Origin of the sequence: Frankia sp. AgB1.9 (assembly GCF_016786355.1) — a bacterium.
Lineage (GTDB): Bacteria > Actinomycetota > Actinomycetes > Frankiales > Frankiaceae > Pseudofrankia.
On the sequence record NZ_JADWYX010000004.1, the window covers coordinates 1 to 115,343 of the forward strand.

Consider the following 115,343-nt stretch of genomic DNA (forward strand, 5'->3'; position numbering starts at 1 on the left):
CGCAGGCGCTCGACCACGCGACCGGCTACCTGCTCGCCGCGTCGATCATCGACGCGCTGGTCGACCGCGCCGCCGACGGCCGGGGCCGCGACCTCGCCGCGGCCCTCGCCCGCACCGCGGCCTGGCTGCTCGACCGGCCGGACCGCGAACCGGGCCACGCTCCGGCCGCGGCGCCCACCGCGCGGTCGGCCGTCACGCACGGCACGCGCACGACCGCCCGTCCGGCGATCCCCGGCTTCGACGACTACCCGTTTCCCGCGCACCCCTGGGGCAGCGACCAGGCCACCTTCGGTGAGCCCCGGCTCTGAGGCCGGGGTATCAGGCGACCGGGTTGGGCGGCTTGACGGGGTCCTCGTCCGGCGTCAGGTCCAGCTGCAGCCAGGCGACGTCGTGCCAGACGCCGTGCTTCCAGCCGATCTTGTACATGACCCCGACGTCGGTGAAGCCGAAGGCGTAGTGCAGGCCGTTGCTGGCGTCGTTCGGCTGGGTGATCCCCGCGATGACCCGGCGGTAGCCGCGCTCGGCGAGCCGGGGCAGCAGCGCCTGGTAGAGCGCGCGCCCGGCGCCCGTGCGGCGCCGGCCCATCCGCAGGTAGACGCTCGCCTCGCAGGACCAGCCGTAGGCGGCGCGGGTGTGGTACTCCCGCCCGTAGGCGTACCCGACGATCGTCCCGTCGGCCTCCAGTACCAGCCAGGCGTGGCGCTCGTTGGACCGCTGGATCCGGCTGGCCATCTCCTCGATCGACGGGACCTCGGTCTCGAAGGTGATCGCCGTGTCGGTGACGTAGTCCGCGTAGATCGCCGTACAGGCCGGGGCATCCGCCGCGGTCGCCGGCCGGATCCGCCAGGGTTCGCTAGGCACGTTCCTATAGTAGACGCGAGACTTACCATAGTTTCACTAGGCTGGAGCCGTGAGTGACGAACTCGGCGCCGCGCTGGCGGCCACCGTCCGATCCGCCCGGGCCGCGCGCGGCCTGACCGTCGCGGGGCTGGCCGACGCGTCCGGGGTCTCCCGGGCGATGATCTCCAAGGTCGAACGCGCGGAGGCCCAGCCGACGGCGGCCCTGCTGGCCAAGCTCTCCGGCGCGCTGGGCCTCACGCTCTCGGAGCTGATCGCGCGGGCGGAGAGCGGGCCGTCGCGGCTCACCCGTCACGACGAGCAGCCCGCCTGGACCGACCCCGACAGCGGCTACTCGCGTCGCGCCGTGTCCCCGCCGGCGAGCACCGGTCTGGAGCTCGTCGAGGTCGAGCTGCCCGCCGGGGCGACCGTGGCGATGCCGGCCAGCACCTATCGCTTCATCGACCAGCAGATCTGGGTCCTCGCCGGTCGGCTCCGCTTCGTCGAGGGTGACGACGTCCACGAGCTGGACCAGGGCGACTGCCTCCAGCTCGGCGCCCCGGCCGACTGCGTGTACTTCAACCCGGCCGAGACCCCCTGCCGCTACCTGGTCGCCCTCTACAAGCTGTCCGCGCCGCGCGGCTTGACCCTGACGCGAGGTCAGGGGACAGAGTCGGCGGTGTGAGCAGCGATCAGGCGGAGACCGGCACCGGGCTCACGGTCGGGCAGGCCGCGCGCCGGGCCGGGATAACCGTCCGGACGCTGCACCACTACGACCGGATCGGCCTGGTCCGCCCGTCGGGCCGCACCACCGGCGGGTACCGGGTCTACCACGGGCCCGATCTTGAGCGGCTGCGGCAGGTACTCGTGTACCGCGAGCTGGGATTCACGCTCGACGCCGTCCGAGCCCTGGTGGACGACCCGGACGTGGACATGGTCGCGCACCTGCGCCGGCAGCGGGAGCTGCTGGTCGAGCGGGGCGCACGGCTCGCCGCGATGGTCACCGCCATCGACAACGAACTGGAGGCACGCGCGATGGGCATGCGACTGACGCCGGACGAGCAGCTCGAGGTCTTCGGCACCGACCAGGTCGGCGGGGCCTGGGCCGACGAGGCCGAGCTGCGGTGGGGCGAGACCGACGCCTACCGACAGTCCCAACGCCGTACGGCCGCCTACACGAAGGCCGACTGGGCCCGGATGAAGGTCGAGTCGGACGAGGGCCTTCGTGCCTTCCGCGACGCGCTGCGGGCCGGCCTGCCCGCGGACGGGCCGGCCGCGATGGCGCTCGCCGAGCAGCACCGCCGGTTCATCACCGACTGGTTCTACGACTGCGACCACACCATGCACCGCAGCCTCGGCGAGCTGTACCTGGCCGACGAGCGTTTCACCCGGCTGTACGAGGACATGGCCCAGGGTCTCGCCCAGTACGTCCGCGACGCGATCGCCGCCAACGCGGACGCCCAGTCCTGACGCCGGACGGCCAGGCGCCCGCGGCAGGGGTTGACCTCGGTCGAGCGGCGGAATTGGGTTGGGTCATGGTCGAGGTCAACGTTGCCCAGCGGATGTGGCGGCTGTTCGAGCCGGTGCACGCCGTCACCTACTTCGCGCCGGCCAGCCTGGCAGCGTGGGAGGACGCCGGCGTGCGGGGCTACTGGCGCGGGTACTTCGCGGGCCGGGCCGCGCCGCTGGGACCGGTCGAGGCCGGGCCGGTCGTCGGCGCCTTCTTCGGGTTCGCGCCCGCCATGGTGACCCGCGCGCTGCCGGAGGTCTGGACCCGGATCTCCCCGGAGAAGGCGCTGGCCACCCGGCTCGACGGCGCCCGCGCCGCCCTCGGCCCGCTGCTCGCCGGCACCGACCCGGACGAGGTCGCCGAGCTGGCCACGCTGCTGCGGTCCACGGCCGAGGCGGCGCCGGTCGCCGGCCGTGTCCTCGGCGCCGCGAACGCCGCGCTTCCCTGGCCCGACGACCCGGTCGCCGTCCTGTGGCACGCCAGCACCATCCTGCGGGAACACCGAGGCGACGGGCACGTCGCGGCCCTGGTCACCGCCGGTCTCGACGCCCCCGAGAGCCTCGTCTGGCGGGTCAGCAGGGGCGGCACCGACCGTGCGTTCTACCAGCGGATCCGCGGTTGGACCGACGACGAGTGGGACGCGGCGGCCGACCGGCTGCGCGCTCGCGGCTGGCTCGACGCCGCCGGCGCTGCGACCGCGCCGGCGCTGGCGGCCGCCGACGACCTGGAGGCGACGACGGACCGCCTCGCCAGCCCCGCCTGGGACGCGCTCGAACCAGCCATGACCGAACGCGCCGCGACGCTGCTCGCTCCGATCGCCCAGGCCGCCGCGCCGCTGCTGATGTGGCCCAATCCCGTCGGCGTGCCCGACCCACGAGCCCAGGCGCAGGCTGACCGGGACGAGCGGCTCGGCAGCTAGCCGCATCCATGATCGGGTGGATTCGGGGTAGCCCGGGCTACCCCGAATCCACCCGATCATGAGACCTGCTGGGACCGCTGGCCGACCAGCCCCGCCACATAGCCGACGTGGCTGCCGCGGTCCGGTTACAGGTGCGCGCGCAGCCAGTCGCCGACCACACGGTCGACGACCTTGGCCAACGGGAGCTGGGGCGCCGGTTCGAGGCCGGGACGCTCGGCCAGCGGATGGTCGAGGCCCTCGATCGTCGTCAGCCGAACCCGGTCGGGCTCCCGGTACTCGGCCTGGAGCGCGGTCACCAGGGCGTCCGCGTCGGCGCGGCTGTTCGGGTAGTCGAGCGCGCCGCTGACCAGAAGGACGGCCGGTGCCGGCCGGCGGGCGCTGACCAGGCCGGCCTGGGCCACGAAGTCCAGCCGGCCGGCCGCGGCGAGGGCCGGCTCGGACCAGTCGTAGGTCGTGCCGGCGGCCGCGGTGAAGATCTCGACCGCGGTGCGTGCCCGGATGGCCGGGTTGACCAGCGCCACCACGGAGACCTCGACCGGCAGCCGAGCCACGACGTCGAGCGCGACGTTGCCTCCGAGGGACGCGCCGACGACGCCGATCGGCCCGTCCCGGAAGGCGAACATCTCCCGCAACGCGTCGAGCGCCGCGGGGAACTCGTCGGTGGCCTGGCGGACGACGGGTTCGACGTAACCCAGCATCGGATCGGCCAGCGCCGCCTCATACCCGTCGTCCCGCGGGCGCCGCCCCACCCACGGCATCCCGAGATGCACCCGCCACGCGGGCACTGCGGCCAGCGGGAGCGCCGCGGCGAACGCGGCGTCCGAACGCGGCGCGTCCATCATGTGCCAGGTCACCACCAGCGGCGCGGGCTCGCCTGCGCCGCCGGCCGGTGGCAGCGCCGTGAACGGGACGCCGGCCGCCCAGCCCGTGATCGCTTCGCCGTCGAGGGCGGTCGTCGTCTCGGTCATGCTGGCAACCTAGAGCGGCGACAGGCCGGACCGGGCCGGCGCTCGGCTGGCAGCAGAATCTGTCTGCCGACGGCAGACGGACGGCCGCGCGACGCGCTCACGGCCACGAGCACACGACATCAGGAGGAGACCTCGTTGTTGTCCGGACACCACGGGCCGCTGGTCGTGACCGTTCCGACCGAGGACCTCCGGGCCGCGCTCGCCGCCATGCCCGGGACGGAGGTGACTGTCTGGGACCTGTCCGGCCCGCCGGCCCGGGTGGATCTCGACCTCGTCGTGGTGCCGTACATGGCTGCCCCAACCGTGCTGACGGCGCTCCAGGGCTTGCGCCCGTTGGTCGTGCAGAGCCAGTCCATCGGCTACGAGGGCGTCGGTGCCGTGCTTCCCGACGGCCACACCTTCTGCAACGCCGCGGGGGTGCACGAGGCGTCCACCGCCGAGCTGGCGATCGGGCTGATGATCGCCAGCCAGCGCCGGCTGCCGACGTTGCTGCGCGCGCAGGCCGATCACAGGTGGGCCCACGCCGAGTCCCCGGCGCTGGCGGACTCGAAGGTGATCGTGGTCGGCCAGGGCGGTGTCGGCCGGGCGGTCGTCAGTCGCCTGAAGCCCTTCGAGGTCGACGTCGTCCGGGTGGCGACGAACCGCCGGGTCGACGCCGACGGCGTCGTTCGCGCGGTCGGCGAGCTGTCGGATCTGCTGCCCGACGCGGACATCGTCGTGCTCGCCGTGCCGCTGAACCCGAGCACGGCGGCCCTGGTGGACCGGAAGTTCCTGGCCGCGATGAAGCCCGCCGCCCTGTTGGTGAACGTCGCGCGCGGCGGGGTGGTCATCACCGCGGACCTGGTCGACGCGGTCCGGGCCGGCCGGGTCAGGGCCGCGCTGGACGTCGTCGATCCCGAGCCGCTGCCGCCGGAGCACGCCCTGTGGGGTCTTGACGGCGTCATCCTCACTCCCCACGTCGGTGGGCACAGTGCCGCGATGCGACCGCGCGTCGTCGCCCTGCTCCGCCGCCAGCTCGACGCCCTGTCAAGCGGTGCGCCCCCGCACAACGTCGTCATTCCGGCCCGTCCCTAGCCGCGTGCCGCCGGGCCGGCGGGCTCGGCGTCAGATGGGCGGGCGCGGTTGTCCCAGCTCCCAGCCGGCGTCGCGGACCGCCGCGCCCACCAGGCGGTCACCGGTGCCGGCCGCCGCGGCGGCCATCGCGGGCTGGCCCGCGACAGCCGTCAAGGTGGGCTGACGGTCCGGTGGGCTCACCCGGTCCGTCCGCGAGGCGGACCGGCGGCGGCGCTGGATGGGTCGTTCGACCAGGTAGTAGGACGCGGCTGCCAGCGCCACCGAGATCGCCGCGACGGCGAGGATCGCCGGCCACCGGCCGAGCGAGCCGGTCAGGTCGTCACCCCAGTGCGCGACCACCGGGAAGTGCCAGAGGTAGAAGCCGTACGAGATCTTGCCAAGCCAGGCGAGCGGCCGGGCGGCCAGGGCGCGGAACAGCCAGCTCGTCGTCAGCCCCTGCTCCAGGGCGAGGACGACGACCCCGGCGAGCAGCGCGACGACGGTGAAACCGCCGCGCGAGAGCGAGGTCGGCCGCGGGCCCCATCCGCTCGGCGCGGTCATGGCCGCCACCGCCAGCAAGGCGAGCGCCACGGGACCGACGACCGGGAGGACGGCCCGCACCCGGGCCAGGCGGCGTTGCCAGGTCAGCGCTGCGCGGCCCCCGCCGTCCGCCCCGCTGCGCGCCGCCCGCAGCCAGGCGGCCAGCGCGCAGCCGACCAGCAGCGCGTCCGCGCGGGTGTCCAGGGCGAAGTAGGCCCGCGTGCCCGACGCCCCGAACGCGACCAGGACGTTGCGCCACACCAGGACCGCGGCCACCCCACCCAGCAGGACCAGGGGCAGCCTGCGCGCGAACCACGGCCGGCGGCACAGGGCGATCAGGAGCAGCGGCCAGAGCAGGTAGAACTGCTCCTCCAGCGACAGCGACCAGGTGTGCCCCAGCCAGCCGGCGCCCGTGCTCTGCCGGGCGACCTGGAAGTAGTTGTTCAGGTAGAGCATCGAGGCGGCCAGGCTGTCGAGGAACTCGGACCGGTCGCTGTCCGGGCCCATCCCCAGCAGCACGACCGAAGCGAAGCCGACCAGGGCCAACAGCCAGAACGCGGGCAGCAGACGGTAGGCGCGGCGCAGATAGAACCGGGGCAGGGACACGGCGCCGGTCCGGTCCCACTCGGCCAGCAGCTGCCCGGTGATCAGGAAACCGCTGAGCACGAAGAACACGTCGACGCCCAGGTAGCCGCCGCGCAGCGAGTCCATGTGGAACACGAGCACGGCGAGGACCGCGAGCGCCCGGACGCCGTCCAGTGCGGGGTTGTAGCCGCCAGGCCGGACCCCACCCCGTTCCATGGCCCCGGCCGCCGGGCGGGCCGCCGTCTGGTCGTGGCGGCCGGCCAGCTGGACGTTCTGCCGGGTCTGGCAAGGTTTGCGCGGCGGTGGCGGCCAGGTGGCCGGGGCGCCGGGCCGTTCGCTCGCGGCCGCTCGGCGAGTCTGCGCCATCACCGTCGCGCCGCGCGGCGCTCCGGCCGAGCCGTCTTCCTGTTCCGTCATCCGCACTCCCCTCAGAACTCCGGGCTGCCCACCTCCTGGCTCTTTGCACACATCTATCCCGTTAACCTGGGCGCCACCTGTCAGGTGGACCTTGCGGCCGCGGCCCACCGGCCGCCCATGACCTGCGGAAACAGCCCGTCACGGGCTACGGCCGCGCCGCCGTCGCCGGTCCGGGTCGAGCACTCCCGCCAGCCGCCGAGCCCGCCAGCCGCGTTGGCGAGGTGGCCGATCGGCCTAAGAGGCTAGCGGCGTCCGCCCCGCCGACGCCCCAGCGAGCATCACGGCGCGTCGCGCATCGATCTGGTTCCGTAACCGGATACGGCGACGCCCGAACATCAGGCCAGCACCTGTTTCGACCGGCGGTGGCGCGTCGGGAGTGGCGGGTAACGTGACGGGCATGGCGACGCCAGAGGCTCCCGACTGGTCGTGGCTACGTGCCGCGGCGCAGGCGCCCGAGATAACTCTCGATCTTTACGAAGAGCTTCCCGAGGATCTCGCCAGCCGGATCGAGGTCTCGGACGGCTCGGTCGTCATCTGTCATTCGCCCAGCGACAAGCACCTGACAGTCCAGCACGCTCTGCTCAACGCGCTCGCCGAGGCCGCTCGCAAGCACGACCAGCGCACGGGGACCTGTCACCGGGTCCGTGCCGACATCGACGTCCTGCTCACGGAGGTGCCGTTCCACTTCCGTCGCCCGGACCTGACCCTCTTCCGCTGCCTCGACGACCCGCGCCGGGGGCGGTGGCAGGGCAAGCCAACCGCGGCCGACACGTTGATCGTCATCGAGATCGTGTCACCTGGATCGGTCTCAGACGACCTGCTCGTCAAGCGAGTCCGCTACGCCAGGGCGGGCATCGGCTTCTACTGGATCGTCCGGCTCGCTCAGAACGACGGCCCCGCGGTGTCCGTCGAACGGCTGCGGCTGACGTCGGACGGCACCTACGCGATGGAGCAGGTCACCTTCCGGAAGAAGGACCTCCTCGCTGTCGACGCCATCGACCCCATCGAGGTCACCGCGACCTGGGACCAGCTGGACGAATGGCTCTGAAGCCGAGCCAAGACCGGTCAGGGCCCACCGCCCAGGCGATGGTGATCCGACCCCAGGTGACGCCAGCCAACTAGCCGGCTACCCGCTCCGCGCCGGCCCTTCCCTCCTGGCCACCTCGTGATCTTCGGCAGCCACCCGCGCCCGGGACCAGGGTCGCGGGCGCGGGTGACCGGTGGGTCGCGTCAGTTCTGGACGAGCTCGCAGCTCGCGGCGGTCTCGACGTTCTTGCAGATGTCGCTGCCGGCGCCGCCGTCGATGAAGTCGAAGCCCGTGCCGCCGTTGAGCACGTCGCCGCCGCTGCCGGAGGTGATCGCGTCGTTGCCCGGGCCGCCCATCACCGACAGGGCACGGTTCGGCGCCCCGCCGTTGCCGGTGACCGTGTCGTCACCGTCGCCCAGGCAGATCACCACGCCGGACAGGTTGGGACCGACCTTCACGGTGTCGTTGCCGCCGAGGGCGTCGACCACGGCGTTGCTACTCGTGACGGTCAGGACGTCGTTGCCGTTCGTCCCGCTCAGCGTCACCGGGAGCGCGGCTCCCGAGAACTGGTCGACGCAGGTGCCGGCCGCCAGCGCCGGCGTGGCGGCGCCACCGACGACCGCCGCCGAGGCGACGAGGACGGCCGCCGCGCCTCCGAGCACGAGGCGACGCGCACCTGAACGCAGGGTGATCACAATCTTCTCCTCCCGACGCCGGTCTTGGACGTAGAGGTGTGCCAGCGTCACGGAGAGTTCGCTGGGCGGGTCGAGGTGGATGACGAAGGTCGGCTTGACGACAGTCCCGCCGACGGCTTGGCCGAACCGGTGCGGCGTCACGCTCGAATACGTCGGTTTGACGCCCAGTTAGTTATGCGCATAACGTTATGCGCATAACTTGTCTCGTCAGGGAGCGACCGTGGAGTTCGAGCACGCTGACGCCATCAACCAGGCCATCCGGCTCCTGAGCCTGCGCCACCGGGCCAGGGCCGCGGCCCTGCTGGCCCCGCTCGGCCTGTATCCCGGGCAGGAGGCGCTCCTGCTCGAGCTCGCCAGGACCGGCCCGATGATCCAGGCTCAGCTCAGCGAGGCCCTCGGCTGCGAGCCACCCAGCGTCACGCTCATGACCCGCAAGCTCGAAGCCTCCGGCCACCTCCGCCGCGCCCCCGCCCCGTCCGACAAGCGCGCGAGCGTCGTCGAGCTCACCGACCGCGGCCAGGCGGTGGCCGAGCAGGTCAAGGAGCTGTGGTGCGCTCTCGCGCAGGAGACCGTGACCGGCCTGCCCGCCGAGACGGTGACGGAGCTACCCGGCCTCCTCAACACCTTGACCCGCAACGTGGACACCAGGCGCCCCGACCAGCCACGCGGGCACCGGCCCGGTCTGGTCGCGGAATCGCGACGGGCCGGGCGCATTGATCAGCGCGGGCCCAGGACGGGCGACTACGAACCGAGCGCATTGGGGTTCGTGCGCGACCATGTCGAGCAGATCGTGCGCACCGGCACGACGGACGGCGTCACGATGAAAGGCCAGCCCATGGTGCTGATGACCTACCTGGGCGCCAGGAGCGGCAAGGTTCGCAAGACACCGGTGATGCGGGTCGAGCACGAGGGCAGCTTTGCCGCTGTCGCGTCCAACGGCGCCCAACCGGCCAACCCGCAGTGGTACTCGAGCCTGCTCGCCGAGCCGGTCATCGAGCTCCAGGACCGCGCGGTGACGCGCCAGTACCGGGCCCGCGAAGTGTTCGGCGACGAGAAGGCCCTCTGGTGGCGCCGCGCGGTGGACGCGTTTCCGGACTACGCCGACTACCAGCGCGGGATCGACCGCCAGATCCCGGTCCTCGTCCTCGAACCGGTCACCGACGGCACGGGACCGGCTGGTTCCGTGACGGCCGAGGTCGGCCCGGCGGAGTGATCGCCGTTTTGGCCCTCGGGTGGTCGTGAACCGACCCTTCTCACAACCAATCGAGGGCCAAACTCGCGATCATTCCTCGTCGGCCGCGATCGCCGAAAACGGGTAGCCGTATTCGGGTTCCCTCCCCGTCATCCGACTCCTCCCGAGTCATCGCAGTCCGAAGCCGACGGAACCACCTAACGACATCGACGAAGCCGTGGCTGCTCGGGTCCGGCGACGAGAGATCTTGCACCGCCCCGACAGGCGGCTCCACTCCGCGCAGCACGGTAGACCGCCCACTGGCCCGAGGTCCGGAATACGCCGTGCCTGGCGCAGCGCTCTGTCGGTGTGGCCGCGACCGTGAACGAGCCGAGGTCCGACACCGTGCGCCTCTCGACACACGGGAACGTCTGGGAGATGTCGCGGCTCCAGCACGAGCGCGTTCCGGCCGGCTCGGCGCTCCCGGGCGCGCGGGGTCCGTTGTGGGTGCTCGTCCTGGACGGTTCCGCGGAGCTCGAGACCGCCGCCGAGCGCCATGCTCTCGACCCCGGAGACGCGGCGCTCGTCGCGGCGCGCACCGCCCACCGACTCGTCGCCGGCGAGAACCTCCTGGTCGCGGCGGCGGACCTGCGACCGGTGGTGGCCTCGTCCTATCGGCTGCCGAGCCCGTTCGTCGTACGAGGGTTCAGCGGTCGCCATCCCGCCGTGACGCGCCTCATCGGAACGTGCCCGCTCGAAGGCCGGTGTCTCACGCCGCTGTTCGCGTTCGGCTACGCGAGCCTGCTCGGCGCCGCGCTGGTCACCTCCTGGCTGGAGACTCGCGAACGCGACGAGCGGCCGGGGCAGGACGAGGCCGTCGCCGACGTGCTCGCCGCGCTCGCGTCGGATCCGGGCGAGGACTGGACGCCCGAGCGGATGGCACGGGTGGCGCACCTGTCGCGATCCGCGTTGACGGCGCGGTTCCGGCGCGCGACGGGGCGGTCGCCGATGGAGATCCTGCGTGAGCTGCGGATGCACCACGCACGCACCCTGCTGGCCGACGGCTCCCAACCGGTGGGACGGGTGGCGTCCGCGGTGGGCTACGGCTCGGTCGCGGCGTTCAGCAGGGCGTTCGCCGCTCACCACGGCGCGGCCCCGCAGGCGTGGCGCGCGGCAACGTCGTCGTCAGCCGCGGGGCACCCGCAGGAGCCCGAAGCCGAGGCCGGCGGCGAGCGCCGAGGCGGCCCCGACGACCAGCGGCACCCGCACGCCGTGCGCGTCTAGCAACGCGCCGCCGACCGAGGCGCCCAGCGTGATCGCGACCTGGAACGCCGTGACCTGCAGCGACACCGCGGCCTCCGCGCGGTCTGGCTCGACTCTGGTCACCCACAGCTGGGTCGCGACCGGCAGCATGTTGAACGCGAACCCCCACAGCACGATCCCGGCGGCGAGCGGCACGACGGAGTGCGCCGTGGCGGTGACCAGCAGTCCGGCGGCGAGCAGGATCGGCGCCCCGGCCGCCAGCTGCCGCAGCCTGGCGGCGAGCGCGCCAGCCAGGAAGTTGCCCGCCATGCCTCCGACGCCCCAGGCGACGAGCAGCCAGGTCGTGTCGGCGCTCACCCGCTCGATCGCGACCCTGATGTACGGGTAGCTGGCGAAGTTCCCGAACGCGGCCAGGGCGACGCACCCGATCCCCGCCATGAGCCGTCGCCGCGCGAGGGCCGCCCGCAGCATCGGCAGACCGGCGGACGGATGCGCCGGCACCCCTGGCAGGCTGACCGCGAGCCAGGCCGCCGCGGCGGCACAGACGGCCGCGGCACCGGCGAAGGCGGCCCGCCAGCCGACGTCATTGCCGACGAACGCGGCCAGCGGCACGCCCAGTACCGTCGCGAGGCTCACCCCGAACGCGAGCGCGGTCGACACGGTGCTCGGCCTGCCGGGCATCGCGGTCAGGCCCGCGCCAAAAGCGAAGGACCAGAAACCGGCGATCGCGATGCCGAGCAGCAGTCGCCCCAGCAGCAGCACGGCGAAGTTCGGGGCGACCGTCACGGCGAGATTGGCGACCACGCCGGCGACCAGCAGCGCGATGAGCACCGAGCGCCGGTCCGTCCGCGGCAGCAGGAGCGCGATCGTGGGCGCCGTGAAGGCGCCCGCGATCGCGGTGGCCGCGACCGCGAGGCCCGCGACGCCCTCGCTGACGCCGATGTCCGCGGCCATAGTCGGCAGGACGCCCGCGGGCAGGAACTCGCTCGTCACGAGCACGGTCGTCCCCGACGCCAGCGCGGCCAAGGGCGCCCAGGCCGTCGCCCGGACGGTAGCCTCGCTGGTCGGCGCGGGCAGGGAGGTCTGGTTGCTCATGGGTTCAACGTGCCGCACCGCTGGCGAGCGGACTTGACTCCGCGACGCTTCCCGTTGACTCCGCCGCCTGTTCCGAGCCGCGCCTACGATGTTCCGCCGTCGCCGGTCGAGGCACCTCGCCTACCCGAGGATGCGGCTATTGGAATCACCGGTCCCGTCGGTCGCGTTCCCGGTAGGCTCATCAGCTGATCCCTCAGGTCTTCGTCGGCACCTGTCCGAGTCATCGCGCCTGACGCTCTCGCGGAAACCCGAAGATTCCTCACGGACCTTTCACGCCTGCTGACAGGAACGAGGAGGGCGGATGGAGGCAGGGCGTTCGCATGCTTGACCCGCAGCGGCGACCGGTGCTGTTCGCGATCGTCACCTCGGTGCTCGGCGGGCTCGGTGTCATCGCCGCGACGAGCGCGCTCGGAAAGCTGAAAAACAGTCTGCTCGCTGGCGCCAGGATTCCCATCGGAATCTTCCTCGGCACGGTTTCCTTCCTTCTCCTCCTTCTCGTACTGAGTTCGAGAAAGTGGCGGCGGCCGGGACCGCAGCGCAACGTTTTCGTCGTGATGTCAGCCTGGGGCCAGAAGCACTGGCTCGCCGACCTGCTGCGGGCGGTCGACCAGTCCCTGGACCGCCGGGGCTTCGACCTCGTCCTCAAGATTCCCGATCGGGACTACCTCGGCGCCGCGCAGAACTACCGCCTCCGGCAGACCATCACCAAGAGCGCCCGGTACTCCGCGGGCCTTGTCATCCCGGCCGACCCGGAGAACACGTACGAGGACCTGGCGGAGTTCTGTCGTAACGCCTCGGTTCCGGTGGTGTTCGCGGACGTGGATCCCTTCCGCAACGAAAGCGACTATCCACCCAACGCCGCGTTCGTCGGATACCGCCCGGAACAAATCGGCGAACGGGCCGCCGACTACGTCGCCGACCAGCTGCGTCGCGGAGGTCGAACGAATCCGGTCGTGCTGGTCATCGCGGGCAGAGGCCAGACCGGTCGGCAGCGACGATTCGTCGAAGTGATGCGTGACCGGTGCCCTCAGGCCGAGATCGTCCTCGACGAGGAAGGCGGATTCGTTCGCAGGCGAGCCCGGGACATCGCGCGTCGCAAGCTGACGTCCTTCGGCCAGCAGGGAAGATCCGTCGACATGATCTTCTGCACCAGCGACGAGATGGCGCTCGGCGCCGTCGACGCCGTGCAGATGTTCGGCTCCGGCGGCGGAGCGGCTGCTCAGGTGATCGGCGTGGACGGGACGTCCGAGGTCGTGGCGCTCGTCGACTCGGGTGTGAGCCCACTCTGCGCGACGGTCGTGCAGGACCACGCCAGACTGGCCGAGCACGCTGTCGACCTCATGGAGCGGATGATGCGGGCAGAGCCCGTCCCCGTCCGCACCTTCCTGCCGGTCGACCTCTACTCACGGGACTGAGAGGCGCCGCTCCCGCGACGGCATGACCTCGCCGACGATCGACAGCGGCTCGCGCAGGCGCTTCTCGTGGTCGGGTGTGGCCGCGGCCGTTGACCGCAGTTGCGGAAATACGCGATCGGGCGTCGTCAACAACGTGTCGTGGTAGATCTTGCGGCGACGTATCTGTTCGGGTCACGCGGTCCGGCACCTGACAGCCGGTCCGTTGCGGCCGCCTGAGATCGTGGCGGGGATGAGATCTCCTCCCCATGGCCGGAAATCGGTCGCGGCCAGGCGGGTATCCCAGGCCGCGCTTGTCGGCCTGCTGCTCGTGGCGGCCTGCGGGCGGACACCGGCCCACTCCACGCCGACGCCACCCAGCCCCCGCGCCCAGACGCCGTCCACTCAGGCGGCTCCGCTCGCTGCACACCCTCTGGTCGAGAGCATCGCTCCGTCGGCTTCCGGGACGACCTCCCCCGGGGCTTTTCCGGCGCCGGAAGACGCCGGCGGGGCCGTGCCCCCGACGGTCGCAGCTCTCGCCCCCGGGCCCGCCTCAGCAATGGCACCAACGCCGGGCGCGGTCGTCGCCGGGATCGACGTGTCCAAGTGGCAGCCGTCCATCGACTGGCGCCAGGTGCGCAAGGCGGGATACCAGTTCGCGTACGTGGGCGCGGTCGGTAGCTACGGAGCGAACCCGAGCTTCCGCACCCAGTACGACGGCGCCGCGGCTGCCGGCCTGTACCGGGGCGCCTACTTCTTCGCCAACCCGGCCACCGCCACCGGAACGGCCGACGCCGACCGGTTCTTGGCCCTGACCGGCGACCTAAGCGACGGCACGACCCTCTGGCCGGTCCTCGACGTGGAACGTCACCCCAAGCTCGCCGCCTGCGACGGAATTGGCCCAGCTGCCTGGACCAGTTACATCCGGGCATTCCTGGCCCGCGTCGCGGCCCGCACCGGCGTGACACCGATGATCTACACTGCGGCCAACTTCTGGCGAACCTGCCTGCAGAACACCGCCGCCTTTACCCGGACGACCCGGTTGTGGGCCGCGCAGCCGCGCACCCTCTCACCGCAGCCATTCGCCGGCTGGCCCAGGCTGACATTCTGGCAGCACTCGACGGGCCAGGTCCCCGGCATCACGGCCACGACCGATCGCGACACGTTCTTCGGCACCCCGGCCGACCTTCGCGGTCTCGTTGTCACACGGTCCTGAGGTCGACCTCCCGATCTGCGGGCCTTGGGACCGGCGCTCAGCCGTCTGCCAAACTCGCGGAGACGACAGCGCCGAGTTCCCAGCACGCTTCGCGGTCGGCGGCGTCCAGTTGACCTGTCACGGAGAGTGGATCGCGCAGGCGCTTCCACCTCAAACCGGTGGCGATGGTCTCGACCCCTCGAATCGCGCCGGTCGTGTCGCTGCTCCCATGCACGTAGAGCGCGTACGGCCGACCGACAGTCGTCTCAAGCACGGGATAATAGATCTGGTCGAAGAAGTGCTTCAAAGCCCCCGACATGTAGCCGATGTTCGCCGGGGTCCCGAGCAGGTAGCCGTCGGCCGCCAGCACATCGACCGCGGTGGCCGCCAGGGCCGGGCGGACGACGACCTCCACGCCCTCGATCGCCTCGTCCCTGGCGCCGGCGAGCACTGCTTCCAACATCGCCTGCATGGACGGCGACGGCGTGTGGTGGACGATCAGGAGCGTCGGCATCGACGCCATGCTATTGGCCCTGCCAACCCTCGCATCGCCACACCCAGCCAACCACCTGGCTCCGGGTGCTCTTCCCGGCCACCACTCCCCCCGGTTCACCTCATTCCGAGGGTCTCTGACCGGCGACCCCGGCCCATATCGGGCAGGTGCGAAGAAACTGGAAGAATGCGCGTTGATTTGCTGCCGCCCGCGCGCGGACTTGCGTGGGCAGATCTCAGCCTCGGCTCGCCAGCTCGCGCCGAGAATTGATGAAGGCAAATCCTGATCACTTTACCGCGCGTTGCCCGCACTATCACGCGGTGCTACGGTCAATTTGCCGCACGCGACGATCATATCGGGGCTGAAAAGACGCACCGACGGTCGTGTTCTGGCGACTTTGACGAGCAAAGGAGACCCTCAGTGACCACCCTTTCTGTGCGTACCGCCGAGATGCAGGAATGCATTGACGCATGCATCGACGCCCGCTCGGCCTGTCGCAGCACCATGGATTACTGTATGCGCCAGGGTGGGAAGATGATGGACGCCGCCCTCATGCGGATGCTCCTGGACTGCAGCGACACCTGCGGCATGTGCGCCGACATGATCATGCGGGACTCGGCCAGCATGCGGGAGATGTGCCGCATGTGCGCGGACATGTGCACCCAGTGCGCCGACATGTGCGCCAAGATGCCCGCTGACAGCCAGATGGTGGCCTGTGCGGAGGCGTGCCGCCGGGCCGCTGCCGCGTGCCGGAAGCTCGCGACGGCGAAGTAACGGGCGCTCCCACGGAGCACGTTCGGGGCGGTGGCATCCTGGATGCCACCGCCTTCGTGCCGCCCGGACCGAAGCACGCGGTATTCACCAGCGCCGGCCGGCGACAGCCCCGAAGGACGTGTCGCTCGGAATCCATTCAAGCTCGCACGCGCAGACTCCGGTACTCAACAATGTCGAGGGTAATGGTGGGCTTTCCCGCGACGTCCGGGCCGTGGTCGGTCGGGGCGCTCAAAGCGCCCGCGGCGCGCCGCTGGCAGGCTTGCCGGGATGACTGAGCCCCAGAGCACTCAGACCGCCGCCGGCTACGACGTCGCCGAGGTCCGCGCCCGGTTCCCCGCGCTCGCCGCCGGCGCCGCCCACTTCGACGGGCCGGGTGGCTCGCAGACCCCCGAGGTCGTGGCGCGAGCGGTCTACGACACGCTCACCCATCCGCTGGCCAACCGTGGCACCGCGACCCTCGCCGAGCGGAACGCCGAGGATGCCGTCGTCGCCTGCCGGGCCGCTCTCGCCGACTTCCTCCACGTCGAGCCGAACGGCGTGATCTTCGGCCGCAGCATGACCCAGAACACGATGGACCTCGCTCGCACGCTCGCGAGGCGATGGGGGCCGGGCGACGAGGTGGTCGTCACCCGGCTCGACCACGACGGCAACGTCCGGCCCTGGGTGCTCGCCGCGCGGGCGGTCGGGGCGACAGTCCGTTTCGCCGACTTCGACCCGGAGACGGGCGAGCTCAGGCCGGATCACGTCGAGCGGGCCCTCTCCCCCGCCACCCGGCTGGTCGCCGTCACGGCGGCCTCCAACCTGATCGGCACCATGCCCGACATCGCCGCGATCAGCCAGGTCGTCCACGCGGCCGGAGCGTGGCTGCACGTCGACGGCGTGCACTACTCGGCGCATCGGGCGGTGGACGTCCCGACGCTCGGCGCGGACTTCTACGCCTGCTCGCCCTACAAGTTCCTCGGCCCTCACTGTGGCGTCACCTACGGCAGGCCGGAGATTCTCGAACAGCTCGACCCCGACAAGCTGCTGCCGGCGACCGACGCCGTGCCCGAGCGATTCGAGCTCGGAACCCTCCCCTACGAGCTGATGGCCGGTACGACGGCGGCTGTCGACTTCCTCGCCGACCTGGCGCCCGCCGCGGCCGGACCGGGGGCGGACCGCCGCACGAGACTTCGTGCCTCAATGGCGGCGCTGGAGGTCCACGAGGACGGCCTGCGCCGGCGGATCGAGGAAGGGTTGTCCGGGCTGCCCGGGACCACGCTCTGGTCCAGAGCGGCCCGCCGCACGCCCACTCTCCTGGTGACATTCGAGGGCCAGGATCCGCAGGTCATCCGGGCCTTCCTCGGCACACGTGGGGTCAACGCCCCAGCAGGCTCCTTCTACGCCTACGAGCCCTCCCGCCGGCTGGGACTCGGCTACGCCGGCGGCCTGCGGCTCGGCCTGGCGCCGTACAACGACGACGGCGACGTCGACCGGCTGCTCTCGGCGCTGCGGGACTACTTCGACCGCGCGCATATCTGGGCTGAACGTTGACCGACCCCGTCATCGACCCGTGCGTCGAGGTGGTGACGCTGGCCAGCGAGCTGATCGCCATCGACACCACCAACCTCGGCGATCCGGACCTGCCCGGGACCGAGCGGCCGGCGGCGGAGTACGTCGCCGAGAAGCTGGTCGAGGCCGGGTACGAGCCGATCCTCGTGGAGTCGGGCTCCCGTGGCCGTGGCAACGTGATCGCCCGGCTGCCGGGCGCGAACCCGTCTCGCGGCGCGCTGCTGGTGCACGGCCACCTGGACGTGGTCCCGGCAGACGCGAGCGAGTGGACGGTTCATCCGTTCTCCGGTGAGGTGACCGACGGGTACGTCTGGGGTCGCGGCGCCGTCGACATGAAGGGCATGGTCGCGATGACGCTGGCCGTGGCCCGCCGGTTCCGTCGCGAGGGTGTCGTCCCACCCCGAGACCTGGTCTTCGCGTTCCTCGCGGACGAGGAGGCCGGCGGCATCCTCGGGGCCCGTTGGCTCGTCGAGCATCGCCCGGACCTGTTCGAGGGCGTGACCGAGGCGATCGGCGAGGTCGGCGGGTTCTCCATCACCCTCCCCGGCAACCGAACCGGCGGCGGCACGGTCGACCCTGTTCGGGCCTACCTGGTCGAGACCGCGGAGAAGGGCTCGATGTGGCTGCGGCTGGCCGCCCGCGGCGCGCCCGGGCATGGCGCGATGCTGCATGACGACAACGCCATCGCGAAGCTGGCCGCGGCCGTCGCCCGGTTGGACGCGCACCGCTTCCCACTGATCCTGACCGATCCCGTCCGAGAGTTCCTCGAGGGCGTGGCGGACCTCACCGGCGTCCCCTTCGACGAGGGCGACCCACAGGCCGCGGTCGACCGGCTCGGGAACCTGTCCCGCCTGATCGGTGCCGCGCTGCGCGACACCGCCAACGTCACCCTGTTCCACGCGGGATACCGGTCGAACGTGGTGCCTTCGGTGGCGGAGGCGACCGTCGACGCCCGTTTCCTGCCCGGCCGGGAGGCGGCTCTGGCGCGCGAGCTGGTCGACGTCCTCGGCCCCGGCATCGAGGCCGTTTGGGACACGCTGCCCGCCGTGCACACGAGCTTCGACGGGGCGTTGGTCGACGCGATGGCCCGGGCGATCGCCTGGGAGGACCCGGGGGCGCGGCTGCTGCCCTACATGCTCTCCGCCGGCACCGACGCGAAGTCCTTTTCCCGGCTCGGCATCCGGCACTTCGGGTTCGCCCCGCTCCGGCTCCCACCGGAGCTCGACTTCACCGCCCTTTTCCACGGCGTGAACGAGCGCGTGCCCGTCGACGCCCTCGTGTTCGGCACGCGCGTTCTCGACCGGCTCCTGCGGGACTGCTGAGTCAAGCGGCTTCCCGCCGAGCCGCTGGTCCCGGGACAGCGACGCCGACAGGCAGGGACGGCGACGTCGAACGCCCACGCTTCAGGGGCGCCGCGAGACGCGGAAGCTCAGGCCCGTCAGCGCCGCTTTCAAGCCGGGGTGGATTTCCCACTTACGAGGACGCGAGTCGTTTTCGGATACCCTCCTGATCGAGACGGACCCCGACCGCCGAGTTGACGATCGCGTCAATCATATCGTCCCGACGCAGGCTCAGGCTTACCCGTACTCCGAGGTCTCGGCCGAGTTGCTGAAGGGCCTTCTTATTGCTAGCAACACCCGCAAGAAATTCGCGCGCCTCATCTCGGCTACCCATCTCGTCGAGACGGCGGCGCACCACCACGATGTCAACACGGCCAGCGGTGGCCGAGGGGCCGACCTCAGCATTCCGGCCGCTTTTCCACGGCACGCTCTGACGAGCCGGCGGGCCGCTGGGTCGCTCGTCACTGACATCGCCGCTGGCGACCGGCGGCCCGACTCTGCGCTCCACCGCGAGAACAAGCCGACCCTCGACGAGTTCAAGCGCAGCCTCGTCATCGAGGCTCCGTATGAGCGCCGAGACCTGCTCCAGCACCGCGAGGACGGCCGCCATGCTTTCAGCCACCGACCTCGCCACCGATCCTGCTCTCAAATTCCTCGACGAGTGAACGGATTTCCGCTGCTTTATCGGGGCCCAGCTCGAACGCCGCAGGCAGCAACCTGTCGACGCCCATCTGGAAATCCATGCTCTCGCGCATCATGGCGCCGAATGTCGGGAACATGCGGCGAACTTCGTCAATGATCTGCTGGCTCGTCGGGATCGGCCCAGGGGACCCGCCGCCGTGCTTCACTCGAGTGAACACCACACCCAGGACAACGGGCGCTAGGTCGTCGATACTCGCCTCACCTGAGGGTGACTGGCCGAAGAGCTCAAGATTCTTCTGTTTGAAGTCGGCGAGTTTTCCGATCAAATGACGAATTCCGAAGGTTGCCAACCGCTCCGGCTGCGCCGGTACCAGGATTCCGTCACTGGCTACGACCGCGGATCGGGTAAGAATCTCGAAATCCGGCCTACAGTCGATGAGAACGTAGTCGAATCCTTCACGGCGCAGGGACCGCAGTCCGTCGGCTAGCCGCGTCACAACGCGGCGGTGCCGATCCTGGTAGCGACGCGAGCTGGGATCACCGAGCTCCACTCCGAGCCGGGCGGCAACCTCCTCGAGCTTCGGATCGGACGCCACGATCGCGAGTTCCCCACCATTTCTTCTGGCGTGTGTTCGAACTGCCTGCGGCCACGATACGTACTGCATGAGATCCGGGCCCACCCCTCTACGGCCACGGGCCGCATACCAGTCCGCGACGGTTCGCCACTCGATCTCTCGCCCCACATCAGCCGGCCGGAAGAAGGAGTGGGTGAGGCTCGCCTGAAAATCGAGGTCGAGCAGGAGAACGCGCCGCCCTCGGCGGGCGAGTTCAGCGCCGAGGTTGGCCGTGAGAGTCGTCTTGCCGACCCCGCCCTTGGAGTTGACGACGGTCGCGACCTTCATCACCGGTCTCCGCGGCCTGCGGCGCCCAGCGGCGTTCGGTCGGTCGGAACCTCGCCACGCCCGAAACTGCCTGGTGCCGTGAGATCGCAACGGCGGACCAACCCCATGGCGACAGAGTGCCATCCGCGTGGCCCGGCATCAGGGAAACGCCATGACTCACGACCGCGGCGGCGCTCGGTGACTATTCCGGACTAACCAGCCGTGAGCACTTTTGGCCATCAGGGCCGGCCCCCACAGGCCGTTACTTTCGACCGGGCCGGGCCCGACCTAGTTCGTTCGGACCGCCCGCTGGTCGCGCTGTGATCTCGTCAGCGTGTCGATGCTGGTAGCCTCTGCGGCAACGCATCGCTATGGTCGGCAGTCAGCGCAGGCGGGCCACCGCAGGCATTGAACGACCGAACCGATCCGCCTGTTCTGAGATCCTTTCCGGCACGGTCCCGTCGCCGGTACGACGACACGAGGAGGTGACCGAGACGGCTGCACGAGCGGGCGATGACAGCGACTCCGAGGAGTTGCGTGACGAGGACAAGGCCGAGCTTCAGGAGGTGGACCCCGACCCCCCGCAGATCAGCTACAGTGGTACCGACTTCGACGTCGAAGGCCTAGTCCGCCGACACGATCGGGGCGATATTGTCGTTCCGTCCTTCGGCAACGATGATCCCGGAATCGAGACAGCCGGATTCCAGCGCGAGTTCGTCTGGAAGCGGTCGCAGATGGATCGTTTCATCGAGTCACTGCTGCTTGGGTACCCCATCCCGGGAATATTTTTGGTCCAACAGCAGGACCGCCGCTATCTCGTCCTGGACGGACAGCAACGAATTAAGACCCTGAGCCTATTTTATGGCGGCAGCATAAACGGTCGCGACTTCGCACTCCAGAATGTCGCGGAAAGATTCCAGGGACTGACCTACCGCACCTTTTCGCCGGAGCAGCGCCGGACGCTCGACAACACCTTCATCCAGGCGACGATCGTCAAGACCGACGGTACTCGTGAATCGCTCGACGGCGTCTACCAGATATTCGAGCGGTTGAACTCCGGCGGTACCCAGCTCACGGCACACGAGATTCGCGTGGCGCTCTATGCTGGTGAGTTCATCAAGTTCCTGACCAGCTTGAACGAAAACCCGGCGTGGCGAGCGCTCTATGGCCCGCCGTCGCCACGCCTGCGCGACCAGGAGATAGTGCTCAGATTCATCGCCCTGTACGTTTCGCCGGGCAGCTACAAGCGTCCACTGAAGAAGTATTTGAACGATTTCGTTGGTGCCCATCGTCAATTGGACGAGCTGGACGCCGATCTGATCGCAAGACGCTTCAGCAGAGCCGCGGAGTTGGTGTTGGAGGAAGCCGGGAGAAGCGCTCTTCGCGTCCGGGGCCGCCAACTGAACGCCGCCCTCACCGAAGCACTCTTGGTAGGCCTTGCCCGCCGGCTCGACGCCGGGAGCGAGCCGACCTCGGCGGAGGTCAGCCACGCCGTTGACGAACTTCTCAGCGAATCTGACCTGGACTATGTCACCACGCGCGCAACGGCCGACGAGGAGAGTGTGCGGATGCGTCTCGCGTTGGCCACGAGAGCGTTCTCGCGCATCTGACATGAGCAGGCGAGAACGTGCCGAAATTTGGCCCCCAGTCGAAACACGAATCATCCTCGACCGGCTGTCCGAGTTGTCGGTCCTTATGCAGGAGCAGGCACGGACCTCAGACAGCCAGGAAGTCGTCGCCTGGCTCGCGCGCCTGCTGGTCATCCGGAGCTGCGGATACCTGGAACAGACCGTGGCCGAGACTTTCCGGGCCTACACGAAGAGGCTGTCCTACGGTCACGTCAGGAACTTCTCACTTGGCTGGCTAGATCGGACGCAGAACCCGACTCCTGCAGCGTTGGAGACCCTGGCCGGCCGTTTCGACCAGGACCTGCGCGAGGAGCTGGGCACGCTGCTCGACGCGGACGACGGGCGGCTTCGTCGAGAACTGGCTGCGCTGGTTGACCGGCGGAACCGGATCGCCCACGGTCTCAACGAGGGCGTCGGCATGGTGAAGGCGTTGGATCTTCAGAAGGTCGCTTGTGAGGTCGCCGACTGGTTCATCCTCCGCTTCGGGCCTGTTTGATCCCCGGCGCGGGGAGGCACGGTCGCCCGGCGAACGGTCACCGCACCGTGACGGGTACGTGTCGCTGGGGAATGTCGCGGCTCCCGCCGTGGGTTGGCCCTCGCATGACGACGATCGGACTCATCGGAAGCGGAAGCATCGGCTCGACCGTGGCGCGCCTCGCGGTGACGGCCGGCTACGACGTGGTGCTGAGCAACTCGCGCGCGCCCGAGACCCTGGCCGAGCTGGCGGCGGAACTCGGCCCCAAGGCGCGGGCCTCGACGCCGACGGGGGCGGCCGAGGCCGGGGACCTGGTGGTCGTGACCATTCCGCTGCGGGCATACCGGAGCGTGCCGGTGCAGCCGCTCGCCGGCAAGATCGTGCTCGACACCAACAACTACTACCCCCAGCGCGACGGGCAGATCGCCGAGCTTGACGACGAGAGCACGACGAACAGCGAACTTCTGCAGGCACACCTGCCCGACTCGAAGGTCGTCAAGATCTTCAACAACATCTACTTCAAGCACCTGCTGTCGCTCGCCCGACCGGCCCAGGCAGCCGACCGCTCGTCGCTCGCGATCGCCGGCGACGACGCCGGCGCGAAGGCGACCGTCACCGCGTTCCTCGACGACCTCGGCTACGACACCGTCGACGCGGGCCCTCTCGCCGAAGGCTGGCGGTTCCAGCGCGACACCGCCGCCTACGGAGGCGTCTACTTCGGCCCAGGCGGCGCCGGTGGCGACGCGGGAGTTCCGGTCGACGCGGCCACCCTGCGCGCCGCCCTCGCCGCCGCACGCCGCTACGCCGACGCTTCCCCCAGCTGACCCGCCCCCCATCGGGCCCGACGGGAAAGTCCACGCCGAATACAGAATCCTGTATCCGAGAAGATTTACCCCTCCACGCCAGATACGTAGCGCGCAATTGCCCGAACGAATTCCTCGAGGTCGCCGAGGTCTTTCAGCCGGCCAATGACGATATCGTCGTCGACCTGGATGTAGTCGTGGACGAGGACATTTCTGAAGCCGACTGCCTTGCGGAGCGACCGCGCAAGCTGCGGCGCCAGAGCTCCGTGGTCACCGAGGAGCCGGATCGAGTCGCCGTTGTCCGCCGGTGGTCCCCAGCCCTGCGTCGCGCAGATGTGCTGCGCGACGTCGACGCAGGCCTCGATCGCGGTCACGAAGGTGTACTTGACACCTCGTAGCCAGATCGGGTCTGCTCGGCGGCCGTCATCGGCGTCCGACTCTCGGCCGAGAACAGACAGGTCATCGGTGATCGCGCGAAGCAGGCGTTGCACCCGGGCCTCGTCGACCATCGGCTAGGCGCTCCTGCCCAGCAGGGCAGCGACGAACTCGCGGTGCGCGCGCGTGATCCGCGGGAGTTCATCGAAGTAGATCTTTCTCGTCATCGCCTCCCAGTGGACCCGCGCGGCCCGGTCCTCCTCGAAGAGGAGCCGCCCAGCGGCCGCGACCCTGCCGGCCAGTTCGAGCGGTGCCTTGTCGAGGACGAGGAGGTCGACTCCGGTCGGGAGGAGTATGTCGAACGAGTTCGGCGGCACCGGTCCGCCGAAGTAGGCGGCGATGTCGATGTCAGAGTCCGACTGCTGGCGCCCAACGGCATAGCTGCCGTGCAGGTAGGCGAACCGGGCACCCGCCTGACGGAGCACGTCGACGGCCTCGCGTGTCGCCGTCGCGGCGCGCGTCTCGTCCATGGCCCAATCTTCGCAGATGGGAGAGCCAGGCGGCCTCCGCTTTCGCCGCGCCGCGGATCCGCGTCGGGTGGAAGAACGCGGCCTGACGTGCCGTCTCCCGACCCTGCGACCTCGCGTCGTGGTGCTGCCGGCGTCCGCGGCCAGCCCAGGAGCTGTCTCGGGCAGGCCGCGAAAGCGACCATTTGCTGCGATGACGACCAAGGTCGAACGCCTGCCGCCGCCATCTCGAATTCGAACACACGAACGAATGAGGAGTCGATATTCGCGGAAGGGGCCCTGGCTAACTTACCGACGGTCCCGTCGGCCTAGCACGTTGAATCTGGCCTGATGACCAGAAACCCGGATTCGCCCAACGGCACCGCCCTATGATTCTGATGGCTCGATGCGAGGGGGTGACGTGGCCGCGACCGGATCGCGTGTCAGTCGATCCGCCGAGTCGAGTGGCCACAGGTCAGTAATTCCTTCGGCGGAAAGCGGCGATTACCTACCGCAACCATCGGCCCTGGCCAAGGCGGCCGAGCTCGCCGAAGAGATCGACGGAATTCAGCGCCAGATTCTGCAGCTCAACGACCTCCTGAAGCAGCTCCGTCGTCATCACGGGAACTGGACGGCCGGCGGGCGGGGCGAGCAGAACGTGACGCGCGTGCTGGTCGGGATGGACGACGCGGGATGGCATGTCCTCCCGGACCGGCAGTGGCCCGGAAGCCGCCGCGCGAACATCGACGTGATCCTGGTCGGGCCCGGCGGAGTCTTCGTCATCGACGTGAAGAACTGGCGGGAGGCGAGCGTCCGCGACGGACGGCTGTGGCGGGGCGACGCCGACGCGGACGACGAACTGGGCAAGCTGGTCAGGCAGACGGTCGCCGTGGAGGAGGTGCTGGCCGAAGCGGGCCTGCCACCGACCGAGGTGGTTCCACTGCTCGTTCTCGCCGGTCGGCGCAACATCAGGGCGACCCTCGACCGGGTGCTCGTGATCGGCGAGGACGACCTGGTTCGCGAGGTCGTCCCCCGTGGTGCCCGCCTGGAGCCGGAGATCGTGGAGCGCCTGCTGAGCCGGCTGGAGCAGGGCTGCCCGCCGATGCCGCGTGCGCAGGCCATGGCGCCCCAGCCCGCTCGGCCTCGGACGGCGGCCACGCCACGGCCGGTGACGCCCACGGTCCACCCGAATCGGGTCGAGGCGAGGCGCACCACACCGAGACCAGAGCCAGAGCCCGCGACAGCGACAGTGACGGGCTGGACGCCGTCGATCGAGGTCGAGGTCGCGCCCGCGCCGCGCCGCGGGCAGCCGGCGCAGGAGCCGTTGATGACCCGAGAGGAGCTTTGGCAGGAACTGCTCGACGCCGCCGCCCGAGAGCCGATCGAGTCCTGGATGACCTGGCTGCACCCGACGCAGGCCCGGCTGCCGGGCCGCAGGTTCTCCGGACCAGCCCGGATTCGCGGCTCCGCCGGCACCGGCAAGACAGTGGTCGCCCTGCACCGCGCCAAGTACCTGGCCGCGCGCGGCGACCGTGTCCTGTTCACGTCGCTGGTGCGCACGCTCGGACCGGTCTACCGCCAGCTGATGACCAGAATGGCCCCCGACCAGGTGGACCGGGTCGAGTTCGCCACCGTTCACGCCGTCGCCACCCGCTGCCTGCGCGAACACGGCCTCGCGCAGCGCCACCAGCCGGAGGCCGCTGAGACCTGCTTCTGGCGCGCCTGGGCGCAGGTCGGGAAAGGCTCAGTCCTACCCGGGCTGGGCCTCGCGCCGCGATACTGGAAGGACGAGATCGGCACCGTCATCAAGGGCCGCGGGCTCACCACGTTCGATCAGTACGCCAAGCTGGCGCGCATCGGCCGCCGCACCCCGCTGCTCGCCGGGCACCGCCGAGCGGTCTGGGACCTGTATGAGACCTACGAGCTGCTGCGGGCGGAACGCGGGATCCTCGACCGGGACGACGCGCTGCTACTCGCCACCGAGCTGGTGCGGGCGAACACCGAGGCCCGATACGACGCGGTGATCGTCGACGAGGTTCAGGACCTCACCTGCGCCGGCCTGCGGCTGCTGCACGCGTTCGTCGGTGACCGGCCGGACGGCCTGCTCGTCGTCGGCGACGGGCAACAGTCCATCTACCCGGGCGGTTTCACGCTGGCTGAGGCCGGCGTCTCCGTCGTCGGTCGCTCCACGGTGCTCACGCGCAACTATCGCAACCGCGAACGAATCGTGCGGTACGCGCAGGCGGTCGTCGCCGAGGACAGTTTCGACGACCTCGACGGCGTCCAGGAGAGCGGCAGCCGCGCGGTCGACGTCGACCAGCCCGGCGGAGATGTGTACGAGGTCGCTGTCACCTCGCCGGCAGCCCAGGAGAAGGCGCTCGGCGACCACCTCGTTCAGCTGCACGCCGCCGGGCAGGTCCGGTACCGGGACATGGCGGTCCTGGTCCCGACGAACGCCGCCGCCGCCTCCTGGTCGCGGGCGCTGGCACGGCGCGGCATTCCCGTGGTCTCGCTGCTGGACTATGACGGCAGCGGCAGCGAGGCGGTCAAGATCGGCACTTACCACCGGGCCAAGAGCCTCGACTTCGGCCACGTGTGCGTCCCGGACCGCAATCGCTTTCCAGAACCACGCCGCCCCGCCGAGTCCATCGAGGCGTACAACGAGCGCACCCAGCTGGAGCGCCGGGCGCTGTACGTGGCCATCACGCGGGCCCGCGACAGCCTGTGGGCAGGCATTCGAGCGGAGCCCGAGGCGGACAGAACGCCCCATTCCGCCGCGGCCCGACATGACACCGCGCCGCCGGCCGACGGACCGGACCGGCCCCACCGGCGCGCTACTACCTGACCTCGCACCCGTCGGGCGACACCTCGGTGCCTGCGCGGCATTGGCCTATGTCAGGCGATACGACGCGGAGGGTACCGAGCGTTGCCAGACGCCGGCCTGTCGATGATGTCCAAGTTCCGAGCCCCGCGAGGTCGGCCCGCTGGCTTGATCGCCGTTCTGGTCCTCGCATGGTCACAAAAACGCCGCGATTACAGCCACGCGAGGGCGGAACAGCGATCTTGCTGGTCTCGGCACGAGGCCAGCCTTGTCGGGGGGCCGCGCTAGCCAGCGACGGCGCGGTGGGGCGGCACTCGGCACCGACGCTTGACAGCAATCCACAGAGATTGTCTGATTGGATAACAAGGGATTGGGAGGCGCCGCGTGGAGCTGGATCGTGACACGCGCGAAGTCATGGCCTGGCTGGACCGCGCCTTGGCGGACAGCGGTCTGACACAGGCGGAGTTCGCCGCCGCGCTCGCCACCTCCGCTTCGAGGTTCTCCACCTACCGCTCCGGCAGGACAAGGCCGACAGCCGCGTTCTGCTTCCGCGCTCGCCGCATAGCCGAGGGACTCGCCGCGGCGCGGCGGACGCGCGTGATGTCAGCGCCAGTCACGGCTAAGATCATTCGTGACGCGGAGGACGAGGACTGGGCCTGGCGGATGCTGCTCCAAGGCCGCGACCACCTACGTATGCTCCTCGAGGATGGCGACGCCGCAGTCTCCAGCTGGGAGGCGGTGCCTCCGAGCACCGGGAGCGCCGCATTCGACACCTTGCTCGCGGTTCTGACGCGCCGGGAGTTCGACGCGGCTGGCATCGAGGCGCCCGTCTGGTGTCGTCCCAAGCGCCTGCCGGAGGCGTGGATTCCCCGTCATCCGTTTCTCACCCATGTCGAAGTCATAGCCAAGACGCCAGAGTTCCTGAAGGAACTCAACGTGTTCGTTCCCGCCCGCGATCTGGTTACCGCGTGAGCGGCGGCTATGAGTTCACAGCAGCCGAGATAACCGACCTGCTCGCAAAGCTCGACGAACGCCTCCGCGCGCGAGGCGCCTCCGCGACGGTCTTCATCGTAGGCGGCGCAGCGATCGCGGTCAGATCACGCCAGTATCTACGACAGACCGAGGATATCGACGCGATCACTCGCGACGAAATCGTCCTGCACGAGGCCCGCGGGTTGGCAACCGAGATCGGACTCCCGCGGAACTGGCTCAATGGCCGCGCAAGCATGTGGATGCCACCAGTGCCCGAGGATGCGCTGGCGCCGGTGACCGAACCGGGCCTCCACATCACGTACGCCACCGACGAGTTCCTCCTCGCCACGAAGCTGATTGCCCAACGACGCAAAGACGCACGCGACATCCTGGAGCTCGCGGCCCGCGCAGGGCTGACGGATGCCACCGCTGACGAGCTTGAAGCGTTGATCTACCGCTACTACACCGATGCCGGAGCACTCGAGTTCATCGTCGACGGCACGGACACCCAGACCGAAGTTCGACTATTGGCCGATCATGCGGCTCAGCTCCTCGCGCGCGGCCGGTCGCTCGACGGGTGAGGTGGCCGTCCGTCGCCGCGGCCCATTGCGCGACCGCTGTCCGCCATTCACGGGACGGATAAGCCCGGGGCTCCTCAGGATGGCCCACTAGACTCGAACCCGATCGCGCCCAGTGGAGACGATGTGAGGCGACAGAGCTTGCGGGACGATTGGTGATCGTCGACCGGGGGCGGGTGACGCAGGCGCTACCTGGCTATGTGCTGGGTGAGAAGCTTGGGTCCGGGGCATTCGGCCTGGTGTTGGCGGGGACGCATCGTCAGCTGGGCCGGCCGGTGGCTATCAAGGTGATGGAGACCACAAGTACCGCGGCAAGTTTCGCCGCCGAGGCTCGGGTGCTGGCCAGGCTGGACCATCCGCATATCGTGCGGGTCTACGACTACGTCGAGGACCACGGCCTAAGCCTGGTCGTGATGGAACTGCTGGCCGGGGGCACCCTGACCGGCCAACGGGCGGTGCTGAGCCCCGAGCAGATCTGCGCGGTGGCGTTGGCGATCGCCGCGGCACTTGAGCACGCGCACCGGCACAAGGTGCTGCACCGCGATATCAAGGCCGAGAACGTCATGTTCGCCAGTGACGGCACGCTCAAGGTCACCGACTTCGGCGTGGCCAAGCTGATGGAGGGGGTGGGGACGACCTCGAGCGGCGTCGCCGGCACGCCGGCCTACATGGCGCCGGAACAGATCGAGGGCGGCCAGCTCGGGCCGTGGACCGATCTGTACGCGCTGGGGATCGTCCTTTACAGGCTGTTCACCGGTCGGCTGCCGTTCGACCCGAAGCTTCCGCTGCTCGCGCTGCTGAGCCACCAGCTGACCAGGCAGCCACCGCCGATGGACGGTGTCGCCGCTCCACTGGCCGAGGTGGTGTCGCGTCTGCTGGCCAAGTCACCCGGCGACCGCCCTCCGGACGCCGCCACGTTCGCGCTCGAACTCGCGACGGCGGCCACCACGGTGTTCGGCGTCGGATGGGCCGCGCTCGGGCCGATGCCGCTGCACCTCGATGACGTGGTTCGTGCCGCCACCGAGCGTCCTGCGGACCGCGCGGCCGTCGCCCTGGTCGGGCGGGCGGAACCCGCTACCCCGGAGGATCTCGCACCTCGCCCACTGAGCATGACGAGGACCGGGTCGGCGACGTTGGTCCCATCCCAACCGCCGGCCAGGCTCGGCGAACCGCCCTTCTCGGCGGGGCCCCGACTCCCGCCGTGGGAATCCGGGGAGGGCTCCCCAGTCCCGACCGCCTCTCCCGACCCGTCCGCCTCGGGCGGGTCTGCGCCCGAGACGTCCGGGCTTTTGACCGAGATCCCCCGGGGTGGCGAAGCGCCTTCGGCGGACGGTTCCGGTGAGAAGCCGCCCGCGGATCAGCCTTCCGGCGCGCGGGCCAGAAGGCGGCGGCGTCGTCGGCGGGAACGCGGTGCCTGGATCGTCGGGGGCGTCGTGCTCGTCCTGGTGGTCGCGGCGGCAGTCCTCGCGCCGTCCTTGTCCCCCGGGAGCTCTCCTCGACCTCCCGAGGCGCAGAAGGCCACCACGGTCCTGCCCGACACCGGGCCGGCGGCCGGGACGCCGCGGTCCCCGTCGGCGACGCCGATCCGCTCCGTCGACGCGACCATCCCACCCAGCAGTCCCGGCATGATCACCACCTTGAGCGCCGCGACGACGAACGCCGGCGTCGTCCCGACCGCCTATTCGATCGACGGAATCAACGGCGGCGACGACACGACCCAGGTTCCGGGCTCCGAGGCGGACACCTACTGGGTGGGCAACGACGCGACCTGTTCGGCGTGGCTGGACGACAACGGCTCCGGCGCGCTCGCGGGAGTGCTCAACACCTCGCTCACCCAGTCCTGCGTCGCCGAGCTGTTCCGCAGCGATGCCTCGGCCTACACCTTCTCCGCGTCGTGGGGCGCCAAGAAGACGAACTTCATCCCGGTCGGGGGATCCACCATGTGGATCTGCGTATGGCACGCGGACCTTCAGTCGACCACCGAGGTGTGCTCGCCTCACTTCGGCATGAACGGCAGGACTCCGGTCAGGCGATGACACGACCCCGTGTCGAGTGCCGACCGCGCGAGCGGAGACGACCCCGCGAAAGGTCAGGCGAGCTGCTCGCGCAGCCATGAAAGCGGCCGGCCCTCGAGTTCCGCCAGTCCCTCCTGGGCGGTCAGCTCGGTCGACGCGGCCACCGGGAATCGCCGCACCATTCGGGTCGCGGGGTAGTAGACGAAGCGCTCGCCGAACTCCAGACAGAGCCGGAACGAGGCGACCCAGGAGGCGACCCCTTCGTCCGCGCCGCGCGCGGCGAGGAACGCCTCGGCGCTGGAAAAGCGTTCGACCGAATCCTGCTGGTCCTTGCGGTCGATCTCGTAGTAGCCGTAGACGTTTTCGATCGGGTCGAAGAAATAGCCGACCTCGTGCCACTGATCGGCGTCGACGGTCAGGACCGGGTACGTCCTCGATGTCACGGCCACGAACTCGCGCACGGAGAGCGCAACGTCAGGCATGTTCCGCACCCTACGACCGAGGATGTCCTGGGGATCCGGTCCGCCCGCCAAGGCCGGGCGGACCGGATCCCCGAGGACCGGCCGGGCTACTCGGAACGCAGCGCTGTCACGGCCCGGGTCCGCGCCGCCCAGACGGCGGGGAGCATGGCGCCGGCCACCGCGATGACCAGCCCGCCCAGGGCCAGCGGCACCAGCATCGGCCCGTCGAAGACCGCGACGTCCGCGTGCGGAATCCCGGTGCCGACCGAGTGGCCCATCAACGGGACGATCAGGTGGTGCAGCGCGATTCCCGCGGGCACGCCGACCAGGCCCGCGACCAGGCCGAGGCCCGAGACCGACGCGATCACCATGCCCACGGTCTGGCGGGGCGTCATGCCCAACGCCTTGAAGACGCCGAGGTCGTGGACGCGTTCCCTGGTATCGAGGACGACCGTGTTGAGCACCCCCAGCGCCGCCACGACCGTGAGCGCCACGGTAAGCGTGCCGATCAGCGCCTCCATCGTCGCGATCACCGAAGAGGCATTGGTGAGGTTGGCCTCGGCGTCGCCACCGCTGGCCGCGACCGCGGGGCCCAGTTTGGCGAGATACCCGGCCAGGTTGCTGCCGGGCTTGAGGTCGACGTGGAACTCCGTGGGCGAAAGGTCGTCGCCGAGCCCGGCCAGGGAGTCGCTCTCGGTCAGCAGGGTCATTCCGTCGTGATGGAGGTCGAGGGCCTCGCCGACGATCCGGAGGCTGACGCTGTGGCCCTGGTCGAGAACCGTGACGCTGTCGCCGACCTTCACGCCCGCGGCATGGAGGAACCGGGTACCGACGACGACCTCCCCTGGCCGGCTGAACCAGCTCCCCGAGATCATCTGGTAGGTCGCCCAGGAGGAGTCGCCCTGGTAGGCGACGGCCGTGGTCGCCCCGGTGAGACCGGAGACGCTCACCTCGGTCTCGCTGACGCTGTAGAAGCGGCGAGTCCCTGGCTGAGCTCTGATCGCGGCGGCGACCGCGCCCGGGTCGGGCTGGACCGAGGTCTGCGCGTCCAATGGCTGCGGAACCTTCCCCGCCCCGGGACCCCGCGCGGGACCGGCCGCATAGACGACGACGGCGCCGAGTGAGTCGCGGTTGCGCGCCGCCTGGATGTCGTTCAGCGAGAGCCCCAGCCCGACCGCGAACGTCACGCCGATCGCGCCGAAGCCGATCGCGGCGACCAGCACCGACGAGCGGGCGGGACGAGAGAAGGGCTGGGCAAGGCCGAGGGCCACCGCGCGCGGCAGCCGCGACCGGCCGACCAGCCGCTGCGCCAGGCGCCCGCGGGTGGTGCGGACGGCCCGTCCAACGCTGATCGCCTCGACGGCCCGCAGCCGCCCGGCCCGCAGCGCGGGCGCCAGGGCGGCGGCGCCGACGACCCCGAGGGCCGCCGCCGCCACGGCGAGGTCGACCCAGAGCGGGATCGACGGGGCGATGCCGCCGTAGGCGTTCGCCTGCTCGCGCAGCACCGGCACCGCCAGCAGGTTCCCGCCGACCGCGCCGAGCACGACGCCCGCCGACGCGGGGATCAGCGCCTGCCCGAGATAGGCGCGCACGACCTGCGCCGGGGTGAAGCCCAGCGCCTTCAGGACGCCGATCCGCCCGATGGCCGCGCCGACGGCGCCGCTGACGACGATGCCGATGATCAGAGCCGACATCACGAGCCCGAGGATGCCGAAGGCGGCGACGAACGGCACGAAGGCCGCGGTGCTGGAGTTCGCGCGCTGCCTGACCGCGAGGTAGGACTGCGTGCCCGTCATCGACCCGGCGGGCACCGCGGCCGCGATCGAGGCCCGGCCGGCCGCCACCTCGGCGTCCGTACCGGCGGCGCGGAATCGGTAGAGCATCTCGAAGCCCGCCGTCGTGCCGGTGGCGGTCAGGGCCGGCAGCTGCGCCGGGACGACCCAGGCGTCGGCGGTATGGCTCACCGACCGGGCGATGCCGACCACCGTCACCGTCTGACTTCCGGATCGTCCAGGGAACAGCAGCGAGTCGCCGAGCTGCACGGGAGCACCTCCCGCGTCGGAGGCCAGCACGATCTGCCCGCTGCCGGTGGCCCATCGCCCCTGCAGCAGCGTCACGTCGTCAACCGGGCCACCCCGGTCCGCTCGACCGACGACGGTCAGCGGCTGCAGGTCGATTCCCGCGGGAACGCCGACGCTCCCGGCGGTGGTGCGCGGCCGGGCCGACGTGGTCGGGAAGGGCCCGGCCGCGGCTGTCACCCCCGGCGCCCGCGCGGTGGCGGCGAGCCGCGCGGCGGTGACCTTCGTCCCGTCGAACTGGGCGGTCAGCTGTGCCCCGTGCTGCCCGGCGAAGGCATGGTCGAACGGCGCGTTCGACGCGACGAGCAGACCGGTGGCGAGCACGGAGGCGGCCACGGCCAGGAGCACGGTCAGGGTCAGCACGATGGTCCGCACCCGGTGCCGGCCGACCCCGGCCCGCACCACCGCGCCCAGCGCCCCGCGCCGAGCCCTCATCGGGCCACCGCCGTGGCATCCCGGGTGATCGCGCCGTCCACCAGCTCGATGGTCCGGCTCGCGCACGCCTCCGCGAGCGCCACGTCGTGGGTGACCAGCAGGATCGTCTGGCCATCCTCGCGCAGCCGGATCAGCAGTTCCGTGACCTGCGCGCCCGAGGCGCTGTCCAGCGCGCCGGTCGGCTCGTCGGCCAGCAGCAGGGCCGGCCGGTTCACCAGCGCCCGAGCGACAGCGACCCGCTGCCGCTCGCCGCCGGAGAGCCGGCCGGGGTAGGCCTGGGCCAGCCGGTCGATGCCGAGATGGTCGAGCAGCTCGCCCGCCCGGGCGCGAGCCTTCGCCCGCGGCATCCCGGCGAGCTGGGCCGGCAGCAGGACGTTGTCGACGACGGTCAGGTCGTCGAGCAGGTTGAAGAACTGGAAGACCAGGCCGATCTTGGCTCGCCGGTACCGTGCCGAGGCGGCCTCGCCCAGGGAGTCGACCCGGACTCCGTCGACGACGACGCTGCCGGCGCTGGGGCGGTCGAGCCCCGCGATGATGTTCAGCAGCGTCGACTTGCCGCTGCCGGACGGGCCGAGCACGGCCAGCGTCTCCCCGGCCCGCACATTCAGCGACAGGTCGACCAGGGCCGGCGGCCCGGCGTCGTATCGCTTGCTCACCTCATGGATCTCGATCATCGTTTCGCCCACGCGTCCCCACGGTCCGGTCGGAAAGGTCGACGGCGACGCTAGGTGGGTGACCGGGTCCGCTACGTCGCCCGCGATGGCGAAGTCGGCTACCACGCCAGGATGATCCGAACCGCGTGTCATCCCCGCGAGGTAGGCGGGCGATGTACGGCGATGCACCGCCAGGTGGATGTCCCAGGTCCCTGGCGTTGCCACACTGGACCGGTGCACCGGGAAGCCATCGGAGACCGTCCACGGGACGGCGTAGCGAGTCGACGCCACACGACCGACGCACGGTCAGCGCTGCCGCGGCGGCCCTGGCTGGCCGAGGTGTTGGCCCCTGGTGGACCGATCACCCGGGAGGCGGTCACGGAGCGGGTACGCGCCTGGGCCACGAGCCTGCCGCGGGCGACCCGCGACCGGCCCGACCTCTCGTCCTGGGCCTTGCTCGCCGACATGACCCTCGCCGCGGTCCTGGCCGTGGGGACGGGCCTCTACGCGTGGCGAGACCGCGTCGGCGAGGACGGGGCCGTGATGGTCCTGCCCCACGCGCCGCCGGCGCCCGACGCGCCTTTCGCCCCCTTCGCGACGCCGGCGCCGCCTCCCGGGATCAAGCTTCCGGTGGACATCGTGACCCATACGGACGCCGGCACCCACTGGGCGCTGGCGGTCGGGGCCGCGCTGACCGCGGCGCCGCTGCTGGTCCGCCGCCGCTACCCGCTGGCGGCCTTCTGCGCCGTGGTCGTGGCGATCCTGGCGTTCCACGTGAGCGCCGACAGCCCGGTCGCCGCGGAGGCGCTGTCGTTGACCTGCCTGATCGCCGGTTACAGCGCCGCGCGCTACAGCCCCTACCGGACGGGCGCCCTGACGGCGGTGGTCGTGGGCGCGCTCCTGATCGCGCCGGTCACGTTCCGCGGCATTCTGACGATCAAGGGCGTCTACGTGCCCTTTCTCGTGCTGGTTCCGCTCGGCCTGGCCGCCAACGCGATCCACACCTGGAAACAGCGGGCGCTGGGGCTGGAGGCGGGGCAGGAGGCGACCACCCGGCTCGCGGTCGAGCGGGAGCGCTCCAGGATCGCGCGGGAGCTCCACGACGTGGTCACCCACAATGTCAGCGTGATGGTCGTTCAGGCCGGCGCGGCCCGCAAGGTGATCGACGTGGCGCCCGACGCCGCCAGGGAGGCGCTGCTGGCCGTCGAGGCCGGCGGACGGGCCGCGATGGCCGAGCTGCGCCACGTGATGGGCCTGCTCACCCTTGCCACCGACGGGATGGCCACCGACGGCCCGGACGCCGCGGGCGGTGGCGACCTTACCCCGCAGCCGGGCCTGGGCCAGGTCGAGGCGCTGGCGGGCCGCGTCCGCGACACCGGGGTTCCGGTCCGGCTGACCCTGGCCGGGCGGCCCCGGCCGCTGCCGCCCGGTGTCGATCTGGCCGCCTACCGGGTCGTGCAGGAGGCGCTGACCAACACGGTCAAGCACGCCGCCGGGGCCAGCGTCGCGATCACCATCGGCTACACGGACGACGCCGTGAGCATCGAGGTCACCGACACCGGCGGGCTGGCCACGGCGCGGGACGATGCGGGCAGCGGGCGCGGCCTGATCGGGCTGCGCGAGCGGCTCGCCGTCTACGGAGGGACGCTGCGGGCCGAGAAGGCCGACGCCGGCGGCTACCAGGTGCGCGCGATGATCCCGGTGGGACCGGCATGACCTCGCCACCGCGGGTGGTCATCGTGGACGACCAGGCGCTGGTCCGCTCCGGCTTCCGGATGATCCTGGCCGCCGACGGGATCGACGTCGTCGCGGAGGCCGCGGACGGCGGGCAGGCCGTCGACGCGGTCCGCCGGACCTGCCCGGACGTCGTGCTGATGGACATCCGGATGCCCGAGATGGACGGTCTGGAGGCCACCCGGCGGATCCTCGGCGGCCGACCGGTCGACGCGGCCGGCGCTCCCCGCGTCATCATCCTCACCACGTTCGACCTCGACCGCTACGTCTACGCGGCGCTGACCGCCGGCGCCAGCGGCTTCCTGCTCAAGGACGTCAGCCCCGAGCACCTGGTCGCCGCGGTCCGCCTGGTCCGGATGGGTGACGCGCTGCTGGCGCCCGCCATCACCCGGCGCCTGGTCGAGCGCTTCGCCTCGCGGGACAGCGGGGCGGCCGGGCTGCACCGGGACCTGTCCGCGCTGACCCCCCGCGAGCTGGAGGTCCTCGAGTTCCTGGCCCAGGGGCTGAGCAACGCCGAGCTCGCCGCGAGGTTCCAGCTGAGCGAGGCGACCGTGAAGACCCACGTCGCCCGCATCCTGTCCAAGCTCCAGGTCCGCGACCGCGCCCAGGCCGTCATCGTCGCCTACGAGACGGGTCTGATCACCCCGGGCGCCGGTCGGGCCGGCTCTTAGCAGTCGTGGGGCGTGTTGCCGGTTCGCGGCCTGAACAGGCAACACGCACCGGGTTCGACGCGTCCAGGCCGCCGAGGGTTGCCCTGTCGACGCCCGCGAAAAGGGCCGGCGAAACCGTCAGCGGCTGGTGCCGCCGAGCTGGAGGCCGATGACGCCCAGCACGATGAGCGCGAGGCCGGCGGCCTTCAGGGTGTTCATCTGCTCCTTGAAGGCGAACACGCCGATCGCCGCGACGACCGCCGTGCCGGCGCCGGACCAGATCGCGTAGGCGACGGCCAGCGAGATCGTCCGCAGCGCCCGGGACAGCAGGTAGAAGCACACCGGGTAGCAGACGACGACCAGGAGCGTCGGCCACAGGCGGGTGAACCCGTTGGACTGACGAAGCGCCGTCGTCGCCACGATCTCCAGCGCGATGGCCAGCGCGAGCTGGAGCGCGGCAAGCATGGCCTGACGGTAACCGGCCCGCACCCCGCCCGACGTGCTGTTTCGCGCACATCACGGGACGGCGGGCCGGTCGCCGCCTTCGGCCACTACTGGATGAAGCCGCGGCCCATCTGGCCGAACAGGCCGCCGAGTCCGGGCGGGCCCTGCAGATGACCGGGCTGCCCGCTCCCGTGCGGGTTGCCCTGGCCGCCGAGCCGGTTGCCGGCGAAGCCGCTCTGGCCCATGCCGAACAGCTGGGCGCCGGGGTTGCGGCCGGCGAGCGCGTTGTACGGCGGCATGAGCTCGCTCGGCTGGATCACGACGAAGCCGTCGCCGGTGAACTGCATCTGCCAGCCCTCGCCGGTGTTCCCGCGCGGCTTCCAGGCCGAGCTCGACGTCACCGCCGCCTCCATCGAGACCTGCAGGCCGGACGACCAGCCGACGACCGCGTCCGCGTCGGCGAAGTAGTAGTTCTGGGTCGTGACGCGCATGACCAGCGGCGCGCCCGTCACGCAGATCGCGAGCTTGCCGCTGCCGGTCAGCTCGATCTGGTAGCCGCCGACCCCCGCGATCCCGACATGGGACTGGATCTTGACGATCTCCCAGCTCAGGCTGGTGTCGAAGGCGAGGACGTTGCGCCCGTCGATCGTGAAGCCGTCCCGGCCGTCGAGGTCGACGAGGTAGACGTCCTGCGCCTGGTTGGCCAGGAAGACGGAGCCGGCGCCGTGGACCTTCATCAGGTGCAGGGTCTCGCCGTCGCCGAACAGGTGGCTCCACTGGCCGGCCCAGCCCTCCCACTGGCCGTCGAAGTGGACGCCGCCCTTGTAGGCGACCATCGCGCCGGCGCGTGCGTAGAACTCGCGCATGCCCTGGGCGCCGAGGTTGGCCTTGAGCATCTTGCCGTTCTGCAGGGTGAACCGCTCGGATGAGCTGACCTCGGGGTTGTCGAGCAGCGAGCTGCGGATGCCGGCGCTCTGGTTGCCACCGGCGCCTGGGCCCATGCCGGGAGGCGGGGGCGGCATTCCCGGCGGGAAGGCACCCGGGCCACCGGGCGGGAAGCCACCGGGGGCACCGGGCGGCGGCGGGAAGCCGCCGGGCCCGGGGGGCGGGTAGCCGCCCGGGGCCTGCGGGTAGCCACCGCCGGGCGGCGGCGGATAGCCGCCCGGCGACGGCGGGTATCCGCCGGGCGGCGGCGGGAATCCCTGACCGGGAGGCGGCGGGTAGCCGGGGCCTTGCGGAGGCGGCGGGTAGCTCATGACGACGTCCTTCCAGCGGCAGCCGGGCACGGCCGGCGCGGGAGCGCAACGACGGGATCGGCGGCGGGCCTCGACCCGCGGGAAGCCAGCGAAAACATGATCATCCGCGTGGCGAGAAGTGCGGGCGGGCGTCCTCGCTGGGCTGGACGACGACGAAGCCCTGGCCGGAGAAGCCCAGCTGGAAGGCCTCGCCCGAGCCGCGGCCGAGCATGCTGCCGATCCCTGCGGTGCGCCGCTTCTCGATGTGCAGCCCCTCGGTGTAGCCGACCAGCGCGTCGGTGTCGACGAACGTCGGCGCCTCGCGGGTGTCCAGCATGATCGGGGTGCCCTTCGAGGTCATCGCGACCCAGCCGGGGTTGGGCGTGTTGTTGCGGATCATCACGTTGAACATGCCCATGCCGGACAACATCGACACGCCCTTGACCCGTTCGATGCCCCACTGCAGGTGGGCGTCGAAGGCGAGGATGTTCTTGCCGTTGACCGACACGGCCTCGTTCGGGGTGAGCTGCAGGACGATGACGTCCTTGCCGTAGTCGGCGAGGTAGAGCAGCCCCTGGCCCTTGGCCGTCATCAGCGGCACGCCCTCGCCGGTCGCCCAGCTCTTGGCGATGTTGCGGATTTGCGGCGGCTGCGGGTCGAACTCGATGAGGCCCTCGTAGCCGATCATCGAGCCGGACCGGGCGAACAGGTCGAACCCGGGCCACATCACCACCTTGGCGATCTTCGACCCGTGCTTGCTCATCCGGTCCATGACCGGGGTCTGGCCGTAGTGATCGATCAGTTGTCCCTGCACGACCGGCTCCCGTCAGACCTCGTACGGCTGGACGACGATGAAATGGCCACCGCCCATGGCCTGGAACTGCATGTTGAACGTCTCGCCGCTCTCGGAGCTGTAGATCTGCCGCGAGATACCGACGTGCGAGGAGACGCTGACGCGTTGGCCGACGGTCCAGCAGACGAGCGCGTTGATGTCCGCGAAGGTCGGTCCCTGGACGGGCAGGGTGAGCGGCGTGCCCTTGGTCATCACGACGACCGTGCCGGGGCCGGACATCTCGAAATGGAAGACGCCGCCGCCTGGGATACCGGCGCTCTCGATCCGCCGGACCTCGCTGCGCACCGTGGCGTCCATGGCCAGCACGTTCTTGGTGTTGACGCACAGCTGCTGGTTGGGACCGAGCTCGACGATGTGCAGGTCGGCCGCGTCCTGGGCGAGGAACACCTCGCCCTGGCCCTTGCAGGTCATCAGCTTCACGCCCTGGCCGGTGAGCTTCTCCTCGAGCATGCCGCGCAGGCCGCGGCTCTTGTAGTCGAACTCGATGTTGCCCTGGTAGGCGACCATCGCGCCACGCAGCGCCAGCGCGTCCTCGCCGAGCCGGACCTTGACCAGCCTGGGGTTCTGCAGCACCCACCGGCCCGGCGCCTGGTTCTCGGCGTACGGGGTGAGGCTCGCCATCGCGCCCGGCGGGACCGGCTGCGCCAGCGACGGCGGCGGTTCCTTGTACAGGCTGATCACGGACGCGGCCGGGCCGGCGGCCGCGGGGGCCATCGGAGCCGCGGGGGGCGCCGCCTGCGGCAGCGGCGGGGCCGCCGGGCGGGGCGGCGGGGGTGGCGGGGCGTAGCCGCCGGGAGCCGGGGGTGGCGGCGCGAACCCGCCGGCCGGGGCCGGCGGGGCGACCGGCGGCGGGGCGGCGGGGGCCTCGGCCTCGACCTCGCCGCCGTAGGACTGGATCAGCTCGGCGAGGCCGCCGGCGAAGCCCTGCCCGTTGGCGGCGACCCGCCAGACACCCTTGCGGTAGACGTCGCCGATCATGACGGCTCGTTCGGTGGTGAAGTCCGCCCCGCTGAAGGGGTAGCGCATCACCTCCTGGCCGCCGACGACGATCCGGAAGTAGCCGGAGACGATCTGCCGGGCGCTGCCGGCGCCGTCGATCGCCGCGCAGAACGACAGCTTGTCGACCGACGACGGCACGGCGCCCAGGTTCACCCGGAACGCGGCAGTGTCGCCCTGCTGGGCGCCGAGCAGCTCGATCGAGCCCTCGGGCGACTTCGGCTGGTTGAAGAAGATGAAGTACCGGTCGTCGGAGAGCCGGTCGTTGCCGTCCAGGCCGAAACAGGAGATGTCCCAGCTGGTGCCCGGGGCGTTGAGCTGGATGCCGATGACAAGGTCGGTGCCCTGCGTGATCGCGGACAGCTGGCTCTTCTGCCCTCGACCGAACTGCGTGACCACGCTGATCCTCCCCGCCGCGTCCTCGTCTGCCTGGCCGCGACCGGGTCACGGGCCTGGGCCCGGGCGCCGTGTCGCAGCCGCCGGGTGGTTCGGACGTCCGCGCCGGGTCAGAAATCCGCTGGATTTCCCACCCGTCGGCATCCGATGTGAACCGGACTGAGTGGAACCTTACAGTCCGCGTCCAGTGAGCCTTCCGCACCTCGGACCGCGACGCTGTCGCTCGGCGGACACCGGGGCGACCGGCCGCGCAGGGCGACCACGCCGGCCGCGACCCAGCCCTCGATTCGCACCAGGGGCGCACATCCGACTACGGACCGCGAGCGGGGTCGCCGACACGGTCCGTAGCGGACGGCGGCTTACTCCGGCTCGCCTGGTCCCGGGGCCGCCGGCTGGCTGGGCGGCGTCGCGGCGTCGACCCGCGGCGGCGCGGCGGCGGCCCGCTCGTCACCGGACGGCTCGGAGGGGGGCAGCACGGCCGGCCGGAACGCCGACGCGGCGGCGAACGCCTCGTCCGGGGCTGGCTGCTCGTCGGGCCCGGGGGCCGGAGCGTTCGCGCGCCGGAGGATGGCGGTCGGCAGCCAGAGTGCGAACGCCAGGACCAGCAGAGCCGTCACCGGCAACACCAGGTACAGCCCGGTTGCGCGGACCTTGACGTCTACGAGGCCTGCGACGTACGCGGGGGCATGCGGCGGCAGCTGGCGCAGCACGCCGGGCGAGCGGACGAGATGGCCGATCCAGCCGGCGAGAAGCGACCCGGCGAACCCGCCGCCGGCGAGGGCCGCCGGCACCGGCCAGCCGGCGTCCGCGGCCCGCCAGCGGGCCAGCACGCCGGCGACGACGCCGGCGCCCAGGCAGATGAAACCGAACGTCGCGTCGATGTCGGCCTGCGCCGTGAACGCCGTCTCGCTCCCGCTGATCCCGGCGGCCACGTCCAGCCGAGGCGCCACGGCGGCCCACAGCAGCCCGAGCAGGGGCCCGGCAGCCGTCAGCCCCAGCAGGAAGAAAAGCCCCGCGCGCAGGTCGCCGCCAGGCAGCTCGCCTGGGAGGAACCGGGCCCGGAAACGGCCCGGCGCGGCATGCCGAGGGCCGCCATCCCCGCCCGACGGGCCAGGCCCGCCGTCTGGGCCCCCGCCGCTGCCCGTACCCCCGCCCGCGTCGGTGACCGGGGCGGGCTCGTGCCGGCGGCTCACGCCGTGCCGGCCCGGCGCAGGGCCCCCGCCGCGGCGACCAGGGTGACGACGGCGACCAGGGCGCACACGCCGAGGTCGAGCGCGACGACGCCCCAGCGCACCGACGGCAGGAACGTCTCGGTGAGGGCGTCGACGGCGTAACTGCTCGGCAGCAGGTCACGCACCAGCCAGCCGATGCCGGGGAGGTGCTTCGACGGGATGATGCCGAGGAACAGCACGATGCTCATGCCAAGCTGGCCGGCGATCGTCGCGAGCTCGGGGCGGGGCGCGAGCAGCCCGGCGGCGGCACCGATCCCGGCGAGGCTCGCGCCGGCGAGCAGCGCGACCGGGGCGAGCACCCAGAGGCCGCCGAGCGGCAGGTCGAACAGCAGCGCGCCGGTGACGGCGGTGACGACGACCCCGGGAACGGCGAACGTCGCGTAGGAGGCCGCGGTGCCTAGCACGACGGCCGTGCCAGGGACGGGCAGCGTCAGGTAGTAGTCGAGCGCGCCGGCCGCCCGCAGGGCACCGAACCGCTGGGCGAGCAGGTTGAGCGCGACGAAGGCGACGACCAGCACCGTGCATCCCGCGACGGCCTGCGCGGCGACGGCGACGTCGGCGATGTCGACTACACCGCGCAGCAACAGCAGGATGCCGACCGACTGCAACGCGGCGACGAACATCAGCGGCATCCGGGCGACCTTGCCCCGGGACAGCTGGCCGCGATAGACGGCGACGAACGCGACCGGGAACGAGGTACGTCCGGGCACCGCGGGGACGACGGTGTGGGCGACGCGCGCCGGGGCGACGGGCACGGCAGCGGCAGCGGCAGCGGCCAGGCTGGTCGGTGTCGGCGGCGTGCCGTCGGCGGCGACGGGAGCGATGGTCACCGGGCCTGCCGTCCGGGCCCGTCGGGACAGGTCTGGGTCACATCCGCTCCAGGTCACGGGAGGTTCCGCCGAGCGACAGGTAGACGTCCTCCAGGGACGGCGTCGCCAGGCTGAAGTCGTCAAGGGCCGCGAACGCGGGGCCGGTGGTGAGCAGGGCGAGTGCCTCGCGGGCCCGCTCCGGTGACATCCGGACGGTCCAGCGACGGCCGGAGCGGGTCGCGCCCTCGCCCAGCCAGCACACCGTCGGGTCGGCGGCGGGCGGCTCCTCGCGCCAGGCGAGCTCGAGGCGGACATCCGCGTCGACGAGCGCCTTCAGCCGGCCCGGTGTGTCACAGGCGATCACCCGACCGGCGTCGAGCACCGCCACCCGGTCGAGCACCGTCTCCGCCTCCAGCACGTTGTGGGTGATCAGCACCACCGTCACACCCGCGTCGTCACAGCGGCGCCGCAGCGCCGTCCAGACCGCGCGCCGGCTACGCGTGTCGAGACCGGTCGTCGGCTCGTCGAGCACCAGCACGGGCCGGGACCCGACGAGCGCCGTCGCGACGCACGCCAGCCGGCGCTGGCCGCCGGACAGCCGGCCAAGGGGGCGGCCGGCGACGCCGACCAGGTCCAGCTCGTCGAGCACCGCGTCCCGCTCGGCGCGGGCCGTGGCCTTCGACAGGCCACGCATCCGCCCGGTGGTCTCCACCGCGGTCGCGACCGGCAGCTCGGCAAGGGCGAGGTCGCTCTGGCCAAGATAGGCGACCAGCCGGGCCGGCAGGTCCGGCCGGGCGACGACGTCGTGCCCGAAGAGCTCGACGCTGCCCTCGTCGGGCCGCAGCAGGCCCATCAGCTGCCGCACCAGCGTCGTCTTACCGGCGCCGTTGGGGCCCAGGATGCCGAACACCTCACCGGCCGGGACATCGAGATCGATGTGGTCGTTGGCGAGCACGACCGTGTCCCCGGACCGGTGCCGGCGGGTCAGACCCCGAACGGCGAAACTACGCACCGGACCATTCTCCCTGACGCCGGGACCACTCCGTACGGGCGGCGGCGTCCGGATAGTCACGCGAGGCCGGCCGGGGCTGCGCCGCGCTCAGACCGCGCTGCTCATCCACACGACGATGTCGAGCATGCGCAGCGAGCTGACCCCCGGGCCGGGGGTCGGGACCAGGTTCGACAGCCGTTGGAACTCCTCGGCGTTCTCGCGCAGGTCGAACTGCATCGCACGGACCAGCAGCTCCATGTACTGCCGCCAGGACCGGCCGTCCTTCGGCGCCGCCGGCACGCAGTTCTCGTGCTGGTAGAAGATCCGGACCTTCGAGTCGAACAGGGGGACGAGCGCCGGACGCTTACGGTGCAGGACCTTGGCGATGAGCGATCCCTTGACGTCGCGGTCGGACACGTCGGGGTCGTCCAGCGGGTCGTAGAGGGCGGCGACCAGGTCGAGGGTGACGTCGTCGGCCTCGATCAGCTCGATACCGGGCGGCAGCTTGTCCAGCGCCCGCTGCAGCAGCGGCATCAGCGCGGTCAGGGTGTGCAGCCGGTCGACGTCCACCCCGACGCCGAGCAGGGCAGGGGCGAGCAGGTCGCCGGTGCAGAGCAGATCGGGGTCACCGTTCGTGACCAGGCCGTCGTAGTACGGGTAGGCGTAACGCAGCCCGCGCTTGCGCGGCCCCAGGTATTCCTCGAGCAGGCTCTCCGCGTCGAAGACCTCCCGGGTGCCCATCGCCAGCTTCACCGAAAGTTCCTCATTCCTCGCGTCTGGCGCCCGTCCCAGGGCACACCGCGGTCTCGGTCGTCCCGGCCGCGCCCGGGGGCACGGCGAGCCGGGCGCGCGGGCGCGCCGGTGTCCCCCAAACAGTACGGCCGATCGTGGCGCTCTGTGACCACCCGTCGCGATCGTCACTGATCGCCCAGGTACTCGCTGAAGATAATCTCCCGCCCGGACCTCGACCGGAAGCACCGGTTGCCCCACCGCAACCCTCACGCCCGTTAGGGGCGGATCCGCGCGCCTTGGCCCGCTCTCGTGCCCGCTCATCGTGGTCGGACGCCGGGGCGAGAGCGGGGCGAACGATTTGCACGCATGTGCGCAGGTCAGCTACTGTCGACTACGACAGTGACGTAGCCGTCACTCATGCCCGACTCTCGCCACAGCACGTCCGCCGGAAGGCGCGGGCGTACACCAAAGAAGGAGGTTGCCCATGTCCGCGGTAGCCACGGTCGGACCGGTCGTTCAGACGGAGACCACGGAGGATGCGCCGCAAAGGACCTACGCTCGGACCATGGCACTGAAGCGCGTCACGATCCGCGTTCCAGAAGAGCTCCTCGCCAAGGCGCATCGCGCGATGGAAGAGGGCCGGGCCGCGTCGGTCTCGGCCTACTTCGTGAAGCTCGCCGAACTGGAGCCTGACTGGAGGGATGCCCGGGAGGTGGTCGACGAGATGATCGCGGCTATCGGCGGCATCGACCCGGAGACCGAGGCGTGGGCCCGATCAGTGCTCGACGAGGACCAAGCTGGTGAGAACGCCGGCCCAGCATGAAGGCGGTCGTTCTCGACTCGGGCGCGCTGATCGCGCTTGAACGGCAGGACCATCGGATGATCAAGATTGTTGATAGGGTCATCTCCGGCCAGCTGCCGACGTACCTCCCGGCCGGAGTGCTGGCGCAGGTCTGGCGTGGCTCGCCTCGGCAGCATTCGCTGACCCGACTCGTGCGGGACCCGCTCGGTCCGCGTCGAGCCTCTGTCCGAAGATGCCGCGCGAAGCATCGGACGACTGCTCGCGGCGAGCGGTACCAGCGATGTCGTGGACGGACACGTGGCACTACTCGCCCGCCATCGGCACGCGACGGTCATCACGTCAGACCCGAAAGACCTGCAGCTCCTTGATGCGACGCTCCCGTTGATCATCGTCTAGGCGTTTGCCGACAACCGACCCACAGCTGGCCCGCAGGCTGCCCGCCCGCATTGACGCGCGCGGGCAGCCTGCAGCCGGCTCTACCTGGCCGCCGGTTCCGCTTTGCCCAGCGCGAAGTTGAGGCCCAGCTCGTCCGAGGTGTGGTGGGTGCCGGCCGGCAGATCGCCCTCGACGAAGCTGACGGCCAGGACCTCCTCGGCGACCGATGCCGCGTGCTCGCGCAGCGCCAGCGCGGTCGCGGACTTGGACGCCGACCACCAGACGTCGACCCGGTCGGTGATCTCCAGGCCGGAGCTCTTGCGGGCGTCCTGCAGGACACGGACGACGTCGCGGGCGAGGCCGGCCCGGGCCAGCTCCGGGGTGATCTCCAGGTCGAGGGCGACCGACAGGCCGGACTCGGAGGTGACCGCCCAGCCCTGGCGCGGCGTCTCGGTGACGATCAGTTCGTCGCCGGACAGCTCGATGGACTCGCCCTCGACCACGACCGTGAGCTTCCCGTCCACGGGCAGCCCCGCGGTGGCGACGGCGCCCGCCACGACCGGCGTCCGCTTGCCGAACCGACGGCCCAACGCCCGGAAGTTCGGTTTGACCGAGACGTCGACGACATCCGCGGTCGCGCCCTCGACGGTCGTGACGTTGAGCTCGTCGGCGATCTGGGCCCGCAGCTCGGCGGGAAGCGACTCGAAGGCGGCCCCGCCGACAACGGCCCGCGGCAGCGGCTGGCGGGTCCGCACCGCGCTGCCTGCCCTGGCGGCTCGGCCGAGCTCCACGATCCGGCGGACGAGCGTCATCTGCTCGGAGAGCGTCTCGTCAACCCAGGACGCGGGCGGCTCGGGCCAGGAGGCCAGGTGCACCGAGTCCGGCGAGCCGGGGGTGTGGGCGAACAGCCGGGCCCACAGCCAGTCGGTCAGGAACGGCGCGAACGGCGCCATCGCCCGGGTGACCCCGTCCAGGCAGCGGTAGAGGGTGTCCAGCGCGTCCGGGTCGCCGGCCCAGAACCGCCGCCGCGACCGGCGGACGTACCAGTTCGACAGGTCGTCGACGAACTGGGAGAGGCGTCGACCGGCGCGCAGCGTGTCGAACTTCTCCAGCGCCTCGTCGACCTCGCGGACGGTCGCGGCCAGCTCCGAGAGGGCCCAGCGGTCGAGGACCGGGCGGTCAGCGGGCGGCGCGCCGTGGGCCTCGGCCGGGTCCCAGCCAGCGGCCGAGGCGTAGAGGGAGAAGAAGGACGCGGTGTTCCAGTAGGTCAGCAGGACCTTGCGGACGATGTCCTCGATCGCCTCGTGGCCGACCCGGCGGTCCGACCACGGCGAGCCGCCGGCGAGCATCAGCCAGCGGACCGCGTCCGCGCCGTGCTGCTCGAACAGCGCGAACGGGTCCAGGACGTTGCCGATGTGCTTGGACATCTTGCGTCCGTCGGCGTCCAGCAGCAGGCCGAGGCAGAGCACGGTCTCGTAGCTCGACTGGTCGAAGACCAGCGTGCCGACGGCCATCATCGTGTAGAACCAGCCGCGGGTCTGGTCGATCGCCTCGCAGATGTACTGCGCCGGGTAGTGGCTGGCGAACTCGTCCTGGTTGCGGTGCGGGGCGCCCCACTGGGCGAACGGCATCGCGCCGCTGTCGTACCAGACGTCGATCACCTCGGGCACCCGGCTGGCCGTGCCGCCGCAGCCCTCGTGCCGGCAGGGCAGGGTGACGTCGTCGACGAAGGGCCGGTGCGGGTCGAGGGCGGACAGGTCGCGGCCGGTGAGCGTCGAGAGCTCGGCCAGCGACTCGACGCAGGTCAGGTGGGTCGGGTCGTCCTGGCAGCGCCAGATCGGTAGCGGGGTGCCCCAGTAGCGGTTGCGCGACAGCGCCCAGTCGACGTTGTTGCGCAGCCACTCGCCGTAGCGGCCGGTTCTGATCCGGTCCGGGTGCCAGTCGGTCTTCGCGTTCTCCTCGACCAGCCGGTCACGGATCGCCGTCGTGCGGATGTACCAGCTGGGCAGCGGGTAGTAGATCAACGGCGTGTGGCAGCGCCAGCAGTGCGGGTAGCTGTGCACGTAGCTGGTGCCGCGCCACAGCAGCCCGCGGGCGTCGAGGTCCGCGGTCAGCGGCGCGTCGGCGTCCTTGAAGAACTGCCCGCCGACGAGCGGGACGTCGGCCAGGAAGTGGCCGTCGGTGCCGATCGGGTTGACGACCGGCAGGCCCACGCCGCGGCAGACCCCGAGGTCCTCGGCGCCGAACGCCGGCGCCTGATGGACCAGACCCGTGCCGTCGGTGGTGGTGACGTAGTCGGCGAGCAGCACCGAGTGCGGGGCCGCCGCGGCACGGCCGGCGGCGAGCCGGCCGGTGACCCCGTCGGCGCCGGGCTCGAACCGGGCCGCGTCGAGCAGCTCGAACGGCCGCTGGTACCGGGTTCCGGCGAGCTGGGCGCCGGTCAGCCGGTCGACGACCGTGGCCCCCTCGGCAGCGTCACCGAGGGCCGTGGCGACGAGCGGCTCGGCGACCACGAGGTGCTCCCCCGCGGCGGTGCGCACGAGGACGTAGGTGACGTCCGGATGGGCCGCGACGGCCGTGTTGGAGACCAGCGTCCACGGGGTCGTCGTCCAGACGAGCAGCCTCGCGTCGCGCTCGGCGGTGAAGAACCCCGCCGGCCCGGTGCCGGCCACGACCGGGAACCGGACGTAGACCGACGGGTCGGCGACGTCCTTGTAGCCCTGGGAGACCTCGTGGTCGGACAGCGGGGTCTCGTCGCGCGGGCAGTACGGGGTGACCCGGAAGTCCTCGACCAGCAGGCCCTTGTCGAAGATCTGCCGCAGGGACCACCAGACGGACTCGATGTAGGACGTGTCCATCGTCCGGTAGGCGCCGTCGAGGTCGACCCAGTAGCCCATCCGCTCCGTCATCGCGGAGAAGTCGGCGACGTGGCGAAGCACCGACTCGCGGCAGCGGGCGTTGAACTCGGCGATGCCGTACTTCTCGATGTCCGACTTGCTGGTGAAGCCCAGCTCCTTCTCGACCGCGAGCTCGACGGGAAGGCCGTGGCAGTCCCAGCCCGCGCGGCGGGGGACGTGGTAGCCCTTCATCGTCCGGTAGCGCGGGAAGATGTCCTTGAACACCCGTGCCTCGACGTGGTGGGCGCCCGGCTTGCCGTTGGCGGTCGGCGGGCCCTCGAAGAACACCCACAGCGGCGCGTCGGCGGTCGCGGCCAGCGAGCGCTCGAAGACCTGGGTGTCACGCCAGCGGTCGAGCGTCTCCTGCTCGAAGGCGGGCAGGTCGACCTTCGTCGGCAGCGGGGCGAACGCCGGCGGATGGTCGGCGCTGGCAGCGGTGGTGGGCGTATCCGTGGGGCTGGTCATCGTGGTGGGGTCCCGGTCTCCGTCGACATGGCTGTGCCGCCGGAGGGACGACGCCACTGCGCTCCCCCGGGCCCAGACCCGGCGGCGCGGCGACACCGCGGTACCACCCTCCTTGCGCGCCGGCCCGGCCTGCCGGCCGCGGGCGCACCCCTCGTTCCACCGCGGCTGCCGGATCTACTGACGCCCAGGACGAGCGTGTTCTCCCGACGACTCAGGGCTGATCTTCACGACGCGCTAGCCACCGGGCTTCCACCATCCCCGGCTCGCTGGAGTTCTCGTGCTGGCCGCGCCCGCCGCTACTCGTCCCGTCGACGTCTTGCCGCTGGCTGTTTCCCAGCGTAGCGGAGCGACGCAACCCGGTTTACCCGGCCGCTCCCAGCCGGACCCGGAACAGCCATGATCACGGATTTTCCGCCCGGAGCCACGCCCAGGCCCGGTCAGATGCCAAGCCGATCGGGAGACACCGCCGCTCACGGGAGACACGCCGCTCAATGGCCGGCCCCGGTTCGCACAGTCGTTCCCTCGACGTTTCCACATAGTGGGCCCGAAGTGGCCATAATCGCCAGGAGCAATAGACACAAATGGCCCGGGCAAGTGATCCCCTACTTGGTCCGTATGCGGATCAGTGGGACCCCCATGGGCACCGGGGTCCCCGGGAGCGCGACCCGGCGGAGACCTCGGGTTGGGTGAGGATGAGCACGGCTACCTGGGACCGCTTCGAGCGTCGGCTTCGGCAGGCCTGTGCGAAGAGGTCGATACGGACCACGTTCACCGTCCAGATGTCGGATGGCTTCACGTTCCAGGTCGGTGACGACGAGCCGCGGTTCTCGATAACCAGCCAGGCGGCGGCCGGTGACAAGGCGCTGACATCCATGGATCTCTTCCAGGTCGGCGACGCCTTCATCGGCGGCGCCGTGGCGGTCGACGGCGACGTCGTCGCGGCACTGGCCTCCCGGAAGGTCTTCTCGGACTTCCACCCGCTTGTCTGGCTCCGGCGGTTCGCGCCGCTGGCCCTCGGCGGCCGCGCCCAGCGCAGGGCCGACGACGCGGCGATCGCCGCGCACTACGACGAGGACGCGGACTTCTTCACCACGTTCCTGGACACGGCATACCGGTGCTACACGCACGGCGTCTTCACGTCGGACACCGAGCCGCTCGAGGCCGCGATGGCGAACAAGATGCGCTACGCGTACGAGGCCCTGGAGCTGTCCCCCGGCGCCCGCGTGGTCGAGGTCGGCGGCGGCTGGGGCGCGTTCCTGCAGTACGGCTCCGAGCAGGGTGCCCGGGTGACGTCACTCACGCTCTCCCGCGCCTCCGAGACGTTCATGAACGACCTCGCGAAGGAACGCGGGTTCCGCGACGCGACGGTCGTGCGCCAGCACCTGTTCGCGTACGAGAGCAGCAAGCCCTACGACGCGCTCGTGAACATGGGCGTCACGGAGCATCTGCCCGACTACAGGTCCACGCTGCGCAAGTACGCGGAGCTGGTCCGTCCGGGCGGCCTGGTCTACCTCGATGCCGTGGCGATGCGCCGCAAACACCACCTGTCAAGCTTCATGAGCCGGCACATCTATCCGGGCCGCTCGACGCCGATGGTGCTGCACGAGTACCTGGCCTGTGTCGCCCGGTCGCCGCACTTCCGGGTCCGGACCGTGATCGAGGACACCCGCAACTACATGCTGACCTGCCGAGCGTGGGCGCTGGGCCTCGACGGGGCCCGAGAGCAGATCACCGAGCGCTGGGGCGCCGAGATCTACCTCAGGTTCCGCGCGTTCCTGTGGGGCTCGACGGCCGGGTTCGTCACCGGCCAGCTGCAGGCCTACCGGGTCGTGCTGGAGCGCCTCGGCACCGGCGACGTCGCCGAGCTGCCGGCCTGACCTCCCGCGGCCGACAGCCGGGCGGCGCGCAGACGAAAGCCCAGCCCACGGGCCATCCGGCGGGCGGCGACGAGTCCGGTCGCCGACGCCCGTAGAGTTGACGGCGTGGGAGAGGCACCGACCAGCGAGGGTGACGTACGCGAGCCGGGCGACGAGTCCGTCGCGCGCGCGTATCTGGACTGGGGCAAGGAGCCGGAACCGACGGCTGGGAAGGCCACCGGCGCGCACGCCGGTCCGCCCGCGGCGACGCGGGCCGACGGTGCGTCCGGCGGGGTCACCCTGCCCGGCGACGAAGACGCAGAGCTCCGGGGCGGAGGGTCCGCCCCTCGGGCATCCCGATCAGTCGCGCGCACCCCGGTGCGCGTTCTGCTCGGCACGGCGGTCGGAATCGTCCTGCTCGACGCCATCACGAAGATCATCGTCGTGGCGACGCTCTCCAACCACGCGCCGGTGACGCTGATCCCGGGTGTGCTCCAGCTGGAGCTCACCCGTAACTCCGGTGCCGCGTTCAGCATCGGGGGCGGCGCCACGGTGCTGTTCAGCCTGATCGCCGTGGCCGTGGTCGTCATCGTCGCGCGCACCGCCCGCCGGCTGGCCTCGGTCGCCTGGGCCGTCGTGCTCGGCGCGATCGTCGGCGGCGCCGTCGGGAACCTCGTCGACCGGCTGGTCCGCGCGCCCGGTCCACTGCGCGGCCACGTGGTCGACTGGATCTATCTGCACCACTGGCCGATCTTCAACGTGGCCGACTCGTCGATCGTCATCGCCGCCGTGCTCGCGGTGATCCTCTCGGCGCTGGGTATCGGCCTGGACGGCGGCCGGTACAGCCGAACGGACCAGGCAGCAGCGCCGGGGCCGCCGGTCGAGCAGCCCCCGGCCGGCCGGGGATGACGCCGGTGCCGGCCGAGGCCGGCTCCCCCGTCTCCCGCCGCCCGGGAGAGCACCGCTCGCTGCCGGTACCCGACGGTCTCGACGGGCTGCGCCTCGACGCAGCGATCGCGCGGATGTTCGGACTGTCCCGTACCGTCGCCGCCGCGCTGGTCGACGACGGTCAGGTCAGCGTGGACGGAACCGCGCCCGGCCGGTCCGACCGCGTGCGCGGCGGCGCGTGGCTGGACGTCGAGCTGCCGCCCTCGCCGCGCCCGGTCACCGAGGTGATCGCGACTCCCGTCGACGGCCTGACGATCGTGCACGACGACGACGACCTCGTCGTCATCGACAAACCCGTCGGAGTGGCGGCGCACCCGGCGCCCGGCTACACCGGGCCGACCGTGATCGGCGCGCTCGCCGCCGCTGGTTACCGGATCGCCACCTCCGGGGCGGCCGAGCGGCAGGGCGTCGTGCATCGGCTCGACGTCGGCACCACCGGGGTGATGGTGGTCGCGAAGAGCGAGTCGGGCTACGCGGCGCTCAAGCGGGCGTTCCGCGAACGTGAGGTCGACAAGCGCTACCGGGCGGTCGTCCAGGGCCACCCCGACCCGCTGCGTGGCACCGTGGACGCCCCGATCGACCGGCACCCGCGCAAGCCGGGCCTGTTCGCCGTCGTCGCCGACGGGAAGCCCAGCGTCACCCACTACGACCTCGATGAGGCGTTCCGCGCCGCGTCGCTGCTCGAGGTCCGGCTGGAGACCGGCCGCACCCACCAGATCCGGGTGCACATGTCCGCGTTGCGCCATCCCTGCGTCGGTGACCTGGCCTACGGCGCCGATCCGACCCTGGCCGAGAAGCTCGGCCTGCGCCGCCAGTGGCTGCACGCCTTCCAGCTGTCCTTCGAACATCCGGCGGACGGCCGGCTGGTCACCTTCACCAGCCCCGACCCGCCTGATCTCGCCGAGGCGCTGGAGCGGCTCCGGGCGATGTCGTGAGCCCGCTGCCGCCCCGCTTCCCTGGGCGCTCGGCCGCGCGTGAGGTTGTGGGCGCGGCCCGCCAGGCCGGCATCCGGGCGGCGGTCGAGGTCGCCACCGCCGGCGGCGCTCGGCTCGCACGGGCGGCCGACCACGCGGGGCCGTTGCTCGACCAGCTTGACGACACCCTGCTCCCGGCGACAGGCGACGCCCTGGAGGTGGTCGCCGGCGGCGCCGCCGCGACCAGCCGGGCCGTGGCGACCCGGCTCCTGCGCTTAGCCGTCCGGGTTCGGCTGCTCTCGTCCCCCAGCCCGGCGGACGGCGTCCCCTACGCCACGCTGGGCACCGGCGGCGGGGTCGCCGCGGCCTCAGGCCCGGCCGGGGTCATGCCGGTCGGACGGGCGATGTTGGAGCGGGGCGCGCGGATCGCGGTGCTCGGCCTGGTCGCGATGATCGTGCTGAGCACGGCGGCCGCGCTGCTGCTGCCCGGGGTCAGCGGCCAGCCGGTCGTGGAGCCGGTCACCTCCGGCCCGCCGCCGGGCGGTGGGCGGGCGGCCGCGCCACCGCCGGCCTTCACCCCGAGCGTCACCATCGGCCCGTTCGCGGGCGACTCGACGGCCGCCTACATCGGGATCGCGGACCGCGAGCTGACCCAGCAGGCCCAGGCCGCCCCCGACGCCGAGCTGCTCGCTGTGGTGGACCTGAGCGGGTTTCGGTCCCCGCAGGCCCTGCATGCCCTGCTCAGCGACTACCGCGTGACCCAGGTCTTCTTCACCGTCCCGGGCAGCGGCGGGGTCTATCAGGCGGCGGTCCGCGACCCGCTGGCGGACGTGCTGGCCGCGTTCGACGCCCAGGCCGCCGGCGCGGCCGGACGGGCCGCGACCACCGCCGACGCGGCCACCCGCAGGCGTGACCAGTCCGAGGCGACCGCGCTGCGCGCCCACTGCGACTGCGCCTTCGCCGCCGTCATCCGGACCCCGGCGGTTCGGCTCATCGAACTGCGGGCGAACCCGGCTGTCCGGGTCATCGACGCCGCCCCGCCCGGAGCCGTGGAAAGCACGGTCCGCTTCATCCCCCTCGCCCCCGACCAGCAGTAGACCAGCGCCAGGCCAGCCGCCTCAGGGTCGAAACGGCGCCACGAGCCCGAAGACCGCGGGCGTGACCCCAGGGATTCAGCCGACGGACCCGCCAGGACCGCGGCGGGCCCGGCGGGCGGCGCCGAGAGGCAGCATCCCCGCGGCGAAGAGAGTCAACGCCAGGGACGCATAGACGCAGGCGGTCGGTCCGAAGGCACCGGCCACCCACAGCACGGCCGCGACCGCCAGCAACCCGCCACTAAGGATGATCATCGCTCATCCTCTCCTCGGTCCCCCGCCACCTGGGCGCGGACCGGGTTCCGGAACGGCGGGACGGCACGATCGGTCGACCGCGAGCCGGCACGGGTACCGTGCCGGCCACGCATTCTCACCAGGCATGCTCACCGTCGGGCGAGAACTCCGCGCCGACGGTGAGCCTCGCGTCAGAAGTCCTGCATGCCGTTGTTGGCGCGCGGGTCGTGATCGGGGCGGCCGACGCCGTTCTGGACGCCCATCTGCCCGGGACCGGGCTGGTAGGCCCCGGCCGGCACACCGACGCCCGCGGGCTGCGGCTGCTGCTGGGCCCCCTGCGAGCCAGGGTTGAGACCTGGCCGCTGCGGGCCACCCGAGCCGACTGCCGGCTGGGTCGGCATGCCGTCGAGGTCGCGCAGCTGCATCTCCAGGTAGGCACGCAGCCGGGTGCGGTACTCACGCTCGAACGCGCGCAGCTGCTCGACCTGGCCCTCGAGGCGACGCTTGTCGTCCTCCAGGCCACCGAGCTGCTCGGCGACGTGCGCCCGCGCCTCGGCGAGGATGCGGTCCGCGTCCTGACGAGCCTCGCGGCGGGCACGCTCGGACTCGGCACGCGCCTCCCGCACAGCCTCGTCGGCGGTCCGCTGAGCGAGCACCAGGGTACGGGCGACCCGCTGCTCGATCTCCGTGTCGATCGCCGCGTTGCCCGACGGGGCCTGCTGCTGCTGCGCCGCGGCCGCACGGGCACCGACCGCCGGGATCACCTGGGTCGCGCCGCCGGGAATCGGGACCGGGGACGTCGACGGGCCACGAGCCGCGGCGGCCGCCGCCTGAGCCTGGGCCTGCTGGGCGGCTGCCTGCGCCTGGGCGGCGGCACGGCGTGCCTCCTCCACCTGGCGGCGCAGCTGCTGGTTCTCCTCGATGAGCTGAGGCGGCACGCCCGGGCCACCGCCGCCGGCGCGCCGGGCCTCGTCGAGCTGGCGGCGGACGTCGGCGTTCTCGTCCAGCAGCCGGGTCAGCTCAGCCTCGACCTCGTCGAGGAAGGTGTCAACCTCATCCTCGTTGTAGCCGGTCCGGAACCTCGTCGGGCTGAAGACCTTGTTCTGGACATCCTGTGGTGTCAGCGCCACGTCGCCTCCTCATGCGGCATCGCCGCTCCCCGAAGAGAGGGCGGTCTACGGGCAGTCTCCCGCGCCCGTGTCGGCGGTGTGCACACGACCCCGTCACAACCTCGTCGCATAGCTCCGCAACACCACGATCACGATGAACAACAGCAGGAAACCGAGGTCGAAGGCAACCGATCCGACGCGCAGCGGCGGGATGAAGCGCCGCAGCAGTCGCAACGGGGGGTCAGTCGCCGTGTACACGACCTCGCAGATCACGACCCACGGGCCGGTGGGTCGAAAGTTCCGACTCACCGACTGCAGCAGGTCGATGACCGCCCGCGCAATCAGAAGCAGAAGGTACACCAGCAGCACCCATGAGATGACAGCGCCCAGAGTGCTGATGACTACCTCTCCTTGTTGGCGGGACGTCCTTGGCGGGTTAGACGCCAAGCCGTCAGGACTGGTTGTAGAAGCCACCCTCGGCGATACGCTGCCGGTCACTTTCGGTGACCTCGACGTTCGATGGAGTAAGCAGGAAGACCTTGTTGGTCACCCTCTCGATCCGCCCGTGCAACCCGAAGATCAGCCCGGCGGCGAAATCGATCATCCGCTTGGCCTCTACATCGTCCATCTCGGTGAGGTTCATGATGACGGGGGTGCCGTCCCTGAACTCCTCACCGATCTGACGGGCGTCATTGTAGCTCCGCGGCTGGAGCGTGGTGATCCGGTAAGGGGAGGGGTCCTCCACAGCAGCTACCCGTCGCATAGGAACCGCTCCAGCGGGACGCAGCGGCTCGACGGATGAGGAACGTCTGGCCATTGGCGGCGGCTCCTCTCGCGCGTCGATACGCCGCACCGTTCGGTCGAACGGGACGGGCTCGCGCACGTCCCGTCGGTCATCCTGACCGTCGTCCTCGTCGTCGAGGTAGTCGTACTCTTCGTCGTCCTCCTCGGCCAGACCGAGGTAGACCATCGCCCTGCGCCCGAGCCCCATGGCGCGACTCTAAGGGACAGGAAGCCGCTCACCGAACAAAGCGGTCCCGATCCGTAGGTGTGTCGCGCCTTCGGCCACCGCCGCTTCCAGATCCCCTGACATTCCGGCACTGATGACGCGCGCGTCGGGATGGGTTTGGCGCAGCTTCTCGGCGACTTCCCGTAGCCGGGCGAAGGCTGGGCGTGGCGGTTGTCCTCGCGGAGCCACCGCCATCACTCCGGCTAGCCGCAGCCAGCCCGCCGCTGCGACAAGATCGGCCAAACCGGGGACATCCGCGGGCGCGGCGCCGCCCCGCCCGGCGTTCGGGGCACCGTTGGGCCCCGATTCGGGTCCGCCGGGGGACGTGTCGAGCGACACCTGCAGGCACACGGTCAGCTCGCGGCCCGCCGTCGCCGCCGCCCGGGCAAGGCTCGCGACGATTTCGGGCCGGTCCACGCACTGGACCCAGTCTGCCCATCGGGCCACCGCGTTCGCCTTGTTCCGCTGCAGCTGCCCGACGTAATGCCAGATCGTCCGCTCTGCCGCACTTGTCCCCGCGTGACAGGAATCTCCCCCGCGAACGGAGTCCTCGGCCAGCCCGGACCCGGCGGCGACGCCGTTCACCCCGGCCGGGAGCAGGCCCAGCCGCGCGTGGACCTCGGCGACCTTGCGGGCGGCCTCCTGCTCACGGTTCTCGGCGAAGTGCGTCACCCCGAGCCCGCGCAGAACCACGACATCGGCGGCGGGCCAGGTCTTGCTCACGGCGACGAGGGTCAGCTCGGCCGGGTCGCGGCCGGCCGCGCGGGCCGCGGTGGCGATCCGGTCCTGCACGTCGTCGAGGTTGGCCCGCAGCCTTGGCAGGTCGGCCCGCGGTCCGTCGTCGGATGTGTCCGCTGTGTCCGCGCCAGTCAGTTCGCCACCGTGCATGTCCCTACTGACCGCCCTGGAGCCTTTCCCGTCAAGTCGACCGGTCCAGGCCGTGGGGCCGCGGCGCTTGACCGGCCGCGGCCGGCGGCCGGCGAGCCGCGCGCTCACAGCGTCTCGGGTTCGCTTCGTCGCCTCACTCACTCCGCGGCCGTCCTCGTACCTCGGACGACCACTCCACTCGCTCACTCCTGCGCTCACAGCCACGCGACACCGGCGAAACGGCCGGTGCGGCCGGCGTCGCGGCGATGCGAGAACAGCGCGGGGTCCTCCATGGTGCAGCGGTCGGAGACCGTGATGTCGGTGACACCCAGGTCCCGCAGCTGCCCGGCGACGCCGGCGCGCAGGTCCAAAGCCGGGGTGCCGGCCCTGGTGGCGGTCGCCGTGCCCGGGACGAGGGCCTCGACCTCGTCGCGCATCGCCGCCGGCACCTCGTAGCAGCGGCCGCACACCGACGGCCCGACCTCGACGTGGAGGTGCTCCGGCGCGGCGCCGAGGTCGGCCAGGGCGGCGACGGTCGCGGGCACCACGCCGGCGGCGAGCCCGGCCCGACCCGCGTGCGCGACGCCGACCGCGCCGGGAGCGGTGAACACCACCGGCACGCAGTCCGCGACCAGCACCGTCAGCGCGAGGCCGGGAACGTCGGTGACCAGACCGTCCTCCCCGCGCGAGTCGGCGTCCCGCGCGGCCGCCCGTTCGGGCGCGGAGCCGAGGGCGCCGTCGCGAAACCAGTCCGCCCGGGTCCGCTCACTGAGCGTAACCACCACGGCGCCGTGGACCTGGCGCATGAAGCACGCCGGCGCCCCGGTGATCTCGGCGAGCACGCGCCGGTTGGCCGCTACCGCCTCGGGATCGTCTCCGACGTGGGCGCCGAGGTTCAGCCCGGCATACGGGCCAGCGGACACGCCGCCGGAGCGGTCGGTGAACAGGAAGGGCACGGGTTACTTGAGGAAGTCCGGGACGTCCAGCTCGTCCTCGTCGTCGGCGATCGGCCGGACCGGCCGGCGCTGCGGCGGGTAGCTCGGCCGCGCCCCGGACCGCTGGTCGGGGCCGGACCCGTAGCCGCCGTCAGACCCGTACCCACCGGTTCCGGAGCCGTGGCCCTCGCCGTGCTGGGCGACGTACCGGTGCGGGGGCTCGTCCATCTCCGGCCGCGGGTCGAGCGGCTCCGGCACGTACTGGGCCGGCGTCGGCGCAGGAGCGGCCGGCGGCGGGCCCAACGGGGGCGGCGCATAGCTGGGCGTCGGCTGCGATCCGGGCGGCGGCGTGACGACCGGCGGGATCGCCGGCAGCACGCCGGCCGGGACCGGCGTGGCGGCGGCGACAGCTGGCGGCGGGCTCGGGCGGGAGCGCTGCTGCGCCGCGCCCTTGGCCCGCCGGTCCGGCACGGTGTCGAAGCCGGCGGCGATCACCGTCACCCGGACCTCGTCACCCAGGGCATCGTCAATCACGGCACCGAAGATGATGTTCGCCTCGGGGTGGGCGGCGTCGGCGACCAGCTCGGCGGCGGCGTTGATCTCGAACAGGCCGAGGTCGGAGCCGCCGGAGATGTTGAGCAGCACGCCCTGGGCGCCGTCCATGCTGGCCTCGAGCAGCGGCGAGGCGATCGCCTGCTCGGCCGCGACGGTGGCCCGGTCGTCGCCGCGGGCCCGGCCGATGCCCATCAGGGCGGAGCCGGCGTGCGACATGACGGTCTTGACGTCCGCGAAGTCGAGGTTGATCAGGCCGGGGGTCGTGATCAGGTCGGTGATGCCCTGGACACCGGAGAGCAGGACCTGGTCGGCACTGCGGAACGCGTCGAGGACGCTGATGTCGCGGTCGGTCATCGCCAGCAGCCGGTCGTTCGGGATGACGATGAGGGTGTCGACCTCGTTGCGCAGCGTGTCGATGCCCGTGTCGGCCTGGTTCGCCCGGCGGCGACCCTCGAACGTGAACGGGCGGGTGACCACACCGATCGTCAGAGCGCCCAGCGAGCGGGCCACGTTGGCCACCACCGGCGCGCCGCCGGTGCCGGTGCCGCCGCCCTCGCCGGCCGTGACGAACACCATGTCGGCGCCCTTGAGGACTTCCTCGATCTCCTCGCGGTGGTCCTCGGCGGCCTGCCGGCCGACCTCGGGGTCGGCGCCGGCGCCGAGGCCCCGGGTGAGCTCGCGGCCGACGTCGAGCTTCACGTCGGCGTCGCTCATCAGCAGCGCCTGGGCGTCGGTGTTGATCGCGATGAACTCGACGCCCTTGAGACCGACCTCGATCATTCGGTTCACAGCGTTGACGCCACCGCCACCAATGCCGACAACCTTGATGACCGCTAGGTAGTTCTGCGGGGCTGCCATTGCGGGGTCGGTCCTCCAGCGGCGTCGGTGGGGCGGAACAACACCCGCCCGCGCCAGTACGTCCGTCTTAACGGCGCCGCCGGAGCGAGTCGGGAGAAGTAGCCGCCGAGCCTCAACCTTCACCGTGCACTAGACGGTTAGAGTTATGTCAACTTGCGACTGTGTTTGGACAGTAGGCATGGCGTCCGCATGGGTCAAGGAACCGCCCGGCGCGTCAACCCATGGAATTCTCCGTCCTCTTCGTCACAGTGCCGAGCGTTCCTTCCCGGCACGTCACTGTCGCCCCCGTACCGGCCCCCGCCAGCGACGACACGCGGGCGGGCCGGCCCCCCGCGTCGCGGCCCACTGACGATCGACACGAAGCCGAGCCCGTCCACCCCGCCCGGCCGTGCCAGCGCATAGGCGCGAGCCCCGGTGGTGTTCACTCACTCCCGTGAGCGCAGGAACAGGCGAGCAGACACCCCGACGTGTGCACTTCCTCGGCATCGGCGGCTCCGGCCTCGCCCCACTGGCCCGGATCGCCCTGGCGCGTGGCGCGAGCGTCTCGGGCAGCGACCAGGAGCCGTCCGACCGGGTCGAGGCCCTGCGCGCGCTGGGCGCCCGGGTCCGCACCGGCGCGCCGCCCGATCCGGCCGTCCTGGCCGCCGAACTGGTCGGCGTGGACGTCGTCGTCGCCTCCAGCGCCCTGCCCGACGACCATCCGGAGATCGTCGCCGCCCAGGCGGCCGGCCTGCCCGTGCGCCGGCGGTCGGACTGGCTCCCGGAGCTGACCGATGGCTACCGGCTGGTCGCCGTCGCCGGCTCGCACGGCAAGACCACCACCTCGGCGATGCTCGCGGTCGCGCTGCGCGCCGCCGGCGCCGACCCGACCGCCGTGATCGGCGGCGAGGTGCCGCAGCTCGGCGGCGGCGCGGTGGTCGGCCGGGGCGAGATCTTCGTGCTGGAGGCCGACGAGTACGGCGGCGCGTTCCGCGGGCTCGACCCGGCGCTCACGATCCTGACGAACGTCGAGTGGGAGCATCCGGACCTCTTCCCCGACGAGGCGGCTGTGCGCGCGGTCTTCGCCGCGTTCGCCGCTCGGGTGCGTCCCGGCGGCACGCTGGTCGCCTGCGGCGACGACCCGGGTGTCGCGGCCGTCCTCGGCACGCTGGCAGAGGGCTCCGGGGGCGGGCCACGGGTCGTCCGCTACGGCTTCGGGGACGGGCTCGGCTGGCGCGCGGTGGACGTCACGACCGGCCAGCCCGGCGCCCCCCGTGCGGCCTCGGCCCCGGCCCTGTCGTCCTCGGCCTCTGCCTTGCCCTTGTCGTCCTCGGCCTCGTCCTTGCCCGTCGGCGGAGGCGCCGCGGGCGGCCTCGACCGGGCCGCCGCCGGGCCGCCGGTGGTGACCGAGGCCACCGTGCTGCGGGACGGGGAGCCGGTTGGAACCCTGCGCCTCGCGCTACCCGGCCGGCACACCGTCCTGAACGCGCTGGCGGTGCTCGCCACCGCCAGCGAGTTGGGCGTGCCGGTCGAGACGACACTCACCGCGCTGGCCGGCTACACCGGCGCCGCCCGGCGGTTCCAGCGGATCGGCGCCCGGGCGCTGCCCGGCCCGGGAGCGGTCGAGATCGTCGACGACTACGCCCACCACCCGACGGAGATCCGCGCCACGCTCGCCGCGGCGCGCCAGCAGGCGGCGGGCCGGCAGGTCTGGGCGGTACTCCAGCCGCACACCTACAGCCGGCTGGCCGCGTTGCTGGCCGACTTCGCCGTGGCGTTCGGCGACGCCGACCGGCTCTACGTCACGGACATCTACGCCGCGCGGGAACGCGATGACCTCGGGGTGCACGCCTCCGACCTTGCCAAGCGGGTCCGGGTACCGACGGAGACGAGCTACGTCGGCTGGGCCGAGCTGCCGGACCGCCTGGCCGCCGACCTGCCGGGCCACGACGTCCTGCTGCTGACGCTGGGCGCAGGCACCATCACCGAGCTCGGACCCCGCCTGCTCGCGATGCGCCTGGACCGCTAGGCCGCCCCCGCCGAGGGTCGTCCGCGTCGTCCCCCAGGCCGTGATCGCGAGTTCGGCCCTGGAACGGTTGCGATGCGGCGCGATTCACGACCACTGGAGGGCGAAGACGGCGATCACTACGCCGGCCGACCGGGGGCCCGGCTGGCTCAGTGGGCCGCGTGGCGGCCGCCTGAGCGGCGGCGGGATGCCTCGGCCTCGTGGATCATCGCGACGATCGTCTGGGCCGCCCGCGGATGGCCTGCGCCAGCCATGGCCGCCTGCATCTTCGCCAGGCGCTCCGGCGAGACGAGCACCGGCACGACATTGTTCATGATCCACTCGGCGGACAGGTCCGCGTCGTCGACGATCAGGCCGCCGCCGGCCTCCACGGTCGGCAGCGCGTTGCGCCGCTGCTCGCCGTTGCCGTGCGGCAGCGGGACGTAGGCCGCCGGCAGGCCCACCGCCGAGAGCTCCGCGCAGGTCATCGCGCCGGACCGGCACAGCACCATGTCCGCCGCGGCGTAGGCCGACGGGATGTGGTCGAGGTAGGGCAGCAGCACGTACGGCGCCGGCAGGCCGGTGGGCAGCGCCGCCGTCACCTCGTCGATGTTGCGGGGGCCGGCGGCGTGCAGCACCTGGACCCCGGAGCGGGCCAGCGCGTGGGCGGCCTGCGTCATCGCGGTGTTGACCGAGCGGGCGCCCTGCGAGCCGCCGACGACCAACAGGGTGGGGCGCTGGTAGTCCAGGCCGTAGCGGCCCCTGGCGGTGCGCTGCGCGCCCGGGGAGCGGTCCAGGGTGAGGATCTCGGGGCGCAGCGGAATACCGGTCAGGCGAGCGCCCCGCAGCGGGGTGCCGGGGTAGGACGTGGCGACGTACGGCGTGAACCGGGCGCCGAGGCGGTTCGCCACCCCGGGCAGCGGGTTCGCCTCGTGGACCACGATCGGGATGCCACGGCGGCGGGCGGCCAAGTAGGCGGGAACCGAGACGTAGCCACCGAAGCCGACGACGACGTCGGCGCGGGTCTCGGCCAGCACGTGGGCGGCCGTGCTCACCGCGCCGGCGAGCCGGCCGGGAACGGTGAGCAGCTGGGCGCTGGGGCGCCGCGGCAGCGGCACCTTCTCCACGGTGGCGAGCTCGTACCCGCGCGCCGGCACGAGGCGGGCCTCCAGGCCGGTCCTCGTGCCGAGCAGGGTCAGGCGCAGGCGGGGGTCGGTCGCGCGCAGCGCGTCCGCGACCGCGAGGGCGGGTTCGACATGGCCGGCCGTACCGCCGCCGGCGAGCAGCACACTCTTCAGCATCGTCCCTGACGATGGCACACGAGCCGGCCGCTGTGAGCGACTGGCCCGTCAGGGCCAGTCATCGCGGCGACCGGGAATCAGCCAGCGTTGGGAGGGCCGTCAGGACCCGGCTCGCCGTCCCTGCGGTCGCCGCGTCGGTATGGTCCCGGTTCGGGCCGCCGCCGGTCCGCCGTCGCGCCCCTGGCACTCTCCCGGCCATCATCAGACTTGCCGGCCCGGCCCGTGGCGCCGGTCCCACCAGCGGTGCCGGTCGTGCCGGCCCGGCCGGTCGCGCTGCCCTTGCCAGTCCCGCTGGCCCTGTCAGCCTCGCTGCGGGCCGTGGCGGCCCTGCGAGTCCCGCCGCCCTTCCCAGTCCCGCTCACCCTGCCAGCCTCGTCGGCCCCACGAGCTGTAGCGGCCCTGCCAGCCCCGCCGGACCTGCCGGCCTTGCCAGTCTGGCCGGATCCGCCAGTCCGGCCCGACCCCCCAGTCCCACCGGACCCGCCAGTCCCACCGGACCCGCCAGTCGTGGCCACTGAGCCAGCCGTGCCGGCCCGGCCCGGCTTCGCGCGGCCCCTTTTCGGCGTTCCGTTCAGGTCTTGGTCACGCCGTCCCGACCTGGTTCTGGCCGGGACGCCGGTCTGAGCACGCTCGGCGCCGTCGGACCGGGCCGCGCGGGTCGGGGCAGGCCCGGCGCCACCGGCAGCCGCGCCGTCACGGGCTCGGCCGCGGGGGCCGCGCCGGCGCTGCTTGCGCGCCTCGCGTCGCCGCTGGGACCGTTCGGCCAGCAGCCGGGCCGCCGCCGGCTCGGAGCGGGCGAACGCGAGCAGCATCCCGATCGAGAACATGGTCAGGACCAGCGACGACCCGCCGAACGACACCAGCGGCAGGGGGATGCCGGTGATGGGCAGCAGGCCGACGACGGCGCCCATGTTCACCACGGCCTGGGTGAGGATCCAGCCGGTCGAGCCGGCCGCCGCCAGCCGGACGAACTGGTTGTCGCTGCGGTGCGCGACGCGCAGGCCGGCATAGCCGAAGACACCGAAAAGGATCACCACGACCAGGCAGCCGAGCAGCCCCAGCTCCTCGCCGATGATCGCGAGGATGAAGTCGGTGTACGACGCGGGCAGCAGGTCGGGCCACTTCTCCTTGGAGGCGCCCAGCCCCTCGCCGAACCAGCCGCCGCCGGCGAGGGCGTAGATCCCCTGGACGGCCTGCCAGCCGCTGCCCTGGACGTGCTGGAACGGGTCGCGGTAGGACAGCAGCCGTTCCAGGCGGTACGGCTCTATCACCGCGAGTATGGCGCCGACGGCCCCGAGCACGCCGACGAGGCCGGCGTAGACCCGGCCGGGCGTGCCCACCACCCACAGCACGACGAACAGCACGGCGAACACGACGATCGTCGTCCCCATGTCGGGCTGCATCATGATCAGCCCGCCGATCAGCGCCGACACCGGGACGACCGGAACGATCAGGTGCTTCCAGTCCCCGAGCAGCCGGCGTTTGCGGGTCAGCAGGTCGGCCGACCAGAGCACCAGCGCGAGCTTGGCCAGCTCGCTGGGCTGCAGGCTGAGCGAGCCGACCCCGAGCCAGCGCTGGGCGCCGTTCGAGGAGACCCCCAGCGGCGAGAGCACGGCCAGCAACAGCAGCAGGGTCAGGCCCATCAGTGGATAGGCGACCCGGCGGAACCACTGGCTCGGCGCTCGGCTGGCCGCGAGCAGCACCGGCAGGCCGATCCCCATCCAGGTGGCCTGGCGGACGAAGACCGTGTACGACGAGCCGAACGCGGCGTAGGACCGCACGTTGGACGCCGAGAGGACCATGACGAGACCGAGGAGCAGGAGCAGCCCGGCCGACGAGCCGAGCAGGTAGTACGAGGCGAGCGGCCGTTCGAGCAGGGGGAGCCGGGCGAGGGCCGCGCCTGGGGTGTCCGGGCTCGGGACCGGGCGCAGCACGGAACGCCGCTGACCGCCCCGACCCGGCGACGGGAGCACTCCCCCGGCCCGCCGGGCCGCCTCCTGACTCGCCTGCCGGGCTGCCTTCCCGGCCCTGACCTGCTGGTCGGAGGCCGATCCGGCCGGGACCCTCGGGCGGCGCACCGCCGGGGCCATCGCGTCGCGCAGTGTCGCGGGCCGGCGGCTCTCGCGCGGGCCCGCCGGTCGGGCCGTGTCCCGGGTCGTCGCCGGCCGCGCGCCGTCCCGCCCGGAGGCCTTCCCGTCGTCGCGGGGCGTCGCCAGCGTGCCGGCGTCGCGCGGAGTGGCCGCCGGACGCTCCCGCCTGGTCGGGCGGTCGTCACCGGCCGGCGGGCGCCCGTCGTCCGCTCCAGCACGCGCGGCGCGTCCGGGACGGGCGACCGCCGCCCTGGGACGGGTCCGCTGCCCGGACGCCGAACTCGAACCGCCGGATCCGGCGTTACCGGATCCGACGCCCGATCGGGAGCTCGGCGCCTCGCGCACGCTGCCCCTAGCCTCCTCGACTCTGCCCGCCCGGCGGGACGACCCCCTGGGCCGCCCCGACCTGCCCGCGACGACCGGCCGCGGCGGCGAACAGGTCGCCGCGCTCGGCGTAGTCACGGAACATGTCCATCGAGGCGGCGGCGGGCGCGAGCAGGACGGTGTCGCCCGCCCGGGCCAGCCGCGCCGCGGCCTCCACCGCATCGTCCATGCCCGCGGCCCGTTCCATGGGGACATCGGGGGCGTGTCGGGCGAGCGCGGCGGCTATCTCGTCCGCGCAGCGCCCGATCAGGACCACGGCGCGCAACCGGCCGGCGGCGAGCTCGACCAGTTCGTCGAAGGCCAGGCCCTTGTTCAGCCCGCCGGCGATCCACACGACCGACGGGTAGGCGGTCAGCGACGCGGCCGCCGCGTGCGGGTTGGTCGCCTTGCTGTCGTCGACGTAGCGGACGCCGTCGACGGTGGTGACCAGGGCGTTGCGGTGCGCGCCTGGCCGGTAGGCCGCGAGCGCTGAGGCGATCGCGGCCGGCTCGACGCCGTCCGCGCGGGCCAGCGCGGCGGCGGCCAGCGCGTTCGCGACCAGATGACGCCCGGGGCCGGGCCCGCCAGGGGCCGAGCCGTCGGGGCGCGGCCCGGCGAGCAGGTCGGCGACGGCGCCCAGCGGGCCGCCGCCGAACGCCCGGTCGACGAGGCACCCGTCGACGACGGTGACCTCGGCCGTCGCCGGGTCCAGGCCGAAGGTGACCCGCCGGCCAGGCGCCGAGGCGAGCAGGGCGGCGCTGGCGGGGTCGTCGGCGTTGCCGACGGCGATCGTCGCCGGGTGCATCCAGATCCGCGCCTTGTCGGCCGCGTAGCCGTCCGGGCCGCCATGCCAGTCGAGGTGGTCGGGGGCGACGTTGAGAATCGCGGCCGCGACCGGCGCCGCCGTCTCGGTGTAGTGCAGCTGGAAGCTGGACAGCTCGACGGCGAGGGTGTCGTAGGGCGGCTCGGCCAGCGCGGCGGTGACGACGGGGGTGCCGATGTTGCCGGCGGTGGCGGCCCGCCGGCCGGCGGCGGTGAGGATCGCGCCGAGCATCTCCGTCGTCGTGGTCTTGCCGTTCGTGCCGGTGATCGCGAGCCAGCGGGCGGCCGGCCGCAGCCGCCAGCCCAGCTCGATCTCCCCCCAGACCGGGACGCCGGCGGCGCGGGCGGCGCCGAACAGCGGGGTGCCGGGCGGGACGCCGGGTGAGGTGACCACCAGGCGGGCCGGGCCGACGGCCGTCGGCAGCCCGCCGAGCTCCACCACGGCCCCGGCGGCGCGCAGCTCGGCCGCGGCGGCCTGGGCGGGCGCGCCGTCGCCGGCGTCGACGACGGTCACCCGGGCGCCGAGGCGCAGCAGCGCGCGGGCCGCCGCGGCGCCGGACACGCCGATGCCGACGACGGTCACCGGCGCGTCCTTCAGCTCGTCGACGGCCACGTCACCACGGGCCTGGCCGGCCACGTCGCCGGCACCCGGGCCGGTCACAGGTTGCTCCCTCCATGGGAGAGGAACTCGGCGTAGAACAGGCCGAGGCCGAACGCGACCGCGAGGCCGGACACGATCCAGAACCGGATGATGACCGTGGTCTCCGGCCAGTCGGCGAGCTCGAAATGGTGATGGATCGGCGCCATGTTGAAGACCCGGCGTTTGGTCAGCTTGAAGAAGCCGACCTGCACGATCACCGACACCGTCTCGATGACGAACAGGCCGCCGAGCACGAACAGCAGCAGCTCGGTGCGGGTGCAGATCGCGATGCTGGCGAACGCCCCGCCGAGCGCGAGCGAGCCGGTGTCCCCCATGAAGATCTTCGCCGGGCTGGCGTTCCACCACAGGAAGCCGAAACAGGACCCCATCGCGGCCGCGGCGACGAGCGCGACGTCCAGCGGGTCGCGGACGAAGTAGCAGCCGGCCCCCGCGTGGTGCGGCTCGCAGAGGTTGCCGAACTGCCAGAACGAGATCACGCAGTAGGCGCCGAACACCATCGCCGAGGTGCCCGCCGCGAGGCCGTCGAGACCGTCGGTCAGGTTCACCGCGTTCGACGTCGCCGCGATGATCATCCAGGCGAGCAGCGGGAAGCCGATGATCCCGACCGAGAAGTTGGTGTCACGGACGATCGAGATGAACGTCGACCCGGGCAGCAGCCCGGACGCGTTCTTGAACCGCACGGCGAGCAGGCCGAACGCGAGCGCGACGATCGCCTGGCCGGCGAACTTCGTCCGCGCGGTCAGGCCGAGGCTGCGCTGCTTGCGGATCTTGATGTAGTCGTCCAGGAAGCCGACGACGCCGAGCCCCGTCATCACCATCAGGATCAGCAGGCCGGACGCGGTGAACCCCGCGCCGGTCGCCAGATGGGAGACGAAGTAGCCGATCAGGGTGGCCGCGACGATCGCGGTGCCACCCATGGTCGGCGTCCCGCGCTTCTTCAGGTGGCTGGACGGGCCGTCCTCGCGGATCTCCTGGCCGTAGCCCTGCCGGCGGAACAGCCGGATGACCCACGGCGTGCCGAGCAGCGACACCAACAACGCGACCGAGGCCGCGACGAGAACACCTCTCACCCGTGGCCGCCCCGGTCGGCTGGCACGCTGGCCGCCGGCGCCTGCTGTGGCCCGCGGGCCCTGCTAAACACCCTTTCCCACGTCCCCTCGATCACGGCGTCTGTTCCGCCGCCTCTGTACTTCCTGGCGCCTCTGTACTTCCCGGCGCCTCTGGACTTTCGGCCGCCTCGGTACTTCCGTTTCCTCTCGCGGCTCCGGGACCGGCCGCGCCGGTCGCCGTGAGCGCCGCCGCGACCCGCTCCAGGCCGGCCGCGCGGCTGGCCTTCACGAGCACGACGTCGCCGCCGCCGAGCGCCGCCGTGGCAAGCAGCTCGGTGGCCGCGTCGACGTCGACGACCCAGTCCACCCGCGCGCCAGCCCCCGCGGCCGCCCGCGCGAGCGGCCGGGCCGCGTCGCCGATGACCACGGTCCGGTCGACGCCCAGCCGGGCGGCGAACCGGCCGAGCTCGGCGTGCTCGGCGTCGGCGGCGGTGCCGAGCTCACCCATCGGGCCCAGCACCGCCCAGGTCCGCCGCCGGCCCGGATCGCCGTCGGCACCGAGCCCGACCAGGGCGCGCAACGCGGCCCGCATCGACTCGGGGTTGGCGTTGTAGGCGTCGTTGACGACGACCAGCCCGGACGGCGCGGTCGTGACCTCCATCCGCCACCGGCTGCGCGGCCGGGCCGCGGCCAGCGCGGCGACGGCGGCCGCGGGCGTCATCCCGACCGCGAGGGCGGCCGCGGCGGCGGCGAGCGCGTTGCCCACCTGGTGCTCGCCGACCAGCGCGAGCGCCACCCGGTGGCGCTCGGCGTCGGTGACCAGGTCGAACGACGCCCGACCGGCGCCGTCGAGCGCGATCCGCTCGGCCCGCACGTCAGCGCCCGCCGCGACGCCGAAGGTCACCACCCGCCGGCCGGTCGCGCGCGGGCGCATCGCCGCGACCAGCGGGTCGTCGGCGTTCAGCACGACGACGTCGGTGGCCGCCTCGGCCAGCTCACCCTTGGCCCTGGCGATGCCGGCCCGCCCGTCGGCGTACTCGCCGACGTGCGCGCTTCCGACGTTGATGACGACTCCCACCTGGGGCCGGGCGACCTGGCAGAGCGCGGCGATGTGGCCGATACCCCGGGCGCCCATCTCCAGCGCCACGTACTCGGTGTCCGGCTCCAGCCGCAGCAGCGTCAGGGGCAGGCCGATCTCGTTGTTGAAGCTCCCCGGCGGGGCGAGCGTCGGCCCGAGCGACCCGAGCAGGTCGGCGAGCAGGTCCTTGGTCGTCGTCTTGCCCGAGGAGCCGGTGATGGCGAGCACGGTCGCCTTCGTCAGCGTCCGGACGTGCGCGGCCAGCGCCATCAGCGCGGCGGCGGGGTCGGCGACCAGCACGGCGGGGACCTCGACCGGACGGGCGGCGAGCACGGCGCGCGCGCCGGCCGCGACGGCGCCGGCGGCGAAGTCGTGACCGTCGACCCGGGCACCCGGCAGCGCGACGAACAGCGCACCCGGCTCGACCAGCCGCGAGTCGACGACCGCGGCCGTGACGAGGGTCGCCGGGTCGGCGCCGCCGTCGAGCCTGCCGCCGGTGGCCGCGGCCACTTCGGCGAGCGTCAGCGGGATCATCGGCCCGAACCCGTCGGCCGCCCGGCGGCGGCGATCGCCTGGGCGAGGACGGCACGGTCGTCGAACGGGGTGACGACGCCGTTCTGCTCCTGGCCGCGTTCGTGGCCCTTGCCGGCGACCACGACGACGTCGCCGGGACCGGCCTCGGCGACGGCCGCGGCGATCGCCTCGGCCCGGTCCTGGATGACGGTCACCTTGGCCGCCGAGGTGGCCACCCGGTCGACGCCGGCGGTCATCTGGGCGAGGATCTCCGCCGGGTCCTCGGAGCGCGGGTTGTCGTTGGTCAGGAAGGCCAGGTCGGCCAGCCGCGCGGCCGCGGCACCCATCAGCGGCCGTTTGGCCCGGTCCCGGTCCCCGCCGCAGCCGAGAACGACGATCACCCGACCGTCGACGAGCCCGCGCACGGACGTCAGCACGGTCTCGACGGCGTCCGGAGTGTGCGCGTAGTCGACCAGGGCCAGGTAGGGCTGGCCGGCCTCGACCCGCTCCATCCGCCCGGGGACGCCGGCCAGCGTGCCGATACCGGCCGCGGCGGCCTCCGGCGGGACGCCGGCCGCCACCAGCAGGGCGAGCGCGCCGAGGGCGTTGACGACGTTGAACCGGCCCGGCAGCCGGACCTTCATCGGCACCGCGAGCCCGCGCGGGCCGCGAGCCGTGAACGAGCTGCCCTGCTCGCCGACGGTCAGGTCGTCAGCCCACCAGTCGGCGGGCGGCTCGGGGGCGTAGGTGACGGATCCCGGAATGCGGGCCGCCAGCTGTGGGCCCCACCCGCCGGCGCCCGGCTCGATCCCGATCACCGACGCGGCGGTCCGCTCGGGCTCGAACAGGCGGGCCTTGGCCTCGAAGTAGTCCCGCATGGTCGGGTGGTAGTCCAGGTGGTCCTGGCTGAGGTTGGTGAACAGCGCGCCGGCGAACCGGAGGCCGTCGACGCGGTGCTGGGCCAGCGCGTGGCTGGAGACCTCCATCGTGGCCGCGGTGACGCCGCGCTCCACCATCACGGCGAACAGCGCCTGCAGGTCGCTCGACTCCGGGGTGGTCCGCACCGAGTCGACGCGTTCGTCGGCGATCCGGGTCTCGACGGTGCCCAGCAGGCCGGTGCGGTGGCCGGCGGCCCGCAGGCCGGCGTCGACCAGGAACGCCGACGTCGTCTTGCCGTTGGTCCCGGTGACGCCGAGCAACGTGAGGCGGCGCGATGGCTGGCCGTAAAGCCAGTCCGCGACCTGGGCGACGTCGCTGCGCGGGTCGGCGGTCGTGACCACCGGCAGGTCGACCGAGCCGGCCAGCGCCGCGGCGCCAGCGGGGTCGGTCAGCACAGCGGCGGCGCCGCTCGCGGCCGCGGCGGCGGCGAAGTCCGCGCCGTGGGCGTGCGAGCCGGGCAGCGCCGCGTAAAGGTCGCCGGGCTGCACGGCGCGGGAGTCGTGCGTGACGCCGTGCAACACGACCTCGGGCGCCGCCACGTCGGCCGCGGCCGCGCTCTGGACGCTTCCGAGGTCAGCGAGCAGAGCGCGCAGCTCGGTGAGCGTGCGGGCCGGCCGGTGGGCCGGGCGCAGTGCCGGTGGGGTCACGCCGTCGACCTTAGTAGGGCACCCGTCGCGGCCTCACGCCTGCTCACGGTGTCGTCCCGTGGCAATGCGGTCTCCTCGGAATTCGCACAACTGTCAGCCCTGCCCCCACAACAGCGGGTATTAACCGGGCGATCCGCGGCCATTTCACCCGGCGCGTTCGGGGCGAACGGGCGGCCGCCACCGGCGGGTGGGCAGGCTGGCATCGCGCGATCACCCGGAGTGGGTGGATCGGCGCGGACACCCGCGGTCACCCGGCCGCCGGTGGCGCCCGGGTGGCGCCCGGCTGGGCGGCCGGTGGGCTCGAGGCCCCGGCGCTCGGGCCGGTCTGGGCGCCCTGCCCCGGTGTCGGCGTGGCCGGCGTGGGCGGGCTGACCGGCACGTCGCCCGGGCCGAGGATGTCCGGCTGGTCGGCGATGCCGGGCTGGGTCAGCGGCAGGCTCGGCGCGGCGGCGCTGGACGGCGGCACGCCCAGCGTGGCGAGGGCGAAGGTCATCACCTTCTGGAAGACCGGTGCCGCCGACGTGCCGCCGAAGTACGAGGTCTTCGGGTTGTCCAGCACGACGGCGATGACGACCCGCGGGTGGTCGGCCGGGGCGAAACCGATGAACGACGAGACGTAGCCCCGGTAGCAGCCGCACGTCGGGTCGATCCGGTACGCGGTGCCGGTCTTGCCTGCGACCCGGTAGCCCGGGACGGCGGCAGCCGGGCCGGTGCCGTTGGACGTGGTGACCTGCTCGAGCATGTCGGACAGGGTGCTCGCGGTCCGGGCGCTGACCACCCGGACGCCGGGCGCCCGCGGTGTCGGGACCATCGCGCCGGAGCTCGACCCGACCGCGTCGACCAGCCGCGGCGTCATCCGTACCCCGCCGTTGGCGATGGTCGCGTAGACGGTGGCCATCTGCAGCGCCGTCGCGCTCATGCCCTGGCCGTAGGACACCGTCGCCGCCTGGGAGGCCGACCAGGTCGACGAGCTCGCGAGCTGGCCGCCGCTCTCGCCCGGGAAGTCGAGCCCGGTCGGGCGGCCGAGGCCGAAGGCGCGCATCGTCGCCTCCAGGCCGGCCGAGCCGACCTTCTCCGAGATCAGCACCGCGCCGATGTTGCTGGAGTGGGCGAGCACTCCGGCGGCGGTGAGCTGCAGGGTCCCGTGCGGCTCCGCGTCTCGGATGGTGACCCCGCCACGGCGGATGTCCGCGGGCACGGTGACCGGGGTGGTGTCGGTGATCTCGCCACGGTCCAGGGCCGCCGCCATTGTGATGATCTTGTTGACGCTGCCGGGCTCGTACGCGTAGCCGGTGGCCAGGTTGCCGAGGGCGGCCGGGTTGGCCTGGCCGACGTTGTTCGGGTCGAAGTCCGGCGCGTCGGCCATCGCGAGGATGTCACCGGTGCTCGGATTCATGATCACGATCGTGCCGGCGTCCGCCTGGGTCTGCGCCACACCGGCCGCGATGGCCTGCTGCGCGTCCCACTGGATGTCCTCGTCGAGGGTCAGGCGCAGGTCCTTGCCCTCGACCGGGGCCTTCTCGCTGCTGGGCGCGGAGGGGATCTCCCGGCCGGCCGGGTCGGTCTGCAGCCGGCGGGTGCCGTCCTGGCCGCGCAGCACGCTGTCGTAGGCGAACTCGATGCCGCCGTTGCCCTGCAGCAGGTCCTTGTCGCCGAACTTGGTGTACCCGACGACGTTCGAGGCGACGGTCCCGTTCGGGTAGACCCGGCGGCGCTCCGGGAGCACGCCGACGCCCTTGAGCTCCAGCGCCTCCACCCGGTTGCCGACATCCGGGGTCAGGCCGCGCGCGATGTAGGCGAACCGCAGCTTCCGGTCGGCCAGCTTCTGCTCGATCGTCGCCGCGGGCAGGCCGACCAGCGGGCTGAGCTTCGCCGCGGTCACCGCCTGGTCGTCCACCAGGCTCGGGTCCGCGTAGACCGACCTGGCGTCGACGTCCTCGGCGAGCGTCGCGCCGTCCCGGTCGGTGATCTCCCCGCGGACCGCCGGCAGGTTGACCACCTGCGTGCGCTGCCGCTCGGCCTGGCGGGCGTAGTTCGCCGCGGAGAACCCCTGCAGCTGGGTCAGCCGCGCCGCGAGCGCGAACAGCAGCAGCGTCATGACGACGACGCCGATCCGCAGCCGGCGCCGGGAGCTCGCGAGCGCCCGGCCAGCGCGCCGACGCGGCGGCCGTCCGCCGGGCCGGCGGGGCGACGAGGGGCGCCCGACCGTCCGGGCCGGCTCTCGCCGGGCCCGGTCGCCGCGGGTCGGCCGGCCGGCCCTTGCCGAGCCGGTTCGCGAGCCCTCCGTCACCACCCGCAGCCGCGAGGACGCGCGGCGGTCCGGTGGGAGGAGCGTGGAGCTCACCGGCCAGACGTCCCGGTACCCGTCACGGCCGGCGCGGACGGCGCCGCGCTGACCTGGCCCGCCGCGGGCTGGCCCTGGTTGGCCGGGGCCGTCGGGGCGACGCTTGCCGGCTGGGCCGGGGCGGGCGCGGGCACCACGTAGAAGATGACGCCCCCGGCCGCGTCCCCGCCGCCACCGGTGACCACCCGGGCGCCGGGCGGCAGCGTCGCGCCGGGCGGCAGGTACTGCGGCAGGCCGCCCGCCACCATGCCGAGCGCGGCCGCCCGGCTGGCGAGCGCGCCCGGCGCGGACAGCTGGTCGGCGTGGACGGCCAGCGCCTGTTCCTCGTCGGCCAGCTGCGCGGACCGGGCCTGCAGGCTGTGCGCGTGGAAGGCGTTCTCGGACAGCGCGGTGTTCAGCAGCAGCAGGCAGAGCAGCCCGCTGGCCATGAGCACCAGCAGCAGGATGACGAACGGGGCCCGTGGCGCCCGCTGCGCGCGGGCAGCCTTGGCCCGCGCCCGGGCGAGGGCGGTCGGCCCCGCCAGTGGCGCCGGGCTGGCCGGCCTCGGCGCCCTCGCCGGCGGCCGGCCCGGCCTGGGCTCGGTTCGCGACGGCGCGGTGACGGGCTCGGCCGCGGGTGCGGCGGCGCGGGCGGGCGACGAGCGAGCGGTGGGACGAGCGGGCAGCCCGGCGGGCGCGGCGGCCCGACGCGGCCTGGGCCGGCGAGCCGGGGCCGGGGCCGGGCGGACAGCCGGGTCGGACTGCGGCGCCAGTGCGGTGGCACCGTCTGACAGCGGCCGGTGCTCGTCGCTCGCGGGAGCTGTCATGATCGCCCTCCTCTGGCACGTCCTGGGTGGCTCGAAGCCCTGTCCTGGCCTGTGTGTCTCAGCCGTTCGGCGGCCCGCAGCCGCGCGGACGCGGCCCGCGGGTTCGCCGTCGTCTCGGCCTCGGTCGGCGGCTCGGACCCGCGGGTCAGCAGCCGGAAGGTCGGCTCCGCCTCGGCCGGCACGACCGGCATGTCGGGCGGGACGCGCGTCGTCGTCACGTCCGCGAGCGCCCGTTTCACCAGCCGGTCCTCGAGCGAGTGGTAGGCCAGCACGGCGATCCGCCCACCGACCGCGATCCGGTCGAGCGCGGCGGGAAGGGCCCGCTCCAGCACCTCCAGCTCCGCGTTGACCTCGATGCGCAGCGCCTGGAAGGTGCGCTTCGCCGGGTTGCCGCCGGTCCGCCGGGCCGCCGCCGGGATCGCGGCACGCACCAGGTCGGCGAGCCGGGATGACGTCGTGAACGCCTCCTTGGCCCGCTCGGCGACGACGGCGGCCGCGATCCGCCGGGCGAACGGCTCCTCGCCGTAGCGGCGCAGCACCCGGGCGAGCGTGACCTCGTCATAGGTGTTGAGCACGTCGGCCGCGGTGCGCCCGGTCGTCGGGTCCATCCGCATGTCCAGCGGCGCGTCGCGGGAGTAGGCGAAGCCGCGATCGTCGAGGTCCAGCTGCAGCGAGGAGACGCCGAGGTCGAACAGCACCGCGTGGACGGCCGGGATGCCGAGCCGGTCGAGGACGGCGGGAATCTCGTCGTAGACGGCGTGCGCGAACTCGACCCGGCCGACCGCGAACGCGAGCCGCTCGCGGCTCGCGGCGAGCGCCTGTGGGTCCCGGTCGAGACCGACGAGCCGTAGCTCGGGCAGTGCGCGCAGCATCGCCTCGGCGTGGCCGCCGAGGCCGAGGGTGGCGTCGACCGCGATGGCGCCCGGCTGGGTCAGCGCCGGGATGAGCAGCGTGCGCACCCGGTCGAGCAGGACCGGGATGTGGCTGGCCTGCACCAGTCGCCGCCCTTCTCGACAGTCGCGTGCGCGCGGCCGGACAGGTCCGCCGGACGCCGCTGGCGCCCCACCCGGTGGCAGGCGCCCGGTGGCCGCGACCGGCCCGTCCGTGCGGCGCCGGGCCAGCTGCGGCCCGCGTCCGGGTCTCATCCCGCCGGGCCGCCGGACGCCGGGGAAGTGGCGTCCGGTGGCGGGGTGGGAGGAGGACTCGGCACGCGACGGCCCGTTGCGGGGCCGGAAGGCCACGGGGTACGGGGGCGGCTGCCCGACCGTGGCCCGTTGGCCGGCTAGGCCCACCGCGGGTCTCGGCGGCGGGCGACGGGGAGCGCTGAGAGGTGCCTGACGCGCTCCGGGTGGCATCACGATCCAGGCCCATTGGTGTCGTGCCCGGACCGCATCCCGCCGGGCCCTAGATGACGCCGGGCAGCACCTCCTCGGACAGCTCCGCGAAGCTCTCCTCCTGCTCGGTCAGGTAGGCCGCCCAGCGCTCGGTATCCCAGATCTCGATCCGGGTGTTCGCGCCGTTGACGATGCAGTCCCGGGTCAGCCCCGCGTAGTCGCGTAGTGCCGGCGGGATCGTGATGCGGCCCTGCTTGTCGGGGACGTCATCGTTGGCCGACGAGAAGAAGACCCTGCTGTAGTCGCGCAGCGACTTCGCCGTTACCGGCGCAGTGCGCAGCGACTCGCTGATTCTGGAGAACTCGGCCATCGGAAACACGTAAAGGCAGCGTTCTTGTCCTTTGGTAATCACGAGTCCTCCTTCCATCTCCTCGCGGAACTTCGCGGGCAGCGTGAGCCGGCCCTTGTCATCCAGGCGTGGCGAGTGGCTACCGAGAAACACCGGCGCCCCTCCTCGCTCACCAGGGCGGAGTCACGGCCCGGCCGATCCGAGACCTCAAAGATCCGGACCCCGCCGAGATCCCGAGTGCGCACGGATGCCGCAAACAGGCCACCAGCCGATCGCCGTTCCCCCACTGCGCGCCACTGTACCCCACTGCCCCCCACCTAGCACCCCCACGACACCCCGACGAACCACCCCCCTCCCCACCGGGATTCCGGGCCACCGACCCTTTCCCCGATAGCCGCGCCCGCCGATGGTTTGGCACCCCGGTGCCGGCCTGGTTCAGGGCCGCCAGGGAACGTCGACTGCCTGGTGGCGACCCCACCGCCGCTCCAGTTCGGGCGGCCCGCCGGATGAGTCACCCTGGGCCGCGGGCAGGCAGTCGCCGAGGAACTCGACGCGCGCGGCGGCCCTACCAGGAGGTCCATTCGATGAAGGCCGGGGACCACCACGAGCCACGCCCCGCACTACGGCGCACCACACGACCCCGATACGGCGCGGAAATCCCCCGTCCCGGCGGTCTTCCTCGCCCTGGGACAACGAGATCGACCGGTGAGATGTCACACTCGGGCGAGGACAGCTCCCACCGGGGGCCGCATCCGCTGATCCCGGAGGGGGGCCCACGTGGCGACGGAGCCCGGAATACTGCACTGGCGTGACCCCGCCGGCGATGTCGGCCAGCTGACCGACGTCGCCGATCGGGTCCTGCGGTCAGTGGGCGCCGTCATCGACGGCAAGCCGGAGGCGATCAGGACCGCGCTGGCCGTGCTGCTGACCGAGGGCCACCTGCTGATCGAGGACGTGCCCGGCGTCGGCAAGACGATGCTGGCGAAGGCGTTGGCACGCTCGATCGACGCCCGGGTTCGCCGCATCCAGTTCACCCCCGACCTGCTGCCCGGCGACGTCACCGGCGTGAGCGTCTACAACCAGGGCACCCGCGACTTCGAGTTCCGGCCGGGCCCGGTCTTCGCGAACATCGTCGTCGGCGACGAGATCAACCGTGCCGAGCCGAAGGCGCAGTCCGCGCTGCTGGAGTGCATGGAGGAGCACCAGGTCACCGTCGACGGCATCACCTACCGGCTGGAGTCGCCGTTCATGGTGATCGCGACCCAGAACCCGGTGGAGATGGAGGGCACCCGGCCGCTGCCCGAGGCGCAGCGCGACCGGTTCACCGCTCGCATCTCGATGGGATATCCGTCGCCGGCCGCCGAGTTCGCGATGCTGGAGAGCCACGGCACCGCCGACCCGCTGGACGACGTCGTCCCGGTGACGTCCGCCAGCGAGATCGTCCAGATGATCTCGCTGGTCCGCACGGTGCACGTCTCCGACGAGGTCCGTCAGTACATCGTCGAGCTGGTCGGCGCCACCCGCCGCCATCCCGAGGTCTCGCTGGGGGCGTCGCCGCGGGCGGCGCTGCACCTGATCCGTACCGCCAGGGCGGCGGCGGCTCTCGACCGGCGCAACTTCGTGCTGCCGGACGACGTGCAGGCGCTGCTGGTACCCGTCATCGCCCACCGGCTGCTGCTGCAGCCCGAGGTGGCCCTGTCCGGGGAGCCGGTCATCGACATCACCGCCCGGCTGCTGACCGACATCATCGCCCGCACCCCGATCCCCCGGCCCGGCTCGGCCCCCCGGCCACAGCAGCGCCGCGGCCGCTGACGGCCCAGCGGTGCGCGACTTCGCCGCCGCCCTGCGCGGCCTGACCATCCGGGGACGGTCCTTCCTGGCCGCCGGCGGCGCCTGCGCCGTCTCGGCGATCGTGCTCGGCGAGAAGGACCTGCTCCGGGTGGCGCTGTTGTTGATGCTGCTGCCCCTGTCGGCCGCGCTGTTCGTCTCCAGGACCCGCTACCGGCTGGCCTGCACCCGCCGGATCGAGCCGCCCCGCGTCACGGCCGGGCAGGCCGCGCAGGTACGGGTCCGGCTGGACAACATGTCCCGGCTGCCGTCGTCGGTGCTGCTCGTCGAGGACAACCTCCCGGACGGCCTGGCGGCGCCGGCCCGGTTCGTGGTGGACCGGATCGAGCCGGGCGGGACCCGCGACCTGTCCTACGAGATCCGCGCCGGGCTGCGCGGGCGCTACCAGCTCGGCCCGATGTCGATCCGGCTCGCCGACCCGTTCGGCTTCTGCGAGCTGACCCGGGCGTTCCGCAGCCGCGACGACCTGGTGGTGACGCCGGCGATCGAGCAGCTGCCGGGCGCCCGCTCACTGCCGCAGGCGGCCGCGTCCGTGTTGCGCCGGTCGGCGCTGAAGGGCGAGGACGAGGCGACCACGCGGCCCTACCGGTCCGGGGACGACCTGCGCCGGGTGCACTGGCGCACCACCGCGAAGACCGGCGAGCTGATGGTGCGCCGCGAGGACACCCCGCGGCTCGGCGGCGCGACCCTGCTGCTCGACGACCACCTCGGCTCCTGGGGCCAGCACGTCGGACCGGCGTCGCCGTTCGAGTGGGCGGTCAGCGCCGTCGGCTCGATCGGAGCGCATCTGGCCCGCAGCGGCTACGGGGTGCGCCTCGTCACCCACCGCGGGCTCGCGGCGGCGGTGCCGGCCCGCAACCCGGGCCCGTTGCTCGACGAGCTCGCCGTCATCACCCAGGTGACGGAGGCCGATCCGCGCCCGGCCTACGCCGCCGTGGCCGGCGGCGACGGCGGCATGCTCGTGATGGTGCTCGGCCGCACCTCGCCGGAGGTCGCGCGCCGGCTCGGCGCCATGCGCCCGCGCAACGCGCCCGCCATCGCGGTGCTCGTCGATCTCGGCCGGTGGGGCGCGGACCCCGCGGCCAGCGCCGACCTGGCCGGTTGCGAGCTGGCACTCTCCCGCGCCGGCTGGCGGGTCCTGATCACCGGGATCGGCAGCCGGATCGCCGACGACTGGCCACGGCTGGCCGGCCCCGCCGCCCGGTTCGTCCGGGCGCCCACGCCTGGCGGTGACCCCACGGCCGGAGCAGCCGCGAGACGTCCCGCTCCCGCCAGCCCCGACGCCGCCCAGCCGCGACTGAGCGGCACCGAGGCCCCCGGGCTGGGGCTGCCCCGATGACCCGGCCGGCGACCGTCCGCGACCCGGCGACCGTCCGGGATCCGGGCGTCGGCCGATCCGCGGGACGCCGGGTCGCCCCGACGGCGCGGCTTGGCGCGGCCCGTGGCCAGGCCGTGCCGACGTTGGTCGGAGCGCTCGCGTCGCTGCTGTGCGCGAGCTCGCTGCGCCCGCTGTTCGACGGGTTCTTCTGGTGGTTCGGACCGGTGCTGCTCGCGGTCCTCGCGGTCGTCGGGCTCGCCGCGCTCGGCCGGGCGCTGGGTCTCGGCCCGTCGGCCACCGTGGTGCTCAGCCTGGCCGGCCTGCTGCTGACGTTGACCGTGTTGTGCGCCCGGTCCGAGGCCTGGCTGGGCTTCGTCCCGACCCGCGCCAGCCTCACCTACCTGCTGGACCTGATGTCCAGCGGCCGCCAGGACATGTCCCGGCTGGCCGCGCCGGTGCCGAGCCGGCCCGGCCTGGTCGTGCTGACGGTGCTCGGCGCCGCGTTCGTCGCGCTGGTCGTCGACCTGCTGGTGGTGGGTGCCGGTCGCCCGACCCTCGCGGGCCTGCCGCTGCTCGGTCTGTTCGCGGTGCCGGCGGCGGTGCTGCCGCACGGCGTCGGCGCCGGGCCGTTCACCCTGGGTGTGCTCGGGTTCCTCGCCCTGCTGCTGTTGGACGGCCGGACGGTCGTGCACCGCTGGGGCCGGCTGGTGACGACCCGCGGCGAGGGCAGGACCCAGCTGTGGCTCGGCGGCCTCGCCGGCCGGGTCGCCCTCGGCGCGCTGCTGCTCGCGGTGCTGGCTCCGTTGGTGCTTCCGTCCCTGGACGGCCATGGGCTGTTGCACCGCGCCAACGGGCCCACCGGCAACAGCGGCCCGGCGGGCACCAGGACCACGGTGCAGTGGCCGATGGTGACGCTGCAGGACCGGCTGCATGTCAACCAGCAGCAGCCGCTGCTGACCGTGCGGACCACCGGTGCGGTCCAGCTGCGGACGGTGGCCCTCGAGGACTACGACGCCGTCCGCCAGTCGTTCAATCTCCGGGAGCTCAGCGGCAACCCCAAGGCTCCGGTCTCCAGCCGCGGGCTGCCCGGCCCGCCGGACAACGTGGACACCCGCCCGGTGACCGCGACGATCTCGATCGAGCCGGGCTACAGCGAGGACTTCCTGCCGACGCCGTGGGTCCCGACCTCGGTCCAGGGTCTCGGCTCGGACTGGCTGCTCGACAAGGCCAGCCAGACGATCTTCAACCCGAAGGGCTCGGCCGCCGGCTCCACCTACACGGTCACGGCGGCCGACCCGTCGCCGAGCCGGCAGGAGCAGACCGCCAAGGGCCCGATCCCGGCCGACATCGCCTACGACACGAAGCTGCCCGACAACCTCGACCCGCAGGTCCGGGAGCTCGCGCAGTCGCTCGCCAGCGGCAGGACCAGCGACTTCGACAGGGTCCGCGCGATCCAGGACTACTTCCACAACGGCACGTTCCACTACGACCTCAACGGGGCACCCACCGGGCAGGACGCGCTCCACCAGTTCCTCTTCGTCAGCAAGACCGGGTACTGCGAGCAGTTCGCCTCCGCGATGACGCTGCTCGTGCGCGCGCTCGGGATTCCGGCGCGGGTCGCCGTCGGCTTCATCGGCGGCGAGCGGCGCGCCGACGGCAGTGTGCTGATCCGCGGCGGGGACGCGCACGCGTGGCCGGAGGTCTGGCTGCCCGGCACCGGCTGGATCGCGTTCGAGCCGACACCTCGCACCGACGGGGTCACGCTCCCGTCCTACGCCGGCGGCACCGACCAGCCGACCACGCCGCCGGACGACACGGCGGCCCAGACCCAGCAGCCGACGCCCGGCGCGACCGGCAGCCAGCCCTCCAGCACCGACCCGGGTGACGCCCAGTCGGGCCAGGACGGCTCGACGGCGCAGAGCTCCGGGCACTCGCTGAGTGACCTCGCCCAGACTCTGCAGGACGGCGACCTCTCCCAGCCACGGCTGAGCGTGCGCACGTCCAACCCCGACGCGTTCCGCGACGTCTTCCTGCGCGAGACGGCACTGGACGACTTCAACGGCACGAGCGGCTTCACCGAACAGGCGCTGCCCGCGTCCGGGGACCCCCCGCTGGACCACGACCTGCCCGGCCCACCAGCGGGAGTCGCGACCACGAAGCTGACCGCGACGGTCTCGGTACACCCCGGCTTCCACGAGTCCGAGCTGCCGGTGCCCACGGTGGCCACGTCCGTGGACGGCCTGGAGGGCTCCTGGCAGTTCCACCAGGCGACCGGCACCATCTACGCGGACGCGGGGACGACGGCGGCCGGCGCGGTCTACACGGTCCAGGCGCAGGTCCCGAATCCCAGCCCCGACCAGCTCGCCAGGTCCGGGCCGGTCCCGTCCTCGCTGAAGCTCGACCTGGCGCTGCCGGCCGGCCTCGACCCGCGGATCCGCCAGCAGGCCCAGACGGTCACCGCGACGGCGACGACCGCCTACGCGAAGGCCGACGCGCTGCTGAACTACCTGACCTCCGCGCCGTTCACCTATGACGTGCACGCGCCGGCGGGCAGTGTCAGCGATCTCCTGTTCGACAGCCATACGGGCTTCTGCAACCACTACGCGACGGCGATGGCGGTCATGGCCCGAACGCTGGGAATCCCGGCCAGGGTCGCGGAGGGCTACGCCTACACCTCCGATGTCCGGCAGCCAGACGGGTCGTTGCTGTACAAGGCAGGCAACTGGCACGCGTGGACCGAGGTCTGGCTGCCCGGCGCGGGCTGGGTGCCGTTCAACCCGACCCCGGTGGGCAACCTCGACCTCGGCACGAACACCTGGAAGCCGCAGCCCGGCCAGAAGCAGCTGGAGACCGGCGGTCGGACCGGGACGGCGGCGGGTTCGACCGGGACCGTCCACGGCGTGATCCGCGTCGCGATGTGGGTCCTGATCGCGCTGGCCGGGCTGGCCCTGCTCGCCACGCCGGCGATCGCCCGGGTCGTCCTGCGCCGCCGCCGGCTACGCGGGGACCCGGCGCGGCGTGGGTCCGGGCCTGAGCCCTCACCGGCGGCCGCCGCCGCGGAGGCCAGCGCGCGGGTGCGGGCCGGCTGGACGGAGCTGCTCGACGTGGCGACGGACCTCGGTATCCCGCTGCGGCTCAGCGACTCGCCCCGCATGGTGATCTCCAGGCTGGACCGCTACCTCTCGGCCGGGCCGGAGGCGACCGACGACCGGGTCGTGGCCGCGCGGGCGGCGCTGGCCCGGCTGGCGTGGGCCGAGGAGCGGGTCCGTTACGCCCCGGCCGGCACCTCCGTCGGGGCTGCCGCGGACACCGTGGCCGCGGACGTGACGATCGCTGTCGGCGCGCTGCTGTCGGTCGCGCCGCGCAGCCGCAGGCTGGTCGCGCAGATGGCGCCGCCGTCCGTGCTGCGGCGAGCGACCCGTTCGGGGGCCTATGGCGCCGCCGAACGGGCGTGGCGCCGCCGGCCCGCCCGATCCACTCCCCCGGCAGCGGCCGAGCCCGAAACCGAGCCGAGCGAGCCGGCGTCCCAGGCCTAGGCCTAGGCCTGGTGAACGGCCCCCGACCGCTCCCTCGCCCCGGCCGCGGCGGCGCGCGAATGGAGGACGACCGCCCGCGCCAGTCCGAATGGCACCGATGTGCCCGAGTCGTGGGCGGGCGCGGGGCCGGCGCCCGCCCCGCCCTTCCGTGGCCAGTGCGCGACAATGGACCCGTGGCTGGGTGGCTCAGGTAAAGGGCTGGTACCGAGGATGGCTGTTGTCCCCCACGCCCGCGTGTCGATGCCTATTCTTGGTTAGGTTCGTCCTGCCGGGTTACGGCCCTGCCGGGTCGAGGTGGCCCGTCCTGCCGGCGCCACCGAGGAGCTGGGGTCGAGGGAGGAGTGCGTAGATGCCGCTCTCGGAGAACGAGCAGCGCATGCTCGAGCAGATCGAGCGCGCTCTTGTCGAGGACGACCCCAAATTCGCGAGCGCGGTCCGGTCCACGAACCCGCGGACCTACCTGGTTCGGCGGATCCGTCGCAACGCGGTGCTTTTCGTCCTCGGCCTCGCTGTCCTCGTCGTGGGTGTCGTTCTCAGCCAGCTGCCCACGCTGACCGTCATCCTGGGCATTCTCGGCTTCTCGATCATGTTGACCGCCGCGCTGCGCGGAGCGGCCGACCTGCGCCGGATGAGCGGGCGCGGCGCCGACCCCCGTCGCGGGGGGGCCCCCCCCCGCCCCCCCCCCCCCGCCCCCCCCCCGGGGGGGGGCGCGGGGGGGGGGGCCCGGCCGGCGGGCGGGGCGCGCCGCCCGGGGGCGGGAGGGGGGGGGGCGCCCCCCCCCCCCGCGGGGGGGCCCCCCCCCCGCGCCGACGCACCCGCGCCACCTTCATGGAGCGGGTCGAGGAGCGCTGGCGCCGTCGCTGGGAAGGCTGATCCCGCCGGCTGGCTGAAACGCGGCTCGGCTCAGGTGCTCTCCGGCCGCCTCGGCTGGCGGGGCAGCAGACTGGCCGGGCCGACGGAGTCGGTCCCGAAACGGCGGCCGGCCGCGTCGGTGGCGCGGTCGAGCTGGGACCAGCCGACCGGCCGCTCGTCGAAGGCGAGCTGGTGGCCGGCACCACCCGCGTCCGTCAGGTTCGCCGCCCGCACTCCGACCAGCCGGACGGCCTTGCCGGCGAGGCCGGCCTCGTGGAACAGCTCGAGCGCGGCCCGGTAGATCTCCTGGCTCACGTCGGTCGGCTCGCGCAGCGTGCGCGCCCGGGTGAGGGTGCTGAAGTCGGCTAACCGGATCTTGACGCCGATGGTCCTCGTGACCCGGCCGCGGTCACGCAGCCGCCGGGCCACCTGACCCGACAGACGCAGCAGCTCCCGGGCCAGGGCGTCCTGGTCGGCGCTGTCGACCGACAGGGTGTGCTCGGCGCTGATGCTGACCTCGGTCGAGCCCGGGTCCACGCCGCGCTCGTCGCGGCCGTGCGCGAGGGCGTTCAGGTGCGCGCCGGCGGCCTGACCGAGCGCGCGCCGCAGCGTCGGCAGCGGGCAGTCGGCGATGTCGCCGATGGTGCGCAGCCCCAGCCGGTCCAGCGCCGCCTCGGTGGCCTGTCCGACGCCCCACAGGGCCGACGTCGGCAGCGGGTGCAGGAAGCCGAGCACCCCGCCCGCCGGCACCACCAGCAGGCCGTCCGGCTTGGACCGGGTCGAGGCGATCTTGGCGACGAACATCGTCGGAGCTACTCCGACCGAGCAGGTCAGGCCCTCCTCGGCGAGTACCCGGGCGCGGATCAGCCGAGCGATCTCGGCCGGGGTACCGAACAGCCGCCTGGACCCGGAGACGTCGAGGAAGGCCTCGTCCACCGAGAGCGGGGCGACCAGCGGGGTGACGTCCCGCAGGATCGCCATCACCCGGGTGGAGACCTCCTGGTAGCGGTGCCGCTCGGGCGGGAGCACCAGCGCCGTCGGGCACAGCCGGCGCGCCCGGCCGAGCGGCATCGCGCTGCGCACGCCGAAGGCGCGTGCCTCATAGGTCGCGGACAGCACGACACCGCGCGTCCCGCCGCCGATGATCACGGGTCGGCCGCGCAGCTCCGGGCGTTCCAGCAGGGTCACCGAGGCGAAGAACGCGTCCATGTCGACGTGCAGGATCGGGCTGCCCACCGACCGGTCGGTGCCCGTCCCGGCCGGGCCGGCCGTCGCGCCGGTCACGGTCCGGCCGCCGTCCGGCGGGCGAGGACGTGCAGCTGGGCGGCGAGGTCCCGGTAGGGCGGGCGGGCGGCGACGGCGGCCTCCAGCTCGGCCAGCCGCTCGGCCCAGCCGGCCGCTGGCTCCCGCTCGTCCCCGCCGCCGGCCGGCGGCGTCGCGAGATCGGTGAGCACGCGGACCCCGTGCACGGCGACGACCTCGGCACCGGCGGCGCGCACGAGGCCGACGATCTCGTCGGTGTCGAACCGGTGGGTCTCGCCGGCCAGGCGCTGGCCATGCGCCGGCAGGTACGGGCCAGCCAGGGCCTGGGCCGCCTCGTCGAACCTGCCGGCGAGCGCGCGCGCCAGCACGGTGCCGGCCCGGCCCGGGACGAGCAGGCTCAGCCAGCCGCCGGGCCGCAGCACCCGCAGCGCCGCGGTGAGGGCCTGCCGCGGGTCGTCGACCCGGTCGAGGACCGCGTGGCACAGCAACAGATCGGCGCCGCCGGCCGGGGCGAGGTCAGGACCGACCACGGCGCTCAGCTCGCTCAGGTCACCCTGCCGGCCGGTCACCCGCGTGGCCACCCCCGCGTCGGCGGCACGGCGGGCCAGGGCGGCCAAGGCGTCCTGGCTCGGATCGACGACCATCACCCGGTGGCCACGCTCGGCGAGTGGCACGGCGAACCCGCCGCTCCCGCCGCCGGCGTCGACCACGGTCAGCCCGGCCCCGGTTGGACCGGCCGCGAGCACATCGGTGAGCGCCCGCCACACGGCGGCGTGCCGCGGGTCGGCCCGCTCCGCCGCCCGGTACGCGTCCGCGGGCTGGGCCGGCGCGCCCGCCTGGCCGTCCAGCGGTGGGCCCGTCGACGGCGCCGCAGCCGGGATCGTCATCGGGCGGGCAGCGAGAACCCGATGACCACACCGACGACGAGGCCTCCCACCGACACTCCGGCGACCGTCACCATCCATCGAGACATCGGCTATCCCTACGTTCGGTAACCAAGGCGACCGTGAAGATAACCGATGGTAATCGAACGGGGGTGATCCGGCGACGGACGCCCCGACGCCCGGCCTCACCGGAAGTCCCGGGAACTGCGGGCCACGGCGAGCGGGAGGCGCTCGAGCCGCTCGGCGATCACGTTCACCACGCCGTCGGCCTTCTCCAGCCGGCCACGGACGATCAGCGCGGGCGCGGAGGTGGCCACCGCGCGGTGACGGACCCAGACTCCCCGGGAGCAGATCACGTTCACCAGGCCAGTCTCGTCCTCCAGGTTGAGGAAGGTGGTCCCACCCGCGGTCGCCGGGCGCTGCCGATGGGTGACGACGCCGGCGACGACCACCCGCCGGTCGCCCGGGAGCTGCGCCAGCCGGGTGGCGACCACCACGCCGAGCGCGTCCAGCCGGTCCCGGACGAACTCGGTCGGGTAGCGGCCCGGCGTGATCCCGGTCGCCCACAGGTCGGCGACGATCTCCTCCGCGCCGGACATCCCAGGCAGGTGCGCCGCGACCGCCGCCGGATCCCCGACCAGCGTCGTCCCCTCCAGTCGGTCGGGCCTCGCCTGGGCGGCGGCGCCGGCCGCCCACAGCGCCTCCCTGCGGGCCAGGCCGAAGCAGCCGAACGCCCCGGCGGTGGCCAGCGCCTCCAGCTGGGCAGCGGCCAGGCCGGTCCGGCGCGCCAGATCCGCCATGTCCCGGTACGGCCCGCCCACGTCGCGCGCGGCCACGATCCGCTCCGCGTTCGCCGTCCCGATCAGGCGGACCCCGGCCAGGCCCAGCCGGACGGCCGGATGCCGCGGGCCCACCAGACCGCCGGCTGCCCCGCTAGCCGACCTCCCAGATCCGCTCCGCCGATCCGGCAGGAACCCTGCCTCCGCTCCGGCCGCGGCCCCGACGCCGATCCGGGCGGGAACCGGCTCACCGGCCGGCTGCCCGTCCCACACCGGCTCGGCCAGCCCGGCGGGTCGTCCTTCGCCCTGGAGGATCGCGCCGGCGCCGGAGGCGTTCAGGTCGGGGCCGTGCACGGTGACGCCATGCCGGCGGGCATCGGCGACCAGGCTCTGCGGGGGGTAGAAGCCCATCGGCTGGGCGTTGAGCAGCGCCGCGCAGAACGCCGCCGGGTAGTACAGCTTGATCCAGGCGCTGGCGTAGACGAGGAAGGCGAAGCTGACCGAGTGGCTCTCCGGGAAGCCGAAGTTCGCGAACGCGGCGAGCTTCGTGTACAGCTCGTCGGCCGCGGCGCCGGTGATCCCGTTGGTGGCCATGCCCTGGTAGAACCGCTCGCGCAGCCGGTCGATCCGTTCGGTCGCCCGCTTGGCACCCATCGCCCGGCGCAGCTGGTCCGCCTCGGCCGCGGTGAACCCGGCGACGTCGATCGCCATCTGCATGAGCTGCTCCTGGAAGAGCGGTATGCCGAGGGTCTTCTTCAGCGAGCGCTCCAGCAGCGGGTGCGGGTAGGTGACCTCCTCGAGGTCGTTGCGGCGCCGGATGTACGGATGCACCGAGCCGCCCTGGATCGGCCCGGGGCGGATCAGCGCCACCTCGACGACCAGGTCGTAGAACCGGCGTGGCCGCAGCCGGGGCAGGGTCGCCATCTGGGCCCGGCTCTCCACCTGGAAGACGCCGATCGAGTCCGCGGCGCAGAGCATGTCGTAGACGGCCGGGTCCTCCGGCGGGATCTCCCCCAGGTCCAGGTGCCGGCCGTGGTGGTCGCGGATCAGGGCGAACGCGAGGTGCAGGGCGCCCAGCATCCCGAGGCCGAGCAGGTCGAACTTGACCAGCCCGGCGACGGCGCAGTCGTCCTTGTCCCACTGGATGACGGTCCGCCCCGGCATCCGGGCCCACTCCACCGGCACCACCTCGGCCACCGGCCGGTCGCAGATCACCATCCCGCCCGAGTGGATGCCCAGATGACGCGGGAACCCGAGCAGCTGCCCGGCAAGCCCGACCACCTCGACGGGGATCGCTGTGTTGCCTTGGTCCGCTCCGTCCGGGCGCGGCCCTGCGGCACCGACCTCGCCTGGCGGCTCGGTCGGTACCTCCGGGCCGCGTCCTCCGGAGCGAACGGTGCGCTCCGGCGACAGCCCCTGCGGCCCCGGGACTTCACGACCTCCGAAATCGGCTTCGCCGATTCCGCAGGAACCCCGGCGCTCGTCCAGGGGCCTCCGGGGCTGCGCGCCTCCGCGCCGCGGGGGCACGTTCCGGCCACCCGCGAGCGCCGGCGCGAGGGCGGCCGCGGCCGGGATGGTCGGGGCAGGGACGGTCGCCGCCGGGGCCGCTGGCGCGGCGGTGGGTAGCGGGGACCAGCGGTCGAGGCCGGAGGACCAGGCGTCCTGTTGGCCGGGGGAGAAACCGAGCGCGCGGGCGACGTCGCGGACCGCCGAGCGGGACCGGTAGCTGATGACGTTGGCCACCTGGGCGGCGCGGTCCCGGCCGTAGCGGCCGTAGACGTACTGGATGACCTCCTCACGGCGGCCGGACTCGATGTCTAGGTCGATGTCCGGCGGCCCGTCCCGCTCCGGGGCGAGGAACCGCTCGAACAGCAGGCCGAAGGAGACCGCGTCGACGCCGGTGATGCCCAGCGCGTAGCAGACCGCCGAGTTCGCCGCCGAGCCACGGCCCTGGCAGAGAATGTCCTCCCGGCGGCAGAACTCGACGATGTCGTGGACGATCAGGAAGTAGCCGGGGAAGCCGAGCGACTCGATCAGGGTGAGCTCGTGGGCGAGCTGGTCGTAGGCGCCGCCGACCCGCTCCCGTACCGGCGGCCCGTACCGGCGGGCCGCGCCCTGCATGGTCAGCAGCCGCAGCCAGCTGGCCTCGGTGTGCCCGGGTGGCACCGGGAAGTCCGGCAGCCTCGGGGCGACGAGCCGCAGGTTGAAGGCGCTCTCGGTCCCGACCCGTGCCGCCGCCTCCACCGCGCCCGGATACCGGGCGAACCGGTCGGCCATCTCGGCGCCGGACCGCAGGTGCGCGGCGCCGGCCGGCGGCAGGTGGCCGTCCATCTCGTCGAGCGACCGGCGGGCCCGGATCGAGGCCATCACCGCGGCGAGCCGACCGGCCGACGGCGTGGCGTAGTGGACGTTGTTCGTGGCGACGCAGGTCAGCCCGGCCTCCTGAGCGAGGCCGTACAGGGCGTCGTTGCGGTCCGAGTCGAGCGGGTGCGCGTGGTCCCACAGCTCGACGGCGACGTTGTCCCGGCCGAACCGGCCGACCAGCCCGTCGAGGGCGAGACGGGCGGCGTCGAGGCCGCCGGCGGCCAACGCGGCGGGTACCAGCCCCTTGCGGCAGCCGGTCAGGATCTGCCAGTGCCCGTCGCCGGCCGCGGCGGCGAGCACGTCCAGGCTGGTCAGCGGGCGGCCCTTCTCCCCGCCGGCCAGGTGCGCGTCGGACACCGCCCGCGACAGCCGGCGGTACCCCTCCGGAGTCCGGGCCAGCACGAGCAGGTGATCGCCGGCCGGGTCGGGTACCCCCGGGCGCGGGGCCGGCGCCGCGCCGGGCGGCCCCGGCAGACGCGGGCCCGTACGGGGCTCGCCCGTGTCTGGCCCCGCCGCGGGCTGGCCCGGGTTCGGCGCCGAGGCCAGGGAGACCTCCACCCCGTAGAGCGTCCGCAGGCCTACCTGTTCGGCGGCCTCCGCGAACCGGACCACCCCGTACATGCCGTCGTGGTCGGTGAGCGCGAGCGCCGACAGCCCGAGCCGGGCGGCCTCCTCGACCAGGTCCTCCGGCTGGCTGGCCCCGTCGAGGAAGCTGAACGCCGAGTGGCAGTGCAGCTCGGCGTACGGTGCCGCCGCCGGGGCCGGCCTGGCCGCTCCGTCAGCGCCGGGCGCCCCCTCGGCGCGGGCCGCGGCCACGGCGGCGACCAGCTCGGGCGCCGGCCGGTAGGGCTCCCGGTGCCTCGACCACGCGGGCGCGTCCCCGCCATCCCCCTCCGGTCCGCCCTGCTCGCCCTGCCCGCCCGGCTGGGGTGGGCGCCCCGACATCCGCCGCTCCAGCTCCGCCCACGAAACGGCCGGGTTCCACCAGCTCACGCCCTATCCCCCAGACGCCGGGCCGCCCCGGCAGGCACCGCCGCGCGCTGCCACGGCGTACTTGGTCACCACATCTAGTGCCGCTGCATCTAGTGCCGCTGCCCCCAACGTCGGCCCGACCCGGCCCGACCCGACCCGACCCGAGTGATCGTCGTTTCGGCCCTCCCGTGGTTGCATTCCGAGCTCGATCGCAACCACCGCAGGACGCAAACGGCGATCATGCGCGAAGGCGAGACGGAGCGAACCAGGCCGGGTCCGGCACCAGGCCGGTCGACACACTGACCGGCCTTGAACCACGCTCGGCTTCAGCCGTAGGACGCCTCCCACCACCATCGACCGCCCTCGACGAACAGCAGGCGGGCGTCGCCGTCCTCGGTGGTCAGCTGGAAACGGGCGCGGCGTCGGCCGGACGGCTCCCACCAGCGCTCGTCGGCCGGCCAGGGACCAGCCCAGCCGGTCACCCGGACCGGCGGGCGGCCGTCGACGGCCAGCCAGGCCGGCGCCTTGGTGGCTACCGTCCGGCCACTGACGACGACCGGTTCGCCGGCGGCGTCGAGCAGCAGGGCGGGACGCGGTTCGGTGAGCACGGTGGCCGGCGCGGGCGCGGGCAGCCGCCCGGGCCACGGGGCGCCGGCCCGGTCCGCCTCGGTGGCGTCGCGCGGCCCGCGGGGCTCGCCCCACGGCACCAGCCGGACCGCCGTGGCCGGGTCACGCCCGCCGCGCACCTCGGCGGTCAGGACCGCCTCTGGTCCGAGCAGGCCCTGGACCCGGTCGAGGGCCCGGCGCACCCGGCCGTCGGCCGCGCCCGGCTCACCCCACAGCCCCAGCTGGCGGCCGTCGGCGGCCAGCAGGTCCTCCGGAACCACCCTGATCCACGTCACGCCCGCCGTCGGCCCGTGCCCGGTCCCAGCCGACCCGGGCCCGTAGCCGGTCCCGGGCGGGGCGGCCCGGCTGGCCTCCGACGCCAGGGCCGCGGCGGACAGCCAGCCGTCGAGCTGCCAGCGGATCCGGTCGGTGATCGCGGCGGCGGTCAGCGGGCCGTCGTGCCGCCAGACCCGGCGCAGCCGTTCCCCGTTCTCTGTCTCGGCCTCGATCGCGACCCGGGCGCAGGCCAGGCCAGCGGCCAGCAGCTTCGCGTGGCAGTCCTCGGCGAGGCGGCGGGCGGTGAAGACGACCTGCTCGACGGTGTCGGCCGGCGGGTCGAGGAGGGTGTCGACGGTGAGGTCCGAGGGGACGACGCGGGGCTCCGGCAGCCGCTCGTCGTCACCCCGGGCCAGCCGGTGGACGAGCGCCCCGTCCGGGCCGAACCGGTCGAGCACCTGGGCCGCCGGCAGCGCGGCGAACGCGCCCAGCGTGGGCAGCCCCAGCCTGCGCAGCAGCCCGGCGAGCTCGGGCCGGTCGACCAGTTCCACCGGCAGCCCGGCGAGGAAGCCGGCGCTGGCCCCGGCGGGCACCGTCTCGCCAAGCCGGCCGGCCAGCCCGGCGGCGAACGGCCCGTCGGCGATCCCGATCCGGCAGTTGCCCGCGACGGCGGCCACCGCGCCACGGATCTGGGCGATCACGAGGGCCTCCGCGCCGAAGTAGCGGGCCGCGCCGCGGACCGGCACCAGGCAGTCGCCCGGCCGGGTCACCTCGGCGCCGGGCACGACGGTCTCGACCGCGGCCACCACCGGCTCGAACACCCGGGCGTCCCGATCGGAATCGGCCGCCAGCAGCCGCAGTTGCGGGCAGCGCCCCTGGGCGTCGCGCCGGCGCAGCCCCGGCAGCACCCCGGCGGCGCGGGCGGCCGCGGTCGCGGTCACCACCCGGTTCGCCTCGACCACGGCGGCGGGCACCTCGGGCCCGATCCCGGCGGCCAGCGTCGGCCAGTCCGGGCAGTGCACAGCCAGCATCCGCACGGGCATGACTACGCGGCCCCCTCTACGACGTGCAGCTCCCGCGCCACGCCGGCCGCCGGCTCGGCGCCCGGGCGCGGCCCGGCGGTGCCGTCCAGCCCGGCGACCACGCCATCCGCCTCCAGGCCAGCCGCCTGGCTCTGACCGACAGCGCCGTCCAGCCCGAAGGCGGGGCTTCCGGTGACGGGGTTCGGGCCGGAGGCGCCGTCGAGCTCGACGACCGGGCCGGGGCCGGCGACGGTGAGCCAGCCGTGGCGGGGCCGGCTGGCCGCGCCCCGGCCGGACACCCGGACCAGCAGCCGGGCACCGCGCAGGTGCCCGTGCCCCTGGCCGAGGCCGTGGAAGGACCGTTCCGCCGCGGTCAGACGCAGTTCCGCGCCCTCCCAGCCGGCACCGACCGGGAGCAGCAGGCAGCCCCGCTCACGGGCGCGGGCCGCGAGCCGTCGGGCCGAGCCGGCCGACTTCGCCTCCGCCGGCGGGCGGACCGCCACCACGTCGAGGGCATCGATCAGGGCCGCGGTGACCACGGGCCAGCGTGGGCCCGGCTCGGGCACCAGGACCAACCGGTCCAGCGCGATCCCGGCCTCGGCCGCGGCGAGCAGGCCGAGCGCCGGGCAGCCGACCACCGCGCACCACGCCCCGGCCCGGGACGGCTCCGCGAGCACGGCGAGCAGCAGCGCGGCCGACCCCTCGACGGCCACCGTCGTCCCCCGCGCCAGCGCCCGTCGGGGCAGCAGCCCGGCCAGTGCCGCCGGCACCGGCAGCAGCCGGTCAGGGTCACCGAGATCAGGCGGGTCGGCCGGCCCGCCGTGGGTGATCTCCCGCAGGTCCCGTAGCTCCCGCAGGTCTCGCAGCGCGGCCAGCACCGGCTCCGGGCGACCGGGCGGCCGTCCCACCGGGTGGACGTCACGAGGCTGGGTGTCACGAGGCCGGACGTCACGGGACTGGGCGTCACGGGACTGGACATCACGAGGCCGGACGTCACGGGACTGGATGTCACGGGGCTTTGGGAAGCCGCGCGCGCGGACCGGGTGCACGGCTAGTCCGTCCCGGAACGCGCCACCGGCGCCGCCGCCCCGATGAGCGTCGGCTGAGACGGCAGGCCCAGGACCTCCTCGACCACCCCGAGGAAGATCTCCACCTGCCGGACGAGGTCGTCGGCCTCGCGGATGGACACGACGGACAGCCCGGCCTCGGCCGCTGCGCGCCGGGGCGCGCCCGCGGCGAAGAAGTCGGCCCACTCGCCGAGCTCAGGGGTGACCTGGGCCAGCAGCCGCCAGGCGCTCACCGGCCGGCCGCGCCGGCCCGGCCGAGGCGTGGCCCGGGCCGCCAGCACCGCCGCGGCCACCCGCAGCGCTGCCAGGTGCGCGAGCGCGTACCGCTCCCCCGCCGGGTGGGCGAAGGCTGCCTCGGCCAGTCCGTGCCGGGCAGCCGCGAGCAGATCATCCCGGGAGCGCCGCGGCATCCCGGCCGCCGGGACCGTGGCCCGCTGGTCGGCCGACGCAACCTGTCGTACCGCGTTGGCAGACTGCGGGGGCCGAGGCCGGACGGGATGCAGGGCGGGCTGCGGGCACACGGGCGGACGCCCGGCCTGCTGCGGCACGGACGACTGCTGGCGCCGTGTTGGCTGGCTGGTCATCTCCACCCTCCCGAGGTGCACCGCGCCGGCTGGCCGCCGGTCGTAGTCGCCGGCCCGCCCGGCATGTTGCTCGAACGACGTTGGTTCGAACGGTGTTGCTTGAACGGCACTACTACTTGAACGGCACCGCGTTTTGAACGCACCGTGTTCGAACACAAGTTCGAACAAGGATGACGGTAGCCCGGCCGGGAGGAGGCGTCAATGTCGTGGGAGAAGGCGTCGCCGGGAGGGGCGCTCGGCTGGCCGCCGGGCGCCACCGGGCGGCCGTTGGTGACCGTCGACCTGTGGCGGGTACCCACCCGGCGGATCGGCGGAGCGCTCGGCCGGATGGCCCTGGACCGGGCTCGACTGCGCCGCGTGGACGGGCTCACGTTCGCCAGGCTGGTCGGCACGGGCACCCCTGGGGCCTTTGCTCCGCGGGACGCCGAACCGCGCCGCTGGGGGCTGGTCTCGGTCTGGGACAGCCCGGCCGCCGCCGAGGCGTTCGGGGACTCTCCGGTCGCCCGTTCCTGGGCGCGGATCGCCGACGAGCACTTCCACGTAGAGCTGTGCCCGCTCGCCTGGCGTGGCCGCTGGTCGGGCCGCGAGCCCTTCGGCCCCCCACCAGCGGGGAACCCGCCAGCGGGGAACCCCGCGGACGGGAACCCGGCGGCCGCGGGCCAGCCTGCCATCCATGATCGCGACTTTGGCCCTCCAGTGGTCGCATCCGCGGCCGTTCCGCAACCACTGGAGGGCGCAAACGGCGATCACGCAGACGGGCTGACCTTGGCGGTCCCGGGCCTGGCCGGCGGCGAATCCGCGGCCGGCGAGACGGCCGGTACAGCGTTGCCACCCCGGGGACCGGTGGCGCCCGGGCTGGTCACGGTGCTGACCAGGGCCCGGCTCGCGCCCCGGCACGCGGTCAGTTTCTGGCGGGCCGCGCCCGCGGTCGCCGCCGATCTCGCGGCCCTGGCCGGCACCCCCACGACCGAGGGCACCTCCGCCGGCCCAGCCACCCCCGCCGGCACGGTGGCACCGACGCTCGCGATCGGAATCGGGGAGGCGCCGATCGGGCTGCAGGGCACGTTCAGCGTCTGGCCGAGCCTCGCCGCCGTCCGCGCGTTCGCCTACCGGCGCCCGGCGCACGCCGCCGCCGTCCGCCGGACCGGTGAGGTCGGTTGGTACGCCGAGGAGCTGTTCGCCCGGTTCGCGGTCCTCGCCGGCCATGGCACCGTCGACGGCCGGGATCCGCTGCGTCCTGACGGTTCCACGACGGCGCGATGACACACCGTGTCCCGTTTGAGACAGTTACTCGGTCACCGGGCACGGGGCGAGAGTGCCGGGTTATCGTCAACCTCCCGACCGCCCGTCCACTCACTGCGAGGCAGGCCTTGGCGAGTGCCGACATCAGGCTGGTGCGCTGGACGCCCGCCCGGATGCGTGCCCGCCTCGGTGAGGTGATCGGCGTCTACAAGACGGCCTTCCTGGATGTGCACGAGGCGGATCCGGTCCGCGCCGCCCGCGACCGGATGACGCACGCCCGCCGGCACACGGAGCGGCGCGACCTGCGCGCGGTCGCCGCGCTGACCTCCGACGACGCCCTGGTCGGCGTCACCTACGCGATGCCCGGCCGGCAGGGGCAGTGGTGGCATGACGTGGTGGCCACCGCGCTGTCCCCCGCCGCGTCGGTGCACTGGCTGGAGGACTGCCTCGAGATCGTCGAGCTGCACGTCCTGCCGGAGTACCAGGGCCAGGGCATCGGCCGGGAGCTGCTGCGGGAGCTGCTGCGCGACGCGCCCTACCGCACCGCGGCGCTGTCCGCGCTGGAGCTGCCGGACAGCCGGGCCCGCCGGCTCTACGCCAGCGAGGGTTTCGTCCCGTTGCTGTCGAACTTCCGTTTCCCGGGCAGCTACACCCCCTACGCGGTGCTCGGCAAGGAGCTGCCGCCACCCGGCCCACGGCATCGCCGCGGCGCGATGGCCGCCCGTTTCGGCCGGCCCGCCCGAGCGTTGTAGACCTCCGAGACGTGCGTCTCGGCCCGGACTCGTTCGGCGGTCCCCCAGCTGGCTCGCCCAGCGGTGGCCGCGCGGACCACGTCCATGAGAAGAGAAGGCCAAGCGAGGCCGCGGACGACCGGCGCCCGGGTGCCGGTCACGCGGACGTGCCGGCCGAACGGGCTACCGCGACGAGCATCCGGCGCGGGCGGGCCACCCCGACGAGTTCCCGGCGCGGGCGGACGACGCCCGGAGGCCGCCCGGGTGGGCGGGCAGCGGGCGCGCTGCCCTGGCTCGCGGCCGCGGCGGTGGTCGCCGTGCAGATCCCGTACCCGCTGCTCGCCGCCGGCGGGACCGGTCGGGCCTGGTTGACGGCCGCCCAGGTGCTGGCCTTCTTCACCGCCTCGGTGAGCCACGCCGCGCACCGGCGCGGCTGGGGGTTCACCGCGCGCTATCTGACACTCACGGTCACGCTGGGGCTGGTGGCCGAGGTGGTCGGGCTGCGCACCGGCTGGCCGTTCGGACGCTATGCCTACACCAACGGTCTCGGGCCCGAGATCGGTGGCGTCCCCGTGATCATCCCGCTGGCCTGGTCGATGATGGCCTACCCCGCTCTGCTGTTCGGTCGCCGTACCGCGACGATCCGGGGCCCGGGTACGGCGGGCCGGGCGGTGACCGCGCTCGTGGGCGGGATGCTGCTGGCCGGCTGGGACCTGTTCCTCGACCCGAGGATGGTCGCCGAGGGCTTCTGGGCCTGGGCGCCCAGCGACGGCCCCGGCCTCAACGGCATCCCGCTGACCAACACGGCCGGCTGGCTGGTCGTCGGTACCGTCCTCGTCGCCGTGCTGGACCGCCTTCCAGACCCCACCCGCGGCCATGCCGGGAACAGAGCGGACGGGTGGCCCACAGGGGACAGGGTGCCGCGGTGTCTCGTGTGGTGGACGTACGGGTCATGGCTGCTGGCCTGCGTCGCGTTCTTCGGGCAGCCCCTGGTGGCTCTGGTCGGCGGGGTCGGCATGGGGCTCCCGCTCCTGCTCGCCACCGGCGGCGGATCGCCCAGGTGGCGGCCCCTTCCCGCGCGGCGACCCGGGACCCGGTCCCGCCGCGGCCCGCCGAACACGACCGACTCGAACCCGGCCGACCCCGACCCGGTCGACCCGGACCCGCCGCGATGACCACCACGACAAGGACGGCCAGGCTGGTGGGGATGGCCGCCCGCGGGGCGGTCTGGTCCGGCTCGGCCGGGGCCGTGCTGGTCGCGGCGCATGCCACCGTCAACACCCGGATCTGGCGACGGCCACCGCCGGCCCGACCGGTCGCCGAGCGGGTGAGCGTGCTGCTGCCGGCCCGCGACGAGGCCGAGCGGATCGGTGCGTGCCTCGCGGCCGTGCTCGCCTCGACCGACGTCCCGAACCTGGAGGTCATCGTCCACGACGACGCCTCCCGCGACGCGACCGGCGTGATCACGACGGCGCTCGCCGCCGCCGACCCCCGGGTCGTGCTCCAGCGCGGGGCGGGCCCACCCGACGGCTGGCTCGGCAAGCCGCACGCCTGCGACCGGGCCGCCGCGGCGGCGACTGGCACGGTGCTGGTGTTCGTCGACGCGGACGTGACGGTCGAACCGGACGCGCTGGCCCGCACGGTCGCGCTGCTGCGCGAGGCCGGGCTCGACCTGGTCTGCCCGTACCCGCGGCAGGAGGCGGTCGACGTCCTGGAACGGCTGGTCCAGCCGTTGCTGCAGTGGTCGTTCCTGGCGCTGCTGCCGTTGCGGGCGGCCGAGCGCTCGCGGCGCGGCTCGCTGTCGGCCGCGAACGGACAGCTGCTCTGCGTCGACGCCGCCGCCTACCGGCGGGCCGGCGGGCACGCCTCGGTGCGGGCCGAGGTGCTGGAGGACATCGCGTTGCTGCGGGCGGTGAAGCGGGCCGGCGGGCGGGGTGCCGTCGCCGACGGGACCGACCTCGCCGTGACCCGGATGTACCGGGGCGCCGGCGAGCTGCGCGACGGGTACGCCAAGTCGTTGTGGGCGGCGGGTGGTGGCCGGCCGGCGGCCAGCGCCGCCCAGCTGGGCCTGCTCGGGTGGCTGTTCGTGCTGCCGGCGCTGGCCGCGCTGCGCGGCTCACGGGCCGGCCTGGCCGGCTACCTGGCCGGGGTCGCCGGCCGGCTGGTCACCGCCAGGGCCACCCGCGGACGAGGCTGGCCGGACGCCGCCGCCCACCCGGTGTCGATCGGCGCGCTGGCCTGGCTCACCGGGCTGTCCTGGTGGCGGCACAGGCGGGGCACGCTGCGTTGGAAGGGCCGCCAGGTCCACTGAGGTTCCCTGTCGCGGCGGTGCGTGGCGCCGGGGATCGTTAGAGTCGCCGGGTGGCGAGGATCGTGGTGGTGGGCGCGGGCGTCGGTGGGCTCGCGGCGGCGGCCCGGCTCGCGGCCGCCGGGCATGTCGTCACGGTGTGCGAACAGGCGCCCGAGCTCGGCGGCAAGCTCGGCTGGTTCTCCCGGGACGGGTTCTCGTTCGACACCGGGCCGTCGCTGCTGACCATGCCCGAGGTCTTCGAGGAGCTGTTCACCGCGACCGGCGGGGCACTGGCCGCCAGCGTCGAGCTGCGCCGCCTCGACCCGATCGCCAGCTACCGGTTCACCGACGGCTCCGGTTTCGCCGCCCGGGCCGGCGACGACGACCTGCGCGCCGAGCTCGACGACACGCTGTACGCCGGCGCGGGCGCCGAGTGGGCCCGCTTCGACGCGCATGCCGCGAAGGTCTGGGAGGTCACCCGGGACACGTTCCTGTCCGGCCCGATGTCCGCCGGCCGGCTGCTGCGGCTGGCCGGAGCCCATCCGGGCGGGATCGGCGCGGTGACCGCCGGCCGGACGCTGCGGGGCGTGGCCGCGCGGTACCTCAGCGACGACCGGCTGCGGATGTTCGTCGAGCGGTACGCGACCTACACCGGCTCCGACCCACGCCGCGCGCCGGCCGCGCTCGCCGTGATCGCGCACATCGAGCGCCGGTACGGCGGCTGGTACGTACCCGGTGGCCTGTACCGCCTCGGTGAGGCGATCGCCGAGCGGGCCCGCGAGCGCAGGGCCGAGATCCGGCTGGACACCCCGGTGATGACGATCTCCCGTGGGCCTGGCGGCCGGGTCGACGGGGTGATCCTCGCCGACGGTGGCCGGTTGCCGGCCGACGTCGTGGTCGCCAACGCGGACGCGGCGACGGTCTACGGCGGCCTGCTCGCCGGCTCGGCCGGGGGACGGCCCGGCCGCTGGCTGGCCGGCCGGGCGACGCCGTCCCTGTCCGGCTTCGCCCTGCTCCTGGCCCTCGGCCCACCCACCAACGTGCCGGCCACGGCCAGGACCATTGGGCCTGGCGGAACGGGTCACCATACGGTGCTCTTCCCGGCGGACTACGACGCCGAGTTCGACGCGGTCTTCCGCGGCCGGCTGCCGACCGACCCGACCGTCTACGTGTCCGCGCCCGCCGACCCTGCGCTCGCCCCGGCTGGGTGCTCGGCCTGGTTCGTCCTGGTGAACGCGCCGCCGCACGACCCCGGCCCAGGCCGAGCCGGCATCGACTGGGACCGCCCGGGCCTCACCGCCACCTACGCGGCCCGGGTGCTGGAGCTGATGGCCGCGCGCGGCCTGGACGTCCGGGACCGGCTGCGCTGGTACGAGCCGATCAGCCCGGCCGACCTCGAGCGGCGCACCGGCACGCCGGGGGGTTCGATCTACGGCTCGTCGTCCAACGGCGCCCGCGCGGCGTTCCTGCGCCCGGCGAACCGGACGGCGGTGCCCGGGCTGTTCCTCGTCGGTGGTTCCAGCCATCCCGGCGGTGGACTGCCGTTGGTCGCGCTGTCGGCCCGGATCGTCGCGGACCTCGTCGGCCCGGCCTGATCCGCGCCAGCGCCGGCTGAGGTGGCCGCGCTCACCGTCCCCGCAGGACGCGCCGCAGCACGGCGGCAAGCTGGCCGAGACCGACCGCCGCGACCGCGAGCACGGCCGCCGTCGTCACGGCGGCCACCGGCTCCCGCAGCGCCGGGAGCACCCCGGCGGCGAGCAGCCCGGCGACGGTGAGGATCACCCGCGTCGGCCGCTCCCCCACCGTCACGACGCCGATCTCGCCGAAGCCCGCGTTGCCGGCCCGGGCCCTGGTGTACTCCAGCAGGAACAGACCGGCTCCCGCGGCGACGGCGAGCCAGCCAGGCGCCCCCAGCAGCCACAGCACGACCAGGTAAAGGGTGTCGGCGACCCGGTCGGCCACCGAGTCGAGCACGAAGCCGACGGGGCTGACCCGGTCCCGCAGGACCGCGACGGCGCCGTCGAGGCTGTCCAGCACGGCGCTGGCGAGCACGATCACCGCGGCGAGCAGCGGCCAGCGCCCGCCCGCGGCGGCCGGCGCCCTCGCGCGCGCCGGGGGGGCCCCCCCCACGGCCGTGACCGCCGCAGGCGGGGTCCCCAGGGCGGCGAGCGGCCGGGCGAACAGGTAGGTCAGGCCCAGCCACCGGCGGACGAGCACACCGCCGGTCGCGGGGTCGTACCCACCATGGGTGACGGACCACGCACGCAGGTAGCCGTCCCGGCCCGGCACGGGGGTACGCCTACGCCGCACCGTCGCCTCCCCGTAGAGTCCCCCGCGTGAGCGAGCAGATTTCGGGCGTCGTCGACAGTGTGGACGACCTTGACCCGGCCGAGTTCTTCAACACCCGCCGCGACCAGGTGGTGCTGGCTGTCAAGATCACGCCCGTGTTCGGCTCGCTCGACCTGGGCCTGGTCATGGCCGTCGTCGACGCCGCCAACGATGCCGGCTTCGCCCTGGTCCGCGAGCAGCCGCTGCGAGACGAGTGGCTGCTGTGCGTCTTCGACGCCTACGAGGACCAGGATTAGGAGGCGGGAGTGGGCGAGCCCTGTTCGCTGACTTTCGGTCAGCTTCCCGCAGCCCACCTCCTGAATGCAGCCCCGGGGGACGGCCCCCGGACCCCCGCCTAGGAGGAGGACCCGGCGCGCCGGGTCCTCACCGCCTGGCAGATCTCGCGGGTCGCGCTGGAGCGGTTGAGGGTGATGAAGTGCAGGCCCGGCGCGCCGCCGGCGAGCAGCCGCTCGGAGAGGTCGGTGGCGACCTCGACACCGATCTCGCGGACCGCCTTCGGGTCGTCGGCCACGGCACGCAGCCGGCTGACGAGGTCGGCGGGCAGGTCCGCGCCGGACAGCAGCGCCATCCGCTCGATCTGCGCGACGTTGGTCACCGGCATGATGCCCGGGATGATCGGCGCCGAGCAGCCGCGGGCCCGCACCCGGTCGACCAGCCGGAAGTAGTCGTCGGGGCCGAAGAAGAACTGGGTGATCGCGTAGTCGGCGCCCGCGTCGAACTTGCGGACCAGGAAGTCCGCGTCGCTGTCGTGGTCTGGCGAGCGGGGGTGCTTGTCCGGGAACGCGGCGACGCCGACGCAGAAGTCCCCGAGCGACTTCACCAGCTCGACCAGCTCGCTGGAGTACTGCAGCCCCTCCCGGTGGGCGACCCACTCGCCCTGCGGGTTGCCCGGCGGGTCGCCGCGCAGCGCCATCACGTTGTGCACGCCGACGCCGGCGTAGCTGCCGATCACCTGGCGCAGCTCGGCGACGGAGTGGTTGACGGCGGTGAGGTGCCCGATCGGGGTCAGCGTCGTCTCGGCGGCGATCCGCTCGGTGACCCGGATCGTGCCGTCCCGGGTCGAGCCGCCGGCGCCGTAGGTCACCGAGACGAACGCCGGGTGCAGCGCCTCGATCTCGCGCAGCGCCTGCCAGAGGGCCCGCTCGCCGTCCTCGGTCTTGGGCGGGAAGAACTCGAAGGAGTAGGAGATCTCGCCCGCGGCCAGAAAGTCCTTCACTGACCTGGTGCGCGCCCGCTGGGGTGTGGCCGGCGCGCTTCCTACCGCTGTCATACGGCGAGGGTAGCCGCAACAGGTGGCCGTCAGATGGGCAGGGCGCCACCGGATACAGCGATTCCGATCCGGACCTGGCCGCCGTCGCTGCGCACCAGGACGGCGTGTGGGGCGGCCGGGTCGGTGGGCACGTCGACGTCGGGGATGGTCGCCGGGTCGGCCGACTCCACCTCGACGGCGTACCGGCCGTCCGGCAGCACGACGGTGATCGCGCCCGGCCCGCAGGCGACCGCCAGCCGTTCCGGCGCCCCGGTGAAGTGCAGGTTGACGTCACCGGTCCCGCTGCGCGCGGTCACGTGGCGCCCGGACAGCTCCCGACCGGCGATCGTCGCGGTCTCGGTCAGCAGCTCCAGGTCGCCGGCCGACCCCCACAGGCTGACCTCGCCGGCCCGCAGCTCCACCCGCGCGGGCGTGGCGCGCGGCAGCCGCAGCCGCAGCCTCGCCTCGCTCGTCTCCCCGTCGAGGCGCAGCGTGCCGCCCGCGTTGACCAGTCGGGGCACGGTCCGGCCGACCCGGCGACGTACCGTCAGGTCGACACGCACGTCGGACCGCTCGTCCTCGCCGATCTCGACCCGGCCGTCCGCCAGCCGCACCTCGACAGCCCGCACGCCCTCGACGGTGCGCACGGCGGTCACCGGGGGGCGCAGCAGCAGCCACATCCCACTCAGCGCGACGGCCAGCAGGACGAGGCAGACGGCCACCGCGAGCACGTCGGAGACGGTGACATGGGACACGGCGAGTACTCCAGGCGGGACGGACCGGGCGGACGCACGCACCGTACCCGGCGCCGCGCCGCCGGGCGCTTACCCGGCCCCGCCGGGAACTGGACTGTGAGGGGGCCGATGTGCGGACGGTGACGGGGCCGACGGACCACGTGGTGGTGGTCGGTGCCGGGCTGGGCGGTCTGTCGGCCGCGCTCCGGCTGGCCGGGGCCGGCCGCCGGGTGACCGTGCTGGAACGGGCCGACGTGCCCGGCGGGCGGGCCGGGGTGTGGCGCTCGGGTGGCTATCAGTTCGACACCGGCCCGACGGTGCTGACGATGCCGGACCTACTCGCGGACGCGTTCGCGACGGCCGGCGAGGACCTCGCCGACTGGGTGACGCTGCGCCGGCTCGACCCGATGTATCGGGCCAGGTTCGCGGACGGCTCGGCGCTGGACGTGCGGGCCGACCCGGAGGCCACCGCGGCCGGGATCGCGGCGCTGTGCGGCCCGGCCGAGGCCGCGGGCTACCGGCGGTTCATCGAGACGGTCACGGCGATCTACCGCGCCGAGCTGCGCGACTTCATCGACGCCCAGCTCGACTCGCCGCTGGGCCTGCTGCGCCCCTCACTCGCCCGGCTGGCGGCACTCGGCGCGTTCCGCCGGCTCGACCGGCTGGTCGCGAGCCACCTGCGCGACCCGCGGACCCGCCGGCTCTTCTCGTTCCAGGCGATGTACGCCGGTCTCGCTCCGCACCAGGCGCTGGGCGTCTACGCGGTGATCTCCTACATGGACTCGGTCGCCGGGGTGTTCCACGCCGAGGGCGGCCTGCACGCGGTGCCGGTGGCGATGGCCGCCGCCGCGGCCAAGCACGGGGCGACGTTCCGCTACGGCACGGCGGTGACCGAGGTGGAGGTGAGCGGCGGCCGGGCGGTGGCGGTGCGCACCTCCACCGGCGAGCGGATCGCCGCCGACGTCGTGGTGCTCAACCCGGACCTGCCGACCGCCTACCGGGAGCTGCTGCCGCCCACGGTGGCGCCGCGCCGGCTGGCCCGGCTGCGCTACTCGCCGTCGTGCTTCCTGCTGCTGGCCGGCGCGAGCGCGCACGCGCACCCGGACGCGGACCGGCTGGACGCGGCGCACCACACCATCCATTTCGGCGCGGCCTGGCGGCGCACGTTCAGTGAGATCATCGACCGAGGAGAGCTGATGAGTGACCCGTCATTCCTGGTCAGCGCCCCGTCGATGACCGAGCCGGCGCTCGCGCCGGCCGGGGGGCATGCCTTTCATGTCCTGTTCCCCACGCCCAATGCGCTCGCCGGGGCTGAACTCGACTGGTCGGTCATCGGCCCGCGCTACCGGGACGAGGTGGTCGCGACCCTGGAACGGCACGGCTACGAGGAATTCGGCGCCACGGTCGCCGTCGAGTCGATGACCACGCCGGCGGACTGGCTGGCCCGCGGTCTCGCGGCCGGAGCGCCGTTCGCGGCAGCACACACCTTTGGGCAGACCGGCCCGTTCCGGCCGGGCAATCTCGCGCCGGGCCTGGAAAACGTGGTGTTCACCGGCAGCGGCACCCGTCCGGGCGTCGGGGTGCCGATGGTGCTGATCTCGGGGCGGCTGGCCGCGGAACGGGTGGTCGGCCCGGGTCGCGCCGGCCGCCGCGCGCCCGGCCCGGACCGGGGTGTCCGCAACCGCCTCAGGAAACCGTAACCGCCTTAAGGAACCGTAAACAAACCGGACGACCGTGGCCGAGCCTCGATTTTCCGCGCCGGCCTCGCGGCGGGGCTGGGAGAATGCAGCCATGGAAGAAGGGCCGGAGGTGCTGGCGGCACCGGACACGACCAGCGACGCCGCGTTGCTCGAACGCGCGCTGTTCGAGGTCAAGAAGGTCATCGTCGGCCAGGACCACATGGTCGAACGGATGCTGGTCGCGTTGCTGGCGCGCGGCCACTGCCTGCTGGAGGGCGTGCCGGGCGTCGCCAAGACGCTCGCCGTGCAGACGCTGGCGGACGTGGTGGGTGGCAGCTTCGTGCGCATCCAGTTCACCAACGACCTGGTTCCCTCCGACATCGTCGGCACCCGGGTGTACCGGGCGAGCCGGGAGACGTTCGACATCGAGCTCGGGCCGATCTTCGCGAACTTCGTGCTCGCGGACGAGATCAACCGCGCGCCGGCGAAGGTCCAGTCGGCGCTGCTGGAGGTCATGTCCGAGAAGCAGGTCTCGCTCGGCGGGGTGACCCATCGGCTGCCGGTGCCGTTCCTGGTGCTGGCCACGCAGAACCCGATCGAGTCCGAGGGCGTGTACCCGCTGCCGGAGGCGCAGCGCGACCGGTTCCTGATGAAGGTCAACGTGCCCTACCCGACGGCCGGCGAGGAGCTGGAGATCGTCCGGCGGATGGGTGTCCGCCCGCCGCACGCCGACCGGGTGCTCGACCCGCGGACGCTGGTGCGGCTGCAGGAGCGGGCCGACGAGGTCTTCGTCCACCACGCGATCATCGAGTACGCCGTCCGGCTGGTGCTGGCCAGCCGTGACCCGGCCGAGCACGGCCTGCCCGACCTCTCCGGTCTGCTCACCTACGGGGCGTCGCCGCGGGCCTCCCTCGGCCTGGTCGCCGCCGCGCGGGCGCTGGCGCTGCTGCGCGGGCGCGACTACACGGTGCCCGACGACGTGCGCGCGGTCGCTCTCGACGTGCTCCCGCACCGGCTCGTGCTGTCCTACGACGCGCTCGCCGACGGGCTGTCCAGCGACGAGATCGCCGCCCGCGTGGTCGCCGGGGTGCCGGCGCCGCAGGTGGCGCCGCGGCAGGGCAACGGGGGCTTCCCGATCGGCCCGCGGGGCCGCTGGGCGCCGAACATCAGCTCCGGCTTCCCCGAGTACGACGAGGAACGGCCGGCATGAGCCCGGGGCCGGGGACCGACGGCGCCGGCCAGACCCAAGCTGCTGGCCAGACCAACGGCGCCGGCCAGACCCAGACTGCCGGCCAGCACGTACGGGCCACCGACCCGGTCGTCGAGCGGACCCTGCGGCACCTGGAGCTGACCGTGCTGCGCCGGCTCGACGGGCTGCTGCTCGGCGACTACCTCGGCCTGCTGCCCGGCCAGGGCAGCGAGAAGGCCGAGAGCCGCGAGTACCAGTTCGGTGACGACGTGCGGCGGATGGACTGGGCGGTCACCGCCCGTACGACGGTCCCGCACGTGCACGACCTGATCGCCGACCGGGAGCTGGAGACCTGGGCGCTGGTCGACCTGACCGGCAGCCAGCGCTTCGGCAGCGCCCGGTGCGAGAAACGAGACCTCGCGATCGCGGCGACCGGCGCGGTCGGGTTCCTGACCGCGCGGACCGGCAACCGGATGGGCGCGGTCGCGCTCACCGACACCGGCACCCGGATGATCCCGGCCCGGCCGGGTCGGGCCGGCCTGCGGGCCCTGCTGCGCACCCTGCTGACGATCGGGACCCCGGCTGAGCCTCCCCCGCGACCCGGGCGCGAGACGGCCGCCGCGGCCAGGACCGCCGACGGGACCAGGGCTGGCACGGATCTGGCGAAGGCGATCGAGTCGCTGCGCCGGCCGCCGCGCCGGCGCGGGCTGGTGGTCGTCGTGTCCGACTTCCTGTCCGTCGACCTGCGCTGGGAACGCCCGCTGCGGGCGCTGGCCGGCCGGCACGACCTGCTGGCGATCGAGGTCATCGACCCGCTGGAGCTGTCGCTGCCGAACGTCGGCCCGCTCGCGGTCGTCGACCCGGAGACCGGCGCGCTGTTCGACCTGCCCACGCACTCGCGCCGCTTCCGGGCCCGCTACGAGCAGGCCGCGGCCCGCCACCGCGACGACGTGGCCGCGGCGCTGCGGGGCGCCGGCGCGTCACACCTGCGGCTGCGGACCGACACCGACTGGCTGATCGAGATCGCCAGGTACGCGGCGGCCAGCCGGCGCGGGCAGGCGGCCCTGCGCTCCGCCGGCGCCCGCGGCGGCTCCCGGTCGCAGACCGGCAGGCCGCCCGGGACCGGTCCCGCGCCGACGGTGCCGCTGCTCCGTCCTGGCGGGCAAGAGCGGCCCGCTCGTCCCGGCGGGCAAAAGCCGCCCGAGGGCCCCGGCGGGCGCGGGCGGCCCTGGACGAACGCGACCCGAACAGGCGGGACGTCATGACTTTCCTGTCGGCCCACTGGCTGTGGCTGTTGCTGGCCGTCGCGGCGCTGCTCGCCGCGCACATCGTCACGTCGCTGCGCCGGGGCCGGTACGCCGCCCGCCTGGCGTCCGCGTCGATGCTGTCCTCGGTGCTGCCGATCCGGCCGCGGTGGTGGCGCCGGCACGTCCCGGCGGCCCTGCTGCTGCTCTCGCTGACTGGGATGGTGCTCGCGCTCGCCCGCCCGGCCAGGACCGAGCTCGTCCCGCGCGAGCGGGCGACGATCGTGCTGGCGATCGACGTCTCGAACTCGATGGCGGCCACCGACATCTCCCCCAGCCGGCTGGCCGCGGCCAAGCAGGGCGCGCAGGCGTTCGTCGACCAGCTCCCACCCAAGATCAACCTGGGGCTGGTCTCGTTCTCCGGTACCGCCGCGGTGCTCGTGCCGCCGACCACCGACCGGGACGCGGTCAAGGCCGGCATCAACGGCCTGCAGCTGGGCCCGGCGACCGCGATCGGCGAGGGCATCTACGCCGGCCTGTCGGCGATCAACACGGTCAGCAGCCAGTTCGTGAACAGCGGGCAGGCGGTGCCCCCGGCCGCGATCGTGCTGCTCTCCGACGGCGAGACCACCCGCGGCCGGCCGAACAACCAGGCCGCGCAGGCCGCCAAGGACGCGCACATCCCGGTCAGCACGATCGCCTACGGCACCCCCAACGGCACCCTCGACGTCGGCGGCCAGCTGATCCCGGTGCCGGTGAACGAACCGGCGCTCAGCCAGATCGCCGAGCAGACCGGCGGCTCCCACCACCGGGCGACCTCGGGGGACGAGCTGACCTCGATCTACAAGGGCCTGGGCAGCTCGATCGGTTACCGCAAGGAGTTCCGCGAGATCACCGACCAGTTCGTCGCGACCAGCCTCGGGCTGGGGCTCGCCGCGGCCGCGCTCTCGCTGGCCTTCGCCCGACGGCTCCCCTGAACGGCCCGGATCGGTCATCGCGGCGTAAACCGGCCGTCGTACCCTCAGGCGCTGTGACCACAGCTGCCCGGGGTGGCGAGGCCGAGCTGGCCGCGATCGCCGCGGACCCGGAGCTACGCCGCTCCTACGCGGCGGCGCGGCGGCTCAACGCGGAGCACGGCCGCACGTACTACCTGGCCACGCTGCTGCTGCCGGCGTGGAAGCGGCCGTACGTGCACGCGCTCTACGGGTTCGCCCGGTACGCGGACGACATCGTCGACAGCCTCGACTCGCAGCTGCCGGCCGCCGAGCGGGCCGCCTGGCTGGCCGACTGGGGCGGCCGGCTGATCGACGCGCTGCGCCAGGGCGCCCCGGGCGACGACCCGACGGGCCCGGCCGGCTCGGGCGGCGGCGATCGCGGCCACGACGCGCTGGCGCGGCCGTTGTACCGGTCGGACGTGTCGGTGTTGCCGGCCGTGCTCCACACCATCCGTCGCTGGGACATCCCGGTCGACCACTTCGAGGCGTTCCTGGCGTCGATGGCGATGGACCTGACCATCACCGGCTACGACACCTTCGACGACCTGATGACCTACGTGTACGGCTCGGGCACCGTCATCGGCCTGCAGATGCTGCCGGTCCTGGAACCCAGCTCGCCGGCCGCGGCGCCGTACGCCGGCGACCTCGGGACCGCGTTCCAGCTGATCAACTTCCTGCGCGACGTCGGCGAGGACCTGCGCCGCGGCCGGGTCTACCTGCCACGGCAGTCGATGGAGCTGTTCGGCGTCACCCGGGAGCGGCTGGCGACCGGCGTGGTCGACGGCGCGGTCCGCCGGCTGCTGCGCCATGAGGTGGGGCGGGCCAAGGAGATCCTGCGCGCCGCGGCGCCGGGGGTCCGGCTGCTGCACCCGACGTCGCGGGACTGCGTGCGGACCGCGGCACGCCTCTACGGCGGCATCCTCGACGAGATCGAGAAGGCCGACTACCAGGTGCTGGACCGCCGGGTCGCCGTCGGCACACCCCGCCGGCTGGCCGTCGCCGGGAGCGCCCTGCTGCGCGTCCACGCTCGCCAAGTACCCCGGCCTCGCCGGTAGGCCCCCACGACTGAAGGCAGGCTGGACGCGATCCGCGGCGCGGGCGTTCGGAGGACCGGGCGTGGTCTGGCCGGCTGATAGCGTGACCTTCAACCGACCTATAGCGAACGGTCGACGGCCGCCACGCCGGTGACGACCCGCCTCAGGCCAGGGCACGCCCGTCTCGGACGAGAGCAGGCCTGCCTCAGGGCAGGGCCGGCCGGCCAGACTCCGATCAGGAACGACGGGACTCCATGCTCGACAAGCGCTTCATCCGGGACAACCCGGACGCGGTGAAGCAGGCGGTGCGCGTCAAGGGGCTCGACCTCGACGTCGACGAGCTGCTGAAGCTCGACCAGGAAAACCGCGAGCTGCAGTTCGCGAAGGACCAGGCGCTGTCCCGCCGCAAGTCGTCCGCCAAGGAGTTCGCCAAGGCCGACGCGGCGCGCAAGGAGGAGCTGCGCGCCCAGAGCGCCGACACCGACGCCGAGCTCAAGCGGCTGAACGAGCAGCAGGCCGCCACCAGCGAGCGGCTGACCGAGCTGATGCTGGCGACGCCGACCATCCCGTGGGAGGGCGCGCCGGTCGGGCCGGATGAGTCGGCCAACACGGTGGTGCGCACCTGGGGCACCCCGCCGGCGTTCGACTTCGAGACGCTCGATCACGTCGACCTGGCCGAGAAGCGTGGCTGGGCCGAGTTCGCCCGCGCCCGCCGGGTCGCCGGCGAGCGCGCGTACGCGTTGTGCGGCGACCTGGTCCTGCTGGAGCGGGCGCTGCACTCCTACGCCCTCGACGTGCTGCGCGGCCGGGACTTCCAGCTGATGTCGGTGCCGGTCCTGGTCAAGGAGGCGCCGTTGGTCGGCAGCGGCATGCTGCCGAAGGGCCGCGCGGAGATCTACGAGATCCCGGCCGACGACGCGTTCCTCGCCGGCACCGCCGAGGTGGCGCTGGTCGGCCTGCACTCGGGCGAGATCCTCGACGCCGCGCGGCTGCCGATCCGCTACGCCGGCATCTCCACCTGCTTCCGGCGCGAGATCGGCAGCGCGAGCCGGGACGTGCGCGGGCTGCTGCGGGTCCACCAGTTCGAGAAGGTCGAACAGTTCGTCGTGTGCGCGGATGACCTGGCCGAGTCCGACCGCTGGCACGCTGAGCTGCTGGGCACCGCCGAGTCGATCCTCCAGGCGCTGGGCCTGGCCTACGAGGTCGTCGAGTGCTCCACCGGCGACATGGGCGTCGGCAAGTACCGGATGAACGACATCAACACCTGGTTCCCGTCGCTCGGGATGTACCGGGAGACGCACAGCTGCTCGTCGCTGAAGGACTGGCAGGCCCGGCGGGCCAACCTGCGCTACCGGACCGCGGACGGCCAGATTCACTTCGCCTACACGCTGAACAACACGGCCGTCGCGACCCCGCGGCTGCTCGCCGCCGTGCTGGAGAACTTCCAGCAGGCCGACGCGACGCTGGCTGTCCCCGAGGTGCTGCGTCCGTACCTCGGCGGGCGCGACACTCTCTGAATCCGCCAGATCCGCCACCGGGTAGGTTCGGGCGGTCCGCGTAAGCGCCGGACCCAGCGAACGCGGCGGCCGTCCCGGGGAACGGCCGCGCGGCGAGTGGGTGCGGGCGCGAACCGGAAACAGCGCCTCCACAGGTTTCGCTAAGCCGACGCCAAGGCAACACCCAGCCGCGCTCACAAGGCTGGGCCCGGCGTCGGCGGACCTTCGGGAGATCGCGGGCGAGCACGGTCTGGTGTGCGTGGAGGGCAGGGAGGCCCGGTCGGTGAGCAACTCGAAGACGCGGCGGCGGCGCGAGATTGAGATGGCGCGCGCGCAGCGGCAGGCGGAACGCCGCTACGCCCTGCGGCGCCGTCGGCAGCGCACTCTCGCGATCGTCGCGGCGATCGTGGCCGTCGTGGTCGCCGGAACGGTCGTGGCCGTCGTGCTGACCGTGGGCGGCGGTGGCAGCACCACCGCGAGCGCCACCCCGACCCCGACCGCGAGCGCGACCCCCGCGGTGACGACCAAGGTCGGCGACTGCGTGTACACGAAGGACACCTCGGGCACCGTGGCCAAGAACGCCGCCATGCCGCCGTCCGCGCCGACGGTCTCGACCAAGCCGGCGACGATGACCATCAACACCAACTACGGCACGATGGTCGCCACCCTCGACCCGGCCAAGGCCCCGTGCACCGTGCACGCGCTCTACCAGCTGGCGCAGGCGAAGTACTTCGACAGCACGACCTGCCACCGGGAGACCTACGGGCCCGAGGCCGGCATCTTCGTCCTGCAGTGCGGTGACCCGACGGCGACGGGCAACGGGACGCCGGGCTTCAAGTACAAGAACGAGAACACCTCGGGCGTGAACTACAACCGCGGCGTGCTCGCGATGGCGAACGCGGGGGCCGACACGAACGGCAGCCAGTTCTTCATCAACTACGCCAACCCGAGCGAGGAGGGCGCAAAGGCGCTGGCCGGCGGCTACACCGTCTTCGGGCAGATCACCCAGGGCCTCGACGTGCTCGACAAGATCACCGGGCCGGGCGTGGTCGAGGGCGGCGCCGACGGCCAGCCGGTCACCAAGCCGCAGATCACCTCGATCACGATCAACCAGGAGCAGCCGGCGGCAGCCACGCCGACCGCCACCTCGCCCGCGGCCGCCACACCGGCGACGACCGCGTCCGCCACGGCCAAGGCCTCTGCCACGGCCAAGGCGTCTGCCAGCCCGACCGGCTGACCGAGCCTGACCCACCAGGGCTGGCCTCCGCCTTCCGGCGGAGACCAGCCCTGTGGCGTTCATCGAGCCCGAGCCCGGTCGCGGCGGGAGCCGGCCGCTAGGAGTTCCACTTGCGGAGGGTGTCGATCCGGGCCTGCAGCTGCGCGGCGGTGGCCTGGCCGCTCGGCGGCCCGCCACAGCTCCGGCGCAGCTCGGCGTGGATCATGCCGTGCGGACGGCCGGTGCGGTGGTTGTTCGCCGCGACCAGGCGGTTGAGCTCGCGGCGCAGCTCGCCGATCACCTCGTGGACCGGGCGGCCCTCCTCGGCCGGCTGCGGGCCGGCCTGGGCCGGCACCGGGCTCGCGGCCTCGGCCTGCCGCCCGGCCTTCGCCTTGCGGCCGCGCTCGGCGGCGAGCTGGGAAGCCTGCCGCTGGCGCAGCAGCGTCGCGACCTGATCGGGCTCCAGCAGGCCCGGTAGCCCGAGGAAGTCCTCCTCCGCCGCGGAGCCGGCGGCAGCCGGGGTGCCGAACTCGCCGCCGTCGAAGATGACCCGGTCCAGCTCCGCGCTCGACTCGAGCGCGGTGAACGGCGAGTCGGGCTTGTCGGCGGTGTCGCGGCGCCGGTTGGCCTCGCGCAGCGCGTCGTCGTCGAACCCCTCCGGCTCGCGCAGCGGCTTGTCCAGCGCGTGGTCGCGCTGCACCTCCATCTGGCCGGCGAGGTCCAGCAGGACCGGGACGCTGGGCACGAACACCGACGCGGTCTCGGGCCGGCCACGGCCGCGGACGAACCGGCCGACGGCCTGCGCGAAGAACAGCGGCGTCGCCACCGACGTGGCGTAGACGCCGACCGCGAGCCGGGGCACGTCCACACCCTCCGAGACCATCCGGACGGCGACCATCCACCGGGAGTCGGAACGCCGGAACGCCTCGATCCGGTCGGACGCGGTCGGGTCGTCCGACAGCACGACAGTCGCCTCGGTGCCGCTGATCTGGCGCAGCAGCGCCGCGTAGGCGCGGGCGTTGGCGTGGTCGGTGGCGATCACCAGGCCGCCAGCGTCCGGCATGCCGCCGCGGCGCACCTGGGACAGCCGGGTGTCCGCGGCGGCCAGGACGGCCGGCATCCAGTTGCCCTTCGGGTCCAGCGCGGTGCGCCAGGCGTGGGCCGTCTGCTCGGTAGTCAGCGGTTCGCCGAGCCGGGCCGTCAGCTCCGCGCCCGCGCTGGTGCGCCAGCTCATCTCGCCGGAGTACGCCAGGAAGATCACCGGGCGGACGACGCCGTCGCGCAACGCCTCGGAGTAGCCGTAGGAGGAGTCGGAGACGCTGCGGGTCACCCCGTCGGCGCCCGGGAGATAGGTGACGAACGGGATCGGGTTGACGTCCGAGCGAAAGGGCGTCCCGGTGAGGGCCAGCCGGCGGGCGGCCGGGGAGAAGGCCTCCCGGACCGCCTCACCCCAGGAAAGCGCGTCGCCCGCGTGGTGCACCTCGTCGAGGATGACGAGCGTGCGCCGGGCCTTCGTGCGGGCCAGGTGCAGCGCGGGGTGCGCGGCGACCTGGGCGTAGGTGAGCGCCACGCCGGTGTAGTCGCGCGACGTCGCGCCGGCCGAGTTCCGGAAGTTCGGGTCGAGCGAGATGCCGAGGCCGGTCGCCGCGTCGGCCCACTGCCGCTTGAGGTGCTCGGTCGGCGCGACCACGGAGATCGTCGTCACGATGCCCGCGGCCAGCAGCTCGGCCGCCACGGTGAGGGCGAAGGTCGTCTTACCGGCGCCCGGCGTGGCGACGGCGAGGAAATCGCGGGTGCCAGCTCCCGAGGCGGCCCGGTAACGGTCGAGCGCCGCTCGCTGCCAGGCCCGCAGCGGGCGGGCGGGGGGGCTCGGGTCAGGAACCGGCGGGGCGCCGAGCTGGTGGGGCCGAAGTTGTTGGGGGCTGACGCTCACGGTTGCTGACTCTATGAGGCGGCACCGACAACCGGCCCCGTTGGCCCGTCCGCCCGACCGCGTGCCGCCGGGTGCTTTCCTCCCCCGTCACGGCCAGCCACCCCTTCCCAAGGCCAATGGTTACCCACGCGGAGCACAATAATTTCGAACCCGTGATCGCGATCTGCGGTTTCCGGCGCGCTCGCGAACGGTCATGCCAGATCCGCACGGTAGGGGGCACGGCCGTTGTGGCGACCAGTTGCACGTCCCGATGCACCTGCGATTACCTGGCGCCACGCCCGTGCCACGCGACGAGTTTCGAGGGGCCGCGCGAGCTGCGACCTTCCGTTCCCGCAAACCAGGCTCTGCACGGACGGTGAACAAGTACGTCGGGGCACTACCCATATCCGTCACAGCGACCGGCTACCCTGATCCCTGTCACCCTTCGCCGCCAGCCCGGGTCGGGCCGGAGTCAGCACGGATTCCGATGCCCTCACCGCGGCCGGCGCTGAATAGGCGGACGCGTTCAGCGGAAAGCGGCGGAGCAGCGCTGACTGGAGGTTGGCCATGCCGATATCGCTCGGGGCTGCGGCGCGCGCGGGCGCGATCCGTCCGGCGACGGTGCCCGCACGCCGCGGCCTGGCCGGCGCCCCCGGCGACCACGGCCGTGTCGCCGCCCACCCTCGCGGCATCGGCGGTAGTGGCGCTGGTCACACCCCACCCGCGGCCAGGCCACCGGCCGACGTGGACCTCGCGCCGGACTCCGGCTCCGGCTCCGGCCGGACCCCGAACGGCCGGCTGCGGCTGTGCCGGGAGGAGAAGGGCTGGTCGCAGGAACGCCTCGCCGTCGAGCTGCGCCGTTTCGCGGTGCTCCACGAGGGCCGCGAGGCCGGCGTCACCGGCAACATGATCTGCAAGTGGGAAAAGGGCGACAAGAAGCCGAGCCTGCGTTATCAGCGGCTCCTGCGCGCGCTTTTCCACCGCTCGTCCGCCGAACTCGGTTTCATCGAGGACGACCCGATGACGGGAATGGCCTCGATCGGAATGCCGCCCGCATTCCCGGTCATGGCCGACTGCGTGGAATCGTTGGCCGGAAATATGCTGGCCGGCCTTCCCGGAATTTCGGTCGACGGTGTTCCGTCCATTGGCCTTGGCACGGACGAGTCGACCGACCTGCGCGGCGTCCCGGCCGAACGGCGCGACTTCCTGCGCATGGTGGCCGCGAGCGGCGCCGCGGGGCCGGTCGCCGCGGCGGCCGGCGCGAGCGACGAGTCTCCGTGGGACCGGCTGTCCGCGGCGTTGCGCCAGCGCAGCCCGGTCACCCCGGAGCTGGCCCACCAGCTTTCCCAGCACACCGCCGGCCTCTTCGGCCTGGAGGAACGGGTGCCCGCGCGCACCCTGATGGGCCGGGTCACCGGCCACCTCGCCACGCTGGCCCAGCTGCTCGAGTCGACGACCCGATCGCCGGCCCGCCGCCAGCTGGCCAGCACCGCGGGCGAGACCGCGGCGCTCGCCGGCTGGCTCGCGTTCGACCTGGGCGACAACGCCTCCGCGCTGGCGTACTACCGGGTGGCGATCGAGGCGGCCCGCGAGGCCGACGACCCGGCGCTGTGGGCCTGCGTGCTCGGCTACGAGAGCTACCAGCCGGGCGGCGCCGGCCGCCACGACCAGGCCTGCGCCCTGCTCGCCGAGGCGCAGCGGCGGATCGGCGCCAACGCGAGCCCGCTGACCAGGGCTTGGCTGGCCGCCCGGGAGGCCGAGGAGCAGGCCGCCCGCGGCGACGGCCGGGCCGCCATGGCCGCGCTCGACCGGGCGCAGGAGTCGTTCGACAAGGCGGAACCGACCGACGACCGGGTCTGGACCGGCTTCTTCGACCGTGGCCGCCTGGACGGCCTGCGGGTCACGACGTTCACGCGGCTGCGCCGGCCGACGGCGGCCTACGCCGCGGCGATCGAGGCGCTGCGCGCCGCCGGGCCGGCGGCGACCAAGAAGCGCTCACTGCTGCTCGGTGACATCGCCGACGTGCACCTGGCCCGGCGTGACATCGACGCGGCCTGCCGGTTCGCCGCCGACGCGCTGGCGGTCGTCGCCCAGACGGACTTCTCACTCGGCTTCGCGCGGGTGCAGCGGGTCCGCGAGCGGCTGGTGCCGTGGCAGTCCTCGCAGCCGGTCCGCGACCTCGACGAGCAGCTGCGCGTGCTCGCCTGAGCCCCACCGCAAGCGCCCTGGCCGCGGGAATCGACGCCCGGCGACCTGGTCGACGGCCGACCGGCTGACATTTCCTGGTTGGCGGCCGGCCGGTTCGCCACCAGACTCGGATTCCGAGGCCGGAATTCCGACCTGTCGGACAATGCGCGCCAACCGAAACCGGCTCCGCCCACCGCGACAGACTCGCGGTCGTAATTCGCCCGTGCATATGCAATTGCGCCCGACCGCGGCGAGACCACTGGTTCACGACAAACGCCCGATCGCGGGCCGCGTTACCGGGCGAGGACTACGACGCGGTCTGACAGGCCCGATAACAGTCGTAGACGCCGCCGACCCCGCGCACGGCGGCCAGGACAGCGTCGAGCTGGCGCGGACCGGTCACCTCGACGGTGAACCGGGCGTGCGCCACCCGGTCCTCGGAGGTCGAGGTCGACGCGGCCCGCAGTCCGGCCGCGGTGTCCGAGAGCACCTCGGTGATGTCCGCGAGCAGCCCGTACCGGTCGAACGCCTCGACGGCGATCTCCGCCGGGAAGGCGTGCGCCGGCGGCACCTCCCAGTGCAGCACGCCCACCGGCTCCCGCAACGGCGCCGCCGTCCCGCCCGGCCGGGCGTTCGCGCACTCCTGGCGGTGCAGCGTCACGGCCTGGTGGTGAGCGCCGTGATGCGTGACAAAGCCGATGAGCTCGTCGCCCGGTAGCGGCAGGCAGCAGCGGGCGATCCGCACCGGGGCGTCCGGCCGCCCGTCCAACGACGCCACACCCGCCCAGGCCGGCGTCGGCCGTCGGCCCTCCACCGGGGGGGCCGGGGCCGGCCGCGACCGGCGCCCACCCGAGCCCGGCGCGGACCGTGCCGGGGACGCGCCACCGGAGCCGGGCGCCGCCGCCACGCCGGCGACGGCGAGGTCGGCTTCCGTGGCCGGCTCGGCGCCCGCGAGCGCCAGGTCCGCCAGGCTGGGGGCCACGACGCCGACCGTGGCCGGCTGGGCCG

94 protein-coding genes and 2 pseudogenes (1 of these 96 running past the window's edge) are annotated in these 115,343 nt (G+C 73.2%); 46 read left to right on the plus strand and 50 right to left on the minus strand.

The genetic code is table 11. The annotated features are described in order from the left end of the window. Window positions 1–308: pseudogene (locus tag I6A60_RS02320) on the plus strand (hypothetical protein); the annotation flags it as partial. A gap of 10 nt (window positions 309–318) precedes the next feature. Here I6A60_RS02320 and I6A60_RS02325 read toward each other — a convergent pair. Then, window positions 319–861 carry a GNAT family N-acetyltransferase gene (locus I6A60_RS02325; RefSeq protein ID WP_203016736.1) on the minus strand — a complete coding sequence of 181 codons (543 nt, stop codon included), beginning with the start codon at window positions 859–861 and terminating at the stop codon, window positions 319–321. Between the two features lie 49 nt (window positions 862–910). Here I6A60_RS02325 and I6A60_RS02330 point away from each other — a divergent pair, with 49 nt between their 5' ends. The 3 genes from I6A60_RS02330 (at window position 911) to I6A60_RS02340 (ending at window position 3,266) form a co-directional block, all read left to right on the plus strand. Beyond that, the gene (locus I6A60_RS02330; RefSeq protein ID WP_203016734.1) at window positions 911–1,522 is read left to right on the plus strand and encodes an XRE family transcriptional regulator; all 612 of its coding nucleotides are present in this window, start codon (window positions 911–913) and stop codon (window positions 1,520–1,522) included. Then, a complete protein-coding gene (locus tag I6A60_RS02335) occupies window positions 1,519–2,307 on the plus strand; it encodes a MerR family transcriptional regulator (protein ID WP_203016732.1) in 789 nt (262 codons plus the stop codon). Before I6A60_RS02330 ends, I6A60_RS02335 begins: the two co-directional genes overlap by 4 nt. A gap of 65 nt (window positions 2,308–2,372) precedes the next feature. Beyond that, entirely contained in the window at window positions 2,373–3,266 is an 894-nt protein-coding gene (locus tag I6A60_RS02340; RefSeq protein ID WP_203016730.1) for a hypothetical protein, read from the plus strand. Between the two features lie 125 nt (window positions 3,267–3,391). Here the strand turns inward: I6A60_RS02340 and I6A60_RS02345 are convergent, their stop codons facing one another. Next, a complete protein-coding gene (locus I6A60_RS02345; RefSeq protein WP_203016728.1) occupies window positions 3,392–4,234 on the minus strand; it encodes a S9 family peptidase in 843 nt (280 codons plus the stop codon). A 138-nt stretch (window positions 4,235–4,372) separates the two neighbouring features. On the opposite strand from I6A60_RS02345, the gene I6A60_RS02350 reads away from it, so the two are divergent. Next, window positions 4,373–5,308, plus strand: a complete 936-nt coding sequence (locus tag I6A60_RS02350; protein ID WP_203016812.1) for a 2-hydroxyacid dehydrogenase — start codon at window positions 4,373–4,375, stop codon at window positions 5,306–5,308. Window positions 5,309–5,338: 30 nt separating this feature from the next. Here the strand turns inward: I6A60_RS02350 and I6A60_RS02355 are convergent, their stop codons facing one another. After that, window positions 5,339–6,829, minus strand: coding sequence for an acyltransferase (locus I6A60_RS02355; protein ID WP_203016726.1), 1,491 nt, complete (start codon window positions 6,827–6,829; stop codon window positions 5,339–5,341). A 397-nt stretch (window positions 6,830–7,226) separates the two neighbouring features. On the opposite strand from I6A60_RS02355, the gene I6A60_RS02360 reads away from it, so the two are divergent. Then, entirely contained in the window at window positions 7,227–7,877 is a 651-nt protein-coding gene (locus I6A60_RS02360) for a Uma2 family endonuclease (RefSeq protein ID WP_203016724.1), read from the plus strand. Between the two features lie 182 nt (window positions 7,878–8,059). Here I6A60_RS02360 and I6A60_RS43290 read toward each other — a convergent pair whose 3' ends face one another. Further along, complete coding sequence (locus I6A60_RS43290; protein WP_203016717.1) at window positions 8,060–8,692, minus strand: calcium-binding protein; 633 nt, start codon at window positions 8,690–8,692, stop codon at window positions 8,060–8,062. Between the two features lie 79 nt (window positions 8,693–8,771). Here I6A60_RS43290 and I6A60_RS43295 point away from each other — a divergent pair, with 79 nt between their 5' ends. Further along, window positions 8,772–9,764 carry a nitroreductase/quinone reductase family protein gene (locus I6A60_RS43295; RefSeq protein ID WP_203016715.1) on the plus strand — a complete coding sequence of 331 codons (993 nt, stop codon included), beginning with the start codon at window positions 8,772–8,774 and terminating at the stop codon, window positions 9,762–9,764. A gap of 363 nt (window positions 9,765–10,127) precedes the next feature. After that, window positions 10,128–11,006 carry an AraC family transcriptional regulator gene (locus tag I6A60_RS43300; RefSeq protein WP_203016706.1) on the plus strand — a complete coding sequence of 293 codons (879 nt, stop codon included), beginning with the start codon at window positions 10,128–10,130 and terminating at the stop codon, window positions 11,004–11,006. Here the strand turns inward: I6A60_RS43300 and I6A60_RS02380 are convergent. Continuing rightward, window positions 10,908–12,080: an MFS transporter gene (locus tag I6A60_RS02380; protein ID WP_203016704.1), complete on the minus strand. Its 1,173-nt coding sequence runs from the start codon at window positions 12,078–12,080 to the stop codon at window positions 10,908–10,910. The genes I6A60_RS43300 and I6A60_RS02380 overlap by 99 nt on opposite strands. Window positions 12,081–12,400: 320 nt before the next feature. Here I6A60_RS02380 and I6A60_RS02385 point away from each other — a divergent pair, with 320 nt between their 5' ends. Together I6A60_RS02385 and I6A60_RS02390 are read left to right on the plus strand one after the other, a co-directional pair. Further along, window positions 12,401–13,495 (plus strand): sugar ABC transporter substrate-binding protein, encoded by a 1,095-nt coding sequence (locus tag I6A60_RS02385; RefSeq protein ID WP_203016703.1) that lies wholly within the window; start codon window positions 12,401–12,403, stop codon window positions 13,493–13,495. A 535-nt stretch (window positions 13,496–14,030) separates the two neighbouring features. Further along, window positions 14,031–14,687, plus strand: a complete 657-nt coding sequence (locus I6A60_RS02390) for a GH25 family lysozyme (protein ID WP_203016702.1) — start codon at window positions 14,031–14,033, stop codon at window positions 14,685–14,687. A gap of 37 nt (window positions 14,688–14,724) precedes the next feature. On the opposite strand, the gene I6A60_RS02395 is transcribed toward I6A60_RS02390, so the two are convergent. Further along, entirely contained in the window at window positions 14,725–15,189 is a 465-nt protein-coding gene (locus I6A60_RS02395; RefSeq protein ID WP_203016701.1) for a flavodoxin family protein, read from the minus strand. 486 nt (window positions 15,190–15,675) lie between these two features. Between I6A60_RS02395 and I6A60_RS02400 the strand changes: the two genes are divergently transcribed. The 3 genes from I6A60_RS02400 (at window position 15,676) to I6A60_RS02410 (ending at window position 18,806) form a co-directional block, all read left to right on the plus strand. Next, window positions 15,676–15,933, plus strand: a complete 258-nt coding sequence (locus tag I6A60_RS02400) for a four-helix bundle copper-binding protein (protein ID WP_238434599.1) — start codon at window positions 15,676–15,678, stop codon at window positions 15,931–15,933. Between the two features lie 267 nt (window positions 15,934–16,200). Beyond that, entirely contained in the window at window positions 16,201–17,466 is a 1,266-nt protein-coding gene (locus tag I6A60_RS02405; protein ID WP_203016699.1) for a cysteine desulfurase-like protein, read from the plus strand. Next, on the plus strand, window positions 17,463–18,806 hold the full coding sequence (locus I6A60_RS02410) for a M20/M25/M40 family metallo-hydrolase (RefSeq protein ID WP_203016698.1): 1,344 nt from the start codon (window positions 17,463–17,465) through the stop codon (window positions 18,804–18,806). The genes I6A60_RS02405 and I6A60_RS02410 overlap by 4 nt, the downstream gene beginning before the upstream one ends. Before the next feature lie 151 nt (window positions 18,807–18,957). Here the strand turns inward: I6A60_RS02410 and I6A60_RS02415 are convergent, their stop codons facing one another. Both I6A60_RS02415 and I6A60_RS02420 read right to left on the minus strand, forming a co-directional pair. After that, window positions 18,958–19,446 (minus strand): hypothetical protein, encoded by a 489-nt coding sequence (locus I6A60_RS02415; protein WP_203016697.1) that lies wholly within the window; start codon window positions 19,444–19,446, stop codon window positions 18,958–18,960. Continuing rightward, entirely contained in the window at window positions 19,439–20,368 is a 930-nt protein-coding gene (locus I6A60_RS02420) for a ParA family protein (RefSeq protein ID WP_203016690.1), read from the minus strand. The genes I6A60_RS02415 and I6A60_RS02420 overlap by 8 nt, the downstream gene beginning before the upstream one ends. A 464-nt stretch (window positions 20,369–20,832) precedes the next feature. On the opposite strand from I6A60_RS02420, the gene I6A60_RS02425 reads away from it, so the two are divergent. The 3 genes from I6A60_RS02425 to I6A60_RS02435 all read left to right on the plus strand — a co-directional run bounded on the left by I6A60_RS02425 (window position 20,833) and on the right by I6A60_RS02435 (window position 23,274). Continuing rightward, window positions 20,833–21,957, plus strand: coding sequence for a DUF262 domain-containing protein (locus tag I6A60_RS02425; RefSeq protein WP_307838665.1), 1,125 nt, complete (start codon window positions 20,833–20,835; stop codon window positions 21,955–21,957). Window position 21,958: 1 nt separating this feature from the next. Then, the gene (locus I6A60_RS02430) at window positions 21,959–22,471 is read left to right on the plus strand and encodes a HEPN domain-containing protein (RefSeq protein WP_203016686.1); all 513 of its coding nucleotides are present in this window, start codon (window positions 21,959–21,961) and stop codon (window positions 22,469–22,471) included. 104 nt (window positions 22,472–22,575) lie between these two features. After that, a complete protein-coding gene (locus tag I6A60_RS02435; RefSeq protein ID WP_203016684.1) occupies window positions 22,576–23,274 on the plus strand; it encodes an NADPH-dependent F420 reductase in 699 nt (232 codons plus the stop codon). A 65-nt stretch (window positions 23,275–23,339) separates the two neighbouring features. Here I6A60_RS02435 and I6A60_RS02440 read toward each other — a convergent pair whose 3' ends face one another. Then, complete coding sequence (locus tag I6A60_RS02440; protein WP_203016682.1) at window positions 23,340–23,762, minus strand: DUF86 domain-containing protein; 423 nt, start codon at window positions 23,760–23,762, stop codon at window positions 23,340–23,342. A gap of 3 nt (window positions 23,763–23,765) precedes the next feature. After that, complete coding sequence (locus tag I6A60_RS02445) at window positions 23,766–24,158, minus strand: nucleotidyltransferase domain-containing protein (RefSeq protein WP_203016679.1); 393 nt, start codon at window positions 24,156–24,158, stop codon at window positions 23,766–23,768. 457 nt (window positions 24,159–24,615) lie between these two features. Here I6A60_RS02445 and I6A60_RS02450 point away from each other — a divergent pair, with 457 nt between their 5' ends. The 4 genes from I6A60_RS02450 (at window position 24,616) to I6A60_RS02465 (ending at window position 30,541) form a co-directional block, all read left to right on the plus strand. Beyond that, entirely contained in the window at window positions 24,616–26,979 is a 2,364-nt protein-coding gene (locus I6A60_RS02450) for a UvrD-helicase domain-containing protein (protein WP_374113415.1), read from the plus strand. 360 nt (window positions 26,980–27,339) lie between these two features. After that, window positions 27,340–27,927, plus strand: coding sequence for a helix-turn-helix transcriptional regulator (locus tag I6A60_RS02455; RefSeq protein ID WP_307838666.1), 588 nt, complete (start codon window positions 27,340–27,342; stop codon window positions 27,925–27,927). Beyond that, window positions 27,924–28,508, plus strand: coding sequence for a DUF6036 family nucleotidyltransferase (locus I6A60_RS02460; RefSeq protein WP_203016675.1), 585 nt, complete (start codon window positions 27,924–27,926; stop codon window positions 28,506–28,508). The genes I6A60_RS02455 and I6A60_RS02460 overlap by 4 nt, the downstream gene beginning before the upstream one ends. 152 nt (window positions 28,509–28,660) lie before the next feature. Beyond that, window positions 28,661–30,541, plus strand: a complete 1,881-nt coding sequence (locus tag I6A60_RS02465) for a serine/threonine-protein kinase (protein ID WP_203016673.1) — start codon at window positions 28,661–28,663, stop codon at window positions 30,539–30,541. A 53-nt stretch (window positions 30,542–30,594) separates the two neighbouring features. On the opposite strand, the gene I6A60_RS02470 is transcribed toward I6A60_RS02465, so the two are convergent. From I6A60_RS02470 to I6A60_RS02480, 3 genes are all read right to left on the minus strand, one after another. After that, window positions 30,595–31,002: a hypothetical protein gene (locus tag I6A60_RS02470; protein WP_203016665.1), complete on the minus strand. Its 408-nt coding sequence runs from the start codon at window positions 31,000–31,002 to the stop codon at window positions 30,595–30,597. A gap of 86 nt (window positions 31,003–31,088) precedes the next feature. After that, a complete protein-coding gene (locus I6A60_RS02475) occupies window positions 31,089–33,494 on the minus strand; it encodes an ABC transporter permease (RefSeq protein WP_203023693.1) in 2,406 nt (801 codons plus the stop codon). Then, window positions 33,491–34,168, minus strand: a complete 678-nt coding sequence (locus I6A60_RS02480) for an ABC transporter ATP-binding protein (protein WP_203023699.1) — start codon at window positions 34,166–34,168, stop codon at window positions 33,491–33,493. The genes I6A60_RS02475 and I6A60_RS02480 overlap by 4 nt, the downstream gene beginning before the upstream one ends. Window positions 34,169–34,381: 213 nt before the next feature. Between I6A60_RS02480 and I6A60_RS02485 the strand changes: the two genes are divergently transcribed. Both I6A60_RS02485 and I6A60_RS02490 read left to right on the plus strand, forming a co-directional pair. After that, window positions 34,382–35,863: a histidine kinase gene (locus I6A60_RS02485; protein WP_307838668.1), complete on the plus strand. Its 1,482-nt coding sequence runs from the start codon at window positions 34,382–34,384 to the stop codon at window positions 35,861–35,863. Beyond that, the gene (locus tag I6A60_RS02490; RefSeq protein WP_203023694.1) at window positions 35,860–36,552 is read left to right on the plus strand and encodes a response regulator transcription factor; all 693 of its coding nucleotides are present in this window, start codon (window positions 35,860–35,862) and stop codon (window positions 36,550–36,552) included. Before I6A60_RS02485 ends, I6A60_RS02490 begins: the two co-directional genes overlap by 4 nt. 117 nt (window positions 36,553–36,669) lie before the next feature. Here I6A60_RS02490 and I6A60_RS02495 read toward each other — a convergent pair whose 3' ends face one another. The 8 genes from I6A60_RS02495 to I6A60_RS02530 form a co-directional block, all read right to left on the minus strand. After that, the gene (locus tag I6A60_RS02495; RefSeq protein ID WP_203023695.1) at window positions 36,670–36,996 is read right to left on the minus strand and encodes a multidrug efflux SMR transporter; all 327 of its coding nucleotides are present in this window, start codon (window positions 36,994–36,996) and stop codon (window positions 36,670–36,672) included. A gap of 86 nt (window positions 36,997–37,082) precedes the next feature. Further along, a complete protein-coding gene (locus I6A60_RS02500; protein ID WP_203023696.1) occupies window positions 37,083–38,231 on the minus strand; it encodes an AIM24 family protein in 1,149 nt (382 codons plus the stop codon). Between the two features lie 100 nt (window positions 38,232–38,331). Beyond that, entirely contained in the window at window positions 38,332–39,024 is a 693-nt protein-coding gene (locus I6A60_RS02505; RefSeq protein WP_203023697.1) for an AIM24 family protein, read from the minus strand. 12 nt (window positions 39,025–39,036) lie between these two features. Next, window positions 39,037–40,458 carry a TerD family protein gene (locus tag I6A60_RS02510; RefSeq protein WP_203042626.1) on the minus strand — a complete coding sequence of 474 codons (1,422 nt, stop codon included), beginning with the start codon at window positions 40,456–40,458 and terminating at the stop codon, window positions 39,037–39,039. A 356-nt stretch (window positions 40,459–40,814) separates the two neighbouring features. Continuing rightward, on the minus strand, window positions 40,815–41,648 hold the full coding sequence (locus I6A60_RS02515; protein WP_203020496.1) for a hypothetical protein: 834 nt from the start codon (window positions 41,646–41,648) through the stop codon (window positions 40,815–40,817). After that, window positions 41,645–42,517 carry an ABC transporter permease gene (locus tag I6A60_RS02520; RefSeq protein WP_203020498.1) on the minus strand — a complete coding sequence of 291 codons (873 nt, stop codon included), beginning with the start codon at window positions 42,515–42,517 and terminating at the stop codon, window positions 41,645–41,647. The genes I6A60_RS02515 and I6A60_RS02520 overlap by 4 nt, the downstream gene beginning before the upstream one ends. Before the next feature lie 37 nt (window positions 42,518–42,554). Beyond that, the gene (locus I6A60_RS02525; protein ID WP_203020500.1) at window positions 42,555–43,508 is read right to left on the minus strand and encodes an ABC transporter ATP-binding protein; all 954 of its coding nucleotides are present in this window, start codon (window positions 43,506–43,508) and stop codon (window positions 42,555–42,557) included. A gap of 87 nt (window positions 43,509–43,595) precedes the next feature. Next, complete coding sequence (locus I6A60_RS02530; protein WP_203020502.1) at window positions 43,596–44,240, minus strand: DUF6308 family protein; 645 nt, start codon at window positions 44,238–44,240, stop codon at window positions 43,596–43,598. Window positions 44,241–44,703: 463 nt separating this feature from the next. On the opposite strand from I6A60_RS02530, the gene I6A60_RS02535 reads away from it, so the two are divergent. Beyond that, complete coding sequence (locus tag I6A60_RS02535) at window positions 44,704–45,042, plus strand: hypothetical protein (RefSeq protein WP_203020504.1); 339 nt, start codon at window positions 44,704–44,706, stop codon at window positions 45,040–45,042. 455 nt (window positions 45,043–45,497) lie between these two features. On the opposite strand, the gene ileS is transcribed toward I6A60_RS02535, so the two are convergent. Continuing rightward, complete coding sequence (ileS, locus tag I6A60_RS02540; protein WP_203020506.1) at window positions 45,498–48,758, minus strand: isoleucine--tRNA ligase; 3,261 nt, start codon at window positions 48,756–48,758, stop codon at window positions 45,498–45,500. A gap of 779 nt (window positions 48,759–49,537) precedes the next feature. Here ileS and I6A60_RS02545 point away from each other — a divergent pair. The 4 genes from I6A60_RS02545 to I6A60_RS02560 all read left to right on the plus strand — a co-directional run bounded on the left by I6A60_RS02545 (window position 49,538) and on the right by I6A60_RS02560 (window position 53,573). After that, on the plus strand, window positions 49,538–50,635 hold the full coding sequence (locus tag I6A60_RS02545; RefSeq protein WP_238434601.1) for a cyclopropane-fatty-acyl-phospholipid synthase family protein: 1,098 nt from the start codon (window positions 49,538–49,540) through the stop codon (window positions 50,633–50,635). A gap of 105 nt (window positions 50,636–50,740) precedes the next feature. Further along, a complete protein-coding gene (gene lspA, locus I6A60_RS02550; RefSeq protein ID WP_203020510.1) occupies window positions 50,741–51,523 on the plus strand; it encodes a signal peptidase II in 783 nt (260 codons plus the stop codon). Next, window positions 51,520–52,497, plus strand: a complete 978-nt coding sequence (locus tag I6A60_RS02555; protein ID WP_203020512.1) for an RluA family pseudouridine synthase — start codon at window positions 51,520–51,522, stop codon at window positions 52,495–52,497. The genes lspA and I6A60_RS02555 overlap by 4 nt, the downstream gene beginning before the upstream one ends. Then, window positions 52,494–53,573 carry a hypothetical protein gene (locus tag I6A60_RS02560; protein ID WP_203020514.1) on the plus strand — a complete coding sequence of 360 codons (1,080 nt, stop codon included), beginning with the start codon at window positions 52,494–52,496 and terminating at the stop codon, window positions 53,571–53,573. The genes I6A60_RS02555 and I6A60_RS02560 overlap by 4 nt, the downstream gene beginning before the upstream one ends. A 75-nt stretch (window positions 53,574–53,648) precedes the next feature. On the opposite strand, the gene I6A60_RS02565 is transcribed toward I6A60_RS02560, so the two are convergent. The 7 genes from I6A60_RS02565 to ftsZ all read right to left on the minus strand — a co-directional run bounded on the left by I6A60_RS02565 (window position 53,649) and on the right by ftsZ (window position 59,137). Further along, window positions 53,649–53,825, minus strand: a complete 177-nt coding sequence (locus I6A60_RS02565) for a hypothetical protein (RefSeq protein WP_203020516.1) — start codon at window positions 53,823–53,825, stop codon at window positions 53,649–53,651. Between the two features lie 170 nt (window positions 53,826–53,995). Continuing rightward, a complete protein-coding gene (locus I6A60_RS02570) occupies window positions 53,996–54,934 on the minus strand; it encodes a DivIVA domain-containing protein (protein ID WP_203020518.1) in 939 nt (312 codons plus the stop codon). Window positions 54,935–55,027: 93 nt separating this feature from the next. Continuing rightward, window positions 55,028–55,282, minus strand: coding sequence for a YggT family protein (locus tag I6A60_RS02575; RefSeq protein WP_013423537.1), 255 nt, complete (start codon window positions 55,280–55,282; stop codon window positions 55,028–55,030). An 82-nt stretch (window positions 55,283–55,364) separates the two neighbouring features. Then, the gene (locus I6A60_RS02580; protein ID WP_203020520.1) at window positions 55,365–55,904 is read right to left on the minus strand and encodes a cell division protein SepF; all 540 of its coding nucleotides are present in this window, start codon (window positions 55,902–55,904) and stop codon (window positions 55,365–55,367) included. A 9-nt stretch (window positions 55,905–55,913) separates the two neighbouring features. Beyond that, window positions 55,914–56,810 (minus strand): YggS family pyridoxal phosphate enzyme, encoded by an 897-nt coding sequence (locus I6A60_RS02585; protein ID WP_203020521.1) that lies wholly within the window; start codon window positions 56,808–56,810, stop codon window positions 55,914–55,916. 194 nt (window positions 56,811–57,004) lie between these two features. Then, on the minus strand, window positions 57,005–57,745 hold the full coding sequence (pgeF, locus tag I6A60_RS02590) for a peptidoglycan editing factor PgeF (protein ID WP_203020523.1): 741 nt from the start codon (window positions 57,743–57,745) through the stop codon (window positions 57,005–57,007). A 3-nt stretch (window positions 57,746–57,748) separates the two neighbouring features. Further along, a complete protein-coding gene (ftsZ, locus tag I6A60_RS02595) occupies window positions 57,749–59,137 on the minus strand; it encodes a cell division protein FtsZ (RefSeq protein WP_203020525.1) in 1,389 nt (462 codons plus the stop codon). A 433-nt stretch (window positions 59,138–59,570) separates the two neighbouring features. Between ftsZ and I6A60_RS02600 the strand changes: the two genes are divergently transcribed. After that, on the plus strand, window positions 59,571–61,145 hold the full coding sequence (locus tag I6A60_RS02600; protein WP_307838669.1) for a UDP-N-acetylmuramate--L-alanine ligase: 1,575 nt from the start codon (window positions 59,571–59,573) through the stop codon (window positions 61,143–61,145). Between the two features lie 146 nt (window positions 61,146–61,291). On the opposite strand, the gene murG is transcribed toward I6A60_RS02600, so the two are convergent. From murG to mraZ, 10 genes are all read right to left on the minus strand, one after another. Beyond that, window positions 61,292–62,422, minus strand: coding sequence for an undecaprenyldiphospho-muramoylpentapeptide beta-N-acetylglucosaminyltransferase (gene murG, locus I6A60_RS02605; RefSeq protein ID WP_203020528.1), 1,131 nt, complete (start codon window positions 62,420–62,422; stop codon window positions 61,292–61,294). A 77-nt stretch (window positions 62,423–62,499) separates the two neighbouring features. Then, on the minus strand, window positions 62,500–64,857 hold the full coding sequence (ftsW, locus tag I6A60_RS41175; RefSeq protein WP_307838670.1) for a putative lipid II flippase FtsW: 2,358 nt from the start codon (window positions 64,855–64,857) through the stop codon (window positions 62,500–62,502). A 7-nt stretch (window positions 64,858–64,864) separates the two neighbouring features. Further along, the gene (murD, locus tag I6A60_RS02615; protein ID WP_307838671.1) at window positions 64,865–66,358 is read right to left on the minus strand and encodes a UDP-N-acetylmuramoyl-L-alanine--D-glutamate ligase; all 1,494 of its coding nucleotides are present in this window, start codon (window positions 66,356–66,358) and stop codon (window positions 64,865–64,867) included. Next, window positions 66,355–67,428, minus strand: a complete 1,074-nt coding sequence (gene mraY / locus I6A60_RS02620) for a phospho-N-acetylmuramoyl-pentapeptide-transferase (RefSeq protein ID WP_203020530.1) — start codon at window positions 67,426–67,428, stop codon at window positions 66,355–66,357. The genes murD and mraY overlap by 4 nt, the downstream gene beginning before the upstream one ends. A 91-nt stretch (window positions 67,429–67,519) precedes the next feature. After that, the gene (gene murF, locus I6A60_RS02625; protein ID WP_203055545.1) at window positions 67,520–69,019 is read right to left on the minus strand and encodes a UDP-N-acetylmuramoyl-tripeptide--D-alanyl-D-alanine ligase; all 1,500 of its coding nucleotides are present in this window, start codon (window positions 69,017–69,019) and stop codon (window positions 67,520–67,522) included. Continuing rightward, window positions 69,016–70,584, minus strand: coding sequence for a UDP-N-acetylmuramoyl-L-alanyl-D-glutamate--2,6-diaminopimelate ligase (locus tag I6A60_RS02630; protein WP_203012055.1), 1,569 nt, complete (start codon window positions 70,582–70,584; stop codon window positions 69,016–69,018). The genes murF and I6A60_RS02630 overlap by 4 nt, the downstream gene beginning before the upstream one ends. A gap of 247 nt (window positions 70,585–70,831) precedes the next feature. Next, entirely contained in the window at window positions 70,832–72,928 is a 2,097-nt protein-coding gene (locus I6A60_RS02635; protein ID WP_203042610.1) for a penicillin-binding protein 2, read from the minus strand. Next, window positions 72,925–73,734: a hypothetical protein gene (locus I6A60_RS02640; RefSeq protein ID WP_203042611.1), complete on the minus strand. Its 810-nt coding sequence runs from the start codon at window positions 73,732–73,734 to the stop codon at window positions 72,925–72,927. Before I6A60_RS02640 ends, I6A60_RS02635 begins: the two co-directional genes overlap by 4 nt. Next, window positions 73,731–74,729, minus strand: coding sequence for a 16S rRNA (cytosine(1402)-N(4))-methyltransferase RsmH (rsmH, locus tag I6A60_RS02645; protein ID WP_203021627.1), 999 nt, complete (start codon window positions 74,727–74,729; stop codon window positions 73,731–73,733). Before rsmH ends, I6A60_RS02640 begins: the two co-directional genes overlap by 4 nt. Window positions 74,730–75,138: 409 nt before the next feature. Then, window positions 75,139–75,570, minus strand: coding sequence for a division/cell wall cluster transcriptional repressor MraZ (gene mraZ / locus I6A60_RS02650; RefSeq protein WP_203021628.1), 432 nt, complete (start codon window positions 75,568–75,570; stop codon window positions 75,139–75,141). A 624-nt stretch (window positions 75,571–76,194) separates the two neighbouring features. Here mraZ and I6A60_RS02655 point away from each other — a divergent pair. The 4 genes and pseudogenes from I6A60_RS02655 to I6A60_RS41180 all read left to right on the plus strand — a co-directional run. Then, entirely contained in the window at window positions 76,195–77,229 is a 1,035-nt protein-coding gene (locus I6A60_RS02655) for a MoxR family ATPase (RefSeq protein WP_203021629.1), read from the plus strand. A 10-nt stretch (window positions 77,230–77,239) separates the two neighbouring features. Continuing rightward, a complete protein-coding gene (locus I6A60_RS02660; RefSeq protein WP_203021630.1) occupies window positions 77,240–78,604 on the plus strand; it encodes a DUF58 domain-containing protein in 1,365 nt (454 codons plus the stop codon). Beyond that, a complete protein-coding gene (locus tag I6A60_RS02665) occupies window positions 78,601–82,119 on the plus strand; it encodes a DUF3488 and transglutaminase-like domain-containing protein (RefSeq protein WP_203021631.1) in 3,519 nt (1,172 codons plus the stop codon). Before I6A60_RS02660 ends, I6A60_RS02665 begins: the two co-directional genes overlap by 4 nt. Window positions 82,120–82,468: 349 nt before the next feature. Further along, window positions 82,469–82,769 (plus strand): annotated as a pseudogene (locus tag I6A60_RS41180) (DUF3040 domain-containing protein); the annotation flags it as partial. 253 nt (window positions 82,770–83,022) lie between these two features. On the opposite strand, the gene dinB reads toward I6A60_RS41180, so the two are convergent. From dinB to I6A60_RS02705, 6 genes are all read right to left on the minus strand, one after another. Continuing rightward, complete coding sequence (gene dinB / locus I6A60_RS02675; protein ID WP_203021633.1) at window positions 83,023–84,255, minus strand: DNA polymerase IV; 1,233 nt, start codon at window positions 84,253–84,255, stop codon at window positions 83,023–83,025. Then, complete coding sequence (locus I6A60_RS02680; protein ID WP_203021634.1) at window positions 84,252–85,121, minus strand: methyltransferase domain-containing protein; 870 nt, start codon at window positions 85,119–85,121, stop codon at window positions 84,252–84,254. Before I6A60_RS02680 ends, dinB begins: the two co-directional genes overlap by 4 nt. Window positions 85,122–85,303: 182 nt before the next feature. Next, entirely contained in the window at window positions 85,304–89,206 is a 3,903-nt protein-coding gene (locus I6A60_RS41185; protein ID WP_238434634.1) for an error-prone DNA polymerase, read from the minus strand. Window positions 89,207–89,559: 353 nt separating this feature from the next. After that, the gene (locus tag I6A60_RS02695; RefSeq protein ID WP_203016156.1) at window positions 89,560–91,158 is read right to left on the minus strand and encodes a DNA polymerase Y family protein; all 1,599 of its coding nucleotides are present in this window, start codon (window positions 91,156–91,158) and stop codon (window positions 89,560–89,562) included. A 2-nt stretch (window positions 91,159–91,160) separates the two neighbouring features. Then, window positions 91,161–92,045, minus strand: a complete 885-nt coding sequence (locus I6A60_RS02700; RefSeq protein WP_307838672.1) for a hypothetical protein — start codon at window positions 92,043–92,045, stop codon at window positions 91,161–91,163. 143 nt (window positions 92,046–92,188) lie between these two features. Further along, on the minus strand, window positions 92,189–92,788 hold the full coding sequence (locus tag I6A60_RS02705; protein WP_238434602.1) for an SAV_6107 family HEPN domain-containing protein: 600 nt from the start codon (window positions 92,786–92,788) through the stop codon (window positions 92,189–92,191). Window positions 92,789–92,989: 201 nt separating this feature from the next. Between I6A60_RS02705 and I6A60_RS02710 the strand changes: the two genes are divergently transcribed. The 5 genes from I6A60_RS02710 (at window position 92,990) to I6A60_RS02730 (ending at window position 98,646) form a co-directional block, all read left to right on the plus strand. Then, complete coding sequence (locus I6A60_RS02710; protein ID WP_203016153.1) at window positions 92,990–94,051, plus strand: spheroidene monooxygenase; 1,062 nt, start codon at window positions 92,990–92,992, stop codon at window positions 94,049–94,051. Window positions 94,052–94,158: 107 nt separating this feature from the next. Further along, complete coding sequence (locus tag I6A60_RS02715) at window positions 94,159–94,782, plus strand: GNAT family N-acetyltransferase (protein WP_203016152.1); 624 nt, start codon at window positions 94,159–94,161, stop codon at window positions 94,780–94,782. 11 nt (window positions 94,783–94,793) lie between these two features. Continuing rightward, complete coding sequence (locus tag I6A60_RS02720; protein ID WP_203016151.1) at window positions 94,794–95,936, plus strand: carotenoid biosynthesis protein; 1,143 nt, start codon at window positions 94,794–94,796, stop codon at window positions 95,934–95,936. Next, window positions 95,933–97,072 carry a glycosyltransferase family 2 protein gene (locus tag I6A60_RS02725; RefSeq protein WP_203016150.1) on the plus strand — a complete coding sequence of 380 codons (1,140 nt, stop codon included), beginning with the start codon at window positions 95,933–95,935 and terminating at the stop codon, window positions 97,070–97,072. The genes I6A60_RS02720 and I6A60_RS02725 overlap by 4 nt, the downstream gene beginning before the upstream one ends. A 50-nt stretch (window positions 97,073–97,122) precedes the next feature. Continuing rightward, window positions 97,123–98,646, plus strand: coding sequence for an NAD(P)/FAD-dependent oxidoreductase (locus I6A60_RS02730; protein WP_203016149.1), 1,524 nt, complete (start codon window positions 97,123–97,125; stop codon window positions 98,644–98,646). Between the two features lie 31 nt (window positions 98,647–98,677). Here the strand turns inward: I6A60_RS02730 and I6A60_RS02735 are convergent, their stop codons facing one another. After that, window positions 98,678–99,361, minus strand: a complete 684-nt coding sequence (locus I6A60_RS02735) for a CDP-alcohol phosphatidyltransferase family protein (RefSeq protein WP_203055546.1) — start codon at window positions 99,359–99,361, stop codon at window positions 98,678–98,680. A gap of 26 nt (window positions 99,362–99,387) precedes the next feature. On the opposite strand from I6A60_RS02735, the gene I6A60_RS02740 reads away from it, so the two are divergent. Then, entirely contained in the window at window positions 99,388–99,636 is a 249-nt protein-coding gene (locus tag I6A60_RS02740) for a hypothetical protein (protein ID WP_013423505.1), read from the plus strand. A 98-nt stretch (window positions 99,637–99,734) separates the two neighbouring features. Here I6A60_RS02740 and metF read toward each other — a convergent pair whose 3' ends face one another. Beyond that, on the minus strand, window positions 99,735–100,670 hold the full coding sequence (gene metF, locus I6A60_RS02745; protein WP_203016145.1) for a methylenetetrahydrofolate reductase [NAD(P)H]: 936 nt from the start codon (window positions 100,668–100,670) through the stop codon (window positions 99,735–99,737). A 29-nt stretch (window positions 100,671–100,699) separates the two neighbouring features. Next, window positions 100,700–101,404, minus strand: coding sequence for a hypothetical protein (locus I6A60_RS02750; protein WP_203016143.1), 705 nt, complete (start codon window positions 101,402–101,404; stop codon window positions 100,700–100,702). Window positions 101,405–101,514: 110 nt separating this feature from the next. On the opposite strand from I6A60_RS02750, the gene crtI reads away from it, so the two are divergent. The 7 genes from crtI (at window position 101,515) to I6A60_RS02785 (ending at window position 110,257) form a co-directional block, all read left to right on the plus strand. Beyond that, window positions 101,515–103,083, plus strand: coding sequence for a phytoene desaturase family protein (crtI, locus tag I6A60_RS02755; protein WP_203016142.1), 1,569 nt, complete (start codon window positions 101,515–101,517; stop codon window positions 103,081–103,083). A 91-nt stretch (window positions 103,084–103,174) separates the two neighbouring features. After that, a complete protein-coding gene (locus I6A60_RS02760) occupies window positions 103,175–104,272 on the plus strand; it encodes a MoxR family ATPase (RefSeq protein ID WP_203016138.1) in 1,098 nt (365 codons plus the stop codon). After that, on the plus strand, window positions 104,269–105,516 hold the full coding sequence (locus tag I6A60_RS02765) for a DUF58 domain-containing protein (protein ID WP_238434603.1): 1,248 nt from the start codon (window positions 104,269–104,271) through the stop codon (window positions 105,514–105,516). Before I6A60_RS02760 ends, I6A60_RS02765 begins: the two co-directional genes overlap by 4 nt. After that, a complete protein-coding gene (locus tag I6A60_RS02770) occupies window positions 105,513–106,472 on the plus strand; it encodes a VWA domain-containing protein (protein ID WP_203016137.1) in 960 nt (319 codons plus the stop codon). Before I6A60_RS02765 ends, I6A60_RS02770 begins: the two co-directional genes overlap by 4 nt. A 53-nt stretch (window positions 106,473–106,525) precedes the next feature. Beyond that, window positions 106,526–107,545, plus strand: coding sequence for a phytoene/squalene synthase family protein (locus I6A60_RS02775; RefSeq protein ID WP_203016136.1), 1,020 nt, complete (start codon window positions 106,526–106,528; stop codon window positions 107,543–107,545). Between the two features lie 233 nt (window positions 107,546–107,778). Continuing rightward, complete coding sequence (gene serS, locus I6A60_RS02780; RefSeq protein ID WP_203016135.1) at window positions 107,779–109,041, plus strand: serine--tRNA ligase; 1,263 nt, start codon at window positions 107,779–107,781, stop codon at window positions 109,039–109,041. A 262-nt stretch (window positions 109,042–109,303) separates the two neighbouring features. Then, window positions 109,304–110,257, plus strand: a complete 954-nt coding sequence (locus I6A60_RS02785; protein WP_203055547.1) for a peptidylprolyl isomerase — start codon at window positions 109,304–109,306, stop codon at window positions 110,255–110,257. Between the two features lie 97 nt (window positions 110,258–110,354). On the opposite strand, the gene I6A60_RS02790 is transcribed toward I6A60_RS02785, so the two are convergent. After that, window positions 110,355–112,169: a DEAD/DEAH box helicase gene (locus I6A60_RS02790; RefSeq protein WP_203016134.1), complete on the minus strand. Its 1,815-nt coding sequence runs from the start codon at window positions 112,167–112,169 to the stop codon at window positions 110,355–110,357. A gap of 546 nt (window positions 112,170–112,715) precedes the next feature. On the opposite strand from I6A60_RS02790, the gene I6A60_RS02795 reads away from it, so the two are divergent. After that, complete coding sequence (locus tag I6A60_RS02795; protein WP_203016133.1) at window positions 112,716–114,356, plus strand: helix-turn-helix transcriptional regulator; 1,641 nt, start codon at window positions 112,716–112,718, stop codon at window positions 114,354–114,356. A 286-nt stretch (window positions 114,357–114,642) separates the two neighbouring features. Here I6A60_RS02795 and I6A60_RS02800 read toward each other — a convergent pair whose 3' ends face one another. Next, a protein-coding gene (locus I6A60_RS02800) for a bifunctional (p)ppGpp synthetase/guanosine-3',5'-bis(diphosphate) 3'-pyrophosphohydrolase (RefSeq protein ID WP_203016131.1) crosses the window boundary here: on the minus strand, window positions 114,643–115,343 show its 3' portion. The gene runs 2,038 nt beyond the window's last position; only the last 701 of its 2,739 coding nucleotides appear in the window; its start codon lies beyond the right edge, outside the window — the gene reads right to left on this strand; its stop codon occupies window positions 114,643–114,645.

Excerpts from the sequence above, each read along its gene's own strand:
- I6A60_RS02405 (WP_203016699.1), top strand. The coding sequence starts at position 16,201 with ATGACTGAGCCCCAGAGCACTCAGACCGCCGCCGGCTACGACGTCGCC.
- I6A60_RS02665 (WP_203021631.1), top strand. The coding sequence starts at position 78,601 with ATGACCCGGCCGGCGACCGTCCGCGACCCGGCGACCGTCCGGGATCCG.
- I6A60_RS02545 (WP_238434601.1), top strand. The coding sequence starts at position 49,538 with ATGTCGGATGGCTTCACGTTCCAGGTCGGTGACGACGAGCCGCGGTTC.
- I6A60_RS02760 (WP_203016138.1), top strand. The coding sequence starts at position 103,175 with ATGGAAGAAGGGCCGGAGGTGCTGGCGGCACCGGACACGACCAGCGAC.
- I6A60_RS02770 (WP_203016137.1), top strand. The coding sequence starts at position 105,513 with ATGACTTTCCTGTCGGCCCACTGGCTGTGGCTGTTGCTGGCCGTCGCG.
- I6A60_RS02765 (WP_238434603.1), top strand. The coding sequence starts at position 104,269 with ATGAGCCCGGGGCCGGGGACCGACGGCGCCGGCCAGACCCAAGCTGCT.
- I6A60_RS02385 (WP_203016703.1), top strand. The coding sequence starts at position 12,401 with ATGCTTGACCCGCAGCGGCGACCGGTGCTGTTCGCGATCGTCACCTCG.
- I6A60_RS02710 (WP_203016153.1), top strand. The coding sequence starts at position 92,990 with ATGTCGTGGGAGAAGGCGTCGCCGGGAGGGGCGCTCGGCTGGCCGCCG.
- I6A60_RS02705 (WP_238434602.1), bottom strand. The coding sequence starts at position 92,788 with ATGACCAGCCAGCCAACACGGCGCCAGCAGTCGTCCGTGCCGCAGCAG.
- I6A60_RS02360 (WP_203016724.1), top strand. The coding sequence starts at position 7,227 with ATGGCGACGCCAGAGGCTCCCGACTGGTCGTGGCTACGTGCCGCGGCG.
- murF (WP_203055545.1), bottom strand. The coding sequence starts at position 69,019 with ATGATCCCGCTGACGCTCGCCGAAGTGGCCGCGGCCACCGGCGGCAGG.
- serS (WP_203016135.1), top strand. The coding sequence starts at position 107,779 with ATGCTCGACAAGCGCTTCATCCGGGACAACCCGGACGCGGTGAAGCAG.
- I6A60_RS02500 (WP_203023696.1), bottom strand. The coding sequence starts at position 38,231 with ATGAGCTACCCGCCGCCTCCGCAAGGCCCCGGCTACCCGCCGCCTCCC.
- I6A60_RS02535 (WP_203020504.1), top strand. The coding sequence starts at position 44,704 with ATGTCCGCGGTAGCCACGGTCGGACCGGTCGTTCAGACGGAGACCACG.
- I6A60_RS02695 (WP_203016156.1), bottom strand. The coding sequence starts at position 91,158 with ATGCCCGTGCGGATGCTGGCTGTGCACTGCCCGGACTGGCCGACGCTG.
- I6A60_RS02480 (WP_203023699.1), bottom strand. The coding sequence starts at position 34,168 with ATGATCGAGATCCATGAGGTGAGCAAGCGATACGACGCCGGGCCGCCG.
- I6A60_RS02430 (WP_203016686.1), top strand. The coding sequence starts at position 21,959 with ATGAGCAGGCGAGAACGTGCCGAAATTTGGCCCCCAGTCGAAACACGA.
- I6A60_RS41185 (WP_238434634.1), bottom strand. The coding sequence starts at position 89,206 with ATGTCGGGGCGCCCACCCCAGCCGGGCGGGCAGGGCGAGCAGGGCGGA.
- I6A60_RS02355 (WP_203016726.1), bottom strand. The coding sequence starts at position 6,829 with ATGACGGAACAGGAAGACGGCTCGGCCGGAGCGCCGCGCGGCGCGACG.
- I6A60_RS02395 (WP_203016701.1), bottom strand. The coding sequence starts at position 15,189 with ATGGCGTCGATGCCGACGCTCCTGATCGTCCACCACACGCCGTCGCCG.
- I6A60_RS02400 (WP_238434599.1), top strand. The coding sequence starts at position 15,676 with ATGCGCCAGGGTGGGAAGATGATGGACGCCGCCCTCATGCGGATGCTC.
- I6A60_RS02380 (WP_203016704.1), bottom strand. The coding sequence starts at position 12,080 with ATGAGCAACCAGACCTCCCTGCCCGCGCCGACCAGCGAGGCTACCGTC.
- I6A60_RS02490 (WP_203023694.1), top strand. The coding sequence starts at position 35,860 with ATGACCTCGCCACCGCGGGTGGTCATCGTGGACGACCAGGCGCTGGTC.
- I6A60_RS02680 (WP_203021634.1), bottom strand. The coding sequence starts at position 85,121 with ATGACGATCCCGGCTGCGGCGCCGTCGACGGGCCCACCGCTGGACGGC.
- I6A60_RS02445 (WP_203016679.1), bottom strand. The coding sequence starts at position 24,158 with ATGGACGAGACGCGCGCCGCGACGGCGACACGCGAGGCCGTCGACGTG.
- I6A60_RS02725 (WP_203016150.1), top strand. The coding sequence starts at position 95,933 with ATGACCACCACGACAAGGACGGCCAGGCTGGTGGGGATGGCCGCCCGC.
- I6A60_RS02585 (WP_203020521.1), bottom strand. The coding sequence starts at position 56,810 with ATGCACGGTGGCGAACTGACTGGCGCGGACACAGCGGACACATCCGAC.
- ileS (WP_203020506.1), bottom strand. The coding sequence starts at position 48,758 with ATGACCAGCCCCACGGATACGCCCACCACCGCTGCCAGCGCCGACCAT.
- murG (WP_203020528.1), bottom strand. The coding sequence starts at position 62,422 with ATGCTGAAGAGTGTGCTGCTCGCCGGCGGCGGTACGGCCGGCCATGTC.
- I6A60_RS02795 (WP_203016133.1), top strand. The coding sequence starts at position 112,716 with ATGCCGATATCGCTCGGGGCTGCGGCGCGCGCGGGCGCGATCCGTCCG.
- I6A60_RS02640 (WP_203042611.1), bottom strand. The coding sequence starts at position 73,734 with ATGACAGCTCCCGCGAGCGACGAGCACCGGCCGCTGTCAGACGGTGCC.
- I6A60_RS02475 (WP_203023693.1), bottom strand. The coding sequence starts at position 33,494 with ATGAGGGCTCGGCGCGGGGCGCTGGGCGCGGTGGTGCGGGCCGGGGTC.
- I6A60_RS02345 (WP_203016728.1), bottom strand. The coding sequence starts at position 4,234 with ATGACCGAGACGACGACCGCCCTCGACGGCGAAGCGATCACGGGCTGG.
- I6A60_RS02555 (WP_203020512.1), top strand. The coding sequence starts at position 51,520 with ATGACGCCGGTGCCGGCCGAGGCCGGCTCCCCCGTCTCCCGCCGCCCG.
- I6A60_RS02470 (WP_203016665.1), bottom strand. The coding sequence starts at position 31,002 with ATGCCTGACGTTGCGCTCTCCGTGCGCGAGTTCGTGGCCGTGACATCG.
- I6A60_RS02390 (WP_203016702.1), top strand. The coding sequence starts at position 14,031 with ATGGCACCAACGCCGGGCGCGGTCGTCGCCGGGATCGACGTGTCCAAG.
- I6A60_RS02440 (WP_203016682.1), bottom strand. The coding sequence starts at position 23,762 with ATGGTCGACGAGGCCCGGGTGCAACGCCTGCTTCGCGCGATCACCGAT.
- metF (WP_203016145.1), bottom strand. The coding sequence starts at position 100,670 with ATGACAGCGGTAGGAAGCGCGCCGGCCACACCCCAGCGGGCGCGCACC.
- I6A60_RS02340 (WP_203016730.1), top strand. The coding sequence starts at position 2,373 with ATGGTCGAGGTCAACGTTGCCCAGCGGATGTGGCGGCTGTTCGAGCCG.
- I6A60_RS02420 (WP_203016690.1), bottom strand. The coding sequence starts at position 20,368 with ATGAAGGTCGCGACCGTCGTCAACTCCAAGGGCGGGGTCGGCAAGACG.
- I6A60_RS02565 (WP_203020516.1), bottom strand. The coding sequence starts at position 53,825 with ATGATCATCCTTAGTGGCGGGTTGCTGGCGGTCGCGGCCGTGCTGTGG.
- I6A60_RS02580 (WP_203020520.1), bottom strand. The coding sequence starts at position 55,904 with ATGGGGCTCGGGCGCAGGGCGATGGTCTACCTCGGTCTGGCCGAGGAG.
- I6A60_RS02435 (WP_203016684.1), top strand. The coding sequence starts at position 22,576 with ATGACGACGATCGGACTCATCGGAAGCGGAAGCATCGGCTCGACCGTG.
- I6A60_RS02495 (WP_203023695.1), bottom strand. The coding sequence starts at position 36,996 with ATGCTTGCCGCGCTCCAGCTCGCGCTGGCCATCGCGCTGGAGATCGTG.
- ftsZ (WP_203020525.1), bottom strand. The coding sequence starts at position 59,137 with ATGGCAGCCCCGCAGAACTACCTAGCGGTCATCAAGGTTGTCGGCATT.